The 115,343-nt window shown below is 61.1% G+C and carries 96 protein-coding genes and 1 pseudogene (2 of these 97 only partly in view); 43 read left to right on the top strand and 54 right to left on the bottom strand.

Annotated features, from left to right (window positions below):
* The 8 genes from otnK to IGW03_RS11655 all read left to right on the top strand — a co-directional run.
* Positions 1 to 1,013: the 3' portion of a 3-oxo-tetronate kinase gene (gene otnK / locus IGW03_RS11690; RefSeq protein ID WP_194722734.1), read on the top strand. 256 nt of this gene lie to the left of the window's left edge; only the last 1,013 of its 1,269 coding nucleotides appear in the window; the start codon falls outside the window, past its left edge; the stop codon is at positions 1,011 to 1,013.
* Positions 1,010 to 1,678: a 3-oxo-tetronate 4-phosphate decarboxylase gene (gene otnC, locus IGW03_RS11685; RefSeq protein ID WP_194722733.1), complete on the top strand. Its 669-nt coding sequence runs from the start codon at positions 1,010 to 1,012 to the stop codon at positions 1,676 to 1,678. Before otnK ends, otnC begins: the two co-directional genes overlap by 4 nt.
* A 34-nt stretch (positions 1,679 to 1,712) precedes the next feature.
* The gene (otnI, locus tag IGW03_RS11680; protein ID WP_194722732.1) at positions 1,713 to 2,507 is read left to right on the top strand and encodes a 2-oxo-tetronate isomerase; all 795 of its coding nucleotides are present in this window, start codon (positions 1,713 to 1,715) and stop codon (positions 2,505 to 2,507) included.
* Between the two features lie 116 nt (positions 2,508 to 2,623).
* On the top strand, positions 2,624 to 3,580 hold the full coding sequence (locus tag IGW03_RS11675; protein ID WP_194722790.1) for a TRAP transporter substrate-binding protein: 957 nt from the start codon (positions 2,624 to 2,626) through the stop codon (positions 3,578 to 3,580).
* Between the two features lie 94 nt (positions 3,581 to 3,674).
* Complete coding sequence (locus IGW03_RS11670) at positions 3,675 to 4,169, top strand: TRAP transporter small permease (RefSeq protein WP_194722731.1); 495 nt, start codon at positions 3,675 to 3,677, stop codon at positions 4,167 to 4,169.
* Positions 4,170 to 4,213: 44 nt separating this feature from the next.
* Positions 4,214 to 5,491 (top strand): TRAP transporter large permease, encoded by a 1,278-nt coding sequence (locus tag IGW03_RS11665; RefSeq protein WP_194722730.1) that lies wholly within the window; start codon positions 4,214 to 4,216, stop codon positions 5,489 to 5,491.
* 370 nt (positions 5,492 to 5,861) lie between these two features.
* Positions 5,862 to 7,223: a glucuronide transporter gene (gene uidB, locus IGW03_RS11660; protein ID WP_323744960.1), complete on the top strand. Its 1,362-nt coding sequence runs from the start codon at positions 5,862 to 5,864 to the stop codon at positions 7,221 to 7,223.
* Positions 7,224 to 7,346: 123 nt separating this feature from the next.
* Entirely contained in the window at positions 7,347 to 8,288 is a 942-nt protein-coding gene (locus IGW03_RS11655; RefSeq protein WP_194722728.1) for a LysR family transcriptional regulator, read from the top strand.
* Between the two features lie 32 nt (positions 8,289 to 8,320).
* Here the strand turns inward: IGW03_RS11655 and IGW03_RS11650 are convergent, their stop codons facing one another.
* Both IGW03_RS11650 and IGW03_RS11645 read right to left on the bottom strand, forming a co-directional pair.
* Positions 8,321 to 9,055 carry a peptidylprolyl isomerase gene (locus tag IGW03_RS11650; RefSeq protein WP_323744959.1) on the bottom strand — a complete coding sequence of 245 codons (735 nt, stop codon included), beginning with the start codon at positions 9,053 to 9,055 and terminating at the stop codon, positions 8,321 to 8,323.
* Between the two features lie 213 nt (positions 9,056 to 9,268).
* Positions 9,269 to 11,725, bottom strand: coding sequence for a beta-glucosidase family protein (locus tag IGW03_RS11645; protein WP_228535362.1), 2,457 nt, complete (start codon positions 11,723 to 11,725; stop codon positions 9,269 to 9,271).
* Positions 11,726 to 12,451: 726 nt separating this feature from the next.
* Here IGW03_RS11645 and IGW03_RS11640 point away from each other — a divergent pair.
* Together IGW03_RS11640 and gudD are read left to right on the top strand one after the other, a co-directional pair.
* Positions 12,452 to 13,444: a LacI family DNA-binding transcriptional regulator gene (locus tag IGW03_RS11640; RefSeq protein WP_194722726.1), complete on the top strand. Its 993-nt coding sequence runs from the start codon at positions 12,452 to 12,454 to the stop codon at positions 13,442 to 13,444.
* 318 nt (positions 13,445 to 13,762) lie between these two features.
* Positions 13,763 to 15,118 carry a glucarate dehydratase gene (gene gudD, locus IGW03_RS11635; RefSeq protein ID WP_194722725.1) on the top strand — a complete coding sequence of 452 codons (1,356 nt, stop codon included), beginning with the start codon at positions 13,763 to 13,765 and terminating at the stop codon, positions 15,116 to 15,118.
* 93 nt (positions 15,119 to 15,211) lie between these two features.
* Here gudD and IGW03_RS11630 read toward each other — a convergent pair whose 3' ends face one another.
* The 3 genes from IGW03_RS11630 to IGW03_RS11620 all read right to left on the bottom strand — a co-directional run bounded on the left by IGW03_RS11630 (position 15,212) and on the right by IGW03_RS11620 (position 17,994).
* On the bottom strand, positions 15,212 to 16,006 hold the full coding sequence (locus IGW03_RS11630) for an ABC transporter ATP-binding protein (protein WP_194722724.1): 795 nt from the start codon (positions 16,004 to 16,006) through the stop codon (positions 15,212 to 15,214).
* Positions 16,006 to 16,932 (bottom strand): ABC transporter permease, encoded by a 927-nt coding sequence (locus IGW03_RS11625; RefSeq protein WP_194722723.1) that lies wholly within the window; start codon positions 16,930 to 16,932, stop codon positions 16,006 to 16,008. The genes IGW03_RS11630 and IGW03_RS11625 overlap by 1 nt, the downstream gene beginning before the upstream one ends.
* Positions 16,933 to 17,016: 84 nt before the next feature.
* The gene (locus tag IGW03_RS11620; protein WP_194722722.1) at positions 17,017 to 17,994 is read right to left on the bottom strand and encodes an ABC transporter substrate-binding protein; all 978 of its coding nucleotides are present in this window, start codon (positions 17,992 to 17,994) and stop codon (positions 17,017 to 17,019) included.
* Between the two features lie 224 nt (positions 17,995 to 18,218).
* On the opposite strand from IGW03_RS11620, the gene IGW03_RS11615 reads away from it, so the two are divergent.
* On the top strand, positions 18,219 to 18,692 hold the full coding sequence (locus IGW03_RS11615) for an Lrp/AsnC family transcriptional regulator (RefSeq protein ID WP_194722721.1): 474 nt from the start codon (positions 18,219 to 18,221) through the stop codon (positions 18,690 to 18,692).
* A gap of 324 nt (positions 18,693 to 19,016) precedes the next feature.
* On the opposite strand, the gene IGW03_RS11610 is transcribed toward IGW03_RS11615, so the two are convergent.
* Together IGW03_RS11610 and IGW03_RS11605 are read right to left on the bottom strand one after the other, a co-directional pair.
* Positions 19,017 to 20,177 (bottom strand): branched-chain amino acid ABC transporter substrate-binding protein, encoded by a 1,161-nt coding sequence (locus tag IGW03_RS11610; protein ID WP_194722720.1) that lies wholly within the window; start codon positions 20,175 to 20,177, stop codon positions 19,017 to 19,019.
* A gap of 72 nt (positions 20,178 to 20,249) precedes the next feature.
* Positions 20,250 to 20,546 carry a hypothetical protein gene (locus IGW03_RS11605; RefSeq protein WP_194722719.1) on the bottom strand — a complete coding sequence of 99 codons (297 nt, stop codon included), beginning with the start codon at positions 20,544 to 20,546 and terminating at the stop codon, positions 20,250 to 20,252.
* A gap of 186 nt (positions 20,547 to 20,732) precedes the next feature.
* Between IGW03_RS11605 and gcvA the strand changes: the two genes are divergently transcribed.
* Both gcvA and IGW03_RS11595 read left to right on the top strand, forming a co-directional pair.
* Positions 20,733 to 21,611, top strand: a complete 879-nt coding sequence (gene gcvA / locus IGW03_RS11600; RefSeq protein WP_194722718.1) for a transcriptional regulator GcvA — start codon at positions 20,733 to 20,735, stop codon at positions 21,609 to 21,611.
* A 295-nt stretch (positions 21,612 to 21,906) separates the two neighbouring features.
* The gene (locus IGW03_RS11595) at positions 21,907 to 22,866 is read left to right on the top strand and encodes an NAD(P)-dependent oxidoreductase (RefSeq protein WP_323744963.1); all 960 of its coding nucleotides are present in this window, start codon (positions 21,907 to 21,909) and stop codon (positions 22,864 to 22,866) included.
* Here the strand turns inward: IGW03_RS11595 and IGW03_RS11590 are convergent.
* Positions 22,814 to 23,614, bottom strand: coding sequence for an AraC family transcriptional regulator (locus tag IGW03_RS11590; RefSeq protein WP_194722716.1), 801 nt, complete (start codon positions 23,612 to 23,614; stop codon positions 22,814 to 22,816). The two genes, IGW03_RS11595 and IGW03_RS11590, sit on opposite strands and share 53 nt — an antisense overlap.
* 378 nt (positions 23,615 to 23,992) lie before the next feature.
* On the opposite strand from IGW03_RS11590, the gene IGW03_RS11585 reads away from it, so the two are divergent.
* A complete protein-coding gene (locus IGW03_RS11585) occupies positions 23,993 to 25,768 on the top strand; it encodes an ABC transporter ATP-binding protein (protein ID WP_194722715.1) in 1,776 nt (591 codons plus the stop codon).
* A gap of 31 nt (positions 25,769 to 25,799) precedes the next feature.
* On the opposite strand, the gene IGW03_RS11580 is transcribed toward IGW03_RS11585, so the two are convergent.
* The 3 genes from IGW03_RS11580 to IGW03_RS11570 all read right to left on the bottom strand — a co-directional run bounded on the left by IGW03_RS11580 (position 25,800) and on the right by IGW03_RS11570 (position 30,406).
* The gene (locus IGW03_RS11580) at positions 25,800 to 27,515 is read right to left on the bottom strand and encodes a SulP family inorganic anion transporter (RefSeq protein WP_228535360.1); all 1,716 of its coding nucleotides are present in this window, start codon (positions 27,513 to 27,515) and stop codon (positions 25,800 to 25,802) included.
* Positions 27,516 to 27,907: 392 nt separating this feature from the next.
* Positions 27,908 to 28,957, bottom strand: a complete 1,050-nt coding sequence (locus tag IGW03_RS11575; protein WP_194722713.1) for a porin — start codon at positions 28,955 to 28,957, stop codon at positions 27,908 to 27,910.
* A gap of 39 nt (positions 28,958 to 28,996) precedes the next feature.
* Entirely contained in the window at positions 28,997 to 30,406 is a 1,410-nt protein-coding gene (locus IGW03_RS11570; RefSeq protein ID WP_194722712.1) for a hypothetical protein, read from the bottom strand.
* Positions 30,407 to 30,719: 313 nt separating this feature from the next.
* Here IGW03_RS11570 and IGW03_RS11565 point away from each other — a divergent pair, with 313 nt between their 5' ends.
* Positions 30,720 to 31,943 (top strand): cation:dicarboxylate symporter family transporter, encoded by a 1,224-nt coding sequence (locus IGW03_RS11565; RefSeq protein ID WP_194722711.1) that lies wholly within the window; start codon positions 30,720 to 30,722, stop codon positions 31,941 to 31,943.
* A gap of 69 nt (positions 31,944 to 32,012) precedes the next feature.
* Here IGW03_RS11565 and IGW03_RS11560 read toward each other — a convergent pair whose 3' ends face one another.
* Positions 32,013 to 32,951: a LysR family transcriptional regulator gene (locus tag IGW03_RS11560; RefSeq protein WP_194722710.1), complete on the bottom strand. Its 939-nt coding sequence runs from the start codon at positions 32,949 to 32,951 to the stop codon at positions 32,013 to 32,015.
* Positions 32,952 to 33,052: 101 nt separating this feature from the next.
* Positions 33,053 to 33,439 carry a c-type cytochrome gene (locus IGW03_RS11555; RefSeq protein ID WP_194722788.1) on the bottom strand — a complete coding sequence of 129 codons (387 nt, stop codon included), beginning with the start codon at positions 33,437 to 33,439 and terminating at the stop codon, positions 33,053 to 33,055.
* A gap of 396 nt (positions 33,440 to 33,835) precedes the next feature.
* Between IGW03_RS11555 and IGW03_RS11550 the strand changes: the two genes are divergently transcribed.
* The 5 genes from IGW03_RS11550 (at position 33,836) to IGW03_RS11530 (ending at position 41,230) form a co-directional block, all read left to right on the top strand.
* Complete coding sequence (locus IGW03_RS11550; protein ID WP_194722709.1) at positions 33,836 to 34,447, top strand: restriction endonuclease; 612 nt, start codon at positions 33,836 to 33,838, stop codon at positions 34,445 to 34,447.
* A 526-nt stretch (positions 34,448 to 34,973) separates the two neighbouring features.
* On the top strand, positions 34,974 to 38,057 hold the full coding sequence (locus IGW03_RS11545; protein ID WP_194722708.1) for an amidohydrolase family protein: 3,084 nt from the start codon (positions 34,974 to 34,976) through the stop codon (positions 38,055 to 38,057).
* Positions 38,058 to 38,266: 209 nt separating this feature from the next.
* On the top strand, positions 38,267 to 39,226 hold the full coding sequence (locus tag IGW03_RS11540) for a Bug family tripartite tricarboxylate transporter substrate binding protein (RefSeq protein ID WP_194722707.1): 960 nt from the start codon (positions 38,267 to 38,269) through the stop codon (positions 39,224 to 39,226).
* Between the two features lie 35 nt (positions 39,227 to 39,261).
* The gene (locus IGW03_RS11535; RefSeq protein WP_194722706.1) at positions 39,262 to 40,182 is read left to right on the top strand and encodes a dihydrodipicolinate synthase family protein; all 921 of its coding nucleotides are present in this window, start codon (positions 39,262 to 39,264) and stop codon (positions 40,180 to 40,182) included.
* Between the two features lie 133 nt (positions 40,183 to 40,315).
* Positions 40,316 to 41,230 carry a LysR family transcriptional regulator gene (locus IGW03_RS11530; protein ID WP_194722705.1) on the top strand — a complete coding sequence of 305 codons (915 nt, stop codon included), beginning with the start codon at positions 40,316 to 40,318 and terminating at the stop codon, positions 41,228 to 41,230.
* Here the strand turns inward: IGW03_RS11530 and IGW03_RS11525 are convergent.
* On the bottom strand, positions 41,205 to 42,113 hold the full coding sequence (locus IGW03_RS11525) for a LysR family transcriptional regulator (RefSeq protein ID WP_194722704.1): 909 nt from the start codon (positions 42,111 to 42,113) through the stop codon (positions 41,205 to 41,207). The genes IGW03_RS11530 and IGW03_RS11525 overlap by 26 nt on opposite strands.
* A 448-nt stretch (positions 42,114 to 42,561) precedes the next feature.
* On the opposite strand from IGW03_RS11525, the gene IGW03_RS11520 reads away from it, so the two are divergent.
* From IGW03_RS11520 to IGW03_RS11510, 3 genes are read left to right on the top strand one after another with little or no spacing between them, the layout of a single operon-like run.
* Complete coding sequence (locus tag IGW03_RS11520) at positions 42,562 to 43,989, top strand: APC family permease (protein ID WP_194722703.1); 1,428 nt, start codon at positions 42,562 to 42,564, stop codon at positions 43,987 to 43,989.
* Between the two features lie 4 nt (positions 43,990 to 43,993).
* Positions 43,994 to 44,599, top strand: a complete 606-nt coding sequence (locus tag IGW03_RS11515; RefSeq protein WP_194722702.1) for an SAM-dependent methyltransferase — start codon at positions 43,994 to 43,996, stop codon at positions 44,597 to 44,599.
* A 57-nt stretch (positions 44,600 to 44,656) separates the two neighbouring features.
* Positions 44,657 to 45,115 (top strand): hypothetical protein, encoded by a 459-nt coding sequence (locus IGW03_RS11510; protein ID WP_194722701.1) that lies wholly within the window; start codon positions 44,657 to 44,659, stop codon positions 45,113 to 45,115.
* A 31-nt stretch (positions 45,116 to 45,146) separates the two neighbouring features.
* On the opposite strand, the gene IGW03_RS11505 is transcribed toward IGW03_RS11510, so the two are convergent.
* Entirely contained in the window at positions 45,147 to 45,320 is a 174-nt protein-coding gene (locus tag IGW03_RS11505) for a hypothetical protein (protein WP_194722700.1), read from the bottom strand.
* Here IGW03_RS11505 and IGW03_RS11500 point away from each other — a divergent pair.
* Positions 45,319 to 47,295 (top strand): peptidase U32 family protein, encoded by a 1,977-nt coding sequence (locus IGW03_RS11500; protein WP_194722699.1) that lies wholly within the window; start codon positions 45,319 to 45,321, stop codon positions 47,293 to 47,295. The genes IGW03_RS11505 and IGW03_RS11500 overlap by 2 nt on opposite strands.
* Positions 47,296 to 48,043: 748 nt before the next feature.
* A complete protein-coding gene (locus IGW03_RS11495; RefSeq protein WP_194722698.1) occupies positions 48,044 to 50,023 on the top strand; it encodes an AAA family ATPase in 1,980 nt (659 codons plus the stop codon).
* A 469-nt stretch (positions 50,024 to 50,492) separates the two neighbouring features.
* Here IGW03_RS11495 and IGW03_RS11490 read toward each other — a convergent pair whose 3' ends face one another.
* The 6 genes from IGW03_RS11490 to IGW03_RS11465 all read right to left on the bottom strand — a co-directional run bounded on the left by IGW03_RS11490 (position 50,493) and on the right by IGW03_RS11465 (position 57,021).
* Positions 50,493 to 51,176 (bottom strand): MlaC/ttg2D family ABC transporter substrate-binding protein, encoded by a 684-nt coding sequence (locus IGW03_RS11490; RefSeq protein WP_323744958.1) that lies wholly within the window; start codon positions 51,174 to 51,176, stop codon positions 50,493 to 50,495.
* Positions 51,177 to 51,491: 315 nt separating this feature from the next.
* Positions 51,492 to 52,157 carry a hypothetical protein gene (locus IGW03_RS11485; protein ID WP_194722697.1) on the bottom strand — a complete coding sequence of 222 codons (666 nt, stop codon included), beginning with the start codon at positions 52,155 to 52,157 and terminating at the stop codon, positions 51,492 to 51,494.
* A 73-nt stretch (positions 52,158 to 52,230) separates the two neighbouring features.
* Complete coding sequence (locus IGW03_RS11480) at positions 52,231 to 53,418, bottom strand: trans-sulfuration enzyme family protein (protein WP_194722786.1); 1,188 nt, start codon at positions 53,416 to 53,418, stop codon at positions 52,231 to 52,233.
* Positions 53,419 to 53,441: 23 nt separating this feature from the next.
* A complete protein-coding gene (locus IGW03_RS11475) occupies positions 53,442 to 54,818 on the bottom strand; it encodes a pyridoxal-phosphate dependent enzyme (RefSeq protein WP_194722696.1) in 1,377 nt (458 codons plus the stop codon).
* 285 nt (positions 54,819 to 55,103) lie between these two features.
* Complete coding sequence (locus IGW03_RS11470; RefSeq protein ID WP_194722695.1) at positions 55,104 to 56,123, bottom strand: XdhC family protein; 1,020 nt, start codon at positions 56,121 to 56,123, stop codon at positions 55,104 to 55,106.
* A 172-nt stretch (positions 56,124 to 56,295) separates the two neighbouring features.
* Positions 56,296 to 57,021, bottom strand: coding sequence for a TetR/AcrR family transcriptional regulator (locus tag IGW03_RS11465; protein WP_194722694.1), 726 nt, complete (start codon positions 57,019 to 57,021; stop codon positions 56,296 to 56,298).
* Positions 57,022 to 57,261: 240 nt separating this feature from the next.
* On the opposite strand from IGW03_RS11465, the gene IGW03_RS11460 reads away from it, so the two are divergent.
* The 5 genes from IGW03_RS11460 (at position 57,262) to IGW03_RS11440 (ending at position 61,835) form a co-directional block, all read left to right on the top strand.
* Positions 57,262 to 58,134 carry a fumarylacetoacetate hydrolase family protein gene (locus IGW03_RS11460; RefSeq protein WP_194722693.1) on the top strand — a complete coding sequence of 291 codons (873 nt, stop codon included), beginning with the start codon at positions 57,262 to 57,264 and terminating at the stop codon, positions 58,132 to 58,134.
* 43 nt (positions 58,135 to 58,177) lie between these two features.
* The gene (gene gtdA / locus IGW03_RS11455) at positions 58,178 to 59,236 is read left to right on the top strand and encodes a gentisate 1,2-dioxygenase (RefSeq protein ID WP_194722692.1); all 1,059 of its coding nucleotides are present in this window, start codon (positions 58,178 to 58,180) and stop codon (positions 59,234 to 59,236) included.
* Positions 59,237 to 59,326: 90 nt separating this feature from the next.
* A complete protein-coding gene (locus tag IGW03_RS11450) occupies positions 59,327 to 60,532 on the top strand; it encodes an FAD-dependent oxidoreductase (RefSeq protein WP_194722691.1) in 1,206 nt (401 codons plus the stop codon).
* Positions 60,533 to 60,609: 77 nt separating this feature from the next.
* Entirely contained in the window at positions 60,610 to 61,602 is a 993-nt protein-coding gene (locus tag IGW03_RS11445; protein ID WP_194722690.1) for a Bug family tripartite tricarboxylate transporter substrate binding protein, read from the top strand.
* A gap of 59 nt (positions 61,603 to 61,661) precedes the next feature.
* The gene (locus tag IGW03_RS11440) at positions 61,662 to 61,835 is read left to right on the top strand and encodes a hypothetical protein (RefSeq protein WP_194722689.1); all 174 of its coding nucleotides are present in this window, start codon (positions 61,662 to 61,664) and stop codon (positions 61,833 to 61,835) included.
* A gap of 59 nt (positions 61,836 to 61,894) precedes the next feature.
* Here the strand turns inward: IGW03_RS11440 and IGW03_RS11435 are convergent, their stop codons facing one another.
* The 16 genes from IGW03_RS11435 to IGW03_RS11360 all read right to left on the bottom strand — a co-directional run bounded on the left by IGW03_RS11435 (position 61,895) and on the right by IGW03_RS11360 (position 79,995).
* Positions 61,895 to 63,586, bottom strand: a complete 1,692-nt coding sequence (locus IGW03_RS11435) for a methyl-accepting chemotaxis protein (protein ID WP_194722688.1) — start codon at positions 63,584 to 63,586, stop codon at positions 61,895 to 61,897.
* 524 nt (positions 63,587 to 64,110) lie between these two features.
* A complete protein-coding gene (locus IGW03_RS11430) occupies positions 64,111 to 65,088 on the bottom strand; it encodes a Bug family tripartite tricarboxylate transporter substrate binding protein (protein WP_194722687.1) in 978 nt (325 codons plus the stop codon).
* Between the two features lie 42 nt (positions 65,089 to 65,130).
* Entirely contained in the window at positions 65,131 to 65,856 is a 726-nt protein-coding gene (locus tag IGW03_RS11425) for an enoyl-CoA hydratase/isomerase family protein (RefSeq protein WP_194722686.1), read from the bottom strand.
* A complete protein-coding gene (locus IGW03_RS11420) occupies positions 65,846 to 68,194 on the bottom strand; it encodes a xanthine dehydrogenase family protein molybdopterin-binding subunit (RefSeq protein ID WP_194722685.1) in 2,349 nt (782 codons plus the stop codon). The genes IGW03_RS11425 and IGW03_RS11420 overlap by 11 nt, the downstream gene beginning before the upstream one ends.
* On the bottom strand, positions 68,191 to 68,697 hold the full coding sequence (locus tag IGW03_RS11415; RefSeq protein ID WP_194722684.1) for a (2Fe-2S)-binding protein: 507 nt from the start codon (positions 68,695 to 68,697) through the stop codon (positions 68,191 to 68,193). The genes IGW03_RS11420 and IGW03_RS11415 overlap by 4 nt, the downstream gene beginning before the upstream one ends.
* Positions 68,698 to 68,764: 67 nt before the next feature.
* Complete coding sequence (locus IGW03_RS11410) at positions 68,765 to 69,217, bottom strand: SRPBCC family protein (RefSeq protein ID WP_194722785.1); 453 nt, start codon at positions 69,215 to 69,217, stop codon at positions 68,765 to 68,767.
* A gap of 227 nt (positions 69,218 to 69,444) precedes the next feature.
* A complete protein-coding gene (locus tag IGW03_RS11405) occupies positions 69,445 to 70,248 on the bottom strand; it encodes an FAD binding domain-containing protein (RefSeq protein ID WP_194722683.1) in 804 nt (267 codons plus the stop codon).
* A 57-nt stretch (positions 70,249 to 70,305) separates the two neighbouring features.
* Positions 70,306 to 71,070 (bottom strand): alpha/beta fold hydrolase, encoded by a 765-nt coding sequence (locus IGW03_RS11400; protein ID WP_194722682.1) that lies wholly within the window; start codon positions 71,068 to 71,070, stop codon positions 70,306 to 70,308.
* 22 nt (positions 71,071 to 71,092) lie between these two features.
* Positions 71,093 to 72,424 carry a fumarylacetoacetase gene (gene fahA, locus IGW03_RS11395; protein WP_194722681.1) on the bottom strand — a complete coding sequence of 444 codons (1,332 nt, stop codon included), beginning with the start codon at positions 72,422 to 72,424 and terminating at the stop codon, positions 71,093 to 71,095.
* A gap of 3 nt (positions 72,425 to 72,427) precedes the next feature.
* The gene (locus tag IGW03_RS11390) at positions 72,428 to 72,949 is read right to left on the bottom strand and encodes a VOC family protein (RefSeq protein WP_194722680.1); all 522 of its coding nucleotides are present in this window, start codon (positions 72,947 to 72,949) and stop codon (positions 72,428 to 72,430) included.
* A gap of 50 nt (positions 72,950 to 72,999) precedes the next feature.
* The gene (locus tag IGW03_RS11385; RefSeq protein ID WP_194722679.1) at positions 73,000 to 74,187 is read right to left on the bottom strand and encodes an FAD-dependent monooxygenase; all 1,188 of its coding nucleotides are present in this window, start codon (positions 74,185 to 74,187) and stop codon (positions 73,000 to 73,002) included.
* A 54-nt stretch (positions 74,188 to 74,241) separates the two neighbouring features.
* Positions 74,242 to 75,246, bottom strand: coding sequence for a Bug family tripartite tricarboxylate transporter substrate binding protein (locus IGW03_RS11380; protein ID WP_194722678.1), 1,005 nt, complete (start codon positions 75,244 to 75,246; stop codon positions 74,242 to 74,244).
* 292 nt (positions 75,247 to 75,538) lie between these two features.
* Positions 75,539 to 76,501 (bottom strand): LysR family transcriptional regulator, encoded by a 963-nt coding sequence (locus tag IGW03_RS11375; protein WP_194722677.1) that lies wholly within the window; start codon positions 76,499 to 76,501, stop codon positions 75,539 to 75,541.
* Between the two features lie 246 nt (positions 76,502 to 76,747).
* Positions 76,748 to 77,413 (bottom strand): 3-isopropylmalate dehydratase small subunit, encoded by a 666-nt coding sequence (gene leuD / locus IGW03_RS11370; RefSeq protein WP_194722676.1) that lies wholly within the window; start codon positions 77,411 to 77,413, stop codon positions 76,748 to 76,750.
* A 7-nt stretch (positions 77,414 to 77,420) separates the two neighbouring features.
* Positions 77,421 to 78,848, bottom strand: coding sequence for a 3-isopropylmalate dehydratase large subunit (leuC, locus tag IGW03_RS11365; RefSeq protein WP_194722675.1), 1,428 nt, complete (start codon positions 78,846 to 78,848; stop codon positions 77,421 to 77,423).
* Positions 78,849 to 78,897: 49 nt separating this feature from the next.
* Positions 78,898 to 79,995 carry a porin gene (locus tag IGW03_RS11360; RefSeq protein WP_194722674.1) on the bottom strand — a complete coding sequence of 366 codons (1,098 nt, stop codon included), beginning with the start codon at positions 79,993 to 79,995 and terminating at the stop codon, positions 78,898 to 78,900.
* A gap of 93 nt (positions 79,996 to 80,088) precedes the next feature.
* Between IGW03_RS11360 and IGW03_RS11355 the strand changes: the two genes are divergently transcribed.
* Entirely contained in the window at positions 80,089 to 80,352 is a 264-nt protein-coding gene (locus IGW03_RS11355) for a hypothetical protein (RefSeq protein WP_194722673.1), read from the top strand.
* 56 nt (positions 80,353 to 80,408) lie between these two features.
* Here IGW03_RS11355 and IGW03_RS11350 read toward each other — a convergent pair whose 3' ends face one another.
* Entirely contained in the window at positions 80,409 to 81,437 is a 1,029-nt protein-coding gene (locus tag IGW03_RS11350) for a Bug family tripartite tricarboxylate transporter substrate binding protein (protein ID WP_194722672.1), read from the bottom strand.
* Positions 81,438 to 81,518: 81 nt separating this feature from the next.
* Positions 81,519 to 83,093: a UbiD family decarboxylase gene (locus IGW03_RS11345; RefSeq protein ID WP_228535358.1), complete on the bottom strand. Its 1,575-nt coding sequence runs from the start codon at positions 83,091 to 83,093 to the stop codon at positions 81,519 to 81,521.
* A gap of 312 nt (positions 83,094 to 83,405) precedes the next feature.
* Between IGW03_RS11345 and IGW03_RS11340 the strand changes: the two genes are divergently transcribed.
* Positions 83,406 to 84,011, top strand: a complete 606-nt coding sequence (locus IGW03_RS11340; protein ID WP_194722670.1) for a UbiX family flavin prenyltransferase — start codon at positions 83,406 to 83,408, stop codon at positions 84,009 to 84,011.
* A 114-nt stretch (positions 84,012 to 84,125) separates the two neighbouring features.
* Here the strand turns inward: IGW03_RS11340 and IGW03_RS11335 are convergent, their stop codons facing one another.
* Both IGW03_RS11335 and IGW03_RS11330 read right to left on the bottom strand, forming a co-directional pair.
* Positions 84,126 to 85,313 (bottom strand): FAD-dependent monooxygenase, encoded by a 1,188-nt coding sequence (locus tag IGW03_RS11335; RefSeq protein WP_194722669.1) that lies wholly within the window; start codon positions 85,311 to 85,313, stop codon positions 84,126 to 84,128.
* A 95-nt stretch (positions 85,314 to 85,408) separates the two neighbouring features.
* Complete coding sequence (locus tag IGW03_RS11330; protein WP_194722668.1) at positions 85,409 to 86,377, bottom strand: Bug family tripartite tricarboxylate transporter substrate binding protein; 969 nt, start codon at positions 86,375 to 86,377, stop codon at positions 85,409 to 85,411.
* 221 nt (positions 86,378 to 86,598) lie between these two features.
* On the opposite strand from IGW03_RS11330, the gene IGW03_RS11325 reads away from it, so the two are divergent.
* Complete coding sequence (locus IGW03_RS11325) at positions 86,599 to 87,405, top strand: IclR family transcriptional regulator (RefSeq protein ID WP_194722667.1); 807 nt, start codon at positions 86,599 to 86,601, stop codon at positions 87,403 to 87,405.
* Between the two features lie 8 nt (positions 87,406 to 87,413).
* Here IGW03_RS11325 and IGW03_RS11320 read toward each other — a convergent pair whose 3' ends face one another.
* Positions 87,414 to 88,337, bottom strand: a complete 924-nt coding sequence (locus IGW03_RS11320) for a LysR family transcriptional regulator (RefSeq protein ID WP_194722666.1) — start codon at positions 88,335 to 88,337, stop codon at positions 87,414 to 87,416.
* Positions 88,338 to 88,486: 149 nt separating this feature from the next.
* Here IGW03_RS11320 and IGW03_RS11315 point away from each other — a divergent pair, with 149 nt between their 5' ends.
* The 3 genes from IGW03_RS11315 (at position 88,487) to IGW03_RS38885 (ending at position 92,123) form a co-directional block, all read left to right on the top strand.
* The gene (locus IGW03_RS11315) at positions 88,487 to 88,888 is read left to right on the top strand and encodes a RidA family protein (protein WP_194722665.1); all 402 of its coding nucleotides are present in this window, start codon (positions 88,487 to 88,489) and stop codon (positions 88,886 to 88,888) included.
* 210 nt (positions 88,889 to 89,098) lie between these two features.
* Positions 89,099 to 89,737, top strand: coding sequence for a LysE family translocator (locus IGW03_RS11310; protein ID WP_194722664.1), 639 nt, complete (start codon positions 89,099 to 89,101; stop codon positions 89,735 to 89,737).
* A 274-nt stretch (positions 89,738 to 90,011) separates the two neighbouring features.
* Positions 90,012 to 92,123, top strand: a complete 2,112-nt coding sequence (locus IGW03_RS38885) for a hybrid sensor histidine kinase/response regulator (protein ID WP_194722663.1) — start codon at positions 90,012 to 90,014, stop codon at positions 92,121 to 92,123.
* Between the two features lie 152 nt (positions 92,124 to 92,275).
* Here the strand turns inward: IGW03_RS38885 and IGW03_RS11300 are convergent, their stop codons facing one another.
* Positions 92,276 to 92,632: a DUF4148 domain-containing protein gene (locus tag IGW03_RS11300; RefSeq protein WP_194722662.1), complete on the bottom strand. Its 357-nt coding sequence runs from the start codon at positions 92,630 to 92,632 to the stop codon at positions 92,276 to 92,278.
* A 696-nt stretch (positions 92,633 to 93,328) separates the two neighbouring features.
* Between IGW03_RS11300 and IGW03_RS11295 the strand changes: the two genes are divergently transcribed.
* The 3 genes from IGW03_RS11295 (at position 93,329) to pbpG (ending at position 97,885) form a co-directional block, all read left to right on the top strand.
* Entirely contained in the window at positions 93,329 to 94,579 is a 1,251-nt protein-coding gene (locus IGW03_RS11295; protein WP_194722661.1) for a putative Na+/H+ antiporter, read from the top strand.
* Positions 94,580 to 95,051: 472 nt separating this feature from the next.
* Entirely contained in the window at positions 95,052 to 96,575 is a 1,524-nt protein-coding gene (locus IGW03_RS11290) for a BCCT family transporter (protein ID WP_194722660.1), read from the top strand.
* A 383-nt stretch (positions 96,576 to 96,958) separates the two neighbouring features.
* Entirely contained in the window at positions 96,959 to 97,885 is a 927-nt protein-coding gene (gene pbpG / locus IGW03_RS11285; protein WP_323744957.1) for a D-alanyl-D-alanine endopeptidase, read from the top strand.
* Positions 97,886 to 97,904: 19 nt separating this feature from the next.
* On the opposite strand, the gene otsB is transcribed toward pbpG, so the two are convergent.
* The 4 genes from otsB to IGW03_RS11265 all read right to left on the bottom strand — a co-directional run bounded on the left by otsB (position 97,905) and on the right by IGW03_RS11265 (position 105,674).
* Complete coding sequence (otsB, locus tag IGW03_RS11280; protein ID WP_194722659.1) at positions 97,905 to 98,708, bottom strand: trehalose-phosphatase; 804 nt, start codon at positions 98,706 to 98,708, stop codon at positions 97,905 to 97,907.
* Positions 98,709 to 98,725: 17 nt separating this feature from the next.
* The gene (locus IGW03_RS11275) at positions 98,726 to 100,987 is read right to left on the bottom strand and encodes an alpha,alpha-trehalose-phosphate synthase (UDP-forming) (RefSeq protein ID WP_194722658.1); all 2,262 of its coding nucleotides are present in this window, start codon (positions 100,985 to 100,987) and stop codon (positions 98,726 to 98,728) included.
* A 771-nt stretch (positions 100,988 to 101,758) separates the two neighbouring features.
* Positions 101,759 to 102,769: a LacI family DNA-binding transcriptional regulator gene (locus IGW03_RS11270; RefSeq protein ID WP_194722657.1), complete on the bottom strand. Its 1,011-nt coding sequence runs from the start codon at positions 102,767 to 102,769 to the stop codon at positions 101,759 to 101,761.
* 670 nt (positions 102,770 to 103,439) lie between these two features.
* Positions 103,440 to 105,674 carry an NADP-dependent isocitrate dehydrogenase gene (locus tag IGW03_RS11265; RefSeq protein ID WP_194722656.1) on the bottom strand — a complete coding sequence of 745 codons (2,235 nt, stop codon included), beginning with the start codon at positions 105,672 to 105,674 and terminating at the stop codon, positions 103,440 to 103,442.
* A 410-nt stretch (positions 105,675 to 106,084) separates the two neighbouring features.
* Between IGW03_RS11265 and IGW03_RS11260 the strand changes: the two genes are divergently transcribed.
* Positions 106,085 to 106,282: a hypothetical protein gene (locus tag IGW03_RS11260; RefSeq protein WP_194722655.1), complete on the top strand. Its 198-nt coding sequence runs from the start codon at positions 106,085 to 106,087 to the stop codon at positions 106,280 to 106,282.
* Between the two features lie 30 nt (positions 106,283 to 106,312).
* Positions 106,313 to 106,540 carry a hypothetical protein gene (locus tag IGW03_RS11255; RefSeq protein WP_228535356.1) on the top strand — a complete coding sequence of 76 codons (228 nt, stop codon included), beginning with the start codon at positions 106,313 to 106,315 and terminating at the stop codon, positions 106,538 to 106,540.
* Positions 106,541 to 106,643: 103 nt separating this feature from the next.
* Here IGW03_RS11255 and IGW03_RS11250 read toward each other — a convergent pair.
* The 7 genes and pseudogenes from IGW03_RS11250 to IGW03_RS11220 all read right to left on the bottom strand — a co-directional run.
* A pseudogene (locus tag IGW03_RS11250) lies at positions 106,644 to 106,960 on the bottom strand (L-serine ammonia-lyase, iron-sulfur-dependent, subunit alpha); the annotation flags it as partial.
* Positions 106,951 to 107,055: a serine dehydratase beta chain gene (locus IGW03_RS39020; RefSeq protein WP_194722653.1), complete on the bottom strand. Its 105-nt coding sequence runs from the start codon at positions 107,053 to 107,055 to the stop codon at positions 106,951 to 106,953. The gene IGW03_RS39020 and the pseudogene IGW03_RS11250, both read right to left, overlap by 10 nt.
* An 89-nt stretch (positions 107,056 to 107,144) precedes the next feature.
* A complete protein-coding gene (locus tag IGW03_RS11240) occupies positions 107,145 to 108,356 on the bottom strand; it encodes a serine hydrolase domain-containing protein (protein ID WP_228535355.1) in 1,212 nt (403 codons plus the stop codon).
* A gap of 60 nt (positions 108,357 to 108,416) precedes the next feature.
* Positions 108,417 to 109,430: a Bug family tripartite tricarboxylate transporter substrate binding protein gene (locus IGW03_RS11235; RefSeq protein ID WP_194722651.1), complete on the bottom strand. Its 1,014-nt coding sequence runs from the start codon at positions 109,428 to 109,430 to the stop codon at positions 108,417 to 108,419.
* Positions 109,431 to 109,524: 94 nt separating this feature from the next.
* Positions 109,525 to 110,565 carry a porin gene (locus tag IGW03_RS11230; RefSeq protein ID WP_194722650.1) on the bottom strand — a complete coding sequence of 347 codons (1,041 nt, stop codon included), beginning with the start codon at positions 110,563 to 110,565 and terminating at the stop codon, positions 109,525 to 109,527.
* A gap of 63 nt (positions 110,566 to 110,628) precedes the next feature.
* Positions 110,629 to 112,185, bottom strand: a complete 1,557-nt coding sequence (locus tag IGW03_RS11225) for an acyl-CoA synthetase (protein ID WP_194722649.1) — start codon at positions 112,183 to 112,185, stop codon at positions 110,629 to 110,631.
* A gap of 104 nt (positions 112,186 to 112,289) precedes the next feature.
* Positions 112,290 to 113,201 (bottom strand): LysR family transcriptional regulator, encoded by a 912-nt coding sequence (locus IGW03_RS11220; protein WP_194722648.1) that lies wholly within the window; start codon positions 113,199 to 113,201, stop codon positions 112,290 to 112,292.
* Between the two features lie 100 nt (positions 113,202 to 113,301).
* On the opposite strand from IGW03_RS11220, the gene IGW03_RS11215 reads away from it, so the two are divergent.
* Together IGW03_RS11215 and IGW03_RS11210 are read left to right on the top strand one after the other, a co-directional pair.
* On the top strand, positions 113,302 to 114,468 hold the full coding sequence (locus tag IGW03_RS11215; RefSeq protein ID WP_194722647.1) for an acyl-CoA dehydrogenase family protein: 1,167 nt from the start codon (positions 113,302 to 113,304) through the stop codon (positions 114,466 to 114,468).
* Between the two features lie 211 nt (positions 114,469 to 114,679).
* A protein-coding gene (locus IGW03_RS11210) for an endonuclease (protein WP_194722646.1) crosses the window boundary here: on the top strand, positions 114,680 to 115,343 show its 5' portion. 269 nt of this gene lie beyond the right edge of the window; only the first 664 of its 933 coding nucleotides appear in the window; the start codon lies at positions 114,680 to 114,682; its stop codon lies off the right edge, out of view.

Below are 115,343 nucleotides of genomic sequence, written 5' to 3'. Positions count from 1 at the left end.
CGACCTTCGATTCCACCGACCAGGGCAACATCGGCCCGGTCACCGACGCGCTGATGGATGCCCTCGGTACCGACTTCACCATCGCCTGCCCCGCCTTCCCGGAAAACAAGCGCACCATCTTCAAGGGTTACCTGTTCGTCGGCGACGAGCTGTTGAGCGAATCCGGCATGCGCAATCATCCGCTCACACCGATGACCGACGCCAACCTGGTCCGCGTGCTGCAGCGGCAGACCAGGCGCAAGGTAGGCCTGATCGGTCATGACGTGGTCGTGCGCGGTGCGGTTGCCATCTCGGCGCATATCGACACCTTGAAGGCCGGCGGCGTGCAGATCGCCATCGTCGATGCGGTATCGAACGACGACCTCATGCGCATCGGCGTCGCGCTGGACGGCATGCCGCTGGTCACCGCGGGTTCCGGCATCGCCCTCGGCCTGCCGCAGAACTTCCGCAAGGCAGGACTGCTCGACGAAGGCGCCGTTGCCGACACGCTGGACGTGCCGCAAGGCTTGCGCGCCGTCATTTCCGGCAGCTGCTCGGTAGCCACCAATGCCCAGGTCGCGCACTTCATCGATTCGGGCCGGCCGGCATTCGCCATCGATCCCCTGCGTCTCGCGGACGGCCAAGACCTGGTGGCGATGGCACTCGACTGGGCAGAACCCTTGCTCGCGGACGGCCCGCCGCTGATCTATGCAACCGCGGCGCCGGAATCAGTCAAGGCGGTGCAGTCGCGTCTCGGCGCGGAGCGCGCCGGCCAGCTGGTCGAACATGCGCTGGCCGCCATCGCCAAAGGACTGGTTGAGCGCGGCGTGCGCCAACTGCTGGTGGCCGGCGGCGAAACCTCGGGCGCGGTCGTCCAGGCGCTGGGTGTGAACGGCCTGCATATCGGCCCCCAGATCGATCCCGGCGTGCCCTGGACCACGACGCTGGGAGAGAAGCCGCTGGCGCTTGCACTCAAGTCGGGCAATTTCGGTACGGTCGATTTCTTCACCAAGGCATGGAGCGTGCTGCAATGAACGAGTCGGCGCTGCGCGAACACATCTGCGAATGTGGCAGGTCGCTGTACGACCGCGGCCTGGCCACGGGCAGCAGCGGCAACATCAGCGTGCGGCTCGATGACGGCTGGCTGCTGACGCCGACCAATGCATCGCTCGGTCATCTCGATCCGGCGAGGCTGGCCAAGCTCGACTGGAACGGCAATCTGATCTCGGGCGATCCGGCATCCAAGGAAGCCTTCCTGCACCGCGCCATGTACGAGGAGCGCAGCGGCGCGGGCGCGATCGTTCACCTGCATTCCACCCATTCGGCCGCGGTGTCCTGCATGTCCGGGCTCGATGCCTGCGACTGCATACCGCCGCTGACCGCCTACTTCGTCATGAAGATCGGCAAACTTCCGCTGATTCCCTATCACCGCCCCGGCGATCCGAAGCTGGGCGATGCCATCCGCGGCTTGGCGGGGAAACACAGCGCGGTGCTGCTGGCCAATCACGGCCCGGTGGTGTCGGGCCGTGATCTGGAGGCGGCGCTGTACGCGACCGAGGAACTCGAAGAGACGGCGAAGCTGTTCCTGCTCTTGCGCGGCAACAATCCGCGCGTGCTCGATGCGCAGCAGATCGAGGAACTGCGGCAGGTCTTCAAGCTGGACTATCCAGGCCATGCAGGCCAAGCGGGCCAGCAGTGATTTACACTTCGTCTTCAAGCATAAAGGAAAGATCGTGCCGAAATTTGCAGCCAACCTGACGATGATGTTCAACGAGGTACCCTTCCTGCAGCGCTTCTCCGCCGCGGCAGAAGCAGGCTTTACCGCCGTGGAATTCCTGTTCCCCTACGAGCACACGGCAGAAGAGGTGGCACGCGCGCTCAAGGACAACGGCTTGCAGAACGTGCTGTTCAACATGCCGCCCGGCGATTGGGCCAAAGGCGAGCGCGGCATCGCCTCCCTGCCCGGACGCGAAGCGGAATTCCGCGAGGGCGTCGACAAGGCGATTACTTATGCCAAGGCGCTGGGCACCCCTCGGCTTCATGTGATGGCCGGATTGCTGCCCGCAGGCGGCGACCGCGATGCCGCACGCGCCGCCTATGTCGCCAACCTGCGCCATGCCTGCGCGGAAGCGGCGAAGCACGGCATCACGGTATTGATCGAACCGATCAACACCCGCGACATTCCCGGATATTTCCTCAATACCCAGGCAGAGGCACATGCGTTCCGTGAAGAAGTTGGCGCCGACAACCTGAAGGTGCAGATGGATTTCTACCATGTGCAGATCGTTGAAGGCGATATTGCGATGAAGGTGAAGCGCTACCTGCCGCATATCGGCCACATCCAGATTGCCGGCGTCCCCGAGCGCAACGAGCCGGATACCGGCGAGATCAATTATTCCTACCTGTACCGGCTGCTGGACGAGGTCGGCTATGACGGCTGGCTGGGCTGCGAGTATCGCCCGGCGAAGGGAACGGTGGAAGGACTGGGCTGGTTCGAGCAATATGCCGCCCGCCCGGGCAAGGCATGAGCGCATAGCGTTCTCCATGGCCACCGCCAATGGGGAACAATGAATGTTGTTTGTAATACGTTAAAAACTTTTCAGGAGACTTGAAAATGAAAACATCCCGTCGCAATGCCATCGCCATGGCTGCATCCCTGCTCGCACTCGGCCTGGTGTCATCCGGCGCTTCGGCGCAAACCGTGATGCGCATCAGCGTATCCACCGCCCAGAATTCGCACCAGGGCGTGGCTATCGATACGCTTGCCAAAGAAGTGGAAAAGCGCACCAACGGCCGCTACAAGATCCAGACCTTCTACGGCGGTTCGCTGGGCGCGGAACGCGAAGCAGTGGAAGCGGTGCAGCTCGGCACCCAGGAACTGACCTGGACATCGACCGGCCCGATCCCCAACTTCGTGCCTGAGGTGAAGATTCTCGACATCCCCTTCCTGTTCCGCGACTACGCCCATGCCCGCGCCGTGCTGGACGGTCCCATCGGCCAGGACCTGCTGAAGAAGTTCGACAGCAAGGGCATCAAGGCGCTGGCTTGGGGCGAGAATGGCTTCCGCCACATGACCAACAACAAGCGCGCCATTAACAACCCGGAAGACATGAAGGGACTGAAGATGCGTACCATGGAAAATCCGGTGCACATCCAGGCTTACAAGGGCTTCGGCATCATTCCGACGCCGATGGCCTTCACCGAAGTGTTCACGGCAATGCAGCAGGGCACGGTCGACGGGCAGGAAAATCCGCTGTCCGTCATCACCGCCAACAAGTTCGAACAGGTGCAGAAGCACCTGACCCTGACAGGCCATGTGTATTCACCGGGCGTCTTCCTGATGAACAAGGCGGCCTTCGACAAGCTGTCGCCGGCTGACCAGACCGCCTTCCTCGAAGCGGCCAAGGTCGCTGCCAAGGCCAACCGCGACCGCGTCGATGAAGATGAAAAAACCGCCGTCAAATACCTGGGTTCCAAAGGCATGCAGGTCGTCGAGAACGTCGACAAGGCAAAATACCAGGCCGCCCTGGCGCCGGTCTTCGCCGATTTCGAAAAGCAGTTCGGCAAGGCCAATATCGACAAGATCCGCAATTACAAGTAATACGCGCCACGCCCCGCCTCCCGCGGGGCGTTTTCCAATACGGGCCTGACTCGCAAGCCATGCGTGCCGGCCCCAATCCGTCAACACGAACAACATGAAATCCGCCTTCTTATCGCTGGGGCGTGGCATTTCCAAGTCATCGCTGGCCTTTGCCTGTCTGATGCTGGTCCTGTCTGCCTGCCTGGGCATGTTCCAGGTCGTTACCCGCTTCGTCTTTGAACAGCCTGCAGAATGGAGCGAGGTGCTCATCCGCTTCTTCCTTATCTGGATGGTGTTCATGGCCTTGCCGGAAGCATTCCGGCTCGGTTCCATGGTGTCCATCGACATGCTGCACCGCCTGTCGCCTCCGCCGCTGCGCCGCATTCTCGACGTAGTGATCATGGTGGCCTCCCTGGCGCTGCTGGCAGTCATCATCTGGTTCGGCTGGGACTATGCCCAGCGCGGCAAGGTGCAAACCATGGCGGGACTCGAAGACCTGTCGATGTTCTGGGCCTATCTTGCACTTCCGGTCGGGTCGGTCTGCGCCGTGTTCGGCGTCATTTCCAACTTCCTCGAACCGCAGAAGCTCGAACTCGAAACCGCCCAATAAGCGGCGGCCACAAAAAGACCAAAAGACCAACAAGAGTACCTATCATGTCCCTTACGATGCTCATCACGATGATCGTGTGCTTCGCCCTGTCGATATCGATCGCGGTATCCATCGGCCTGGCCAGCGTCATCGGTGTCTACTCCGCGAATGCCCCGATGCTGCTGGCAGCCAAGGAGATCTTCACATCGATCAACAAGTTTCCGCTCGCGGCGATTCCCTTCTTCATCCTTGCCGGCAACCTGATGGAGACCGGCGGCATTTCGAAACGCCTGGTCGAATTCGCCAAGTCGATCGTCGGCGGCGTACAGGGCGGCCTCGCGGCCACCTGCGTTCTGACCTGCATGATCTTCGCCGCCGTGTCGGGTTCGTCCGTGGCCACCACGTTCGCCATCGGCGCCATCCTGATCCCCGCGCTGGTCAAGCACGGCTATCCGCTCAACTTCGCGGCAGCGCTGCAGGCGACATCGGCAGAACTGGGCGTCATCATTCCGCCGTCGATTCCGATGATTCTCTACGGCGTTTCGGCAGAAGTGTCGATCGGCGAGCTGTTCATCGCAGGCTTCGGGCCCGGACTGCTGATCGGCATCGCATTGATGGTCTTCGTTATCATATGGGCACGCGTCAAGGGCTACGGCAAGAATGACCATGTCGGCAGGATGAGCTTCGGCGCCGCATTCAAGCAGGCCTGGCTGGCACTGCTGATGCCCGTCATCATCCTCGGCGGCATCTACGGCGGCGTCTTCACCCCGACCGAAGCGTCGGTGGTCGCGGTGTTCTACGCCTTCATCGTCGGCGTTTTCATCTACCGCGAAACACGCTGGTCCGATCTCGGCGCGATCTTGAGGAAGTCCGCCCTGTCGTCGGCGGTCATCATGTTCATCATTGCCAACGCCGGCCTGTTCAGCTTCATGATCACCCGTGCCGGCGTACCGGATGCGATCGGTGCCTTCCTGGCCGAGAACCTGAAGAATCCGATGTTCTTCCTGTTCGGGGTCAACGCGGCGCTGTTCATCATCGGCATGTTCATCGAGACATCTGCGGCAATCATCGTGCTGGCGCCGATCCTCGTGCCGGTGGCGATCAAGTTCGGTGTCGATCCCGTGCATTTCGGCATGATCATGATCGTGAATCTTGCCCTCGGCATGATTACGCCGCCCTTCGGCGTGAACCTGTTCGCTGCCTGCACCGTGGCACGGATTTCACTCGATCAGATCGTATCAAGGTTGGTTCCCTTCATTCTCGTCATCCTGGGCTGCCTCACGCTGATCACCTACTTCCCGCCGCTGTCGCTTTATCTGCGGGACCTGGTGTTCGTCAAGTAAGCAAGTAGAATCCCAAGCATGGCGGATGGTCCATAACGGCATCCGCCATGCATATCCTGAAGCGGTACCAGGCCTTGACCTTCCGCAGGCCGCCCTCCCCATCCCACCGCAGCAATCACTCCATTTCAAGACAAGGCAAGGCCGGCAATCCGTGCGCCGCTTCCGACTGCGATTCATAACCAGGAAATACGCCGCATAAGGCACTCGCGTTCCGGCGCCTACCTCCGTCCATGCCTTCCACTATCTTGTGACACCTTTCCTTTTCGGGATCAGGACAGGTGCATTTGATTACAATTGCATGAATAGCAAAGACACCGGGAGACAACAGGCATATGCAGTACCGGCGGCACAACCCACCGAGCTTGCCTCAGTGAATAAAGCAGCAACCCCATTGGGATGGAGGCCCATCATCGGCTATGGTCTGGGCGACCTGGCCAACGGCCTCGTCTTTTCCATGGGGATGCTGTTCCTGCTGCACTATTACACCGACGTCGCCGGCATCGGTGCCGCAGCAGCCGGAACCATGCTGATGGCCGTGCGCATCTACGATGCATTCATGGACATCGTCGCGGGCAGGCTGATCGACCGGCCGGGCAAGCCGCACAGGTCAGGAAGATTCCGCCCTTATCTGCTCTGGGCCTCGTTTCCTCTGCTTCTCCTCAACGTTGCCGTATTTGCCGTGCCCTCCAACTGGACCGAGAACGGCAAGCTGGCCTATGCCTGCGTGACTTACATGCTGCTCGGCACCGCCTATTCTTTCGTGAATATTCCCTACGGCTCGCTGGCGAGCGCGATGACCCAGTCGCCGCGCGAACGCTCGCTGCTGGGTGCGGCGCGCGCCCTGATGGGAACCTCCGCCATCGTTCTGCTGGCCTGCGTGCTTGGTCCGATATTGCGAAACCTGCATGGCGAAGCGCTGCAGGCCCGGCTGACTCACCTGACGATCGGACTGGCGGTTGCCGGCATGCTGTTCTATTTCGTCTGCTTCATCGCCACGAGAGAGACGGTGGAAAGGGATGCGCGCCATGCCGGCCTGAGCGACAGCCTCTCCACGCTCATGTCGAACCGTCCCTTGCAGCTGCTGTGCATCGCGGGGTTCTTCACGCTTGCCGGCGTGACCTGCATGGGCGCCACCACCCTCTATTTCGCGCGCTATGTGCTTGGCGATTCGAAATATTTCCTGATCATCATTCTGCTGACGACGCTCTCCGGCACCGTGGTCTCGATACCGCTCGCCCCGGCCCTCGCATCGAGGTACGGCAAGAGGGCCGCATTCCAGTCAGGCCTGGCCATTGCCATCTCTGCCCACCTTTGCCTGTTCTGGATGGCCGCCGCCGGCCCGGCAGCGATATTGTCACTGCTGGCGCTCGGTTCGATCGGCACCATGCTGGCGATGGCCATCTTCTGGGCGCTGGAAAGCGATTCGGTCGAATACGGCGAGTGGAAAACAGGAATGCGCCTCGAGGGATTGAACTATTCCCTATTTTCTCTCGCGCGCAAGTGCGGCCAGGCGCTCGGCGGTTCGATACCGGCGTTCCTGCTGGCGGGAAGCGGATATGTACCGAATCTCGACATGCAGCATCCCGCCGCCCTGCAAATGATTCGCGTCGGCGTGACGCTGGCGCCGGCCCTCGCCTTCCTGATAGCGTTTTTGATCATGTTGCTTTATCCTTTGACCGACCGCCGTTATCTGGAATTGATTCAGGAAATTGAGCTGCGACGGCGAAACTGACCCGCGACCGACAGGCAAACTCGAATGCCAAGGATGGGCGTAAACGGCGTTGCGCGCAGACGCAGTGCCGACTTCGGGCCGCAATGAGATCGGCTTCCGAAAGCAATCTGGAGCCTTACTGAATTGGAAACACGCACTCTCAGCAACTTCATCGTCGTGGCGGAGGAGAAAAGCCTTCGCCGCGCGGCGGCGCGTTTGCACATGACGCAGCCTGCCCTGTCGCGCCAGATTCAAGCCCTCGAAGAAGAAATCGGCGTCCCCCTGTTCGTCCGCAACACCAGCGGCATGGAAATCACCGCCGCGGGCGAATCGCTGCTCCATCATGCCCGCAATATCAAGACCGAAATCGAATTGGCGAAGAGAAATGCCTTTCTCACTAGTCATGCCAAGAGGCAGAAGCTCGATATCGGCGTGGGCAGTTCGACCGTATTCAATATTGCGCCTGAAATCCTGGAACGCTTTTCCCGCCTCCATCCCAATGTCGACCTGGTCCTGCATACCGCAAACGAGGAAGAACACGTCGAATCCTTGCGGCACGGAAGGATCCTGATCGCTTTTTCCCGCGGCGTGCGCAAGCCAGCCGGGCAGGACGTGGCGGATATCGTCAGCGAAGAGGTACTGTCGGAACCGATGCTGATTGCCCTGCACAAGGATCATCCCCTGACCGGCCGAAGCCATATCGGCATCAGCGACCTGCGCAATGAATTGCTGATCGGCGGCCCCGATCCCTCATACGATCAGCTCTGTCTTCAGCAATGGGGCTTCATGCCGCGCGTTGAAAAGAGATCCACCGATCTGATGAACGCACTCAGCCTGGTGGGCTGCGGCTATGGCATCTGCGCTGCCCCGGCCTCGATGCAGGAATTGCAGATCCGCAACGTGGTGTACAAGCCTTTTCTCGAAGGAGAAAGGTTTCCGTTTCGCGTGCGCTGCCTTTACAGCAAGCAGGAGAAGTCGCCCTGGCTTCCTGTCCTGCTGCAGGTAATCCATGCGTATCGCGAGGAGACTGCCGCAGCGGCAGCGCAAGCTATGGAGAGATGTGCCGTATCGACCGCGCCGGGATAGCCCTGTGCGGCCTGTGTTCAGCTTGGTCCGGCTTAGTCGATTTTCGCTTTCGAGCGAACTCCATCGATCATTTTGCTGACGGCCTGGTCTTCAGCCTGCCTCTTCAGCAGCGGCTTCATCTCGTCGAAGGACGGCACCTTCAATGGCCTTGTATCCTCGAGCTTGATCACATGGTAGCCGAACTCGGTCTTGACCGGCGCGGGAGTATATTTTCCCGGCTTCAGTAAAGTGACCGCTTCCGCAAAGGGCTTGGCGAACCTGCCGGGAGCGGACCAGCCGAGATCGCCTCCGCTGTCCCTGGTACCGGAATCCGCCGACTCCCTGGCCAGCTCCTCGAACTTCGCCCCCTTGTTCAGCCGGGCGATGATGCCCTGCGCTTCCTTTTCATCGCGCAGCAGGACATGGCGGACCTTGTAGTCGGTGTTGCCACCCTTGGCGCGCAATTGCTGATATTCGGTTTTCAGGTCGGCATCGCTGACTGGATGTTTCCCGAGATAGTCCTCGACATAGGCACGAATGATGACGGTCTGCCTGGCCGCTTCGGCCTGGACTGCCATTCGCTTCCGCTCGGCCTCCGCACGAGCCGCTACGCCGGCCTTCGTGTCGATCCCTGCCTTTCGGGCTTGCTGCCAGAGCAGTTCGCGCCTGATGAGTTCTTCCCTCACATGATCCGTCAGCTGCGGGCCCGCCGGCATGCCGTGCGCCTTGGCCTGGTTGATGAAGGCTTCGGCCATCTCCCGCGAAACCGGGTTTCCGTTGACCGTCACGAATGCAGGCTCTGAGGCCGCCGCAGAACAAGTCAGAAGCGCACCCATTAGCGCTGTACACGCTGCTTTTACCAAGGTTTGCATGATGAATTAGGATTTGAAATTCGACAGCGGTTCCCGACAGCCACCTGGCCTCAGCCAAGGAGTCGCTGTCGGAACCGGGGATGCGGGAATCAACTGCGCTTCGATCCCGCATCGCGACCGCACACCGGCTTACCGGGTGAATGTCCCGGCGGCCTGCAGGTTGGTCGAGGAGTTGCCGACATAGACCGTGTAGGTCCCTGACGGAATGACGAAGCGCTTCGACGCCTTGTCATACACGCTCAGCGGATGATTGGTCGCGTTGGGATCGATCGTGACCGTCACGTCCTTCGATGAACCTGGCGCCACGGTCACCTTCTGGAATCCGACCAGTCGTTTTTTGGGCTGCCCTGCTGCCGGTACCGCCAGGTACACCTGGACCACCTCCGCACCGTTCGCAGCACCGGTATTGCGCACCGTTGTCTTCACCGTGTACGTCGTGCTGGTCGCGGCGACGCTGGGCGAGCCGAGCTCAAACGTGGTGTAGGACAGGCCGTGGCCGAATGCGAACGCCGGCGCGACATTGTTGGCGTCATACCAGCGGTATCCGATATTGAGGCCTTCCGAATAGGTGACGGTCGGCTGTCCCTTCGCATTGTTCACGCCCGGGAACTGGTTGACGCTGGCGCTGTTCAGGAAGCCGCGGCCGGCGAACGGGAAGGTCACGGGCAGCTTGCCGGACGGGTTCTTCACGCCGAACAGCAGGTCGGCGACGATGTGGCCGTCCTCCTGGCCCGAGAACCATGTTTCGAGGATGGCGGGACCGGCTGCGCCCACCAGTGCGGGATCCATCGCCACGCCGGCATTATCCTTGAGCACCAGCGCGGTCTTGCCTGTCATCGGCTTGCCGGTGGTCGACGTCGCGGCCAAGATGTCCTTGATCATCGCAACGGTATTGCTGTTGCCGGCCTTGTTGCTGTTCTCGACCGAAATTGCGCTCGGCCGTGCGACATACCAGTCGAGTCCGTCGCCGACTGCCGTCATGGTGCCGGTCACCGTCACACCCTGCCCTGTCGTGAACGATGCCCTGTCCGCGCCTTCTTCGGAGATGGTGCCCGCCATGATGATCACGGCATCTGCGCCTGCGGCGGCATTCAATGCAGCGGCATAGCTGGCTGCGGCGCCGTCGATGGTTGCTGTTTGATTCGCATCGTCGACGAGAACGAGCTTCACCGTAGCCGACGCATTGCCCTGGCTGCGCAAGACGTTCTGGATGCCTTCGACCGGTGCGACGGTGTAGGTCGGAACCACGTCAGAGCTGCCTCCGCCCGCGCCCATCGGCTGGCCGACCATGACGCCGCCGGCGACCGCCTGCCGCGCATACACCTGGGAAGCCTTTCCCACCACCACGACATTGCGCACGGTCGAGGCAAACGGCAATACCTTGTTGTCGTTCTGCAGAAGCACCGCCGACTCTACACCGATGGCGCGCGCCTTGGCGCCGCCGGCCGCATAGTCGATCGGCGTCTGAGCGATCTTGCGGTCGAAGATGCCCAGCTTGAACATCTGCGTATAACGGCGCTTCAGTGCGGTGTCGATATCGGAGACCTTGATCTCCCCCGCCGTCAGCGCGGCGTTCAGAAGCTCCGGCGCCCACTGCAGAGGCATGGGCATCAGATGGTCGAGACCGGCGAGCAAGGTCGGCGAGGTCGACTTGGTGGCGAAGAAGTCCGATTGCACGTAACCCTTGAAGCCCCACTGGTTGCGCAGCACGTCGGTCAGCAGATACTTGTTCTCGCAGGACTGCTGGCCGTTGACGGAGTTGTAGGCGCACATGACCGAGGCAACCTGTCCGTCCTTGACTGCCATTTCGAACGGCAGCAGGTACAGCTCGTGCAAGACCTGCTCGTCAACGATGGTATCGAGCGTATTGCGGTTGGTTTCCTGCTCGTTGGCTGCATAATGCTTTGCCATGGCGATGACGCCCTTGTTCTGTACCGCCTTGGTTTCGGCAACGGCCATGACGCCGGTCAGATAGGGATCTTCGCCGAAGTACTCGAAATTGCGGCCGAGGACGGGAATGCGCGCGAGATTGACGCCGGGCGCTTCGAACACGTGCAGCGCGAGATTGTTCGCTTCCGTGCCGATGACTTCGCCGAACTGCGTGGCCACGGCCGGATCGAACGAGGCGGCGACGCCCATCGCCGACGGCAATGCGGTGGCCTTTGCCGATGAGGGATGCGTATAAGCCGCCGTAGGATTGGGTGCCTTTGCCAGCTCCATGCTGACGCAGTCATTCTGTCCGATGCCCACCGGGCCGTTGGTGATGCGCAATGTCGGAATCTCCAGCTCTGCAATGCCGGTCACATGCCGTGCGCCGAAGCAATCCGGCAGTTCCGGCACGACGCCGGGCACACTGCCCACCAACTGCTGCTGCTTTTGCGCCAGGTTCATCGCCGCTACCAGCAGGTCCGCGCGCTGCTCGGGCGGGAGACTCTTGGCCATCCATGGCTTGACCGTCGGCGCGGCGGGCGCCTGGGAAGCGGTGGAGTCGCCGTCGCTTCCGCCGCATCCGGCAAGCATCGCGGATGCGATGGCCGACGCCATGACGGCATATTTGAATTCATTCACGCACTTCCCTCTTCTCATTACTATCTCCTCGTGGAATGCCTTTTCATATCGGCATAAATGTTGTTGATGCTTTAAACATGCCATTGCTGGCCGTTGCTTAATCTTTTAATTCATGCCTGTCATGGCGCTGCCCGCGCACAGGAAAGGAAGAGGTCAAGCCGGCATCCCCCTGCACCGACACCTCATCGCTCCCGAGCAGAAAGCAGAGGGACTGTCGGTATTCAGAGAATGAATTCCCCTCTCCCGCAAGCGGGAGAGGGGCCAGGGGTGAGGGAGGTGGCAAATCCTCCTGCGGTCTTGACACTGCCCTCATCCACAGCCCTTCTCCCGCTCGTGGGAGAAGGGGGTGCAGTCCCGTTCACCAACTGCAAACAGATCCTTTTTTCGTTGTCCGGCTCGCTCCAGGTATCCCAAGACTAAACCCACGCACTTCGTTAAACGCTTTCCAAGTTGGACATGACTATGCCTCCTCCGCGCCATTCCAAGCGCTTCATCATGTTGACTGAATTAATGCTTACGGATCGGATTCTTAGGCATAAGGCGATGCCTGTCTATTGAGTTAATTTTATAGGGGTATGCTGAATCGGCATCGCAGTTGCGTCATCAAACATTCATGCGATATTGTTCCGCAATCCTCCTGTTCTCCTGTAATCCGGCTGCGTTTCGCGGCTGGCTTTCCGCGTTCGATGTCCCGTATTGCACCCGCATTCCGGCGCGGCAGACCTGCGCACCTGATATGAATTCATGAAAAGACAAGCGCCCACTCTTTACGACGTTGCAAGGGAAGCCGGCGTCTCCATCGCAACGGTTTCCAAATACCTCAACGGCGCGCAGCGCTTTTCGCCGCCGGTCGAAGCCGTCATCAACGAGGTGGTCGCGAGGCTCGGCTACCGCTCCAACGAACTCGCACGCTCGATGGTGACAGGAGAAACGAAGACAATCGGCGTGGCCATCCTCGATATCGACAATCCGCACTTTACTGCGGTGGTCAAGGGCGCAAACCGGATAGCCATCGAAAACAGCTACACCCTGCTGCTCGTGGATACGGAAGAGAATCAGAGCCGCGAACTCCAGCTTCTGGATGCCCTGAGCCGGCGCGTCGACGGCCTCATCATCAGTTCCCGAATGCCGGAGCCGGAGATCCGGAAAGTCGTCGATTATGGAAAGCCGATCGTATTGTTCGGCAGGCTCGATTCGATCCGGATCACAAGTATCGTAAGCGAAGGCCGGCGCGGAGGATTCATGCTGGCGGATCACCTCGTCAGGCAAGGGCACAAGAACATTGCCTATCTCGGCTTTCCCGAATCGCGCTGGAACCTGGACCGGATGGAGGGAGTGAAAGAGTGCCTGGACATGCATGGCCTGAAACTGCAAGGCTTCGATGTGCGGGCACCGTACGCTTCGGAAGGTGAACGCCTTTGTTCTTCGGTCATGCACTGGAAGGAGCGCCCCGATGCCCTGATCTGCTACAACGACCTGCTGGCGATGGGCTTCATGAAGGAAGCGCAGGCACTTGGCTTCAGAATTCCGGACGATATCTCGGTGGCCGGATTCGACAATATTCCCTATGGCGAATATATCTCTCCTTCCCTTACCTCGGTACATCTGCAAAGCGAAGGAATGGGAGAAATGGCGATGAAAAAGATGCTCAACCTGCTGACGGGCAAGGCTGACGATGAATGCCATGTCCTCGATCCGCATCTTGTCAAACGCGCCTCTACACGAACGAGGCGGTAGCTGCAGCACTTGAACCATCCTCATGCAACGAGCGATATGCCCTTCATGACGTTTTGAAACATCCGCTGCCGCTGTCGAGCGGAAGACTTTCCTTTACACAAAACCGACCAACGTGAACCGGCCGGAACCAATTCTTCCCGCCCTTTCGGCAACACGACTTTGCGTCTTGCTTCTTTGCGCTGAAAAAATCAAAAAGGAACCTTGCAATCGTTACTGAGTAAAGTTATATTCTTTGGAAAACGTTTAACTTTGGTCCTATGCAAGCCGCCAGTACGGGGGCCGCACGCGTTCACATCCACTTTCCTTCACAGGCACAACATGAACAATTCCGCAAATCAGCCGACAATCAACGGCACGCCGGTCGTCACCGAACTGCGCGTCATCCCGGTAGCCGGGCGCGACAGCATGCTGCTCAACCTGAGCGGCGCCCACGGCCCTTACTTCACCCGCAACCTCGTCATCCTCACCGACAGCGCCGGCAACACCGGCGTCGGCGAAGTGCCCGGCGGCGAGCGCATCCGCCAGACCCTCAAAGACGCCGCTTCCCTGGTCGTCGGCCAGTCCATCGGCCATTACCACGCCATCCTGAACAGCGTGCGCAAGACCTTCGCCGAGCGCGACGCCGGCGGCCGCGGCCTGCAGACCTTCGACCTGCGCATCACCATCCATGCTGTCACCGCCCTCGAAGCGGCGCTGCTCGACCTGCTCGGCAAGCACCTCGGCGTACCGGTCGCAGCCCTGCTGGGCGAGGGCCAGCAGCGCGAGCAGGTGGAAATGCTCGGCTACCTGTTCTACGTCGGCGACCGCAAGGCCACCGATCTGGACTACGACAGCGACGCCGATGCCGACAACGACTGGTTCCGCCTGCGCCATGAAAAGGCAATGACGCCCGAAGCGGTGGTGCGCCTGGCCGAAGCCGCGTACGAGCGCTACGGCTTCAACGATTTCAAGCTCAAGGGCGGCGTACTGCGCGGTGAGGACGAGATCGAAGCGGTCACTGCGCTGGCCGAACGCTTTCCGAATGCCCGCATCACGCTCGACCCCAACGGCGGCTGGCTGCTCAAGGATGCAATCCGCCTGTGCCGCGACCAGCATGACGTGCTGGCCTATGCGGAAGACCCGTGCGGCGCCGAGAACGGTTTCTCGGGCCGCGAAGTGATGGCCGAGTTCCGGCGCGCGACAGGCCTGCCGACGGCGACCAACATGATCGCCACCGACTGGCGCGAGATGGGCCATGCGATCCAGCTGCAGTCGGTCGACATTCCGCTGGCCGATCCGCACTTCTGGACCATGCAGGGTTCGGTGCGGGTGGCGCAGATGTGCAATGAATGGGGCCTGACCTGGGGTTCGCATTCGAACAACCATTTCGACGTGTCGCTGGCGATGTTCACGCATGTTGCGGCAGCCGCGCCGGGCAAGATCACGGCGATCGACACGCACTGGATCTGGCAGGACGGCCAGCGGCTGACGAAGGCGCCGCTGCAGATCAAAGGCGGGATGGTGGAGGTGCCGAAGGCGCCGGGGCTGGGCATCGAGCTCGACATGGAGCAGGTTGAACGGGCGCACCGGCTGTACAAGGAAAAGGGACTGGGCGCGCGCGACGATGCGATTGCGATGCAGTACCTGATTCCGGGCTGGAAGTTCGACAACAAGAAGCCCTGCATGGTGCGCTGAGCCTGAGGGAGTGCATCGGCCACGGCGCCGCCCGTCAATGACGGCGGCGCCGTTATTCCATCGGAGACGGCAGAATGTCCGACTTCGATTCGTTCAAGCCAGCAGCAGCTTGTCGTCGTCCAGCTTTTCCCCGCGCGTGCGCTCGAACATCTGCAGAAGGTCCGGCACATCCAGCCCTTCCCTGTCTCGGCCAGCGACATCCAGCACCACCCGGCCTTCATGCAGCATCACGGTACGGTTGCCGTAATCCAGGGCCTGGCGCATGCTGTGGGTCACCATCATTGCCGTCAGCTTCTGCTGCTCGACGATCTTCGCCGTCAATTCGAGCACGAAGGCCGCCGTCTTCGGATCAAGTGCGGCGGTGTGCTCGTCCAGCAGCAGGATGCGCGAGGGCTTGAGCGAAGCCATCAGCAGACTGACCGCCTGCCGCTGTCCGCCTGACAGCAGGCCGATGCGGTCGGCAAGCCGGTTCTCCAGACCCAGGTTGAGAATGCGCAGCCTGTCGCGGAATTCGTCCCGCAGCGCGCGGTTCAGCGAAAAGCCGAGGCCGCGCTGCTCGCCGCGCCGGTAGGCGAGCGCCATGTTCTCTTCGATGGTCAGCCCTTCGCAGGTGCCGGCCATCGGGTCCTGGAAAACGCGTGCGACCATGTCGGCGCGCTGCCACGCCGGTTTGGCGGTCACGTCATTGCCGTCGATGGCTATCTTTCCGCTGTCGACCAGCAGATCGCCGCTGACCGCATTCAGGAATGTCGACTTGCCGGCACCGTTGGAACCGATCACCGTCACGAACTGCCCCGTCGGTATCTCGAGCGAGAGGCCGCGCAGCACCTTGTTCTCGATAGGCGTGCCGGGATTGAACGTGATTTCAAGATTTTTGGCCTGCAGCATTACTTGCTCCCTTTCGAAACGACGCGCAGTTCGCTGCGCCCGCCGAACATGCCGGCGAGCTTGCGCTTGTAGGCCGGAATCAGCAGTGCGACCGCGACCAGCACCGCAGTCACCAGATTCAGATCCTGCGCCTGCAGTCCGATGAAATCGCTGTTGAGCGCCAGCGCGATGAAGAACCGGTAGAGCACCGCGCCGAGAATGCAGGCCAGCGTGGTGATGATCATGCTGCGGGTCGGCATGACTGTCTCGCCGATGATGACCGCCGCCAGGCCGATCACGATCGTGCCCACGCCCATCGAGATGTCCGCACCGCCCTGCGTCTGCACGAACAAGGCCCCGGCCAGCGAGACCAGCGCATTCGAAATGGACAGTCCCCAGATGGTGAGGCCGTCGGTCGAGATGCCCTGCGCCCGCGCCATGCGCGGATTGCCGCCGGTGGCGCGCATCGCAAGCCCGGTTTCCGAGGCGAAGAACAGGTCGATGACGATCTTGGTGAGCGCCACAATTAACAGCAGCAGCAGCGGCTTGATCCAGTAATCCGGCATGTCGCCGAAGATGCCGAGCTGAAATACCGTCGGTTCATTGATCAGCGCGACATTCGGTTTGCCCATGATGCGCAGATTGATGGAATACAGCGCGATCATCACCAGGATGCTCGCAAGCAGTTGCATGATGCGAAGACGCACGTTCAGCCATGCGGTCAACGCGCCCGCAACGCCGCCCGCCAGCAGCGCTGCCGCCGTTGCGGCATAAGGGTTCCAGCCCGCGACCATGAGCGTCGCGGCGACTGCACCGCCGAGCGGGAAACTGCCGTCGACGGTCAGGTCGGGAAAGTTGATGATGCGGAAGGAGATGAATACGCCGAGCGCAACCAGGCCGAAAATCAGGCCGATCTCGATTGCGCCGAGAAAGGAAATCATAGACATTGCGAGTATCCGGCAAGTGCAGCCGCAAGGCATGGGCATGGGCATATGCCTTGCGGTACGGGATGGAAAGACGGTGGAAGCGTATTACTTGACGACGACCGCCGCCGATTTGAGCAGCGCGTCAGAGAGAGCGACGCCCTGCTTCTGCGCCGCGTCCGGATTGACATGCAGCTCGAACTTGGAGCTCATCTCGGAGGCAATGTTGCCGGGCGCCTCGCCCTTGAGAATGCGGACCGCGATCTTGCCGGTCTGGCGGCCGAGATCATGATAGTTCAGGCCGAGCGCAGCTACAGCGCCGCGCTTGACCGCGCCGGTATCGGCGGCAATCACCGGAATCTTCGCTTGCTGAGCGACCCTGACGATGCCCTCGAAGGCGGACATGACATTGTTGTCGGTCGGCGTATAGATGGCATCCACCTTGCCGACCAGACTCTGCGCCGCGCTCGGCACATCGACCGTGCGCGCGGCCGCGCCTTCCACCAGCTTGAGATCGGCAGCCGCTGCTGCCTTGCGCAGCGCCTCGACGATGGCCACGGAATTGGCTTCGCCAGGACTGTAGATCACGCCGATGCGCGCCGCCTTGGGAACGATCTGCTTGATCAGTGCGATATGCTTGTCCAGCGGCGACTGGTCGGAAACGCCTGTCACGTTGGTGCCTGACGGGCCCCAGCCGCCGACCAGCTTGGCGGCAACGGGATCAGTGACCGCGCTGTAGACCACGGGAATCGTCTTGGTGGTCGCCACCACGGCCTGCGCCGACGGTGTAGCGATGGCAACGATCACGTCCGGACGATCGCCGGCATATTTTCGCGCGATCTGCGCGGCCGTGCCGGTATTGCCCTGCGCGCTCTGATATTCGAACTTCAGGTTCTTTCCGGCTTCATAGCCGGATGCCTTCAACTCTTCCTTCACGCCATCGCGAACCGCATCGAGCGCGGGATGCTCGACGATGGCGGTCACGGCCACCGTCTTGTCAGCGGCATGGACCATGCCCGCGCCCAATGTTGCAAGCGGAATGGCCAGGCATGCATAAAGTGCGGATCTTGCGAAATAATCTTTCATGATTGTCTCCGATGGAATTAAGAATTTGAATTAGGAATTCATCGCATGACGGACATGCGCGAATGTTGAGCGCATGAATGTCGCCTTGTGCAGGCGGGCCGTGCGCACGTCCGTCAGAAGGAGAAAATTCTACTCTTCGTTAATAAAAATTTATTGCGTATTGCTGCCGATGTTCATGGCAAAAGAAATATAATTTCGCGCTGCCGATGCATCAGGAGACGAAGTTGCACGAACTCGAATATGATCAGACCGACCGCAAGATCCTCGCCTACTTGCAGGAACGCGGAAGGGCCACCAATCTTGAAATTGCAGAGGTGGTTCACCTCTCCGCAGCGCAATGCCACCGCCGCCATCGCCGTCTTGAGGAACAGGGTTACATCCTCCGTTACGAAACAAGGCTCAATGCCCCCATGCTGGGCTTGGGTGTAGTGGCCTTCGTGCATGTCTCCATGGAACGCGGACACTTGCGGGATTTGCTCAAGTTCAAGAGTCTCATGGTCGACATGCCCGAAGTGCTTGAGTGCTACTCGGTGACCGGCGACTTCGATTACGTGATCAAGGTTGTCAGCCAGGATCTCAAGTCCTTGTCGGAATTCCTGCTCGACAGGCTGATGCGTCTGCCGGGCGTCAGCGGCGTGAAATCCACGGTATGTCTCGACGAAATTAAATGTACAAATTCCTTACCCTTGCCGAGATAATATTCGGTGAAAGGCGTGTTAATCGCCTTGCATATTAAGATTGAGATATCTGAACCGGCTCTTCACCGCAATTTAAGAATGAAGCGCAGTCCCACTGCATCTTAATGTTGCGCATCGAAGCGGTCCCGGCCATGCATCATCGTTTCCGCTTCGCGTCCGTCAGGGCGTCTGCAGCGATACTGTATCGGTCATCCGGCCGAAACAGATCCAGTAACAGCTGCGGCACTAGCCGCGCCGTTTCCGGCGCGGCGTATCTGTCCGGAACCGCTTTGCCGAACTAGGCTTGCACAGGCGCCTGACATCCCGCAGCGCTGTCTGACAGGCTTAGTGCGTGACGGTAATCATCGAACGCTTTCCGCCCTTGTAGGTATAAAGCGTAAGCATTCCATCCTTGACGTCGCCGCGGTTGTCGAATGCGATATTGCCGGTCACACCCTTGTATTGAATCTTGGCGAGTTCGGGCAGGTATTTCTGCGGCTCGGAGGAATTGGCCTTGTGCATCGCAGCCACCATCAGCATTACCGAGTCATACACATACGGAGCATAGATTTGCAACTCCATGTCGAACTTCTTCTTGTAAGCCGTCTTGAATTCGTCCAGGCCTTTCTTCTGGTTGTCCTCGACGCCGCCGGCTTCCGCACAGACCACCGAATTGTCGGTCAGGGCATCGCCTGCGAGCGCGCCGAGGGACTCGGAACAGACGCCGTCGCCGCCCATGAATTTCGCATTGATGCCGAGCGCCTTCATTTGGCGCAGCATGGGGCCGCCGACTGCGTCCATGCCGCCGAAGAACACCACGTCGGGATTCTTGGCCTTGATTGCGGTGAGAATCGCATTGAAGTCGGTCGCCTTGTCGTGCGTGTACTGGCGCGCCACGATATTGATGTTGGGATTCCTGCTCCTGGCGCCCTTGATGAATTCGTCGGCGACACCCTGGCCATAGGCGGTGCGGTCGTCGATTACGGCAATGCTTTTCGCCTGAGCGGTTTGCACTGCATAGCGGCCGAGCGTGCCGCCAAGCTGGCTGTCGTTGGCAACGACGCGGAACGCCGTCTTGAATCCCTGCTGCGTGTACTTGGGATTGGTGGCCGATGGCGAAATCTGGGGAATGCCCGAATCGGCATAGATGCGCGACGCCGGAATGGTGGTTCCGGAAGTCACGTGGCCGATCACGCCGTGAACCTTGGCATCGGCGAGCTTTTGCGCGGCGGCAGTCGCCTGCTTCGGATCGGAGGCGTCGTCCTCGGCCAGCAGTTCAAACTTCGTTTTCCTGCCGCCGATGACGATGCTCTTTGCGTTCAGTTCATCGATCGCCATCCGTGCGCCGTTGACGTTGTCCTTGCCCCAATGAGCGATGGGGCCGGTAACCGGCGCGACCAGGCCGATCTTGACGACCTGCTCCTGCGCGAGAGCGGAATGGGATCCGGTCGCCGCGACGGCACCTGCCGCCATGAGCATGGCGGATTTGAGCTCTTTGACCTGCATGATTTTCTCCTTTTCGTTCTAGTAATGAATGATGCTGCTTGCACCGGAAGGCGAACGCCGGTCACGGTCGATTCACGCCGCGCCGGATTCGCTATCCGGAAAATCTCCACCTTGTTGCATAATTCTTTGCCAGTAAGCACGCTTTCTCGGATTGCGTTCGCGCTTGTGACGCGACGCTGCCGCTGCCTCGATCGGCGAGATATTCGCCATCTCCGCAAGGCGGAAAATTTCGTAAGGATCTGCAGGCAATATTCCCTTTTTTATTTCGGAGAGACGCGCAGGATGAATGCCCAGCGCGCCTGCCATCTGCATATCGGACGAGAATCCGGCAGCGGCTCTCGCCGCTTCCACCAGGTCACCTTGGTTCACGAGCAATTTGTCCTCACTCACTTCTTGGCACACCGCGGCCCACCCGCTGCGGGCGCACACTCAACAACACGCGCCGCATCGATGCGCTACACTTTGCGCGTCTCATGACGCGTTGAAAATATAGCGTTGCGGCTCGCTTCCGCACAAACGATTAATACTTACGCTAACGTTTAGATTTACTAATCCATGTCACACAGACTTCCTCCGCTCAGCTCGCTGCGTGCATTCGAAGCAGTCGCCAGACTGCAAAGCATCAAGGCCGCGGCGGGAGAGCTCAATGTCACCGGCGGTGCGGTCAGCCTGCAGATACGCAATCTTGAAGAATGGCTCGGCATGCCGCTCTTTGTCCGCAAGGCGCGGCGCCTGGTATTGACGAATGAAGGCAAGCGCTACTTCACCTCGGTGAGCGCAGCCTTCCGCGTGCTGGGAGAAGCGACGCGCGGCCTGCGCGGCAGCGGCAAGTCGACGCTGACGGTCAGCTGCACACAGGGCTTCGCAATGCAGTGGCTGGTGCCGAGAATGGATCGCTTCACGGCCGCGGCGCCTCACATCGATGTGAAGATCGATGCCACGCATCATCTCGTGGATTTCGAGCGCGATGACGTGGATTTCGCCATCCGTCACGGGCTCGGGATTTATGAAGGGCTGGCCAGTGAAAAACTGGTCGGCGACGATCTCGTACCGGTTGCGAGCCCGGCGTTGATCGGCAACGCCACGTTCGCATCGCCCAATGACCTGCGTCAGTTCACGCTGCTGCATGACGAACACCGCGACGACTGGCGTGCATGGATTGCATCCGCCCACGCCGATGCGCTCGATGCGGAACGAGGCGTCCTCTTCATGGGAAATGCGGTGGTCGATGCGGCCAAGGCAGGCCGCGGCATCGCGCTGCTGCGGCGGTCCCTGATCGAAGAGGAACTGCGGTCGGGCAATCTGGTGCAGCTCTTTCCGCAAACGCTGCGGGTGGATATCGCCTATTACCTCGTCTACCCGCAGGGCGTGCTCGACAACGGCGATGCGGAAATTTTCCGGCAATGGCTGCACAGGGAAGCGCGCGGGATGTAGAAGGTCTTCCGCGCCTTTTCCGCTGCATATCATGCATGCCCGGCAGTTGATGCCGGAATAAAAAAAGCCTGCATGCAGCGATGCATGCAGGCTTAACTAACGCCCGTTCAACGTTAGTAGGCAAGGAATGCCAAATATAAACACCGGCTGCCGGGAGTTCAAACGATTAATACTCGCGTCATGGTTTAGAAAAACTTTCCAAGGCCCGTGAGAGCCGGCTCGCATCACAAAGCTTCAAGACACGTCTTTGCAACCCCGCTAGATTGTCCGCACGGCGCATGGCCGCAGAAAAGGCATTCTTGAACAACGGAGGAGAACGGACATGGATATCGGCTTTATCGGGCTCGGGGTCATGGGACAGCCCATGGCGCTCAATCTGGCGCGGGCGGGCACGCCGCTCCTGGTGTGGAACCGCAGCATCGAACGCTGCGAAGCGCTGCGTGCGGAAGGCGCGAGCGTGGCCGGCAGTGCCGATGAGGTATTTTCGCGTACGCGCATCGTGTTTCTGATGCTGATCAGCGGGGAAGCGATGGATGGAGTACTCGGCCGCGGGACGTCGCACTTTCAAGCGAATGTAAACGGCCGTCTGATCGTGCATATGGGCACCACCTCGCCGGAGTATTCAAAAGCGCTGGAGACGGACATTCTTGCAGCCGGAGGAAGTTATGTGGAATGCCCGGTGTCGGGCTCGCGCCTGCCGGCAGAGGCAGGCCAGCTGGTCGCCATGCTTGCGGGCGATCCTTCCGCCGTCAACGAAGTACTGCCGCTGATCAAGCCCATGTGCCGCGACAGTTTCGTCTGCGGCGCGGCGCCGTCGGCTTTGCTGATGAAACTTGCGGTCAATCTGTTCCTGATCACGATGGTGACCGGCCTGGCCGAGGCATCGCATTTCGCCGAGCGGCACAATCTGGACATGCAGACATTCCGCTCGGTGCTGGATGCGGGACCGATGGCAAGCGCCGTGTCGCGCATGAAAATCGCCAAGCTGGTCGAACGGAATTTCAATGTGCAGGCCTCCATCCTGGATGTGTTGAAGAACAACCGCCTGGTGGCTGATGCCGCACGTCGCTGCGACATCGCTTCGCCCCTGCTCGACGTCTGCCATGCGCTATATGGAGAAACCGCCGAGCTTGGACACGGAAAGGCGGATATGATCGCCGTCGTGCATGCGATCGAAGCCCGCACCCTGGCAGCGCACGAACTCAGCGCTGCGCGGCAGCCCAGTGCGCAGGCGTCAGGCCATACGCCTGCTTGAACTGCCGCGACATGTGAGCCTGGTCGGCGAAGCCTGCTTCCAGTGCAGCTTCGCTCAGCGCGCATCCCGATGCCAGCAGCATTCTCACCGCATCCAGCCGGCGCAGCGTGCGGAAGCGGCTCGGACTGGTGCCGAAGGCTGCGCGAAACTGCCGCGCAAGCGTCCAGCGATCGATGCCGGCAATGCGTTCAAGCTCGTCCATCGAATGACGCACGGAAGGCGCCGCAGCAATGCACTCGCGAACGCGCTGCAGCGGGGCGAGCGCAAACCGGGTTACGGATGCGCCATGCGGTGCCGCGACGCCGTCGAGCCAGGCCGCCAGCGCATCGACGATGCCGATGCGGGCAAGGTCATCGAGTTCGCCGTCGATATCCCAGATCTCAGCGGGCACGCCCGGCTTCAGTCTCGCGGCATCTATCACCGGATTCGCGACGAAAGGCAAGGGCCTGCCCTGCAGCGCTTTCTGGACAAGGGCGGGATCGACATAGAGGATGCGGTAGCTGAAGCCCTCGTCCGTACCGGCGCCGCCGTCATGCAGTTCGTCCGGATGCAGCACATGGCATTGTCCCGGCAGGCAGTGCCATGTTCGCCCCCGAAAGCGAAAGCGCTGTACGCCGGACAGGGTGATGCCGACGGCATAGGTATCATGACGATGCGGTGCGAAAGCCTGCCCATGCAGGCATGCCTCCATGCGTTCGACTCCCGGTGCTCCCTTCCCGTGCCTGATGCGGTCTGCGGCGTTGAACATGTATCGCTCCTTGGTCGTCTGCGGTTGCTGCCGTCATTGCGGGCGTTTCACGCTTCTGCTTGTCGAATTGAAATCAGTATAGAGCGCCGTCATGCAATGCTGAATTCATAAATTTGCAAGAGCGGTATCTGAATTTCGCATTGCTCGAACACGGAAGTTGCAAGCCTTTCATCCACGCGGGTTCGATGTTGCAAGCTGTTACCTTATCGGTCGTTGTTTCATGACGCTTCGACATTGGCACTCTGCTTTCCTGCGGCTAACATTTCGCCTCGTCAAACCAGTGCTATTTCGACTTTGCCCTTTTCCCTCAAGGCTGCAGGACTTGACAGCCGTCACGCGGCCGGCCGCAATCAGCCGGCGTCTCAAGTCAAACCCGCCATGGGCGGCTTGTATAACAATCTCTGGCGCTATGCCGCAGGTGCCCGGCTTCAGCTCATCGCTTGCAGCCTGATGCTCGTCGGCGCGGCGATCCTCGAACTGGTCTCGCCCTGGCTTGCCTCTCGTGCAATCAATATCCTGCAAAAGAATGAACCCGGTGCGCTGGCGGAAGCCGCGCTGCATGTCGTTGCCATTCTGATCGTCTCGGGCGCCGCCTGGGCGCTGCATGGTCCGGGGCGCATCGGCGAGCGCAAGGTCGCCCTGCGCATTCGCCAGCAATTCACCGATGCGCTTTACGCACGCCTGATGCGCCTGCCCATGTCGTGGCATGAACAGCATCATTCGGGTGAAGTGCAGCAGCGCATCAGCCAGTCCACCTTCGCCCTGTTCAACTTCGCGCAGAACCAGTTCTCCTATCTCAAGAGCGGCGTGCATTTCATCGGCGCAGCGGCGGCGCTCGTCATGTACTCACATGCGCTGGGCTTGGTTGCCCTCGCGGGTTACTTCGGCATTGCCTATCTGATGTTCCGCTTCGACCGTCAGCTAATGCGGCTGGCCAGGGAGGAAAACGCGGCGGAACGCAGCTACCAGGCGAAGATGCTCGACTTCCTCGGCAATGTGGGGACAGTATTTTCGCTGCGGATGCAGCAAGGCTCACGCCGCGTCGTCAACGAACGCCTGGACAAGGTCTTCGAGCCGCAAAAGAAAAGCATCGTGCTGGTGGAAGCCAAATGGTGCGCAGCCGATCTGCTGAGCGTGGTGCTGACCTGGGCGCTGGTGGCGGCGGCCGCCTGGCCGAGCGAAAGCACCGGCGGCGCGATCCTGCTGGGCAGCGTCTTCCTGGTGCATCAGTATGCGCAGCAGGCGCGCGGCGTGGTGCTGTCGGCCGCGGACAAGTTCCAGTCCTTCGCCCGCACGCGTACCGACGTGGCGAGCGCGGAAGCGATCTGGACCGCCGATGAAGCGCCCGCGCCGGGCGAGCCTCTTCCCGCAGGATGGAAACGATTGTCCATCAAGGGCTTGTGCTACGAGCATCCGTCATCGGGTGCAAACGCGGCGGCGCAGGCACCCGCAGGCCTTCATCACGTCTCGCTCAATCTCGAGCGCGGCGACCGTGTGGCGCTGATCGGCCACAGCGGTTCCGGCAAGAGCACGCTGATGAAGGTCATTGCCGGCCACTATGCGCCGACGCAGCAGCATGTGGAAGTGGACGGAAAGGCCTATCCCGCAACGCGCCACCTGGAAAGCATTGCCACGCTGATTCCGCAGGAGGCCGATGTGTTCGAAGCCAGCCTGCGCGAGAACATTTCCCTGAGCGGCGCCCACGGCGACGCGGAAATTCTGCGGATGATCCATGCCAGCACTTTCGATGCGGTGATGGCCGACATGGACATGACGCTGGAAAGCGCCGTCACTGAACGCGGCGCCAACCTGTCGGGCGGCCAGCGCCAGCGGCTCTGCCTGGCGCGCGGACTGCTCGCAGCGCAGTCGAGCTCGCTCATCATGCTGGACGAACCTACCAGCGCTCTCGATCCGGTTACGGAAGACGCGGTGCTGGGCAGGATTTCGAAGACCTTCCCGGACGCCTGCCTGATGATGTCGGTACACCGCATGAGCCTGCTTCATCACTTCAACAAGATCGTGCTGATGGCGAACGGGCGGGTGCAGGATGCCGGGACGGCGGAGGAATTGCTGGAACGGCAGCCCGCATTCCGGCAGATGCTGAAGCTGCCGGGCTCTGTCCTTGATACGGCGGCCGTCTCCGGCGGGAATTAGCCTCCTTTGCGCGTCATGCGCTTCATGCGCTTCAGCGGTGAGCCTGTCCGGCGACTTCCGTGTGTTCCGGTTCCGCCTTTGAAGAGGCGCTGCGCAGCGCTCCCACCGCAGCCGCATCGGTGACGAAGATGCGTTCCGCACCAATGCGGGCAAGGAGACCTGCGCGTTCCAGCACATCCGACACCTGTTTCTTGACGGCGCTCATGTGAAGCGCGACGCCTTTGGCTTCCAAGGTCGTGCGCATGGCTTCAAGCGCTTCGACTCCCGAGGCATCGATGTCATTGATGCCGCTTGCGCAAAGCAATACCCGCCCGACCGACGGATCCCGGGTGCAAAAGGAAGACACGAAGCGGTCCAGCGGGCCGGCCGTCAGGAAATTGAGGGCGGAGTCCATGCGCACCGCGAGCACGTCGTCGGCAAGCCGGGGCAGTTCGAAGCGCTGGCGGTCGCGCAGGGTGCCGTCCTGGTGAAGGCTGACCTCGATGATGCGGGGATGCGAGCGGCGATACAGGAAGGAAGTCATTGCCAGTCCGATGCCTGCGAACACGCCCCAGTGGAGATACGGCATGGAGAAGAGGGTAACCGCAAAGGTGACCGCTGCCACCATCGCGTCATCGCGCGACATCACCATCAGGCGCTTGAATACGCCAAGATCGAGCAGTGAAAAGGTCGGCACGATGATCATCGCCGCCAGCGCGGAACGCGGAAGATAGTAGACGACATCGAGCAGGAACAGCAGCGCAAGCAATACGCAGGCGGTGGAAAACAGCGTAGACCAGGCGCTGGTGGCGCCGGCATACAGGTTCAGCGCCGAACGCGAGAACGATCCGCTGACCGGGAACGATCCGCTGATTCCGCTGGCAATTTTTGCCAAACCCTGACCGATGAGTTCCTGGTTCTCGTCCCAGGGCTTCTGCTGCTTGCGCGCGAGGGTGCGGCAGCTCGACATGGCTTCGGTAAAGCTGACCAATGCGAGGATGAACGCAGCCGGCCACAGTGCCTGGTGCTGCTCGAAGGTAATCGACGGCGGCAATGAAAGTGCCGGCAAACCCGATGGCAGATGGCCGATCACGGCGCCGCCGAGCGCCTCGTAGCCCAGTTGCCAGCTGGCTGCAATGGCCAGCACGCTGACTGCAAGAATGCCTGGAAAGCGCGGCAGCAGGCGCTTGAACAGCACCAGAAGCACGACAGCGGCGATGCCGAAGGCCGAAGCGATCGCGGCGCCCGGCGGCAGCGGCACGGTGTTTCCCGCAGCCAGCTCCAGCCACCGAGACACCGGCACGCCGCGCACGCCGAACAGGTCGGGCAATTGCGACACGATGATGATCAGCGCGGCTGCATTGATGAAACCGTGAATGACCGGCTGGGATACGAGGTCGGCTACCCTGCCGAGGCGGAAGGCGCCGAGCAGAAACTGGAAGACGCCGGCATAGACTGCGAGCCATACTCCAAGCGCCACCCATTGCCCGCTTCCGTGCGCAGCCATCGGTGACAGGGAGCCGAAAACCAGCAGGCTGGTCAACGCGACGGGACCGACTGCAAGCAGCTGGCTCGATCCCCAGAGCGCGCCGACGATGGCAGGAAGCAGCGCCGCATACAGCCCCGTCTCGGGAGGCATGCCGGCCAGCGTCGCATAGGCAATCGCCTGGGGAATCAGGATGAGGCCTACGCTGAGGCCTGCCCATGCATCGCGCGCCAGTGAACCGGCGCTCGGACGTGGCCAAGCCAGAAAAGGCAGCCAGCGCAAGAATCGGGATTGCATCGAATGAGAAGGAGGAGCCGGGGTAACGGCACCATGATGCCAGAGTTTCGCGGTGGAGGGTGGGCGGGGTATTCGCGCACTGGATGGCGGCGATGCGATTGAACATGCCTTGACAAGGCCGCCATCGCCTTTCGCTTGACGCCGCACGGTCCTTCGCCCGTGCGCTCCGCTCTGTCCCGAGCGTTGGAGCGGACCCACCCGCCCCCTGAACTGACCCCGGCGCTTCTGCAGACCAGCGAGCTGCAGGCGCAAGACTGCAGCTCGCCAGCTTTGGCCGCTAACCGCTCGCGGTTAGTTCACTTCAATGAAAAAAGCAGGGAAGGCAGCAAAGAGCTTGTCCGGATACGGAGGGCGGACTTGCTGCTGTCTGCTGTCGGTCAGAACACGTGCATGATGCCGGCGGAGATGCCCGTCTGGCGCGTCTGGTTCAGGCGGGTGGTACCTCCCGTCGCATAGCCGCCGTTGAGCTTCTGGATATCGATTTCGGAATACAGCGTGGTGCGCCGCGACAGTTCGTAAGTCAGGCCGACCATGTACAGGTCGCGCTTCGCATCGCCTGCGGCGACGGAGGCCGATGCGGCGGTATTGAACACCTTGTTGCGGTACCACGCGCCGGTCAGTCCGAGCTGCGGTGTCAGCTTGTAGGCCAGCCCGGCCCACATCCATTTCGCAGTGCTGTCGCGTGCCGCGCCCTCCTGCGTCTCATCCACATAGCCGACCGATGCGGTTGCCTTGCCGAAGGTATAGGCGCCGCCGACGGCGAAATGGTCATAGTCGCGGTAATTCGCCGCTGCGGCCGTGCCGACGTTGCGCTCCGCCCGCGTATAGGACGCGCCCAGCTTGACCGGTCCGCTGGCATAGGTTGCGCCGACGGCCTGCGCTGCGCCCTGCGACGTGCTGCCGGCGACTTCGCCCAGCGCATACTCGGCGCGCAAGGTTACGTCGCCGAAGTTGCCGGTGTACTGGATATCGTTGCTGTTGCGGGTGCCGGCAGTGGACGACAGCGCGTAAGTGACGCTCGGGTAGCGATAGACGAACGGGTCGAAGGCAAGAATCGTCTTGTAGGCGACCGTGTACTGCCTGCCCAGATCGACCTGCCCCCAACTTCCGGCCAGCCCCACGCGCGCTTCGCGCTGGAACAGCTGGCTGTTCGTGTTGTTGAGCGCGCCGGTCCCGGTGTTGAAGCCGGCTTCCAGGAGAAAGACCGCCTTCAGATTGCCGCCGAGGTCCTCGCTGCCGCGAAAGCCGATGCGGTTTGAACGGAAGGTGCCGTTCGAACCCATGGTCAGCCTGTCGTCGCCGGCGGCATTGACGTTGGTGACGTTGCGCAGGCCGGCATCGATGGACCCGTAGACGGTCACATTCGACTGTGCATGGGCGAGCGTGGACATCGCGCCAAGCGCGATCGCGGTAAGCTGGTGCTTCATAGTTCTCCTGAGTTGTTGTGTGGTCTTGCGGTGATGAAATCAGTGAGCCTGGCCGGCAGCCTTGGCTGCCCTGGGCGCGACGCGGGTATTCAGGGCGGGCGGCTGGAAGCGGGTATCGAAATGGCAGCCGCCGGAAAACCGGGCCGACCATTTTTCGCAGGCGGCGGCAATCTGCTCAGCAGTCGGCTTGCTTCCTTCCGTGGTCCACAGCCGCATGGCATCGAACACCGCCGCATATTCGGCGTCGGACAGCTTGCTGTGCTCGTTCTCGTTGGTGAAGACCTGCACCAGCCTGGCGTCGTTGCCCCTGGCGGCGACCAGGCTTCGATAATCGGCTTCGTACTCGACCATCGCCGTCGGATCATGAATGGCATGCAGGCTGATGGCCGGCACCGTCAGGTCGCCGCTCATGTCGGAGTCATCCGCAAGCTGCCTGACGGCCACAGGATCGGCATCGAAGCGCTGCACGCCGCGGTTGAGCGCTTCATCGTTGTCGGAGCCTCGATAGACGACGTCGCGGTTGGTAAAGGGATTGCGGCCGCCGAGTACGCGCTGCGTCATGTCGCGGAACAGGAACGTGGCCCAGCCCAGATGCGAAACAAGGCTTCGCTCGGGAATGCGTATCACTCCCAGTATGTTGGCCAGGTTGCGCTTCTGCTCGGCGCTGCGCTGTTCCGGCTTGAGGCCGACGCCGGTGCACTCCCTGACGCGCTCTGCGAGTTCCTTGTTCGTCATTTTGGAATCGGCGGGCAGGCCCATCCACAGCGGATATTGCGGTTCGTCGGGACGCGGATGATTCTTGCAATAGTACTGGTAGACGGCGCGCAGGTCGGCGCGATGCAGATAGTTGCGCGAGCCGCCGGCAAGCATGCCGTTGGTATAGATGACGCCGTCATAGTTGCGGCTGCCGTCCGCATTGCGCGCATGCAGTTCGATGCCCTTGGCGGCGATGTTGCCGCCCCAGGACTGGCCGTGCAGGATTGTGTACGCCGGCTTGCCGAAGCGTTCCACGAAAATCCGGCGCAGGTTCTCGGTGTCGTCTGCTGCCATGCGTACCCCGTAGCCGGGGCGCCGGTAGCTTGAACCCGCCCAGGCGTAGCCCTGCTTCACGGTCACGGCAAAGCGTTCCAGGTCTTCCACGCTGATGTCGCGCGAGATCGGCGCCAGGCGCGGACCGCCGTGCGCATGCATGACGAGCGTGCGATTCCACTCGTGAGGAATGGCAATCCAGTAATGCGCTCCCTGCTGATCGACGCCGGTATAGCAGCGGGCGGCCGTGTCGAGGCCGGCAGGGCAGGATGCGGACGCAGGATTGCTTGCAACGACGGGATTTGCCGGCACGGATGCGGCGGCAGCCTTTGCAGGCGTTTGAGTGGCCACTGGAATCTGGCTGCACGCGGTCAGGACACCGGCGAATGCGGCGGCTGCCGACAGGCGCGAATAGGACATGCTGTCTCCTTGTGAATTCACTATGTTCTTGGTCCGTGAAACCCATGGATTCAACGGAATCAATGGAATCGGCGGGCCTGTTCTTTATGAGCGGGATAGTAGAAATGAATTCACTGCGTGTCAAATATCTCAATAACCATATTCCGATACTTTTTATATATGCATTGCAACGTCGCGGAGCGAAGCAATGACGGAATGGCAAGCGCGGCGTAAACCATGCAACTCCCCTCTGCCGCCGGCATGAACTGCTGTAGAATCGTCGCACCACTCACGCCTGCAACCGCTTGGCTCCATGCGCAGGCCTACGACAATCATGAAGAGACTCTCAGTGCCGAGCCCGTTTGCACAAATGGCATTCGCCATCGCCGGCGGCATCCTTCTCGGCTATTTCAAGCCATCCCTGGCCATGCAGATGAAGCCGCTCGGCGACTGGTTTCTTGCCGCCATACGCCTGCTCATCGTGCCTATCGTTTTCTTCACCGTGATGACGGGCATAGGAGCGCTCGTGCAGGTCAGGCAGGTGGGCAGATTGGGAGTGCGGATCTTTTTCTGCTTCGAACTGATGTCGACGCTCGCGCTGCTGGCCGGCTTGCTGGCCGCGCATTTCGCGCAGCCCGGAGCCGGCTTTCCGCTGAGCGCGGAAGCCTTGCACGGCGCTTCAGGCATACGCGGTGCCGCTGCGATTGCAATGCCGGATCTGCCGCAGACCGTCTTCCAGGCATTCGGGAAAAGCAGCATCCTGCAGGCGCTTCTGTTTGCCTGCATCTGCGGCGTGGCGACAGCCCTGCTCGGACGCCGCGCCGCAGGATTTTCCGCCCGCTGCGACCGGATAGGAGCACAGTTGCTGAAGCTGGTGCAATGGCTGATGTATCTTGCGCCTCTGGCAGCCTTCGGCGCGATTGCCTTTTCCGTCGGCAGATACGGCGTGCATTCGGTCACGCCGCTGATCCGCCTGCTGGTCTTGCTGTATGCGACCACGGGGCTGTTCGTCTTGGTGCCGCTGGGCTTGCTTGCGCGCAGGGCCGGCATCCGCATCGGCGCCTTCATCCGCTATCTCAAGGAGGAGCTGCTTCTGGTCTTCGGCACCTCTTCGTCCGTGACCGCCATGCCCGGCCTGCTGAAAAAACTGGAAATGGCGGGCTGTCCCCGCATCGTCGCCGGCGTGGCGATCCCGTCGGGTTACTCGTTCAACCTGAACGGCAGCAATATTTACCTGGCGATGGCGGTGGTGTTCCTTGCCCAGGCGTTCGGAATCGAACTCGGCCCCGGCGAATACCTGACGATCCTGGCGGTGGCGATGGTGACGTCCAAGGGAGCAAGCGGCGTGGCCGGCTCTGCCTTCATGGCGCTGGCGGCGACCATCGCTGCCGTACCCGCCCTGCCGGACAGCAGCCTGCTGCTGATCGTCGGCATAGAAAGGCTGCTCAAGTGCAGGCCGCTTGCCAACGTGATCGGAAACGGCGTGGCCTGCATGGCGATCGCGGCATGGGACGGCAGACTGGAAAAAGACGCGCTTGACAGGCAGCGGCTCCGCTAGGCTGCAGTTGGGCGCCATGCACACCATGCACGCCATGCACGAATTTCGCGAGCAGTGCGAACCGCGAAATCACCGTCGGCTTCTTTTCGCCGCCATGGAGCCATTGATGCGTTCGGCTTCTTCCACGAACTGCCTGACGGTCGGCGCATCGCTGCCGCTTCGATAGGCCAGCGTGAGCGGCGCGCTGAGTTCGCGCCGCGCATCCTGGAAGCGGCAATACACGACCGCATCGGCATGAAAGCCCTGCATCGAGGCCGGCACTGCCGACACGCCCGCGCCCGCGGCCACCAGGCTGATATTGGTGATCATCCTCTCCACCTCGACCGCGATGTTGGGCGTGAACCCGGCCCTGACGCAGGCCTCGATCAGATTGGAGTACATGCCGGGCGCGCCGTGCCTGCGCACCAGAATGAACTGTTCGTCCTTGAGCGACTTGAGCGGAACGATCGGCATGCCGCGTCCCGCATGTTTTCTCAGAAGAGGATGGCCCAGCGGCAGCACGAGCAGCATTTCCTCCTCCAGCAATTGACTGAATGCAAGTCCGTCAGGACGGCTCACCGGCAGGCGCAGGAAAGCGACATCGACCGTTCCCGCAACCAGCGCTTCGGTAAGCTCAGCCGCATTGCCTTCCTTGTATTCAATGGCGACGCCGGGCTTGGCGGCGCGATAGCCGCGCACGATCTGCGGAATCAGTCCATGCGCCGCAGCCGAACTCGTGAAGCCGATGGTCAGCCTGCCTTCGGCACCGCTGGCCGCCCTTGCCGCGCGCGCGGCGCCCTGCTCCACGCTGTCGAGAATCGCCTTGGCTTCCTGCAGGAACGCGGCCCCGCCGACGGTCAGCTCCGCACCTTTGGGATGCCGCCTGAAGAGTTCGAACCCCAGGTCCTGTTCCAGTGCGCGGATCTGCTGGCTCAAGGGTGGCTGCTGCATGCCCAGCCGCTGTGCGGCGCGCGTGAAGTGCCCTTCTTCCGCCACGACAAGGAAGTAGCGCAGATGCCTGAGTTCCATGAAGAGTCCCCGTGTTTTTTATATATGGAAAATGTCTGCTCGCTGCAAGCGCCAAACATTTTACCTATGCTTGAGGCAGGAGCGCTTCCTGTCTGCGTTCGTTATTGGTATTTCCGCAGATAGGCGAGCAGGTCGGCAACCTGCTGTTCACTGCGGATGCCGAAGAAGCGCATCTTGTTGCCCGGCACCACGTCGTCCGGGGATTTCAGGAATGCGGCGAGCCGTTCTTCCGTCCAGACGATCCCTGAATTCTTCATCGCGGCAGAGTACTTGTAATCTGCGGACGTTCCCGCCTGCCGGCCTATGATGCCGTTGAGCTGAGGACCGAAGCCGGCGCGTGCCGACGGCCCCACCTGGTGGCAGGATGCGCACTTGGCGAAACCGCGCCGGCCGGCCTCGGCGTCGCCCGCGGCGTGCGCTGTCCATGCCGTCATCGCCAGCACCAATGCAAGCACCACGAATACTCGCGGCGCCGGAGGGCTCGACATATCCCTGGCGTGAACCCCGCGCCGCTTCCTCAACATCACGACTTTCCTCATCTATCAATCCCGACTTCCTGATGTGACGGGAAAGCCTACCTGAATCCGCTCGAGGATGCCGCGTATGGCAAAACACCACTGCTGCGTCGGCGCGGCCAGTGTCGGGCTGCTGCGATTGAAGGCGAGAACGAAGCGGCGGTGTCCGTGACTTGTGCAAGAATGGCAATAAGCTTTATCTGCTTCGCGGGGAATTCCTCACGCGCAAACTCCTCGCGGCAATGCTGCCCTTCTTCTGTACAATCACCGTCGACGCAACCCGATTTTCATCACAATGCCTTCCGATCTGCACGCCGTCCCTGCACTTTTCCCGCTGTTCTTGCGCCCCTGCTTCGATGGAGCCTGCTCATGAAACTGAAAATGGCGGAAAGGTCGCTCTTCGCAATCCTGCTGCGTTCCCCCTGGTGGATCAGCTTCGTGATTGCCGTCGTGCTCGGACTGCTGGCCAGCGCCATGCTGCCGCGCCAGTACGCCGCTCTCGGTCCGTCGGCCGGATTTCCCTTCCTGGTGATCGGCTTCATCGCCGCCTGGAAGCAGCTGCGGGCACCCAGCGCGAGCCGCATTGCGCAGGCCAGGCAGGCACTTGCCGCGATGAGCTGGAACGAACTCTCCGCTGCCATCGAGCAAGCCTACCGGAACAAGGGATGTACCATTACACGCTATGCCGGCAACGGCGCCGACTTCGAGATCGTCGGCCCGCAGGGCAAGCAGCTGCTGGGCTGCAAACGCTGGAAAGCGGCGCGCACCGGCGTGGAACCGCTGCAGGAACTCGCAGCTGCCGCGGAGAAGGAAGCCGCCGGGATGGTGTTCATGTCGCTGGGGGAGCTGACCGAAAATGCCGGCCGCTACGCCGCCCAGCAGCGGATCGCACTGATGCATGACGCCGACCTGGTCATGCTCGCTTCAGCCGCGGCAGGCACGCAGAAGGTTGCGCAGGCCCCGAAAGGCAAGGCACGCTGATTCGCGGAGTCGCAGCCTCAATATCCTTTTCCCCTTCCCTCTCAAAGGCATCATCGCCGAATCCATTCGCGATGATGCCCGTCCGATGCAATGCATGGGCGCGATCATCGGCATGCGTGGCATCGTTTCTCAGCGTCACGGCGTCTTGTGCAATGCACTTGATGCGAAAGACGTTCGAAATGCCGCTTTTGCATCCTGATTGTGCAAATGTTCAGGCGGTCTGACCGTTTGTCCAGTACTCTCACCTTTTCATCTGCTGCACTGCAGGGCCGACACGCCGGCGTTAGTCCATTGAGATTTAATAAGCTCTCACTATTTGGGGATTTACAAGCTTTCCATTGCGTCAATACTGGATCGGAGGAGAAGCGAACAAAAATAATCTATCAGGATTCGCTTGGAGACATACATGAAAGCACAGGAACGTCGTTTGACAGCTGTCCCTCTTCCGTCCACGCACCATCCGCACCCTCTCTTTTCACCTTCCTCGCTACGCATCAAACGCTCCGCATCGTTAATTGCGATGGCAATGGCAGGCCTGCTCAGCGCCTGCGGCAGCAGCGACGGCGATCAGCCCGCCGCCGCATCAGGCACGGACACAAACCAGCAGGCACCGGCGATTTCACAGTTGAATACCCTGACCGGCCCGACCCGCGAAGTCACGGTCGATTTCCAGCAAGGCACCAACATGGCGGCCTCGCCGTCTCCGGATGGCAATCGCATCGCCTTCACCGCGCAAGGCGCGCTGTGGGTCATTCCCGCTGCCGGCGGCACGGCGACGCGTATCACCGGATGGGAAATCGAACCTACCGCACCGGTGTGGTCGCCGGACGGAAAGCTCATCGCGTTCCAGAACTACACGCCCGAGGGAAATTACCATCTCTATACGATCGAACCCAACGGCGCGAATCTGAAGGAAATTACCACTGGCTTCTTCGATGACCGCGAACCGGCATGGACGCCTGATGGCAGCTCCCTGGTATTTGCCTCCGACCGCAGCGGCGACGGCCAGTACAAGATCTGGCGCGTGGCTCTGAGCGGCGGCGCTCCAGTGCAGATCACGAAAGGCCCGGGCGCGGAAAGCAATCCTGTGGTCTCTCCCGACGGCACACAGATCGCCTATGTCGATACCAACCGCGTGTTCCGCGCCGCATTTTCCGGCGCGGATACGCCGGCCCTGGCCGGACCGGGCAGCTTCCCGGCATGGACGCCGAATGGCCAGGGGCTGGCATTCCAGACCGAGGCGCGGGCGCTGAACCTGGGCGGCAAGGAGGTGACCAGCGGCGAGGACCTGTTCCCCTTCCCGGTCCGCTGGCTGCCCGACGGACGCTTTCTCTATACCGCCGACGGCAAGATCCGCATCCGCGACAGCGCGGGCGGAAGCGTGCGCGACGTGCCTTTCACCGCATCGATCACCGTCAAGCGGCCCGTCTTCACCAAGACCAAGGACCGCCATTTCAACGACGTCACCCAGCGTCAGGTCATGGGCATCAGCGCCCCTGCGCTCTCACCCGACGGCAAGCGCATCGCCTTCGTCGCACTCAACGATGTCTGGGTGATGACCATCGGCGAAGCCCCGGTGCGTCTGACCAATGACAAGGACCGCGACGGCAGCCCGCAATGGACCGCCGACGGCAGCGCCGTGTATTTCTCTTCCGAAAAAGGCAATGCCGGCGCCTTGGCGGTCGATCAGGTCGAAGTCGCTTCCGGCCGACGCACGCGGCTGGCATCGATCGCCGCCAAGTCCATGGTCACGCCGAAGATGTCGCCCACCGGCGACCGCATTGCCTACACTACGGGATCGGGACAGCTGGAAATATGGAATATCGCGGCACGTTCGGCACAGGTCGTCACGCCGTCCATCAGTACCCAAGTCAGCACGCCTTACTGGATGCCCGACGGCTCGCGCATCATGCTGGTCGACAATGAGCGCATCAACAACCGCTTCCGCGAGGGCTACAACAAGCTGCGCGTCATCGACGTCGCCAGCAAGGAAGCCAGGTTCTTCCCGGTCGCTCCTCCGCCGCAGCAGATCTCGGAGCGCGACGAAGGCGCCGCCGCCCTGTCGCCGGATGGCAAGACCGTAGCCTTCATCATGGACTCGGTGCTGCACGTGATGCCGGTCAATGCCGACGGCTCGCCTGCCGGTGCGGCGCGCAAGCTCACCGATGAAGTAGCCGATTTGCCTTCCTGGAGCGGCGACTCGTCCACCATCCTCTACAAGTCGGCCGGCAAGCTCAAGACCATTCCCGCCGGCGGCGGTTCGGCGACCGAAGTGCCGGTCAACCTGCAATGGCGGCAAGCGGTGCCGACGGGAACCACCATCGTCCATGCCGGCGCGGTCTGGGACGGCGTGAGTCCGCAGCTGCGGCAGAACGTCGATATCGTCATCACCGGCAGCCGCATCACCGAAATCCGACCTCACCAGGATTCGGCGCAGGCCTCGGCGGAACGCTTCATCGATGCCTCGGCGCTGACCGTCATGCCCGGCCTGTGGGATGCGCATATCCACCCGCTGACGCTGTACCAGGGTGGCCAGTACGGGCAGATCGCGGCACTGATGCTGGCTTATGGCATCACCTCCACCCAGTCGGTAGCCGGTCCGCTGCATCAGAGCGTGGAAATGCGCGAGGCGCTGGAAGCCGGCAACCTGAACGGCCCGCGGCTGTTCATCTCGCCGCCGCTGTGGGAGGGCAACCGCCTGTTCTACAACTTCGCCCGCACACTGCGCACGCCGCAGATCGCCGACCTGGAAATCGCCAAGGCGAAAGCCATGGATACCGATTACATGAAGTCCTATGTGCGCGCTCCGATTCCCATCATGACGCGCATCGCCCAGGCCGGCCTCGACCTCGGCGTACCGACCGGTACCCACATGCTGGCGCCGGGCGCGGCGGCCGGGCTGGGAGGCACGACCCACCTGTCGGCGACCCAGCGCATGGGCTATGGCTGGTCGAAGTCGGTCGGCGGCTTCACCTACCAGGATGCGGTCGACATGCATGCGAAGACCGACTTCCGGCTGGTCGACACGCTGTTCTCGGCGATGGCACTGGTGGGCGAGGACCCGACGCTGATCACCGGCGAACGCTTCAGTCTGCTGGTGCCGCCCAACTTCATCAGCGGCTTGCAGACCACGCCGCGGCCGACGGCAGCGCAGGTAGCAACGGTCAGGAAGGATGCAGAGCAATCCTCGAAGATCCTGTCCGCCGGCGGCCTGCTTGCCTACGGCACCGACTCGCCGCTGGTGGCGCCGGGCATTGCGCTGCACATGAACCTGCGCGGCGCCGGCCTGGTGCTGAACAATCACCAGGCGCTGCAGACGGTGACGATCAACGCGGCGAAGATGAGCATGGTCGACAAGGACCTCGGCACCATCGAGGCCGGCAAGCTGGCCGACCTCGTGATGGTCAGGGGCAACCCGCTGGCAGACCTCAAGACCGCAGCCAATGTCGAGTATGTGATGAAGAATGGCTTCAATTATTCGGTGAGCCAGATCCTGGAACCATTCAAGACGCCGGCCGCCATTGCGGCGCGCAAGAAGTCGCTGATGGCCTATCGCATCATGTGCGCCAAGAATCATGATGACTGCGGTCCCGGCATGCATGCGCATTAAAGCCAATGCCGGTTTCTGACTCCGTCCGAACCGGCGCGAATCCGGGCCATGGCGACATGGCCCGTTGTTGCATCCGCGCACCTGATTCAAATCCTGATTCAAAACGCGCATGACCCGATGCCCTCATTGAATTGGACAGGCAGCCTGTCCGGCAGCGACACTTGCGCTCGCCAACCATGAATTGCCATGGATTCAATCGAGGAGACCCAATGAAACTGAAGTTGCTGCTGTGTGCGATGCTGGGTAGCGTCGTTCCCATGCTTGCCTCCGCCCAGGCCTTTCCGTCCAAAACCATCACCATCGTCGTCGGCGGCACCGCAGGCAGCGCCACCGATGGTCTGGCTCGCGCCATCGCGCAGGAAATCACTACCGAAACGAAAACCCCGGTGATCATCGAGAACAAACCGGGCGCCAACGGCGCCATCGCCGCCCAGATGGTGGCGCGCGCAGCGCCGGACGGCTATACCGTCTTCATGACCACCAATACGACGCAGGCCGCCAATCCTCACCTGTACAAGAAGCTGCCCTACGATCCGGTGAAGGATTTCGCCCCGGTCGGCGCGATCGCCAAGGGCTATCTGGTGATGGTCACCAAGCCCGATCTGCCGGCAAAAAGCATCGGCGACGTCATCAACCTGGCCAAGAAGGAACCCGGCAAGCTCAGCTTCGGCGCCGGCACCTCATCCTCCCGCGTCGCGGTCGAACTGGTGCAGCAGATGACCGGAGCGGAACTGCTCTATGTTCCCTACAAGGCCAACCCGCCGGCGGTGACCGATCTCATCGGCGGTCAGATCGACATGATGATCGTCGACCTCGCCGCCACCATGTCGCACGTGAAATCCGGCAAGCTCAAGGCGCTGGGCGTGACCAGCCCGAAGCGCTCGGCGCTCGCTCCCGAATTGCCGACGCTCAGCGAGAGCGGCCTGCCCGGCTACGAGATGAGCTACTGGAATGCGCTATACGCGCCGGCAGGCACCTCGCCCGCCACCGTCAAGCGTCTCAATGAATTGCTGACCAAGGCGACACAGACCGAATCGGTGCGCAAGTTCATGAACCAGACCGGCATGGAAATCTATACCTCCACACCGGAAGGCCTGGCTTCCTTCCAGACGGCGGAATTTTCCCGCTGGGGCAGCATCATCAAGAAAGCCGGCATCCAGCCCGAATGACGCGACCCGGACGTGAACCCTTAATTTTGATAAACATGAACCCGACAAGCACTTACACTTCCCTGAGGCAATCCCTCAACGGCATTTCCGGCATCCTGGTCACGCCCTTCGACGCGCAGGATCAGATCGCGCCGCAGCGCCTCAAACCCGTCGTCGACCGCGCCGTCAATGCCGGTGTCCATATCCTGGTGGCAAACGGCAATACCAGCGAGTTCTACGGCCTCACTGCCGCCGAAGCCGAACACATGATCCATGCCGCGGCCGAGCACATCGACGGCCGCATTCCGCTGGTGGGCGGCGTCGGACGCAGCGTCCACGAAGCCTGCGCGCTCGCCAAGGCCTCCCGCAAGGCGGGAGCCGCCGCGCTGATGGTGCACCAGCTGCCGGACCCCTTCGTCGCGCCCAGCGGCATCGCGGCCTACCTCAGGCGCATCGCCGACGCGGCGGAAGGCCTGCCGCTGGTGCTGTATCTGCGCGACGCCACCGTCGGCAATGCCGTGATCGAACAGCTGTGCCGGATTCCGGAAGTTGTCGGCGTCAAGTGGGCATCGCCTACGCCGCTGCAGCTGGCGGAAGTCATGGATCGCGTCGCCGACCGCGACATCGCCTGGGTGGGCGGTCTGGCCGAAACCTGGGCGCCGCCGCTGTATGCGGTCGGTGCGCGCGGCTTCACCTCGGGGCTGATCAATGTCTTCCCCGAACTCTCGATGCAGATCCATGGCGCGCTCGAGCGCGGCGATTACACTGCCGCGCGCACGCTGATCCGCAGCATGGCCGATTTCGAAGCGCTGCGCGCGCAGGAGCGCAACGGCTCCAACGTGAGCGTGGTGAAGGCGGCGCTGCAGCTGATGGGTCAGGATTGCGGCGCGGCGCGTCCGCCGGCCACCTGGCCGCTCTCGCCGCAGGATCTCGATCGCCTCGGCGAGCTGCTGAAGCAGTGGGAAACGCCCCGCTGAGATAAGATGTGGGCCTTACGCATGCGAGGCCCACGGACCTTTTCCCATTCGTCTCTTCCGTCGGATGAATGGGAGCGCATCCCAATAGTCAAGTACCAACGATGTACTAACAGGCCCGAACCATTCATCATTCATGCTGCAGCTCAATCAAGTCCAATGCTTCGTCGAATTGGCCAGGGAGCTGCACTTCGGCCGCGCCGCCGAGCGCCTGAACATGACGCAGCCGCCGCTCAGCCGCGCAATACAGCAGCTGGAATGGGAACTCGGCGTCATCCTGTTCGAGCGCAGGCAGAATGCGGTGGCACTCACCGCCGCCGGCCGCGCCTTCCTGCCCAAGGCGGTGCATCTGCTCGACCTGGCCGACGCCACGGAATCGCTTGCCCGCCGCAGTGCAACCGGTACTGCCGGAGCGATCGCCATGATCGGCTACGTGCCTTCGGCGGGTTTCGACTTTCTGCCGCGCGTGATGGCGACGGTGTCGCGCGAGCTGCCGGGCGTCGAAATGATCCTGCATGAAATGTCGACGCCCGAAGCGCTCGCCGCGCTGCATGCGGGAAGGCTTGACCTTGCCGTCGTGCGCGCACCGGCGCAGTTCGCGGGGCTGCATGCGCACCGCGTGATTCGGGAGCCGGTAGTGGCAGCCATTCCCGCGGCGCATCCCCTCGCCTCGAAAACCCGCCTCGTCATCGGCGACCTGCATGAGCAGCCCTTCATCATGTACAGCCCCGGCCAAGGCGGCTATTTCTACGAACTGACCACCGCTGCCTTCCATACCGCCGGCATCGCGCCGCGCTACATGCAGCATGTGCAGAAGACCCACACCATCCTGTCGCTGGTCGGCAGCGGACTCGGTCTTGCGCTGCTGCCGCAGGAAGTCTCCGCCGCCCGTTTTGCAGGCGTGGCATTCCGGCCGATCGATCTTCCGGTACCCATCGTGTCGGAGCTTTACCTCGCCTGGCCTTCGGGCGGCAGGTCAGCCGCACACCACATTGAACGGCTGCGCGAACTGATTCTTGATCTGCCTATGTCTTCGCCTGCGACAGGATGAACCTGCGCATTTCGTTGACCACCGGATTGTCCTTTTCATCGGCGCTGCGCCAGACCAGGTGAAGTTCCGCTATCGGACAGGCTTCAGAAGGTTCCGGCGCCAGCGGCCTGAAAACCACCTCGGGATAAGCCATTCGGGCGGCGGAGGCCGGCACGAGCGCAAGTCCCGCGCCGAGGTTGACCAGAGCGAGGATGGAATGCAGATGACGGATGAACTGCACATGGCGCGGCGCCACGCCGTGAGCGGCGAACATCGCGCTCAGCAGCTGGTGATGGTGACCTTCGGCGCCCGGCGGGTACATGATGAACGGCTCGCCTTCGAAGTCCTGCAGGCGGACATCGCAGCGCCGGGTATCCTTCGCCAGCCGGTGTGCTGACGGCAATGCCGCGAGAAAGGGTTCCCGCAGCACCGGCATGGATGAGAGGTCGGGCAGATCGGGCGCCATCGGAATCAGCGCCAGATCGAGGCTGCCGCCGCGCAGCCGGTCCAGCTGCTCGTCGACCAGCAATTCCTCCAGCTCGATCCGGACGTTCGGCAGGCGCACCGAGGCTGCCGTGACCAGATCCGGCACGAATGCATAGCTGACGCTGTGGCCGATGGCAACACGGCCGGCGTCGCCGCGAAAGGCTCGCTGCGCCGCATCGACCGCCGCCTCGCCGGACTTGAGCAGGTGAATCGCTTCCGGAAGAAAGGCACTGCCGGCCTCGGTCAGCAGCACCCCGCGCCGGTCGCGGTCGAGCAGGCGCAGGCCGAGCGTCTTTTCCAGCTGCTGTATCTGCCGGCTGAGCGGCGGCTGGGTCATGTTCAGGCGTTCGGCGGCACGGCCGAAGTTCAGCTCCTGCGCCACCATGACGAAGCATCTGATCTGGCTGAGTTGAATCATCTTGCTATGAGCTCCATCGACGCAGCGGCATTCAATGTGCGTGCGGAGCCGTAAAGTTGCGACCGGAGCAAGTATAGGCGAGCTTTACCTGAGGCGGCTGGCGCTGCGCAGGCGCTTACCGGAATGACATTGCTGTTCCAGCCGGAAAAGTGCAGCCCGGCTTGGCCCGCGAAACTGAACGGCCCTGGCGGGCAACGTTCTTCCTCTGAAAATTTCCCCGCTTCACCAACTTGTGATCCATGTCATGTCCTGCATCCGGGCAGCGAACCTTTTCCCCGGCTTTGTCTCGCAACGAGATTAACCAGCGGCTGGTACAAATCTTGTGCTGCGCTCACCGGCGGTACGGGTATCGGCTCCTTTCCATTCAAGTCAGGCGCAGCTGCGGCAGGAGATGAGCGCGGTCCATGGCCAGTCTTCCCCGTGTCAGCCTGCCGAACCGGGGTACGACATGCCAGACAGTGCGCGCGCATCTGTTTCGACCGCCTCCGCCGCCGCTCTCCCGCGACCGACGCTCGGCCTTCCCCAAGCGGTCGCACTGATCGTCGGCGTGGTCGTCGGTGCCGGCATCTTCAAGTCGCCCTCGATGGTGGCGGGCATGACCGGCAGCACCGAATGGATGTTTGCCGCCTGGGTCTTCGGCGGCGTCATCTCGCTGATCGGCGCCCTTTGCTATGCGGAATTGACGACTGCCTATTCGCATGCCGGCGGCGACTACCATTTCCTCAACCGCGCCTATGGCCGCTCGGTCGCCTTCCTGTTCGGCTGGGCCCGTCTTTCCGTCATCACCACCGGCTCCATCGCGCTGCTCGCCTTCGTGTTCGGCGATTACCTGCACCGCCTGCTGCCGCTCGAATTTGCCGGCAAGGAATGGGGTCCGGTACTCTATGCTGCGGCGGCCGTCGTGGTGCTGACCGGCATCAACCTGCTGGGCATCCGCGCCGGCGCGTCCATGCAGACCTGGCTGACGGTACTGGAAATCCTCGGCCTGCTGGTCATCGTCGCCGCCGCGCTTGCCATGCGCGGCGGCGCACCGGAGCCGGCCTTGCCCGCAGCACCGCCCTCGGGCACTTCCTTTGGCCTGGCCATGGTGTTCGTGCTGCTGACCTACGGCGGCTGGAACGAAGCGGCCTATATCAGCGCCGAAATCAAGGATGCGCGCCGCAACATGGTAAAAGCCCTTTCGCTGTCCATCATCGTCATCACCCTGCTGTACGTGATGGTGAACTGGGCATTCTGGAAGGGGCTTGGCATCGGCGCGATGGCCAGGTCGGATGCGGTCGCGGCTGACATGATGCAATCCACCCTCGGCCCCGTCGGACAGGCCTTCATTGCTCTGCTGGTAGTGGTATCGTCGGTGACTTCCATCAATGCCACCATGATCGTCGGCGCGCGCACCAGCTATGCGCTGGCTTGCGACTGGCCGGTGCTCGGCAGGCTCGCCGTCTGGGATGCGCGCCGCGACAGCCCGGCTACGGCGATGCTGGTGCAGGGCCTTGCGGCGCTGTGCCTGCTTGGGCTGGGCGCGATGATCGGCAGCGGCTTCAAGGCCATGGTGGAATTCACCGCGCCGGTCTTCTGGCTGTTCTTCCTGCTCTCGGGCCTGTCCCTGATCGTGCTGCGCATCCGCGACCCGCATGCCGAACGGCCCTTCCGCGTGCCTTTCTATCCGCTGCTGCCATTGTGTTTCTGCGCCACCAGCGCCTTCATGCTGTGGTCCAGCCTGTCCTATGTGTACAGCCAGGAACTGGGCGGGCTCAATGCCGCCTGGATCGGCGTGGCGGTCCTGCTCGCCGGCTTCGTGCTCCTGGGCCTGATGCATGTGCTGCATCCGAATCCTTCCCAGCGCCGCCTCCCACCTCAAGCCAGCAAGGAGTAATGCCATGGAATCGCAACCCCGTATCAGAATCCGCATCCGCCTGCCCGGACTGTTCCTGTTTGCATTGTTCTGGGCCCTGGGCATCGCAGGGGCGCAGGCGCAAGCGCAGACCACGCCCAAGCTCGACGTGCCATATGTGCCGACGCCGAAAAACATCGTCAACCGCATGCTGGACCTGGCGAAGGTCGGAAAGAATGACGTGCTGTACGACCTCGGCTGCGGCGACGGCCGCATCGTCATTACCGCGGCGAAAGATCGCGGCGCGACCGGCGTCGGCATCGACCTCAATCCCGTGCGCATCGAGGAAGCCAAGGCGAATGCAAAGACAGCCGGCGTCGAAAGCCAGGTGGAATTCATGGTGGGCGACCTGTTCAAGGCCGACGTGTCGAAAGCCACCGTGGTGACGCTGTACCTGCTGCCCGAAGTCAACCGCAAGATCCGGCCCATGCTCTGGAAGCAGCTGAAGGTCGGCACCCGTGTCGTTTCCCACGATTTCGACATGGGCGCCGAATGGCCGCCGGAAAGGGAGGAACGCATCGGCGGCAAGACGCTCTACTACTGGACGATCACGCCGGCGCAGAAGGCGGCGGGCAATTCCACGAAGAGCTGACCCGGCCGGCTCCGCAACCGGTCCGGCCGCCGGCGGCCATACTTACGGAGCCAATCAATGAAAACACGAACGACGATCACCATCGACGGCGCCTCCTACGAGTTGAGCGCCGAATTTCTCTCGCATGTCCTCGAACTGGCGGTCGAAGGCGGCAGCTCCTACTGGGCCGACGCCAGCGGCGAAGCGGCCGACGACCGCCAGGGCAACGAAGGCGTCCGCGACTTCGACCTGACCGACTATGTCGAACATGATTCGGATGCCGACGACGACGATGCGCCGCTCTACACATCGGCCACATTTCTTGCTTCCAAGGACCCTGCGCAGGGCGGCACGCTCGATCTGCAGGGCGTGGCCGATGCCATCGAACGCATCGTCGGAGGCGATGCCGAAGTGCCGGAAGCCATCCGGGAAATCATCAGCGCCGCCGTCGAGGAAGGCGACCCGTCGGACATCGATACGGAAGCGGCCGACTGCATCGTGCAGATCGGTTTGTTCGACGAAATCGTATTTAGCTGAATGTCATCCTTGGCTGCTCCGGCACGGCGGCTCAACCGTGCGAAGCAGCCGTACTGAAACGCCATTGCATTTCATGCAATCTTTCTGACTGACATAGTCGCACCTGCTCCTGCAGTTTTAACGTCGATTCCGGCCCAAGCATCCTGCATTGGCTATAATCTCCGCCTTCCCCTGCAGCCGCTGCCGCCTGATCGGATTTCACCATGTCGCTCCTTGCCCACCAGCTCGAATTGTTGTCCCCCGCCAAGACCGCCGAGATCGGCCGCGAAGCCATCCTGCACGGCGCGGACGCTGTCTATATCGGAGGTCCTGCGTTCGGCGCGCGCCACAACGCCAGCAATTCGCTGGAGGATATTTCCGCCTTGGTGGAATTTGCGCACCACTACCGCGCCCGCATCTTCGTGACCATGAATACCATCATGCACGATGCCGAACTGGAAACGGCGCGCAAGCAGATCTGGCAGCTCTACGATGCGGGCGTCGATGCGCTCATCGTGCAGGACATGGGCCTGGTGGAAATGGACCTGCCGCCCATCCAGCTGCATGCCAGCACGCAATGCGATATCCGCACCGTCGACAAGGCGCGCTTCTTAGGCGCGGTCGGCTTCTCCCAGCTGGTGCTGGCACGGGAACTCACCCTGGACCAGATCAGAAAGATTCGCGAGGAAGTCGACACGCCGCTCGAATACTTCATCCACGGCGCACTGTGCGTGGCGTTTTCCGGGCAATGCTACATCTCGCACGCCGATACCGGCCGCAGCGCCAACCGCGGCGACTGCTCGCAGGCCTGCCGCCTGCCCTACACGCTCACCGACGGTCAGGGGCGCGTGGTGGCCTATGAAAAGCACCTGCTGTCGATGAAGGACAATGACCAGAGCCGCAACCTGGAAGCGCTGATCGACGCCGGCATCCGTTCGTTCAAGATCGAGGGCCGTTACAAGGACATGGGCTATGTGAAGAACATCACCGGCCACTACCGCCAGCTGCTCGACGAGATCCTGGAGCGCCGGCCGGAGTTTTCACGCGCTTCCAGCGGTCGCACGCGCCTGATGTTTGCTCCCGACGTCGACAAGAACTTCCACCGCGGCCACACCGACTATTTCGCGCAGGGACGCCAGGGCGACATCGGCGCATTCGATTCGCCGAAGTATGTGGGAGTGGAAGTGGGTACGGTCAGCCGGATCGGGAACGAGTATTTCGACCTGCTGGCGAATGCGCCGCTGGCCAACGGCGACGGTCTCAATTACATGAACAAGCGCACCACCGTCGGCATCCTTGCAAACAAGGTGGAGAAACTGGGCGAGGATGAGGAAGGCCAGCGCTGGCGCATCTATCCCAATGAAAGCCTGGCCGCCCTGCCCGGGCTGAAAGCCGGCATCGTCATTCATCGCAACCGCGATCACCAGTGGGAAGGCGCCTTGCAGAAGAAATCGGCGGAACGCAAGGTATCGCTTCGGCTGACCCTGTCCGAGAATGAGAATCGCGACGGCTTGCGCCTGTCGATTACGGACGAGGACGGCATCGTCAGCGCGACCGATTCCGTGATGGCGCTGCAGCCTGCGCAGCAGGCAGCGCAGGCGGAGTCCGGCTTGCGAGCCAGCCTCGGCAAGCTCGGCAACACCATGTTCGAAGCGGCCGAGGTTGAGCTGTCGCTGTCGCAGCCCTGGTTCGTGCCGGCAGCAGCCATCAACGCGCTGCGGCGCGATGCCATCGCCTCGCATGAAGCCGCCCGTCTCGCCGCCTGGGAGCGTCCGCCGCGCAAGGCGCCCGCGGAGCCGCGCCCGGCCTATCCCGAGACGCAGCTTTCCTACCTGGCCAATGTTTACAATGAAAAGGCGCGCGCCTTCTACCACAAGCACGGCGTGCAGCTGATCGATGCCGCCTACGAAGCCCATGAAGAGCCGGGCGAAGTGTCGCTGATGATCACCAAGCACTGCCTGCGCTTTTCATTCAACCTCTGCCCCAAGCAGGCCAAGGGCGTGCAAGGCGTGCAGGGCCAGGTCAAGGCGGAACCGATGACGCTGGTCAGCGGCAACGAGCGCTATACGCTGCGCTTCGACTGCAAGCCTTGCGAGATGCACGTGGTGGGCGCGATGAAGCCGGGCATCCTGAACTCGCCGCCGCCGTCGGCCGTGCCGTACAGCCCGATGGTCTTTCACCGGCGCCGGCCTGCCGCCTGAACAAGGCGGGCTTTGCACTGGATGAGGACCGCGCTTGGGTGCCAGAACCCAGTCGGCGAGTCGCACGGATAGCATGTTCCTTTCGACGAGCCGATCGTTTTCGCCGGAAGCTGTTCTGCGCCCAAGCATCCTGTCTTGAACCAGGATGCTTCGCTTGCCAAAGGCACGGCAGAACGCGGGCGCTCATGACTGCCACGGCCTGAAAATCTCGATCAACCACCTACGCGCTTATACTCAAGCGCTTTCGGCTTGATTGCACTGTCGATCCCGTACGCCTTGCCTGCGCCACGGCGTCGTGTGCGGAGGCCGGCCCCACCTTGCCATGGTCCGAGCTTGCCATGTCGCGTCAACACGCCTTCGCCCGCAGGAAAGTCTTCCCGGCCACGTCGCCTAGCTACTCTATTTGCCATCGATAGACTGGGCAGCACTGAAAATGATCCGGACCAAACAAGAATCGGACCATCAGAATTTTTCTGATCGAATGGAACTGGAAAAGAAAATTCGTCACCCATGACGCATGCCTCCCGGAGGCTGTTTGAAAGCGGCAGCGAGCGGCCTGAACCTCTAGGAGCGCACACGTGCGTGAGGCAGGCCGAGTACCTCAGTACGGGAATCACGACGCGCATCAGCTTTTCAAGCAGGCTCTCATTGAATCAGTCTGGTTCAATGCTATCTACCGACGCCTCGCGTCACGAAGATAAGGATGCACAGCGACTTTTGTTAACAATTTTTTTGGAATTTCCCAGTCATGCCAATATCTGTCTCCGGCGCGCCCCACGCATTGCTGCCGCAGTCCTTGATTTCTCCTGAAGCGTATTCAGAAAGTACCCAAGTCACTCGACCGGAATCCTCCGGCCACCTCGATATTTCCCAAAGGCCGGTACGTCCGTATTCGCTGGTTGCGACGGCAACTAGGTGGCGGGCTCTTCACCAGGAGTACGCGCGGTCGCAGCAGCACGTCATGCCGCGCCTTAAAAGAATCTTGACTATCCTCATGCATGAGGCTGGAATTCCGATGGCGACTACGCTTGCCACCAGCACAGCCGTGTATCTGGCAAGCCGAATGCTGGATCCCGCCTCCTCGCCGCAAGAGGAAGCATCCAATGCACGCGGACAGGCGGCACCTGCGGGATTAGGCCATCAGCCTTCTTGGAGCTTTGGGGATAGAAGCGCGTTGATTGGGGGCATCAGCGCAACCGCCGCGACTCTGGTGAAGGACCTTATTCCAGCCCTGATCGCGGCCGGCAAGAAGGCCTATCTGGAAGACGATAAAGACATGTCGGTGAAAATTCTCCGCTACATTCATGAAGCATTCAGAAAGGAAGAAAAGGAATTTTTTGAGAATAGCCATGTCCTCGAAGCGAACAAGAAGGCATTGCAAAAACTGAATGACGAGCTTGATCGAGCATTCGCCGCAACATTCGACGAAATGCTGAGGCCCGCAGGTAATCTTTCCCCGATGGAGCGGGGTATCGAAATGTTGAAGGAAGACCTCGAGCGATACGTCTGGATCCGGGCAATCCCACAGACGCCAAAGAACGTGTCCCATATGGAAAACGGCGGCGACCTGGCGGCACGAATGCGAATTGACCAGAATGTGAAGGCGCTGGTTGCGGGTTATGAACCCACCCTGCAGTCCAGGCTTACAGACTATGTCGCGACAGTGCGGCAGAAATCACTGGATGGGAATGGCGCGTCCTTGCTCTACCTTGCAGGTTCGCCAGGCACCGGAAAAACCCACCTTGCCAAGAACCTTGCAAAGGCCCTCGAACTTCCCTACATAAAAATCATGGCCAAAGGGAAGCGGCTGGACCAGATTTTCGGCCAAAAAGACGGGGAGGGCATCTATGGAATACGAAGCGACAAACCCCTGCTTGAAAGAATGGGAGACTTCTTTGTGAAGCTCATAGCAAGTGAGCCGAATGCCATCATCCATTTGGAGGAATTCGGCGATGAATTCAACAGCGATACGGTGTGTCAAATCCTTCAGGACCTGAAGGAGAGGCTGGACCGGGAAACGCTGGCAGTTCCCGAGCTGTTTCAGGCAGTCATTCCCAATCAGCTGAATATCATTGTGACGTCCAATACCACGATGACTCCCGACCTGTTGCCGGAAAACTCACGGGATTCGTTAAGAGCGCTGATGAGCAGGATAACTTACCTGGAGATGCCTCCGATTCCTGATGGGCTCAAGGAAACGCTGGCGGAGAAGGCTTGGGATACCGCCATCGATAATCTCAGGAGAAACGCAAACCCGGTCGAGCCTGTGAATGCGTTGAAAAAACTGGTTATTTCCATGGTGCTCGAGGAGGACAAGGTGCGCGACGTACCTGGAACGCGGCTCGTCGAAAGAATCACAGGTGCCGTCGCTGCCCAGATCTTCAGCAAGAAATACGATGGCGTGTACGACATGACAAGTGAGGGTCATGACATATCAACGGCTTACATAAAGCAACTCATCGAGAATCGCTTTGATGAATCGCTTCTCAATGAAACACCCAAAACGAGCAGTGCAAGGCCCGGTATCCCTCGTATCTTCAGTATATCCGGAGGCTCTATGGATGGCAGACCGGAAACTCCTTTGACCGGCCTTCAATTCCGACGCAGCATGGGTTCTATACGCCGCGTTGCCGGTGCACAGAAGGAGGCGCCTGCGGCCAATACGTCCAACGCGGATACATCGGTGGCGGAGAATTTTATTGATCGGGCAATCCAGACGGAGGCGTAGGTGATCACTCGCTGAAATACATCTTCAAAACCGGCGCTTCACAAAGCGGCTTTCGATGGCAATGGCTTTGGCCGAAAATCGGTATCCTTGGTTTTATATAACGCAACCACCGAGCCATATAAGACGCCGAACCAGCCGGCAAGCGCTTTCGGCGCAGCACGAGTTGACCGAATAGGCATGCGCCTCTTCGGTCAACTACGGATTTAACGCCCATGTCTGCGGTGAGACAAATTGATGGGACAGCCATTCATTTAAAAAAGCCCCCTGCGGCGGAACCGCAGGGGGCGTAAGTTAGTTCATCCGGAACTAACGAGAGACACGTTACGCATTCAATACCGTCCGCCTTCAGAGGCTGTTTGAAAAATCGCTGCGCGGCGTGAAGCCGCACCGCGGTGCCCGCCCTACCTCGCGTACGCGTGCGCTCCTCGTACCGGGCTCAAACCGCTCGCGACAGTTTTCATACCAGCTCTCAAGCCTTGGGCACGGGCGCACCTGCAAGTTTCCTGTTCTTTTCGGCCAGCGAGCGGATCAGGCCGTCGATGCCGCTCTTGCCGATCTCGGCGGCAAAACTGCCCTTGTAGGTTTCGATCAGCCATGCGCCGAGCAGGTTGACGTCATAAACCTTCCAGCCGTCCGCCGACTTGTACAGGCGGTAGCTGAGCTGCATCGGATCGCCGCCCCGCGCCTGCGACACCTGGAAGCGCACTTCGGCTTCAGACTCGTCGGCATGGCTGCGCTGCGGCTTGAAGTCCGGCTTCTGTGAACCGATCTGCGACAGTGCGCCGGCATAGGTATGCATCAGCAAAGACCGGAACTCGCCGATCAGCTGCTGCTGTTGCTGCGGCGACGCCTCGCGCCAGTAGCGGCCGACGGCCATGGACGTGGTGCGCTGGAAGTCGACATGCGGCAGGATCTTGGTTTCGACCAGCTGGTGAATGCGCTTTCGATCGCCGGCCTTGACATCCTTGTCATTGCGCGCAATTTCAAGCACTTCCTGAGTGACACGCTGGATCAGCACCTGCGGCGCCTCGGCTGACTCTGCCACAGTTTGCGCTGACTGCGCTGTCTGCGCGCCGGCGACGGGAATGTAAGCGGCAAGGCCGAAGGCAAATGCCGCGAACGCCGGCAGGAAAACTTTCTTGTAATGATTCACAACAACCTCTGCTACCTTGATTGACCGCCATGGGGCTGGAAACTGATATGGCGTTATTGTAGGGAGAGGCGTGCGCGGGATAAACAAGCGCTGTGTGAACTCACTGTTCGATCAGCATGCACAATCGAGGCTGGATTGCGGCTTCAGCCCGTCCGAATCTGGATTTCTGGATTCCTGGAGCGCGAAATCGGGGAAATTCCGGATGGCCCAATGATGATTCCGTCATGCGTCCGTCAAGGCCGGATATAGATAGTGTTGACGGATTTGAATCGCCGGCCCGGGCGCCGGCGAGGATATTTTGCTCAGTTGTCTTGCCTAGTTGCCTTCTTTTTGCTCGACGCTCTGCTCATGCACGACAGGCGAAACCGCAGTGGCCGAGGCTTCGGTCTCGAGCGTTTCCGCTCCCGGCATATCGCTTTCCAAGGCAGTAGCGGCAAAGCCGGTCTTGACGGCGGGTGCGCTTTCGGCAGGCGCTATGCCGTGCTCGAGCATTTCATGCTGGTCCACATGACCCGAGCCGATGGTGACTTCCTGTCCATTGTCTTGCAAAAATGCGGTAATCCTGTCCAGGAACACCTGCTTGTCGGAGCGGTCGTCCATTTCGTCATCGCCTCGCATGCCGAACAGGTCTTCCGCATCCTCCGGGCTCACGTTGAACAGGTGCGCCATCGCGAGTTCGAACCGGCTGGTGAAGCGGCCTTCGATCTGCCAGAACGCCTCGATGCCGTAGGCTTCCCGGTTCTCCACGAGCGGCCAGACGATGTCGATATACGCCGGGCACAGGGAGAGCCAGATATCCGGCGTCAGAACCAGACCGTCCCAGTTGGACGGCTCCAGGTAGCGGCCGCCGCTGACCCCGATGCTGGTCATGTCGGGCGCAATGCTGACCTGCTCGATGTCCAGCGTGATCTGCTGGTCGGGAATGCCGCCTATCACGGCGTAGGCTTCGCCCAGGCGTTCGAAGTAGGGTCCAGTGCTCATGTCAATTGCCTTTCCATAAATTGTGCAGATTGTACATGCTGTTGCCCGCACCGCCGCATCCGCTGCATGGCCCCTATATTGCGGCAAGCGCGTTCGCCAGGTCCCGGCGCAAGTCCTCCGCATCTTCGATCCCTACCGACAGCCGGATCAGCGCGTCGCTGATGCCGAGCCGCGCACGCTGCGCGTCGGGAATGGTCGCATGCGTCATGATCGCCGGATGCTCGATCAGGCTCTCCACGCCGCCCAGGCTTTCGGCAAGCGCAAAGACTTCGCAGCGCTCGAGAAAACGGCGCGCGCCGGCGAGATCGGTCTTCAGCTCGATGGAAATGATGCCGCCGTAGCCGTCCATCTGCCTGCGTGCAAGCGCATGCTGCGGATGCGAGGCCAGCCCCGGGTAATAAACGCGCGACACCCTGGGTTGCTCCTCCAGCCATGACGCAAGCTCCATCGCATTCTGGCAGTGGCGCTCCATGCGCAGCGCCAGCGTCTTCACGCCGCGAAGCGCCAGAAAGCTGTCGAACGGCCCGGCGATCGCCCCGACGGAATTCTGGAGGAAGGCAAGCTGTTCCCGCCATGCCGCCTGGTGCGCCTCGCCGCCGACGACCGCGATGCCGCCGATGATGTCGGAATGGCCGTTGAGATACTTGGTCGTCGAATGGACGACGATGTCGAAGCCAAATTCAAGCGGACGCTGCACGCGCGGGCTCGCGAATGTGTTGTCGGCGACGGCAATGATGCCGCGCTCGCGGCAGATGCTGCCGATGGCCTGCAGGTCGGCGAGCTTCAGCATCGGATTGGTCGGCGTTTCCACCCATACCATGCGCGTATCCGGACGCAGGGCGGCCAGCAGGTTTTCAGGATTGGTGAAGTCGACATAGCTGAACTGCAATCCGGCGCTGCGCTTGCGCACCCGCTCGAACAGGCGGTAGCTGCCGCCGTACATGTCGTCGCCGGCGATGATGTGCGATCCGGCATCGGCGATTTCCAGCACGGTCGCGATCGCCGCGAGCCCCGACGCGAAAGCGAATCCCTGCACTCCGCCTTCGAGATCGGCCACGCAGCGCTCCAGCGCCCAGCGCGTCGGATTGTGCGAACGTCCGTAATCCAGCCCCTTGTGCACGCCGGGACTCTGCTGGACGAAGGTCGAGGTCGCATAGATCGGCGGCATGATGGCCCCGGTCGATGGATCGGGCGACTGTCCGGCATGGATGACCCGGGTGGCGAAGCGCGCCCGGGATTGATCTTGCGCTTGATCCTGCATTTGATCCTGCGTAGTGGTCTTGGTCACGATAGCGTCCTGCGCAAGTGGTTGAGAAGGTCGGAGCGGGTGATGAGGCCATAGAAGCGGGCCTCGTCGGCAATGATGGCGGTCAGGCCGCGGTCCAGCGTTGACCGCAGCTGTTCCAGGCTGCCGCCGGGATGCAGCGTCTCGAGCTGGCTGGTCATGGTATCGCCGACAGGGCTGCGGAACAGGTTCGCATCGGCAGCCACCTTCAGCACCAGGTCCGACTCGTCGATGATGCCGACCACCTTGCCGTCATGAATGACCGGCACCTGCGATATCTGCGCAGCGCGCATGCGATTGAACGCCGTCATCAGCGTATCCGTTATGTCCACGGTAATCACGCCGCCCTCGTCGAATCGCTGGCCGATCAGGTCGCGCAGATCGCCATAGGATTTCCGCTTCAGCAGGCCCTGGTCGAACATCCACTTGTCGTTGTAGAGCTTGGAGAGATAGCGGGTGCCGGTGTCGCATACGAAGGTCACCACGCGCTTGGGCTCGGTCTGTTCGCGGCAGTAGCGCAAGGCCGCGGCGAGCAGCGTGCCGGTGGATGAACCGGCGAGTATGCCCTCGGCGCGCACCAGTTCGCGTGCCGCGCCGAAACTCTCCTCGTCGCTGATGGTGTAGGCCCGCCTGACCGTGGACAGGTCGGCGATCGCCGGAATGAAATCCTCGCCGATGCCTTCCACCGCCCACGAACCGCTGGTGTCGGCCACCCTGCCTGTAGCGACGTATTCCGCCAGCACCGATCCTTTCGGGTCCGCCAGTACGAATTCCACATCCTGCTTCCTGCTGCGGAAGAATCGCGTCATTCCGGTGATCGTGCCGGCCGAGCCGACACCGCAGACGATGGCGTCCACCCGGTGCTGCATCTGCTCCCAGATTTCCGGCGCGGTCGTCAGTTCATGCGCACGCGGATTGTTCGGGTTGTTGAACTGGTCGGTGAAGAAGGCGCCGGGTATTTCCTGCGCCAGTCTCGCGGCATAGTCTTGATAGTATTCGGGATGGCCCTTGCCGACATCGGAGCGGGTGACGTGCACTTCCGCCCCCATGGCCTTGAGGTGCAATATTTTCTCTGTCGACATCTTGTCGGGCACCACCAGCACGATCCGGTAACCCTTGGCGGAGGCAACCAGCGCCAGGCCGAGGCCGGTGTTTCCCGCGGTTGCTTCCAGCACGGTGCCGCCCGGCTTCAGGAGGCCTTCGCGCTCCGCCGCTTCGATCATGCCCAGGCCGATGCGGTCCTTGATGGAGCCGCCGGGGTTTTGGGATTCGAGTTTGAGGAACAGCCGGCATGGGCCGGTATCCAGACGGGTCACCGGTATCAGCGGGGTATTGCCGATCAGCGATAGTACGGCAGGAACTGCGCTCGCTTCCATGTCAACTCCTTGTATGAGTCGTGCCCGCGCGAATGAAATCGGCTTCGATCCATATCGACTGTTGCGGGTGGCGGGTAAGCGGGAAACTGCGTCGGGTAAAACGCAGGCCCGTTCGTAAGCTTACTCGTAAATGCGAGACTCGGTACGGCGTGCCCGGCGGCGTTGCGGAGGAGGATTGTTCTTGAAGCTTGATATCTTGGACAGGATGGTAAAGTCTTTGCAAGCGGCAAAAACACCGAGGATTATTGCCATATCGAAACCATACCTGGAAAGCATCGCCCCATGTCAGACGGCACAGCTGCTGCCGGTGGCCTGCACAGCTGCACTGTCTTTGGCGTCCTGCACACGCATGTCCGACGGTATCGCCACGCCATTCTTCACCGCAGTCAGTTCGGCCAGAATCGAGACGGCGATTTCTGCGGGCGTCTTGCTGCCGATGTACAGGCCGATAGGGCCGTGCAGTTTTTCCAGCTGCTCATCGGTCAGGTCGAACAGCTTGAGCCTTTCCCTGCGTTTGGCATTGTTTACGCGCGAACCGATGGCGCCCACATAGAAAGCCGGCGAACGAAGCGCTTCCATGATCGCCAGGTCGTCGAGCTTGGGATCATGGGTCAGTGCGACCACTGCACTGCGGGCATCGAGGCCCATGTCGATCACGAGATCGTCGGGCATCGCATGCACGACGCTCACGCCCGGCACCTGCCAGCCGGCACGGTATTCTTCCCGCGGATCGCAGACGGTGACGTGGTAATCCATGCCCGCCGCAATCGTGGCAAGAAAGGCCGACAGCTGCCCCGCCCCGATGATGATCAGGCGCCAGCGCGGGCCGTGTATTGTGGTGATGGCCTCGTCGGTCACGCGCAGCTGCATGTCGGGAGAAGCCGGCGTCAGCACCGCTTCGCCGCTGGCCAGATCGATGGTGCGCATCACCAGCTGGCGCTGCTGCAGCTGGGCCAGCAGTTCCCGGATGCGGCTGTGCGCGGCCAGCGGTTCGATGAGAAGCTGGATGGTGCCGCCGCAGGGCAATCCGAAGCGGTGCGCCTCATCGGCGGTAATGCCGTAGGTGACGAGCTCGGGCCTGGTTCTGGTGATGCCCTCGCTGCGCACGCGTGCGATCAAATCGTCTTCGATGCAGCCGCCCGATACCGAGCCGATCACCTCGCCGTCTTCGGACATGGCCATGATGGCGCCTTCGGGACGCGGGCTGGAACCCCAGGTCTTGATGACGGTGACGAGTTCGCACTGCTTGCCGGCGGCGAACCAGGCCGCGGCCTGGTTGAGGACTTCGTAATCGATGCTGTACATGCTTGCCTATGTCGTCTTTCTCGTCTTTCCATTGTCGCCGACCGTCGATGCGAGCGGAGCTGGCCGCTGCCGCAGTGTGCCGGCGAACCGAATGTAAACCAGCCTCTTCAGGAAAAGAAGCAATAATATTGAATCAGGTGATTTGAATTCCCGAACAATCCGGTGCGCGAATTCATGCGCCTCGCCCTTTACCGGTCTTTTCCGTCTTTGCCGCCTCCGGCACCTTGATGCCGCGAATCGCCAGCGCCAGCAGTTCACGCAGCCGGGCAATGCCGGCATCGACCCTGGGATCGGCCTGGTTGAGCCAGCGCCGCACTTCGGTCAGGTAAATGGTCATAAACAGCGAAGCGATCAGTGAGGATTCCACATCGTCGGCGATGTTTCCTGCAGCCTGCTGGCGACCGATGATATCTGCGAGAAGTTTTTCTATCTTCGGACGACGGGCATAGAAGCGCGCCGTTTCAGGCCCCTGCTCGCCCTTGATGCCCAGGAAGTCGAAGGTCTCCTGCACCGCCGGCCGCGCCAGCGCCGGCTCGCTCGCCCAGTAAGCGTAGCGGGCAGTGAAAAACGCGGTGAGCTGGTCGATCAGCGGCGAGTCCAAATCAACTGTGGCGGCGCTCGACGCATTGATCTCGTCGAGGTCGTCGTTGATGATCATCATCAGGAGTTCGCGCTTCTCCTTGGCGTAGTTGAACAGAGTGCCGATGCCGACATCGGCCTGCGCGGCGATCTCTCTCGTCGTCGCGGCATCGTAACCCTTGCTGATGAAGACGGCGCGCGCCGCGGCCTTGATTCGCCTTCTCTTGTCGAGCTTGCTGCGCTCGCGCAACCCCAGCTGGGACTGCGACGCGTCTTCCGCATCAAGGGCGTCCGCCATGGCTTGTTCTCGTTTTGACATGTTGTTCTGCAGCGATGTTGACTGAAGTCCTGGAAAGCAATGATACCCGTTCGGTGCCCGACGCTCTTTCATTCAGGCCCGGTCGCAGGATCCTCCCGGGTTTCTTGCGCGGCGCCAATATCCGATCAAAACAGGTTGACTGATCAAAAAGTCGCACACTAAAATAGAGCACGCTCATTTTTGTAGTTCGCTCATTTTATTTCAGCACTCGCGACAATTGCAACATAACAAGGAGATGTAATGCGTATCTGCCGTTTCAACGAAAACCGCCTCGGCGTGGTCGAGCAGGACAAGGTTTATGACGTAAGCGCGGTGCTCGACGCCCTGCCGGCGCTGAAATGGCCTGTCGCTCCCGGCGATCTGCTGATCGAGCGCCTGCCGATGCTGCAGGAGGCCATCCTGGCAGCGAAAAAAGACGCCAGGACTTTCGCGCTGCAGGAAGTCAAGCTGCTGTCGCCGGTGGCAACGCCCTCCAAGATCATCGCCGCCCCGCTCAATTACAAACTGCATGTGGAAGAATCGGCAGCCGATGCGCAGATCCACAACAACGTGCACAACCCCGGCTACGAAGGCTTCGCCAGCCCGGTCGCAAAATTCGGTGTCTTCCTGAAAAACGCCACCGGCCTCGTCGGCCCGTCGGAGGGAGTCGTCATCAATTTCCCCGGCCGCCGCAACGATCACGAAGTGGAACTGGCAGTGGTCATCGGCAAGAAGTGCAAGAACGTCAAGGCCGCCGATGCCAGAAGCGTGATTGCCGGCTACTGCATCGGGCTCGACATGACGGTGCGCGGCACCGAAGACCGCAGCTACCGCAAATCGGCCGACACCTATTCGGTCCTCGGCCCTTACCTGGTCACTGCCGACGAGGTTCCGAACCCGGGCGAGCTTGCCTTCTCGATTCACGTCAACGGCGAGGTGCGCCAGAACGCCAATACGCGCGACCTGATCACCGGCATCGACGAGCTGATCGAAGTGGCCTCAAACGTCTATACCCTCTATCCGGGCGACGTGATCATGACCGGCACGCCTGAAGGCGTGGCATCGATCCAGCCGGGCGATGTGATGACAGCCAGGATCGAACAGATCGGCGAGATGGAAGTACGCATCCGCTGAACCGCGCGGACGACGGAGAGAAACGAAGGAGACAGGTGCATTCATGCTGAATGAAAAACAACTATCCCCGGAAGTGCGCGCCGAGCGCGAGCGCTTCTACGAAAAGATCGGCCGCGACGATTACGCACCTCTATGGGAACAACTGCATAACCTGGTCACGAAGGTGCCGACGTCGGATTGCCGCACCGCGCACTGGGAATATGCGAAGGCACGCGCCTATCTCGACGAGGCAGGCGAACTCATCACCGCAAAGGAAGCCGAGCGGCGCGTGCTGATCCTGGAAAATCCCGGCATGCGCGGCAAGGCTGCGATCACGCCGGCGCTGTATGCCGGCCTGCAGATGATCCTGCCCGGCGAGGTCGCGCCGGCGCACCGGCATACGCAATCGGCGCTGCGGCTCATCCTGGAAGGCGACGGCGCCTTTACCACCGTGGACGGCGAGCAGTCGCTGATGAAGCGCGGCGACTTCATCATCACGCCGTCATGGACCTGGCACGATCACGGCAATCATACCGGGCAGCCGATGGTCTGGCTGGACGGCCTCGACGTACCGATGGTGGCAATGCTCGATGCCAGCTTCGCCGAGTCCGGCACCACCGAAGCGCAAGCCTTCCTGCGCCCGTCCGGCGACAGCTCCCTGCGCTATGGGAACAACATGGCCCCGATCGACTGGCAGCCTCCGGCAAACAAGGCATCGCCCCTGTTCAGCTATTCCTATGCGAATGCCGGCGCATCGCTTGCCGCGATGGCAGCTTCCGGAAAGCCCGACGCCTGCCACGGCCACAAGCTGCGCTATCTGAATCCGCTCACCGGCGGCTCCGCGATGCCGACCATCGGCGCCTATATCCAGCAGCTTCCCGCCGGGTTTGCGAGTGCGCCATACCGCTGCTCCGCAGGCACCATCTTCGCGGTCATCGAGGGCGGCGTGACGGTGACCACGCAGGACAAGACCTTCAACGCCGGCCCGAACGATGTGTTCGTCATTCCAAGCTGGGTCGCGCATGAATTCCGCGTCAAGGAGAACACGGTGCTGTTCAGCTTCTCCGACCGCCCGGTGCAGGAAGCGCTCGGCCTGTGGCGCGAGCAGCGTGACGCGCGCTAGAGCGTCTTCCGGAACTGGCCATGCATCTGCAGCGACATTCAAGACATCAATTGCGGATGCACCACGTTTCGCATTCAATTCGATAAATATATGGAACAGAAACCGATAGTGATTTCAGGCGGCGGTCCGGTGGGACTGGTCGCTGCCCTCGCCCTGGCGGAAAAAGGCGTTCCGGTCGTGCTTCTCGAATGCGCGACGGAAATTCCGCACGACCTGCGCGCAGGCACCTTCCATCCGCCGACCGTAGAAATGCTCGACCGTCTGTCAATCGGGTCCGAACTCCTGGCGCAAGGCATCAAGGTGCCGGAGTGGCAGATTCGCGACCGCCGCACCGGCGTCGTCGCGCAGTTCGATCTCGGCATGATCGCCGACCAGACACCATATCCATTCCGCCTGCATTGCGAACAGCACAAGCTGTCGGAAATTGCCTTCAGGGCCTTGTCGCGTTATTCGAATGCCCGGGTGCTGTTCGGACACCGGTGCACCGGCTTCACCCAGGATGCCGACGGCGTCACCGTCAAGGTCGCGTCCGACGGCGGCGACATGGAAATCCGCGGCAGCTACCTGATCGGTGCCGACGGCGCACGCAGCATCGTGCGCAAGACGCTTGACGTCGAGTTCGAGGGTTTTACCTGGCCGGAGCGCTTCCTGGTTTTCGCGACCACCTATGACCTGCGCGAGCAGGGCTTCACCGGCAATGCATATATTGCGGATCCGGATGAATGGTGCGCCATCTTCGTTCAGCCGCACGAAGGTCCTCCCGGCATCTACCGGATTGCGTTTCCCATCAAGCCGGAAATGGACGAGGAAGAGGTGTTGTCGGAGCGCTATGTGCAAAGCCGCATCCAGGGCTTTCTCTCGCCGGACATGGAGTACGACATCCCTTACAAGAGCGTGTACCGCGTGCACCAGCGCGTCGCCAAGACCTTCCGCGTCGGTCGGGTGATGCTGGCCGGCGACGCCGCGCACGTCAACAATCCGCTCGGCGGCATGGGGCTCAACAGCGGCATTCATGATGCAATGAATCTCGTGGACAAGCTGCTCGCGGTGCTCGAGGGCAGGAGCGACGACGGCCTGCTCGATCTCTACGACCGGCAGCGCCGCCTGACCAATATCGAATACGTGCAAGCCATCACGATCCGCAACAAGAAGCTGCTTGAAGAGCGCGATCCCGGCGTTCGCGCGCAGCGCCTGGATGAAATGCGTCAGACGGCCGCCAACCCTGAGAAGCACCGCGCCTTCCTGCTGAACTCATCAATGATCAACAGCGTGCGCCGGGCGGCGGAGATCAGCTGACCACTGAACCGCCGAACGAAAGGCGGCAGGAACTGCGATTCAAGTTCAAACTTCATAAAGACAGCGAGGAGACACTCATGGACCATCCCTTCAACCCGAAACGCCGCACGCTGCTTGCAGCCGCGGGCGGCAGCCTGCTGCTGGGCGCCGCACTGCCCGGCCTCGCACAAACAGCCAGCGGCAGCGGCCCGATCAAGATAGTCGTTCCCTTCAGCCCCGGCACCACGCCCGACCTGATGGCGCGCCTGCTCGATCCCAGACTTTCACAGCGCCTCGGCAGGCCGGTCATCGTCGACAACAAGCCCGGCGCTTCCGGCATTCTCGGCATGGATGCCGTGGCCAAGGCCGCACCCGACGGGCAGACGCTGATGATCGGCACTTCGACAGCGCTGACCATCCCTTATTTCTACAAGAAGGTGCCCTTCGACGTCATTCAGAGCTTTCAGCCGATCACCATGATCGGCCGCACGAATTTCGCCCTCGTCGCTCATCCCTCCCTGCCCGTGGCCAATGCGAAGGAGCTGATCGCCTACCTGAAGAAGAATCCCGGCAAGCTGACCTACGGCTCGCCCGGCAAGGGAACGTTCCACCATCTGGTCATGGAACAGCTGGCGTCGCAGACCGGCACGACGATCACGCATGTGCCTTACAAGGGATCGGCGGGCGTGTTCACCGATCTGGTCGGCGGACATGTCAATCTCGCCATCATGCCGCTGCACGTCGCCGCGCCGCTGGAAGCCTCGGGCAAGCTCAAAATCATCGGTGCCACGCGGGCCGAGCGCGACCGCTCCTATCCGAAGATCGCAACGCTGCAGGAAGGCGGTATCACTCCGTTCAACAACGACGCCTGGTATGCGGTCTGGGGGCCGAAAGGCATGCCGAAGGACATGGTGGCCAGCTATGCTGCGGCATTGCATGAAGCGCTGGGCAATGAGGAAGTCAAGTCCAAGCTGGACCAGCAGGGCGTCAGCGTCACGCCGGGCACGCCGGAAGATCTGACCAGGATTTCCCATGCCGAGTATGAGCACTGGGGGCGCGTCATCAAGGCGGCGAATATCCAGCCCGAATAGCCTGCTCTGGCAAAGGCAAGGCCCGCCGCGCACATCGATGCTTCCGAGCCGGCCCTGACGTGCAAGCCGAAACGCCCTTTATTGCCGCCCATGCAATGAAGGGCGTTTTCATGTTCAAGCGATTCGCGCTCGATAGCTGTTCTAACCTGCACAGCCAAGTCAAACTTGACCGAGGCAAGCTAAAAAATACATCAACGCTGTTCAGACGGCTGAAAAGCAAGGCCGGCACCTGAAACAGGGGCCGGCCTTGCTTTTCTTTCAGTCTGCTGCCAGCCCTGCCGGCTTTGCGAAGTTAAAACTCTTCCCAATCATTGCCTGAGCGGGTCAATGCGGCCGCATGTCGCTTTGCCGGAACTTGCGGTGTCGCATGACGCTTGTGCCCGTTCTGCACAACGCCGGCATTCCTTGCGAACGCCGGCATTGCTTCGCTATGCGCGTGGTCGGTCTTGAACACGGAAACCAACTGTGTAAGGTTGGCTGCCTGATCCTGCATCGATTCTGCTGCGGCAGCGGCCTGTTCCACCAGCGCCGCATTCTGCTGCGTGACTTGATCCATCTGGCTGATGGCCCGATTGATTTCCTCGATGCCGGTGCTCTGTTCCTGACTGGCCGACGTGATCTCGTTGATGATGTCGCTCACGCGCTTGACGCTGACGACCACTTCTTCCATCGTCACGCCGGCCTGATCGACCAGCGCGCTGCCCGCCTCCACTTTTCCGACCGAATCGTCAATCAGCGTCTTGATTTCCTTGGCCGCTGCTGCGGAGCGCTGGGCAAGAGTGCGCACCTCGGATGCGACTACCGCAAAGCCGCGCCCCTGTTCGCCGGCACGGGCAGCCTCGACAGCGGCATTGAGCGCGAGGATATTGGTCTGGAAGGCGATGCCGTCGATGACGCTGATGATATCGACAATCTTGCGCGATGATTCGTTGATGGAGGCCATCGTGTCAATCACCTGGGACACCACCTGGCCGCCCTTGCCCGCCACGTCGGATGCGGACGTCGCCAGTTGATTGGCCTGCCGCGCGTTATCGGCGTTTTGCCTGACGGTCGAGGTCAGTTCTTCCATCGACGACGCGGTTTCCTCCAGCGAGCTCGCTTGCTCCTCGGTGCGTGACGAGAGATCCTGGTTGCCGCTGGCGATTTCTGCCGAAGCCGTCGAAATGGCGCGGGTACCGGTCTGCACCTTGGTGACGATGCCCTGGAGGCTGGAGTTCATGGTCTGCAGTGCTCGCAGCAATTGACCGATCTCGTCCCTTGCAGACGTATCGATCCTGCTCGTCAAGTCACCGTCGGCCACCTTTGTGGCCACGTCAACGGCGTAGTTGAGCGGCCTGGTGATGCTGCGCGCAATGATGAAGGAGCACACCGCGCCGAAAGCGACGATCAGCACGGTCAGCAGCGCCATCAGATTGGAGCCGCGGTCCGCGGCTTCCTCGACCTCAATGGCCTTGGTGTCGATACTCTTGCGTTGATGGGCAACCAGGTCCTTGAGCAGATTTTCATATTCGAGGGAATAGGGCAAATACTCCTGTTCGAGAATGCGCGTCGATTCGGCCGCATTGCCCTCCGCCTTGGCTTTGGTAGCGGCATCGCGAGATTTGCCATACTTCTTCCGCACCTCACCGATCTTGTCGTACAGGGCGCGTTCTTCCTCGCTGGTCAGCAAGGCTTCGAATGCCTTCTGGATTTCATTCGAACTCTTCGTGGTTGCCTGAATGTCATCCTTGAAAAAGGCGACCAGCGAATCATCGCTGCTCTTGACAATGGCACTGGTTCGACGGATTGCACCGAAGGTGTTGCGATACCACTCGCTTGCCATCCGCTCCTTGGCGAGCGGTTTCTCCATCATTTGCTCCGTGGATTTCTTCACCCCGCGAAGTTCCAGTATGCCGGCGATCGTGGAAATGATGGAAAAGGCAAGAATAATGGCAAAGCCGACCGCCAGGCGCGTGCCGATGCGGGAATTGTGCAGGAAGTTCATGGAGTGTTATTTGTCTCAAGGGTCGGCGACAGCAACCTGGCGATGTGCAGTTCAGCCAGGCGATTGCCATAGGATTCATTTTGTATTGATGTCAAAGCATCGGCTTTACGGCAATGGTCATTATTGATATAGGCGTGCTTGGCGAGCAAGCAGGTAAAGCCGGATGTATCTCTAATGCAACAAAATGATAAGGGGGGGTGCGACTTGGACTGCGGTGCCTGTTAGGCGCCTGCGAGGGTGAGTCTCGCGGCGACGCGGATGGATTTGGAAACCGGCGGGGGTCGTTTTCGAGCAGCGGATTTCCTGCTTGAGAGAAGGATCGTTCCTATTGCGGACAGCAGACAATGCTGTCCTCAACAGTCAACCGAAGAAAATCCACTTTTATTGGGCGGATGATGTTACGGCTTGCGGCAGGTGCGGCATGAATCTGAAAATCCTCATCCCGCTCTTCATGCCCACTGCAATTCACGCCGGATGACCGAGAGTCAATCGCAGTGACTCAGGCACCCGGCGCAAGCACGCGCTTATTCGGCAACGATGCCGGCACGCTTGATGATCTGTCCCCACTTCTCGGTATCGGACACGACTGCCTTGGCAAGGTCGGCGGAAGTCCCAAGCCAGGGTTCCACGCCGATGGAACGCAAGGACTCGCTGAGACCCTTGTCGGCTACCACTTCCCGCACGTGCCTTTCCAGCAGTTTGGTGATTTCCGGCGGCGTCTTGGCCGGCACGAATATGCCGAACCATCCGATCAGGTCATATCCCGGGAGACCGGCTTCGGACATGGTCGGCACATCCTTGAGCGCCGAGACGCGAGTGGCGTTGGTGACCGCCAGGCCTTTCACGCGGCCGCCCTTGATCTGCGGAATCGCGAGCGACGCATCGGCCATCACGAAGTCGATCCGGCCGCCGATCAGGTCGGTGACCGCCGGCGGCACGCCCTTGTAGGGCACGTTCAGCACGTCGATGCCGGCCAGATGCGTGTACAGCGCGCCCGCGACCTGGCCGGTCGCGTTGCCGGTGCCGTAGCTGTACTTGGTGGGATCCTTCTTCAGCAGCGCGGTCAATTCCGCCAACGTCTTGACAGGCAGTTTTTCTGGATTGACCAGCACCACGAAACCGAGCGTCGCCACCGGCGCCACCGGCGCAAAATCCTTGATCGGATCGAAAGGCAGCTTCTTGAACAAATGCACGTTGGCGACCGGCGCGGAATTCGGCGTGAAGAGAATCGAATAGCCGTCGGGCGCCGAAGTCGCCACGTTTTGCGCGGCGATATTGCCTAGTGCGCCGGGCTTGTTGTCGACATAGACGGTCTGGCCCAAGGCTTTTTCCATGCGCTGCGCCACCTGGCGCGCCACGTTGTCGATGCCGCTGCCTGCCGGGTAGCCCAGCACCATGCGGATCGGTTTGTTCGGATAGTTCTGTGCCGAAGCCGTGCCGGCAAATGCCAGCACGGAAAATGCCTGCGCCAGCAATGCGGCTTTGATCAGCGTGCGTCTCATTGCTTATCTCCTGTGAATCGTTGTTTGTTGATTGCGCCGTTTTCAGAAACGTGCCGACAGCGCGGTCGCCGCGAGATTTGCCGCGAAGCTGCTGGCTGCCTGGCCCGACATTTCCGGAGCAAGGCGAAGATACTGTTTCACCGCACGCAGGCTGACCGCGCTGTTGGTCAGCATGGTGGCGATCAGTTTCTCGGCTTCGGCTTCAAGCTCGGCCGCAGGCAGCACCTTCTTGATCATTCCCGCCTGAAAAGCTTCCGCAGCCGTCAGCGATTCACGGCTGAACACCAGATAACCCAGCGTCTTGACCGGCACGCGGTCGATCAGCGCCGTCATCACCAGCGTGGGAGGGATATCGCGCTCCATTTCAGGAATCGAGTACGTCGCATCGTCGGCGCTCAGCGTGATATCGCACACGCAGGCAAGGCCGCATCCGGCGCCGGCCGCCTTGCCGAGTACCACCGCCACCACGGGAACCGGGGCATTCTTGATTGCGTCGTACAGCGCCAGCGGCGGCGCGGCGACCACCTTGCGTATGGTTTCCGCCGAGGGCTTCGGGCCGAGCGTCGGAATGGGCGAATCCCTGCCGCCGCAGAAGTCGGCGCCGGCGCCGGACAGGCGCACTACCTTGACCGACTCGTCGATTGCGTCCAGCGCGGCGATGATGGCGTCGCCCATCTCCGCGGACAGGGAATTGCCCTTCTCCGGCCGGTTGAGCACGATATCCAGCAGATCGCCTTCACGGCGGATGATGACCTGATCAGACTGCATTGGCTTGTCCTTCATGTTGTTGGATGTAGTTCCAGATCACGGCCGGCGTGGCCGGCATCGGTATCTCGTCGTTGCCGATGTCGCGCAGCGCATCGGCCAGCGCATTGAAGATGGTTGCGGTGGCGGGCGTGATACCGCTCTCCCCGCCGCCCTTCACGCGCAGCGGATTGCCGCTGGTCGGGTCTTCCGAGAATTCCAGATTCAGCGGCGGCACGGCGCCCGCCCGCGGCACGCCGTAATCCATGTACGATCCGGACAGCACCTGGCCGCTGCTGCGCTCGATGAAATAGCCTTCGAGGAATGCCTGTCCGATTCCCTGTGCCAGGCCGCCATGCACCTGCCCTTCGAGGATCAGCGGGTTGATCGGCTGCCCGACATCGTCGATCTGCGTATAGTTGAGGAGTGCGGTGTCGCCGGTTTCGGGATCGATCTCCAGTTCGCAGACGGCGCATCCGGTCGGATGGGCCGGCATCCGACCGTTGAATTCCGCGTCCGCCTGGAACACGCGTTCCTTGTCGTCCGCCGCACCGCGCTGCCGGATGTCGGCGGCAATCTCGAACAGGCTGACGAAGCGCCGCGTGCCGTCGTCGCGGAAGCCGCCGTCGGCGAAGGCCAGGTTCTCGGGAGAAGCGTCGAGCATGCGGGCCGCAACCACCCTTCCCGCTGCGATCAGCTTTTCGGACGCCTGCACCAGCAGAGTACCGGCCAGGCGCATGCTGCGGTCCGAGTGGGAGCCGCCGCCGAGCTTGACGAAAGCGGTGTCCCCGGTGCGCAGGCGAACCGATTCGATCGGCACGCCGAGCTGCGCAACGACGACCTGGGCGAAGGTGGTGGCATGGCCCTGCCCCTGCGTCTGCGTGCCGGAAACGATGTCAACGATGCCTTCCGGCAGGATGCTCAACTCGATACGCTCGCGCGGCGCGCCGACCGGCGCTTCCACGTAATTGGCCAGACCGATGCCGCGCAGCTTGCCCCTTGCGCGCGATGCTGCGCGCCGCGTTTCGAAATCGGCCCAGCCGGCAAGCTCCAGCGCACGGTTCATGTTCCCTTCGAAATCGCCGCTGTCGTAGTTCAATCCCATCGGACTGCGATAAGGAAGCTGGCTGCGCTTGACCAGATTGCGCCTGCGGATTTCAAGACGGTCGATGTCCAGTTCGCGCGCGGCGATATCGAGCATGCGTTCCATCATGTGATGCGCTTCCGGGCGTCCGGCGCCCCGGTAGGGTCCGGTGGGCACGGTATTGGTGAGCACGCCGCTGATATGCACCGCCGCCACCGGCACGTCGTAGACCGTGGTCATCACGCGGGTGCCGTTGGCCATCGGCACATACGACACCGTATGCGCGCCGACGTTGCCGATCCATTCATTGTCGATGGCCAGGATGCGGCCGTCCTTGTCGAAGGCGATGGCAGCGCGGGTGATCTGGTCGCGTCCCTGGTAGTCGGAGAGGAAGGCTTCGCTGCGGTCGCCGGTCCATTTCACCGGGCGTCCGACATGACGGGCACCCCAGACCACGGCCAGCTGTTCCACATTGAGCATGCTGCGCGGACCGAAGCCGCCGCCCACATCCGGGCAGACCACGCGCACCTTTGCCTCCGGTACCCGCAGCGCGCCGACCAGGCAAGCCTTCTGCCGATGCGCGCCCTGGCTGCCGGAGATGAGCGTATAGCTGTCTTCCTTTTCATCGTACAGACCGATGGCCGCGCGCGGCTCCATCTGGCAATTGACGATGCGGCTGTTGCGGAACTCGCGGCGCACCACATGGGCCGCTTCCCGGAAAATCCGCTGCGCCGCTTCCTTGTCGCCGAGCTGGGTCTGGAAGCACAGGTTCTTCGGCGCGTTTTCCCAAAGCTCCGGCGCATTGTCCTTCATCGCATCGTCGGCGGCCACCACGGCTTCGAGCACTTCGTAGTCGACTTCGATCAGTTCAATTGCATCCCGCGCTTCCAGTGCAGTAGCGGCGATGACCATCGCGACCGGCTCGCCGACATGGCGAACCTTGTCCACCGGCAGCGGCAGGTGAAGCTGGTTGAAGACCGATCCTGTCAGGGAACTGGGGAACGCCGGCTGTGTATGGACGATCGCATCGGCGGGATTGGGCACATGCTGGATGCCCTGGAAGCCGGCGTCGAGATACTCCTGGCCGGTCAGTACCGCCAGCACGCCGGGTGCCTCGCGCGCAGCGTCGGTATTGATGGCGCAAAGAATCGCATGCGCATGAGGCGAGCGCAGGAAAGCGGCGTAGACCTGGCCGTCGACATTGAAGTCGTCCGTGTAGCGGCCGTTGCCGGTGACCAGGCGCCGGTCCTCGAGGCGCGGCAGTGGCTGGCCGATCATGCTGCCTCCTTCGCGGGCACATGCTTCGGCAGGTCCGGGTACATCCGGTAGGCGGCATGCCGCACCGCCTCGATGATGTTGACATAGCCGGTGCAGCGGCAGATGTTGCCCTCGAGCGCGGTATGGATGGTGTCGTCGTCCAGCGATGCCGGACGCTCCCTGAGGAAGTATTCGATCGCCATCACCATGCCCGGCGTGCAGAAGCCGCACTGCAGGCCGTGGCATTGGATGAAGGCTTCCTGCACCGGATGCAGGGCATCGCCGCTCGCCAGCCCTTCGACCGTCGTCACTTCGCCGCCGCTCACCTGCGCTGCGAGCACGGTGCAGGATTTCACCGCCGTGCCGTTGAGATTGACAGTGCATGCACCGCACTGCGTTGTGTCGCAGCCGACATGCGTGCCGGTGAGTCCGCACTTCTGGCGCAGAAATTCAACCAGCAGCGTGCGGTCTTCGACTTCCTCGGCCCGACGTTCGCCGTTGACCTGAAATTCAACTCTTACCATTTCTTACTCGTCCTGACTTGCCCGGGAGGGCATTGCGCGTTAAGCGTGTATTACGCGTGTCCTGGCTTCATGCCTTGGCCAGCGCACTGACATTGGCATTGAAACGCTTGAAGAATTCATCGGCAAGCTTGTTGGCCACCGATGACACCAGGCGCGACCCGATCTGGGCCAGCTTGCCGCCGACTTCGGCGGTGGAGACATACGTCAGCTCGGTGCCGCCGTCGACATCGGACAGCCGCACCTCTGCATTCATCTTGCCGAAACCGGCGATGCCGCCTTCACCCTGGCCCGCGATCCGGTAACCGACCGCTTCGACGCGGTCCGACAAAACAAGGTTGCCCTTGAACTTGGCCTTGACCGGACCGACCGATGCCACCACGACGGCGAGATATTCGTCATCGCTCTTGGCGGTGAAGGATTCGCATCCCGGCACGCAAGCCTGCAGAATCGCAGGGTCGTTCAGGCATTTCCAGACCACGTCGCGCGGCGCTTCGATTGTTTGGGTTCCCTTGAATTCCATCATGTCTCCTAAGTCGAATTTATTCCCCTCTCCCGCGGGCGGGAGAGGGGTTAGGGGTGAGGGGGACAGCCAAGTGCTCTTTCGGGACAGACAAGTGCTCTTTCGGTCTTGACGATTCCCCTCATCCCCGGCCCTTCTCCCGCCTGCGGGAGAAGGGTGCGCTTTAACTGCTTAGATAAGTGTGCTGCGCGTCCAATGCCTGGATAAAACCATGCGAGCCGTGCGAATCACCCACCGTTTGTCAATTCCGCCACCGCGCGGCGGGCATGCACCTTCACCAGGTTGGCCCGGTAAGGCGCGGGCGCATGGATGTCGTCGAGCAGCATCGAATCATCCAGCGGCACGTCTCTTAACGACTCAATGCCGAAGCTCCGCGCCAGCGCCTCTTCGGCTTCCGTCCAGCGGAACACCGACGATCCCGCACCGGTGACTGCTACCCTGACCGCACCGCCGAAACGCGCCACGAACACGCCTGCGACCGCATAGCCGGACGCCGCATGCGCATACTTCAGATAGGCAGCCGCATCGGGCCGCTTGAATTCGATGGCGGTGACGAGTTCCGTTTCCCGCAGCGCGGTTTCGAACATGCCGACGAAAAAGTCATCGGCAGGTATCCGCCGCTCGCTGGTCACGACCGTTGCATCCAGTCCCAGCGCGCTTGCCGGATAATCGGCGGCCGGATCGTTGTTGGCCACCGACCCGCCGATGGTGCCGCGGTTGCGCACCTGCGGATCGGCGATCAGGCCCGCCAGGCGGGACAGTGCAGGGATCGTTTGCGCCACGGTTTCCGACGATGCCACCACCGCATGCGGCGTGGCCGCGCCGATGCGCAGGATGTCGCCGTCGACGGTGATGCCTTTCATCTCGGGTATCCAGGTCAGGTCGACCAGATGCGAGGGCGCAGCCAGGCGCTGCTTGAGCGTCGGTACCAGCGTCATGCCTCCGGACAGCGGCTTGGCGCCTTCATGGTCTTTCAGGAAGGCCACGGCTTCATCGATGGAAGCCGGGCGAAAATAGGAAAAGGCGTACACGTTGTCTCCACTTGCCGCGCCAGGTCATGCAGGCAGGCGCCATGGCGCCGTCCCGCATCAGGACTGGCGCAAAAATTCCTGTATCGCTGCGGCCAGGGCCAGCGGCACTTCGAACATCGGATAATGGCCTGAATTCGCCAGAGTTTCCATGGACGAATTCGGATACCAGGACAGCCAGGTGCGCTGCATCAGATCCGTATTCAGCGTCGGATCGTATTCGCCGACCAACACCTTCACCGGCGTCTCGTTCCCTTGCACCAGCTCGGAAAAATCCACCGTCGCCCACTGCTTGAGATATGCGCCGAAAGCGGCCGGCGTCGAACTCTCCATCGAACGCTGCGCCACTTGACGTACCCAGGTCGCAGGAAGCCGGCTGCCGGTGGAAAAGTTGATGATGAATTCGCGCTTTGCCTGCTCCGTCACGGCGCTCTCGAACATCGCCAGCCGCTGCGCATCCATGCGCGCGCTGCAAGCCGGCACTGCAGTTACCGCCACCATCTTCTCGACACGCCCGCCTGCGACAAGCATCAGCCGCTGTATTGCCACCCCGCCCATCGAATGCCCGATCAGGGAAAAGCGGTCCCATCCGAGATGGTTCACCAGACGCATGGCGTCATTGGCGCTTTCCTCGAAAGTGAATTCGCCGGACAAGTGGCGGGAACGCCCATAGCCGCGATAGTCGAACGAGACGATGGTGAAGAGGTCTGGATCGAAGGCATTCGCCATGACGCTCCAGTCGGCCGCTTCGCCGAACCAGCCGGACATGGCCAGTACTTTCACAGGTCCATTTCCGACCTGCAGATAGCCGTTCAATTCATTCATTGTGTCCCTCTCATCCTGAAGATCATGCCGGCCACGTGCGCGCCGGCTGCACGCGCCCGCGGCATTCGCCGAAACCGATCGCGACCGCGCCCTCGCGGGCCGCCCGGGCGCGGAAGATCATTTCATCGCCGTCTTCAAGCGCGGTGCGGAATTCCCCATTGCCCACCAGCAGCGGATCCTTGCCGGCATTGGTCAGTTCGGTGATGCAGGCACGCGAGATATCGCTTTCCCCCGAAATGGTGCCGCTGCCGATCAGATCCCCCGGTCGCAGATTGCAGCCGTTGCTGGCGTGATGGGTGATCATCTGCCCGAAAGTCCAGTAAAGGTTCTGCAGGTGAGTACGCGTGATGCAGACTGCATCCTGCCCGGCGCTGCGCTGCGTGGCTGTCGAGATCCACGCTTCGAGAGCGATGTCGATGCCGCCTTCGGACTGGTCACGCTTGCCGTTGAGGTGGTCCAGCGGCGGCGGGTCTCCCGCCGGACGCGCGGGCGCCGGCAGGCGGAACGGCAGCAGCGCTTCCTCGGTCACGATCCACGGCGAGATCGATGTGATGAAGCTCTTGCCGAGGAAAGGACCGAGCACCTGTTCCCACCACTGTATGCTCTTGGCCGACCAGTCGTTGAGCAGGCAATAGCCGAAGATATGCTCGCGCGCGCGATCGATCGGGATGGGCTGCGTCAGTTCATTGCCCCGTCCGATGAAGGCTGCGAGTTCGAGTTCGAAGTCCATCATCGGCGCAGGGCCGAAACGCACTTCCCCGTCCGCATCCTTGTACTGGCCGTTAGGACGCACCACCTCGGTCCCGCTGATCCGGATCGACGATGCGCGGCTGTGATAGGCCACCGGCAGCGATTTGAATGCCGGAGGCAGCGGATCCTTCAAGCCCTTGAAACGCCCGTGGCGCTCGGTGTGGTGCAGCGAAGTCAAAAAATCCGTGTAGTCGCCGATGCTGCATGGAACTTCCATGCTGACCGACTTCATGTCGAGCAGGATGGTCTCCGCATGCGCGCGGGCGCCGGACAGCATCGCCGACGGACCATCGCTGCGAAACAGGTCGGACAGCTGGGCGCGCAGTGCCGATGCAAACGGCTTTTCCATTTCCATCAGTTCGTTCAGGCGGCCGCTGGCCGTGGCATGCGCGGCGATGGCGGCATGACCGTCCAGCAGCCCATGGCTCAGCAATGCCTGCAGATCGATGACCTTGTCGCCGAGCGCCACGCCCGCGCGGCGCACGCCGCCTTCGTTGAAAATGCCGAACGGCAGGTTCTGGATCGGAAAGTCGCATTCGGCCTGATTGGCTGACTCCACCCAGGAGCGGCGAGCCGGGTCGTGCGTTGCATTCAATTGGGTCATGTTTCAGTTCTTGTTGTTGCGGGACGCTTTTTCGCGTGTCCACTCGTTGATCTTGGCGTGTGCGGTGTCTTCGTATTCCTTGTGCTGCTCCGCCGTACCGACCGGCACCGTGAATTCCATGCGGAAGCCGTTGGGATCAAAGAAGTAGATCGACCGCACGAAATGGTGGTCGGTCACGCCCACCACTTCCACGCCGGCGTCTTCCAGCCGTCGCTTCATCGCCGCCAGCTCTTCGAGCGATTTCAGCTTCAGCGCAATGTGGTTGACCCAGGACGGCGTATTCTGCGAGGGCTGCGCGGACTGACCGTCGCCGAGGTCGAAGAAGGCGATGTTGGAACCGTCGGCCATTTCAAAGAAGATATGTACATAGGGACAGTACTCGCCGGTGCTCGGCACATGATCGGCCTTGATCACATGCACCAGGCGCATGCCGAGCAGGTCTTCATAAAAGCGGCGTGTTTCCTCCGCATCGCGGCAGCGCCATGCAAAGTGATGCAGGCCTAGAACGCTGGGTATGGTGGACATGTCATTCTCCAGGATGTGATTGACCGGGCATAACGGAATTCAGGCAAGCATCAGATCTCGACGGCATCGACGTCGTAGTTGAACAGCCACTCGTAACGTTCCTTCACCCGCTCTTCGCTGAACTCGCGGTTGACGTACTCGCCGGCGCCCTGCGCGTCGGCCAGCGCCGGATTGTGGAAGCGCTTGGTGTTGGCCGCAGAGCCGATCACCACGCGCGCCGTGCGCTCCTTGCGCGCCGCCTCGTAGCGTTCGAATGCGGTGGAAATCGAATGCGGATACTTCTCCAGCGCCCGCGCCAGGATGTAGCCGTCCTCGATCGCCATGCCGGCGCCCTGGGCTAGGAATGGCAAGGTCGGATGGCAGGCATCGCCGAGCAAGGTCATGTTTCCCTTGGACCAGCGCGGCATCGGATCGCGAACCTTGAGCACCCACTTGAACGGCGTGTCAATCGCCTTGATCATGGTCTGCACGTCCTCATGCCAGCCCTTGAAGTCGTTCAGGCATTCCTCGTGGGTGCCGGCCTCGGACCAGGACTCGACTTCCCAGCGATTGCCCTCGACCGCGCCGACGAAGTTGATCAGTTCGCCGCGGCGCAACGGATACTGGATCACATGCGCGCCCGGGCCGACCCAGTTGGAACCGTAGGGCTCGCGCAGATGCGCAGGCAGCGACGACGCCTGGATCACGCCCCGCCATGCCATGACGCCGGAATAGCGCGGCGCATCGGGCCCGAACATCGCTTCGCGCGTCTTCGAATGCACGCCGTCGGCGCCGATCACGACATCGGATTCGTAGACATCGCCGTTGTGCGCGGTGAGCGTCACGCCGCCGCCATGCTGATCGTGGCCGACGATGCGCACGCCCAGCCTGATGGCATCCGGCTTGAGCCGCATGACGGACTCCGCCAGCACCATGTGCAGGTCGGCGCGGTGCAATGTGAAGTACGGATAGCCGTAGATTTCGCGCGACACGGTGCCCAGGTCGAACAGCGGCCAGATCTGGCCGGTGCTCCACAGCCTGACCCGCTTTCCGACAGGTTCGGAAGCGATCTGCGCCAGCGCCTCGCCGAGGCCTAGGCGGTACAGCACTCCGGTGGCATTCGGCCCGAGCTGGACGCCGGCGCCGATTTCCTTGAGTTCGCTGGCCTGCTCCAGTACGGAGACATCGAATCCTTTTTTAAGCAGGGCGATAGCCGCCGTCAGGCCGCCGAGGCCCGCGCCGATGATGGTGATTTTCATTGTTATGCAGCAGTGAGATGAGTTGACAGAGGGTGCGGGATGCAACGATTAGGCTTATTCAACGACCGGATTGACCTTCTTCACCAGACGGGTCCACTTCGCCAGTTCTGCTTCGATATCGCGCTTGAAAGCGTCGGGCGAACTTTTTACGGGATCGAGGCCGGTCGCTTCGATTTCGCGCTGCAGCGCAGGGTCGTTTTCAGCCGCTTGCATCGCATCGGTCAACACCTTCAGCGCATCGGCCGGCGTGCCTGCGGGCGCCATGAGTCCGACCCAGGAGTAGGCCTCGAAGTCTCCGCCGATCACTTCCCTGACCGTGGGCACGTTGGGCAATTGCGGTGCGCGGGTCTTGCCGGTGGTGGCCAGCACCTTCACGCGGTCGGTCTTGATGAACGACGATACGGTGGGAATGGTTTCCAGCGTCAGGTCGACCTGTCCGCCCAGCAGATCGTTGAGCGCCGGTGCACCGCCCTTGTAGGGCACATGCAGCATGTTGATCTTCGCCTCGTCGTTGAACCACTCGGCCACGAGATGGGTAATGGAGCCGTTGCCTGCGGAGCCGTAGGACATCTGCTGCGTCTTCGCCAGGGCGATGAAATCCTTGAGATTCTCAGCCTTGATGTTGCCGCGCGCGGTCAGCACGATGGGGCTGCGCGCCACCATCGCCAGGGGAGCGAACGATGTGATCGGCGCGTAGCTCAGCTTGGGATACAGTGCCGGCGCCACGCCGACGCTGCTGGTGCTTGCCCACAGCAGCGTATAGCCGTCGGCCTTGGCGCGCGCGACATAGGCCGAACCCGTCGTGCCGCCGGCGCCCGGCCTGTTTTCAATGATCACGGGCTGCTTGAGCCGTGCGCTCAGCGCCTTGCCGATCAGGCGGGCGCTGCTGTCGGTAGGACCGCCGGGCGCGAAAGGAACGACGATGGTGACGGTGCGTGCGGGATACGACTGAGCGACCGCAGACGGCGCGGCGATGCAGGTCATCGCAGCCAGCGTCAGGGCAGTCAGGGTACTGATCGATTTCAGCGAGCGAGCGATGTGCGAGGAATTCTTCATCATGCTGGAACGTATTGGCGGAACCGCATTGCCCGGAATGGCAACGGCTTGGTTGACGCTTAATATAAAGAACCTCGTTTGTTTGCAGAAGCAAAAAGAATTTATCGTCTTATAGAGAAATGCGAACAATGAAGACGGCCAGTCGCATTCATGGCGGCTCGGCAGTGCTGCGGTGGGTAAAAGGCAGGACGGTTAAAAAGCAGAAAAGGCGCGCACGCCGGCACGCCTCTTGAAGACAACCAACGGCACGCCTCAGGCATGGGGAATCCGTGCAGGAATTAGACAGGAATTGCGCTCAGGCAGCTTCGCTCTTGCGACGCGTGCCGGCACGCTTGCTGCGCTGCGCGAGGCTCTTTTCGAATTCCTGCGCCACTTCGCGGAAGGTATCGGAGAACTGCTCGATGATGTCGATGTTGCCGCGCCCGGAGCGGGTAATGCAGTAGAAAGCCAGTTCCAGCAAGGGCTGCACCTTGTCGAGGCGTACGCGGAAGCGCTGGCAGGTGGCCTCGGAGAACGACGGCACGATGGCCACGCCGAATCCGGCTTCAGCCATGGAAATGGCCGTCTCAAGGTGACTGACGATGGTGCGCTTGCCTGTCGTTACCCGCTCGCGCGACAGATTCTCCTCAACCAGGCGCTGGATGGGATTGTCCTTCGGAAAGGAGATCATTGGCACGTCCTGCAACGCTTTCCAGGTGACGTCGCAGGATGAGAAATCCGGCCACTCGCGCTCCTCGGTCAGGGGCGAGGCGATCACGAAATGCGTGGGAAAGATCGGCGTGCGTTCGATGCCCGACGCCTTGTCGAAAAAGGCGCCGAATGCCGCATCCAGTTCGCCGTCTTCGACCAGGCGCAGCAGGTCGCCGGGCGGCCTGTCGCTGACTTCCACATGCACGTCGGCATGGTTTTTGAGGAAACGCTTGAGCACTGTCGGCACGATGCTGACCGCCACGTGAGGCGTCACGCCGATGCGCAGGATGCGTCGCTCCTCGCGCCCCATCTTCGCCAGTTCCAGCGCAGAGTTTTCCAGCACCTGCACGATATGCATGGCCGTCGGCAGAAAAAAACGGCCGGCTTCGGTCAGGCTGACGGTGCGCGTAGTACGGTCGAGAAGGCGGCACTGGAGCTGGGTTTCCAGCTCGCGGATGATGGCCGACAAGGCGGCCTGGCTGAGGTGCAGGCGCTGTGCGGTCTTGGTGAAGCTGGAACTGTCCGCCACGCCAAGAAACACCTTCAATTGTCTGAGTGAGAGGTTCATAGCCGGATTACCTGAAACGTGCGCGGTGCGTGAGCGATCGGACACCCCGCATGCCTTGGCAATCAGGCAACAAGCGAGAGCGTATGGCGGATGCAGCCGGACAATGCATGAATGCTCGCAACGAAAACGAAGACAGCATTCATTGTAATGAAGCTTCCCGGCGATTGCATTGGCGCATCAGGACACAAGCTGGATGTAACGCAAGCAAACATCGCCTGCGCCCCCTGCATGCGGCTGGACTGCCTGTTAGCTGCCGTCAGGACCGGCGTCGACAGGAACGGCGAGCCATGGGCAGCGGGCATGTCGCTGCTGCTCGAACGTCCTGATGGCTTCCTGATGCTGAAGCGTCAGGCCGATCTCGTCCAGGCCATTGACAAGATTATGCTTGATGAACGGCGCGATCTCGAACGGATATATCCGTCCCGCCTCGTCCGCGACCGTTTGCAACGGCAGGTCTACCTTCAGCCTGTAACCAGGTGTGGCGACTGCTGCCGCGAACAGCGCATCGACTTGCCGCTCCGGCAGGGTGATGGCAAGGATGCCGTTCTTGTAGCAGTTCTGCCGAAAGATGTCGGCAAAGCTGATGCCGATCAGTACCCGGAAACCATATTGCGAAATCGCCCACGGCGCATGCTCGCGGGAACTGCCGCAGCCGAAGTTGCGCCGGACCAGCAGGATGCTGGCGCCGTGGTACCGGGACTGATTGAGCACGAAGTCGGGATTGTGCGGGCGCGCCGCATTGTCCATGCCAGGTTCGCCGATATCGGTATAGCGCCAGGCATCGAACAGATTCAGGCCGAAACCCGTGCGCGCCACCGACTTCATGAACTGCTTCGGAATGATGGCATCGGTATCGACATTGTCGCGGTCCAGCGGGGCCGCCAGTCCGGTCAGGGTTTCAAACTTGTCCATGATCTCTCTACGAGTCCCCTGCCAGGCAGCGCCTGACGTCAATGAAGCGCCCCGCCATCGCGGCGGCGGCGGCCATGGCCGGACTGACAAGATGACTGCGCCCGCCTGCGCCCTGCCGCCCTTCGAAATTGCGGTTCGAGGTCGATGCGCAGCGCTCCTGCGGCGCAAGTCTGTCGTCGTTCATCGCCAGGCACATCGAGCAGCCCGGTTCGCGCCATTCGAAGCCGGCCTCGGTGAAAATCCGATCCAGTCCTTCCTGCTCCGCCTGCGCCTTGACCAGGCCGGAGCCGGGTACCACCAGCGCAAGCTTCACATGGCCGTCAATGCGGCCGCTCATGCGCCGCACGATGTCGGCCGCGATGCGCAGATCCTCGATGCGGCTATTGGTGCAGGACCCGATGAATACCTTGTCGATGCCGATATCGTGAATTCTTTGCCCGGCCGTAAGGCCCATATAGGCTAGCGCGCTTTCCAGCATCCGCCGGCGTGAGGGATCCGTCTCTTCCGCCGGATCGGGCACGCTGCCGTCGATGCCGGTCACCATCTCCGGCGAAGTGCCCCAGGTGACTTGCGGAATGACCGCTTCGCCATCGATCTCGATCTCGCTGTCGAAATGCGCGCCGGGGTCGGAGACGAGACTGCGCCACTCGGCCACGGCGGCATCCCAATGGCGGCTTTGGGGGGCAAACGGCTTGCCGCGCAGGTATTCGATGGTCAGGTCATCGACTGCGACCAGCCCGGAACGCGCACCGGCTTCAATAGCCATGTTGCACAAGGTCATGCGCGCCTCCATCGAGAGACTGCGTATCGCCGGTCCCGCGAATTCAATGGTGTACCCCGTGCCCCCGGCCGTGCCGATACGGCCGATGATGGCCAGAGCGAGATCCTTCGCGGAACAGCCGTGAGCCAGCTTCCCGGAGACGCTGACACGCATGTTCCTGCTTTTCTTCAGCGCCAGGGTCTGCGTCGCCAGCACATGCTCGACCTCTGAGGTACCGACGCCGAACGCCAGCGCGCCGAGGGCGCCGTGCGTGCTGGTATGGGAATCGCCGCAAACCACGGTCATGCCCGGCAGGGTCAGTCCCTGTTCCGGCGCGATCACATGCACGATGCCCTGGCGCCGGTCTAGCATCCGGAACTGCGGTATCCGGTTGCGGTCGCAGTTGTCAGCCAGCCGCTCCACCTGCGCGCGGGACAGCGGATCGCGTATGCCGCCCGCGCGGCCTGAGGTGGGAACGTTGTGGTCGCAGACGCCGAAGTTTGCCATCGGCCGCCATACCGGCCGGCCGGATTCGGCCAGTCCTTCAAAAGCTTGAGGACTGGTCACTTCATACACGAGATGCCTGTCCACATAAAGCAGCGCCGTGCCATCGCTTTCGGTGCGAACGACATGGTCGTCCCATAGCTTGTCGTAGAGTGTGCGCGGTGCGTTCATGCTGGAGCAGGCGTCAATGGATTACAAATTGCGGATTGCGGATTGCGGATCAGAAGCGGTGCATGATGCCGGACACGACACCGGTCTGGTTTTCACCCGGAACGGCCGGCGTGCTGTTGGCGACACCTTGGGCGCTTGCGCCGTCGTTCTTCACATACGCCATGTTCAGGTAAAGCTGGGTGCGCTTGGACAGATCGTAGTAGAGCGAGGTGCCCAGCAGCGTGGCCTTGTTCGGGGAACCGCTCTGCGTGGCGCGCGACAGCTGCGCGGCGAGGCCGAGCTGGCCTGTGATCCCCTGCTTGAAACCGACCCAGTAAATGTGACTTGTCGTATCGATGGCCGGCACATCGTTCTCGCGGCGCACGACGCCGGCATACAGCTTGGTGCGGGTGCTTGCAATGTCATAGATACCGGCCAGCAGATAGCGGCGATCCGCTTCGGATGCGGTCGCTGCGGTCACGCCCTGCTGCTGGTCATAGCCGAAGGCAACGCTCACCGGTCCCGCTGCGTAATTCAGGCTGGCGCCCATCTGGCGGCCGATACGCGAATTGCCGGGGACTTCGCTCTGGCTGCCTGCCGGCGTGCCGGTGAGCGCGTCACGGCCGAAGCTGTACAGCAGCGAGCCCGACAGCGGGCCTGCCTTGTAGCTGTACTTGATCGAGTTGTCGGGACGCTGGGTGAAGAAGGCATTGTCGTGCGCGGTGACGCCATAGGTGGCCAGCGGCAGCGGATCGTAGACCAGGATCAGATCGAAGATCGTGTTTCTCTGACGCCCCGCCAGCACGGTGCCCCACGGGCTTTCCACGCCGACCACCGAGGCGCGTCCGAACAAACGTCCGCTCTGCAGGATATTGCCGGTATCGGGACTGAAGCCGTTCTCCAGATTGAACACCGCTTTCACGCCGCCGCCCAGGTCTTCAGTGCCGCGCAGGCCCCAGCGCGAGGCGAGCTGGTTGCTGCCGTTGAGACGCGTCAGGTTCTCTTTTCTTCCTCCGGCGGCAACGCCGTGGGTGTACTCGATACCCGCATCGACGATGCCGTAGATGGTGACATTGGTCGTGCTCTGCGCCAGTGCCGACTGTGTCGACAGCGCAAGGCCGATCGTCATGCATCCGGCAAGGCCGAGCTTCTGCATTGATTGGGACATTTGTTCCTCCAATAGAATAATTTTGGTGCCGCGTAGCGGGTTCGACATGCAGCCCTCATGACACAGCGAAGGCACGAACGATGAGGAATATAGTTGACTGCCCTGTCATACAGAAGCAAAAAGATTCTATTAATTAATCATGAAAACCGAACAGTCGAGAAAGCTTCATTGCAGTTCTACGAATCTCTCTTCACATGGATGCAGAAGCCCGGATTGCCATATTGGCCTTTCATACTTGGGAATTTTCATGGTCGTGATCGAGCCCAGGACAGCAGCGTAAAAAGCGAAAAGCAAAATGCCGATGAAGCGCGTGGCATGGCCCCGTGCTTCATCGGCAAGAAAACTACCAATACTTAAAATTGTTAACCTACTTTAAATGGCAGCGTCAATACCGCTGCGCATGCCGCCAACAGTTACTGCGGCTCGATCCCGGCATCTTTCATCACCTTCGCGAAATCGCGCAGCTCGTTGCGAATGCGCGTGCCCAGCTGTTCGGGCGTGCTCGGCAGCACTTCCGCTCCGAGGTTGGCCGCCAGCTCCAGCAGCTTCGGCGATTTCTGCACTTCCTTGATTTCCCTGTTCAGCCGGTCGACGATAGGCTTGGGCAAGCCGGCAGGCGCGACCAGGCCGAACCAGACTTCCAGCGAGAAGCCCGGATAAGTCTCGGCAATCGTCGGCAATCCCGGCGCGGCCTTCTCGGTGCGCTCCTCGGCGGTGGAGGCGAGCGCCCGCAGCTTTCCCTGCCGCACATAGGGCAAGGCCGAAGCGCCGCCCTCGAACATCATGTGCACCCTGCCTCCGAGCACATCTGTGATGGCAGGAGCGCTGCCCTTGTAGGAAACCTGAAGAAGATCCACGCCGGCCTTGTTCTCGAACATCACCGAAGCCAGGTGCGTCGATGTGCCCTCGCCGATGGTCGCCACCGAATAGAAGTCCGGTTTGGCCTTGGCCAGCGCGATCAATTCCTTGACCGATTTGGCCTCGACCGAGGGATGAACCACCAGGTAGAGCGGCGACGAGAACAGCATGGAGATCGGCGTGAAATCCTTCACCGGATCGTAGGGCAGTTTCTTGCGGGCGATGGAATTGAGCACCAGGCCCGACTGCGTTCCCATGAACAGAGTGTAGCCGTCGGCGGGCGACTTCGCCGCGGCGGCTGCGCCGATGGCCTGGCTCGCACCCGGCATGTTCTCGATGACGACCGGCTGGCCCAGCCGCTCGGCGAGCCCCTGTCCGACTGCGCGCGCAAACGAGTCGCCGAGGCCGCCGGGCGAATAGGGAACGATGAATTTGATCGGGCGATTCGGATAGCCGGCGGCACCGCCCTGTGTCTGTGCCTGGGCCTGCGGAACCATGCATGCTGAACCGAATGCGAACACCATCGCTGCGGCACTCGTTCCCGCCAAGAGTTTGCGGCGTGTTTTCGATGTCGTGGTTGCCAATTTTGTCTCCTCTAAAGATATTGCATCTGTATTTGCATTTACGTTTGCATTCCGCAGTCTTCTCTTCTCGCTGCCGTACGCTCAGCCGAAGAAATAGCGGCCTTCCTCGTCACGCGCAATCGTGCGCGTTGCACCGGTGTCTTCCAGCCAGCGCACGATCTCCCTGCCGTCTCGCGTGCCGGTCGACGTCATCAGCTGTTCGAAACTCTTCGGGCCGTCTTCGAGCGCCGCTTCAAGCGAATCGAAACGGCGGCCCTCGAACGCAGGCGGTGCGGGAACGCGATGCTCGATGGAGCGAGTCATGCCGGGGCGAAGGAAAGGCAGGGTCAGGTCGAAACCGGCCTTGGCCGTATGGTGCGAACCGCCAAGCGAAGGATCGAGCGGCATGGCGCGCATGCGGTCCTGCAATACCAGGTCGCGGTCGGCCTGGAAGCGTGTCGCCAATGCCCATTCCATCTGCTCGTCAGAGAAGATGTCGATATCAGGATCGACCACGAAGACATGCTTCACATTGGCCAGACAGGAAAAGACCGCCGCAATGGCATTGCGCGCTTCGCCGGGAACACGCTGCTGCATCGCAATGCGGACGTTGAACATGCCGCCTGTCGCGGCATTGGCATACACCGCCTTCACTTCACGTACTGCAACCTCCAGCGCGCGCCAGACGGTCGCTTCGGTGCGCAGCGCACAGAGCTGCGAGGTATCGGTCCTGGCCATGGTGCGGCCGCTGATGGTGGCTGTCTGGAAGATCGGATTGCGGCGATGGGTAATGGCGGTCAGATGGAACACCGGGTTCTTCTTGACGCCGCCGTAATAACCCAGGAATTCACCGTACGGTCCTTCGGGTTCGACATGCCCGTGTTCATCCAGGTAGCCTTCGAGGATGAATTGCGCGTCGGCCGGCACCATCAGATCGTTGGTGACGCACTTGACCACGCCCAGCGGTGCGTCGCGCAGCGAAGCGATCAGCGCGAGTTCATCGGTAGGAATGCGCATCGTCGCTGCCACGTGATCGATGGGATGCGTGCCGACCGCGAAAGCGATGGGCAGTCTCTCGCCGCGGCTGGCATGCTCGATATAGATGGCGCGCAGGTCTGACGGGGCTACCAGGTCGACGCCTGCCGTGCGGCGGCCGCGCAGCATCAGGCGGCGCACGCCGACATTGGTCCAGCCGGTATTGGGATCGACAACGAAATCGATCGATGCGGAAATGTAGGGCGCGCCGTCGAGTCCATGCTGAAGATGCACCGGCAGCTTCGTGAAGTCGCATTCGTCGCCTGTCAGCACGACCTGCTGCACGGGCGCCGCGCTGCGCGGAACCTCGACCACTTCGCCCTTCTTGCGCAGGCGCTTCAGCACTTCTCCCAGCAGATTCTCGGGAGTCGTATTGAATGCCTTGGCGAGGCGGCTGCGGCTTGCCGCGACGTTTCCTGCCAGGGGAATGCTCTCGCCGGCCGGTTGGCGAAACAGCACGGCTTGTGGATTGCCTTCAAGCATGGAGGCGACGGCTGCCAAGTCCACCGGACCGTCGATGCTGGAGAATTCCTCGCTGCCGAGTGCGTCCAGGAAACGGCGCAGATCGAATTGCTCGAGGTCGACCGCCGCTGCGTCTCCCTTTTCCTTGGCTACGCCGGACAAGACAGGTACTGAACTCAATTGCATCTCCATGTTGTTGATTGACTCGCCGATTGACACAAATGCACGCGCATGCAACGTCGGGAAATGCGGCGCGCAAGTCGTGAAAGATGTAAATCTAATCGAGACCCAAACGGAAAAGAAGCAACAATATTTGATCGAGTCATTCAAATAAGTGAACAATCAAAAAGCCCTGCGGCGGCACTCCAAATCGCGCAAACCCTCTGGTAATATGCGTGGCAACTTGCAGCCCGATAACAGAGGGCTGGCCCCGCAATCAGCGCCATCGTTCCCGGCGCGAGACGACAAAACCGACTGGATTGGAGACTTCGAATGAGTGCTGATGCGCCAACCCGCCCGCGCATGGTTGTAGGAATCAGCGGCGCTTCCGGCATCATCTACGGCATACGCATGCTGCAGGTGCTTCGCGAACTCGATATCGAGTCGCACCTGATCATGAGCCGTTCCGCGCAGATCACGCTCACCCACGAGTCCGACATGAGCCTGGCCGAGGTGAAGGCGCTGGCCGATGTCAATTATTCGAACAACGACATCGGCGCGGCCATCTCCAGCGGCTCGTTCAAGGTGTCCGGCATGGTGGTGGCGCCCTGCTCGATCAAGACGCTCTCCGAAATCGCCACCGGCGTCACCAGCAGCCTGCTGTCGCGCGCGGCCGATGTGAATCTGAAGGAACGCAGGCGCCTCGTGCTGATGGTGAGGGAAACGCCTTTGCATCTCGGGCATATCCGCAGCATGGCAACGGTCACGGAAGCGGGAGCCATCGTCTATCCGCCGGTGCCGGCCTTCTATGCAAGGCCGGCTTCGCTTGAAGAGATGGTCGATCACACCGTGGGCCGGGTACTCGATTTGTTCGGATTCGATTCGGGCGGCGTCAAGCGATGGGATCCGAAGACAAGCCGGCAGGAGCCGCAGGAATAGCGACATGGATACGGCGGCGCATCTGCGCGCTTGCCATCATCTTCATGCCATGAACCGGTGAACGCGCTTTCGCGCATTCACCGGTTCATGGCATTTCTGCTTCCCGCAAACGATTCAGGCAAGTTCGACAGGCGCGGTAACGGCGTCGTAGCCGTAGATCCAGTCCACCGGCAGAGGCGGAGGCGGCGGCACCATCTGGTTGTTGAGGAACTGCTGCCGCGCCTGCAGCTGCACGCGGCTCGCCCGCGGCTGGCGCTGCGTCTCATATGCCGACAGCGCAGCCGCGATATCGGAGCGGCCCGCATCGAGATGGCGCGCCAGCGCATAGCCGTCTTCCATCGAGATGGCCGCGCCCTGCGCCAATGTGGGCATCATCGGATGGGCGGCATCGCCCAGCAGGGCTATGTGTCCCGACACCCAATGCGCCAGCGGGTCGCGGTCGTAGATGCCCCATTTATAGGTTTCGGCCGCGCGCGACATGACCTCGAGCATGCCCGGATGCCAGCCTGAATAGGCATCGAGCATTTCATCAATGGCACTCGGTACGGCCCAGGCTTCATCGGCCCATTGCTGCGACACTCTTCCCGCGAAGATATTGAGCAGCTCGCCACCGCGCAGCGGATAGAACAGCACATGCCCTGTCGGTCCGAGCCAGCCGGTATATTCGCTTCCATCGAGCGGCACCGGCAGCTTGCCGGCCGCCTTGCGCAACTCTTCCATCGGCAGAATGAGGCGCCAGCAGATCTGGTTGGTAAAGCGGGCTTCACTCCTGCCGAAGACTTGCGTGCGCACCGCCGAATGGATGCCATCCGCGCCGATGACGGCATCGCCTTCCACTTCCTCGCCATTGGCAAGCCTGAGCACGGCGCCGCTTGCGGTATTGGCAACGCTCACGCATTCGGCGCCGGTATGGATTGCATCGTCCGGCACCAGCGACAGCAGGAGCCTGTGCAGATCGGCCCTGTGCGCCGTGTGGTAGCTCGCGCCGTACACCTCTTGCATGCGTCCTCTGAACGGCTCGCGTGCGCGCACCGTACCGTCATCCCATTTCAGCGACAGGCGCACCTCGGGTTCCGATGCAATCCGCCTGAAGCGGTCCTCGAGTCCCAGCGCCCGGATCACTTTCACTGCATTCGGCGCCATCTGCAATCCGGCGCCGACTTCTCCAAGCTGCGCAGCGCGTTCGTAGACGGCGACCTCGAAGCCCTCCATCCGGCACAGTGCTGCGGCGGCGGTCAATCCGCCGATGCCGGCGCCCACGATTACGATGCGCTGCCTGCGGCGCGCCCTGCTTGTCTCCATGCATCTTCTCCGTGTATTCATGTCCGGCAAAGCGGTGTCGCTTTCCGTATCGTTCCGCCAAGCGATGTGCCGTTCCTTGCGCCTGTGCGGCGGATTCATTCGAGCGAAATATTCCCTGCCTTGATGATTCTTTCCCAAGCCGCCCTGTTCTCGTCGAGAAATTTCTTGAATGCGTTCGGATCACCGGTAAAGAGATCAATGCCCTGCTCGGTGTAGCGATGGACGACGTTCGGCTTTTGCATCGCCTTGTTGATTTCCGCATTCAGCAGCGACACGATGGGTGCGGGCGTGCCGGCCGGGGCGAGAACGCCCAGCCATGCCACTGCCTGGTAATCCTTGATGCCGGCCTCCTGTACCGTCGGCACGTCGGGGAGCACCGATACGCGCCTGGTGCCGGTGACGGCAAGCACATTCAGTTTTCCGGCCTGCAGATAAGGCAAGGCCCCTTGCAGGTCGCTGGCGAGAAGCTCGGTTTCGCCCGAAAGTACGGAGGTGATGGCGGGCGCATATCCCTTGTAAGGAACATGCACCATCTTGACGGCGGCTCTCTGCGTCAATCCTTCGACGGCCAGATGCGAGAAGCTGCCCAGCCCGACCGACGCATAACTGATTTTCTCCGGGTTGCGCCGCGCATAGGCAATCAGCTCGCCGAAATTTTTCACCGGCAGCGAGGGATGCGTAATGATGGCCCCCGGAAGCGTCAATGCGAGAGCAACGGGAGTCAGGTCCTTCTCGGCGTCATAGGGCAGCTTCTTGTAGAGCGCGCCGTTGGTCGACACATTGGTGCTGCCCATCAGCAGCGTGTAACCGTCGGCAGGCGCTTTTGCGACTGCCTGCGTTCCGATGATTGCCGCCCCGCCCGGACGGTTTTCAACCAGCACCGGCTGACCGAAGCGCGCGGAGAGCTCCGCGGCAATCAGGCGCGCAGTGCCGTCGGCGATGCCGCCCGGCGCAAACGGCACGATGATCTTTACGGGCCTTTCCGGATATGCCGCCCGGGCCGGCGCTGCATGCAGGACAGCCACCGGAATTAAAGCTGCGCACAGCTTGAACAGTTTCCTCATTGCGTCTCCTTTTACCTGCCTTCGGCTGACCGGTCTTGCCCGGCAAGCACGGCGATTCCGGGACTGACCCTGCCGGCAGTCAGTGTGCTTGATCGATGCTTGCTCGAATGCGATCAACGACCTACAAATTTATACTATGTATAATTTAATGTGATATTGTATAATCAGTATAGAGGAGCCAAAAATCCCCGTCAATGCGGGATCACTATTTGCCGACCGACATGAAAACGCCAGCCGAAAAACGCGAACCTCGCCGGATCAAGACAATTGAAGTGGGATTCCGCATCCTGCGCGTGCTGGAACAGGAGCAGCGCAAGCTTCCTTTGAAGGACATCGCCGCCCGCGTCGGAATGCCTGCAAGCAATGCGTATCTCTACCTGATGAGCTTTGTGCACGAAGGCATGGTGGAACAGGATGCGGCGACCGGCCATTACAGCCTGGGCGCCTTTGCCATCCAGCTGGGGGCGGCGTCGCTGCGCCAGTCCAGCCTGATCGAAATCGCCAAGGATCTTCTGACCGGCCTGAGGAACGACACGCGCAACTCGGTGTATCTGTCGGTATGGGGCAACCGTGGGCCAACCATCGTCTTCAAGATCGACGGCGATGAATACGGGCCTCTCGGCATTCGCGTCGGCCATGTGCTGCCCCTGCTGGGCACAGCCACCGGCCGGGTCTTTCTTTCCTATATCGACGACGATCTGACTCGCTCCCTGGTGGAGCAGGAACGTGCCTCCAGCATCGGCCTTGCCGGCACCGTTGACGAGCGCATACGCGGTGCGGTCGTGAGCGATATCGCCGCCAAGGTCAAGACGGATGGCTATGCCCATACCGACGCCGCACTAAGCGGAGGCTATGCCGCATCGGCGGCGCCGGTGTTCGACCAGAGCGGAGATATCTGTGCGGCGATCACCATCCTGCGGCCCGAGTCCGGCTTGTCCCTGCCGGCCGACCGCGTCAATTCCCGCCTGGTGGAAACCGCGCGCGCATTGTCAATCAAGCTCGGCTGGGCGGCCCAAGCCGTTGCATGACGCAGGCGTCAGCGACGTTTGCCTGGAACAGGCGCATGGTGCGCCATCAGTTCGACGATCCAGTCGATAAACACGCGCAGCTTGATGCTGACGTGGCGGTTCGGCGGATACGCCACGTAAAGCGGCATCGGATCGAGGTGCCAGTCTTCAAACAAGGGCAACAACTCGCCGCGCTCCACGTGGGCTTTGGACATGTAATCCGGCAGCCAGAGCACTCCCAGGCCCGCCAGGCCGGCCTCGAGATAGGCGTTGCCGTCGTCGACCGCCAGCACGTAACGGCCCTGCACAGTCACCCTTTCGTCGTCGCGGCGCATGGCGAACTGCAAGGGCCTGCCGATGCGCGACCATAGAAAACCCACGATGCGGTGGTGCGTATGCTCGAGGTCGCGCGGGTGCGAAGGCGTGCCGGCGCGTTCCAGATAGCTCGGCGCCGCGAACACCCGGAGCTGAAGTTCGCCGACGCGACGCGCCATCAACGACTGATCCGTCAGTTCGCCGCCGCGAACGACGCAGTCCACATTTTCGCCGAGCAGATCCACGGGACGGTCGCTGACTCCCATGTCGAGCTGAATGTCCGGAAACTTCGCATGAAAAGCGGGCAATGCCGGTACCAGAATCATGCGGGCCAGCGGGCTGGGTACATCCACACGCAGCCGCCCCATGGGTACTCCCGACGCATTGGGCAGACTGGTTTCTGCATCGTGCAGTTCGGCCAGCAATCTTACGACCCGCTCGTAATAGGCGGCGCCGTCGGCGGTCAGGCTGATCTTGCGGGTAGTGCGGTTGAGCAGCTTCACGCGCAGCCGCGCCTCCAGCTGCTGCACCAGTTGCGTCACGGTGGTCCTGCTCATATGAAGCGTCAGCGCCGCCTTGGTGAAGCTGCCGGCTTCCACCACCCGGGCAAAGGCTTGCATTGCATCGAAACGATCCATCTTCACTCTGTGTGCTGTTCGGATTGTTTGGATTATACAAATAGTGATGGCCGGAGTTGCCCGTTTATCAGCAGTGCAACGGGGACTAAAGTCTCCCTGGAGTTAACGGCAGCTGTATCGCCCTTTCAAACTTTTAAAGGAGAAAATCAATGACGAAAGCAACTCGCGATGTGGTTTTTCCGCCCGGACGCCAGGCGCTGTATGAACGCAACCGTTATTCGCCGGCCATCCGGTCCAACGGCTTCCTGTATGTGTCCGGCCAGGTCGGCAGCCGCGAGGACGGTTCACCCGAACCCGATCTGGAAGCGCAGGTTCGAATCGCATTCGCCAACCTGAACGCGATCCTGGCCGCCGCAGGCTGTACCTTTGATGACGTGGTCGACGTCACCGTGTTCATGGTCGATCCGGAATCCACGTTTGAAAGGATCTGGAAGGTAGTGCCGGAGTATTGGGGCAATGCGCCCCACCCCACGCTAACCGCTGTCGGCGTAACCTGGCTCTATGGTTTCCAGTTCGAGATCAAGGTGATCGCAAAGCTTCCTGGGGAATAGGCAGTTTCCGGAGCCCGGCCTCCATGCATCAAAGCCGATGACATCAAAGCCGATAAGAGTCTCTGTTATTTCCTTTCGTGGCTGCCCGCCCCTGTCAATTCGATAATAGGGATACCTTCTTCCACTCCCCATGGCCCGTTGAAATCCGACGTTTTTAAAACCTTGTTATCATGCCCATTTGCTTGCTGCTCAACATTGGAGGAGTTGGTTATGGTCCCGGTAAACGACTGGCTGCTGTTCACGGGTGCGGCCATGCTGATGGCGCTGACGCCGGGGCCGAACATGGTCTATCTGATCTCGCGCTCCATCTCCCAGGGCAAGCAGGCCGGGATCATTTCGCTGTTCGGCGTGGTCGCCGGCTTCCTCGTCCACATGTTCGCAGCAGCGGCCGGCCTGACGGCTCTGTTTTTGGCCATACCCTTCGCCTATGAAGTGCTCAAGTGGGCGGGAGCAGCCTACCTGCTGTACCTGGCATGGCAATCCGCCAGACCCGGGGCGCGCTCGCCGTTCGAGGCACGCCTGCTTCCCGTCGATCCGCCGCATCGCCTGTTCCTGATGGGCTTCATCACCAACCTGCTGAATCCGAAGATCGCTTTTTTCTATCTATCGATCTTTCCGCAGTTCGTCGCGCCGGAACACGGCTCCGTCTTCGTCCAGAGCATCCAGCTGGGCTTCACGCACATCGCCGCCAGCGTTTCGGTCAACCTGACCATTGCGCTATCGGCCGCCACGCTTGCGGCATGGTTCGCCAAACGTCCTCAGTGGCTGGTCGTTCAGCGCTACCTCATGGGTTCGGTGCTGGCTGCACTGGCGGTCAAGATGGCGCTCGAGCCGCGCAGGCCGGCTTGACCGATTGATTGCTCCAAACCTTTGCGGCCGGGAAGCTGAGCAGCCGAAATCCACTCATGCGGCCATGTGACCATCATCGATGAACGTTACGTAGATGATATCCCGATGAAAGCGCGGGCATGCCTGGACTTATTCTGCTGCAGACGGGCAGGACAAGTACAATTGCAAAAAATTTAATCAAGTAAGTCTAATGCGCTTTCGAAGCCAACTGCTCCTGCTGCTGCTTTCCGTGCTTGTTCCGGCGTTCCTGGCGTCGGGGTGGAGCATTTGGTATGTGTATAGCGACGAACAGCAGGCCCAGGAAAAAAGCCTGCTCGAAGCCGCCCGCAGCTTTGCAATGATCGTCGACAACGACCTGCGCATCAGGGAGGCGACCCTTCGCACGCTCGCCAACTCGACCGTGCTTGAGAGCGGTAATATCAAGTCATTCTATGAATTTGCGAAGGCAATGGCGCCCACGCCGGAATCGACCATCGTCCTCAGGCACGCATCGGGCCAGCAGCTGTTGAACACGCGGCGTCCTTATGGCGAAGCACTTCCGTCAAAAGCGGCGTCCAGCCTTGCGGAGCTGCGGAACGTCTACGGTCCGAACGACACCGTCGTTTCGGACCTGTTTCTCGGAAAGGTCGCCAAGCGGCTCGACTTTGCAATCCAGGTACCCGTCAAGCATAACCCTCATTCCAACGCCTTCCTGGAAATGGGAGTCAATGTGTCGGAGCTGCAGACCATTCTTCAGCAGCAGCGTTTTCCGGCAACCTGGATCACCACCATCGTCGACAGAAAGGGAGTCGTGCTTGCGCGTTCGCACGATCCCGAGCGCTTCGTCGGGAAGGCCGTCAGCGAGCGGTCGCAGAAGATCCTGCAATCATCTCGCAATGGGGTCTACCACAGCGTTACGCTGGATGAGATACCGGTCAAGGCCTATTACAGCCGGGTGCCGCTTGCGGACTGGAGCGTGTTCATCAGCATTCCGGAATCCGATGTGCGCCGAACCGCGGTGCAGGCCGCCTCCTTTCTCGGGACGTCTTCGATCGTGCTGCTAGCGGTGGCGTTGCTTGCCGCGAGCTGGCTGGCGCGAAGAACCATCAAGCCGATCGAAGACCTGGGCTCGGCAGCCGAGAGAATGGGCAGGAACGAGGATTTAAGCTATACGCCCTTCGGCATCCGCGAAATTGATACGGTCGCGCGGCAGATGGCGGAGGCCAGCACACAAATCCGGCAAGCGACCGCCAAGCTGGAACAGCAGGTGGCGGAAGCGGTGATCAAGGCCGAACGCGCGGAACGCGCCCTGCAGCATAGCCAGAAGCTGGAAGCGCTGGGTCGGCTCACCGGCGGCATCGCGCACGAATTCAATAACGTTCTGCAGACCATCTCCAGCGCAGTGCAATTGGCGAAGCTGGTACCCAAGCCGGAACATGTGGTGCCGCTGATGGAAAAGTGCAGCATGGCGGTCGAACGCGCCACGGCGTTAACCGGTCAGCTCAGCGCGTTCGGCCGGGCCCAGGAAGCGAAGTTGACGACAGTCGTTCTGAACCGGCAGATCGAAGAGTTCAAGGACCTGGTAAAAGGCGTCCTGCCCAGCAATATCGAATTCAAGGTCAGGCTTTCGGACGTCTCATGGCCGGTGACGGTGGATACGCTTCAGTTCGAACTGGCATTCCTGAACGTGGTGATCAATGCACGGGATGCCATGCCGAACGGCGGAGTGCTGACAGTCGAAACCGGCAACGAGCACATGGCGCAGCCTCCCGGGGGCCTGCCGCCGGGTGAATATGTCCGTATTCGGATCAGCGATACCGGCACGGGCATGTCTGCGGAAGTGATGGCCAAGGCTTTCGAACCCTTCTATACAACGAAGCCGGTCGGCAAGGGTACCGGCCTCGGGCTGGCGCAAGTGTACGGGTTCGCGCGCCAGTCCCATGGCGCGCTTGTTCTTCACAGCGTTGAAGGCGAAGGCACGACAGTAGAATTTTATCTGCCCAGATCGTCCGCTCAAGCGGGCGGCATCGATGGCGCATCGCAAGAGCAGGAACGCAGCGCTACGGCAACCGGCACTCTCCTCTTTGTCGAAGACGACACGCTGGTGAAGGAAACGATGGTGCCTGCCCTGAAGGGTGCAGGACTTGAGGTGATCGCCGCATCGAATGCGGAAGAAGCACTGGCGATTCTTGAGTCCGGCATGGAAGTGCACAGCGTTCTTTCGGATGTCATGATGCCGGGGAAAACCAACGGCGTTGGTCTTGCCAAAGTCATTCTCGAGAAGTGGAGTTCGACCAGGGTCATTCTGGCTACCGGCTACAGCGATACCAGAATTGATCTTCCCGGAGTCAAGGTCGTCGCAAAGCCGTATCAGGTGGCCGATATCGTCAGGATGCTGAAGGATTAGCATTGCGCAGCATCCTCGTCGAGTCCTGCATCGGCAAGCAGCATCTTTAATCTGTTATGCCAATCCCAAGCCATGGCATGGCTTGGGATTGGTGCGAGGTGTTTCGGGCGCCCTTCGACGAGCGGCGCCCGGCAGTGGCTGCGCAACGATGCTTATCTCCCGCTGCTCGCCAGCGCGTCGGCAACGCCGGCATGCCGCATGACAGGGTATTCCGTATCGAAGTCGTTTCGCGCATAGGTTCCATCGGCTTTCGCCTGCTCCAGTTCGGCGAGCACTTCGCTGCGGGATTTGACTGATTTGAAATTGCGGTCGGGCGCCGGATATTCATGGTTCGAAACCACATACTCGCCGCTTGCCTTGCTTGCGTCGAGTTCGGCCATGACTTCGGCACGGGTTTTGGTCGACTGGAATCCCGAGAAATCCACATAGGGATAGGTGCTCTGCTGTGCCCAAGCGGAGCCTGTGCTGCCGAGTACGGCGAGAGTGGCGATGATTGTCTGGATACGCATGTTTGTTCTCCTGAAAACAAGATTGATAAAAGGTTTGTGATGGCGAGTGCCGCATGTGAATGCCGGATGCAGCCAACAATTTGACGAGCGTGTGATTGGGCTCGGGAGGTATTCAGCACGGGGTGTGCCAGCATGGCGACGGCACTGCCATGAGCCGGCCAAGGGCTTGAAAACAAAGGCTTTATCTTCATCGCGAACGAAGGCGGCGCGGCAAAGCCCCCGCCATGTGTTCGATGCGGGCAGACACCCGGCGGCGCTGCATTCACGACGATCCGACACCGGTGCGCGATCAAGGACGGCTTTGTCCGATCTGCCGAAAAGCCATCCGCTGGAAATTTCCCGGGCAGGTTCGAATCGAGCAATCCTGCCTGACTCGCGTTGACAAGGTATACTTGCGTTCGGGTGCTCACACTTCCGTGTGTGGCAGGTCAATGCGACGGTCGGGCCGCCTCGCGGATCTGTGACGTCCAAATGAACGCACCCGCACTCCATGCAATCGCTCAGGCCGCAGCTATAGGCCGTCCCGCTTTCCGGCGGCATTCTCATTCCCCGTCTCGCTTGGGCCGTGCCCCTCCGAAGCACGGCGCAGACGGCGACGCGATCCCGCTCAAGACACCAGCCTTTCCGGGCAACGATCAACCATTCGCCGCGTTTCAATCCATGGAAACGACTTGCGAAAAAAACAAAGACCAACCGATGACAGACATCAATCTCATTGCAGCCCTTCTTTTCGGCCTTGCTCTCGTCCACACGTTCGCCGCGAAATCCTTCGAACGCATTGCCGACAGGAGTACCAGGCACGCAGGCCTGTTTCATTTACTGGGTGAAATCGAAGTGGTGTTCGGATTATGGGCGTTCATTTTCATTTCGATCATGGCGTTCGTGTCGGGAGGCGACCGCGCCATCGAGTATCTGGAATCCCGGCATTACACCGAACCCCTGTTCGTCTTCGTCATCATGGTCGTGGCAGCGTCGAGACCTGTGCTGGAGGCAGTCAGGTCGCTCATCGATTCGGCAGCCAGACTGGCGCCGATGAACACCCTCTTGGCTCAGGTATGGCTTTGCTTCGCCCTGGTGCCCTTGATCGGTTCATTGATTACCGAACCGGCAGCAATGACCCTGGCTGCATTGATGCTGGCGCCGATGGTATTCCACCCCGGCATGCCGGAACGGCTCAAGTATTGCGCGCTCGGTGTCCTGTTCGTCAACGTTTCCATCGGAGGCACACTGACTTCCTTTGCCGCGCCGCCGGTATTGATGGTGGCCGCCACATGGCAGTGGGATACGGCCTTCATGGCGTCGACATTCGGCTGGAAGTCCGCTGCAGCAGTCGTCATCAATGCGACAGGCATCGCCTGGCTTCTGCGCAAGCACCTGAAGAGCCCCGTCGCTGAGGCGAACGGCACTCTGCGGCAACGCGTTCCCCTGGTCGTGATGCTGATCCATCTGCTTTTTCTCGGCGCGGTCGTGGTATTTGCGCACCATCCGGTGGTGTTCCTCGGGGTGTTCTTGTTTTTCCTTGGCTATACCCAGGCCTATTCGAATTATCAGAACCCCTTGATTCTCAAGGAAGGCTTGCTCGTCGGCTTTTTCCTCGCCGGCCTGGTCGTTCTCGGCGGCATGCAGCAATGGTGGCTCCAGCCCATCGTATCCAGCCTCGAGCCCACGGCATTGTTCTTCAGCGCTCTCGGATTGACCGCCATCACGGACAATGCCGCCCTGACTTATCTGGGATCGTTGATTCAAGGCATTTCCGACGAGTCGAAATACATGCTTGTTGCAGGTGCGGTTGCAGGAGGCGGTCTTACCGTGATCGCGAATGCTCCCAATCCTGCAGGAGTCGCTCTGCTCCGCGATGGTTTCAAGGACGGCAGCATCGGAATCGGGGGCCTGCTTGCCGGGGCCCTTGTGCCTACGGTGATTGCAGCAGCGTTTTTTCTGCTTTGATGAGCCTGCAACATTGCGCGGCCCTGAAGCCTGTACAAATTCGCAATGTCCAGTGCTTAAGTTTCACATAAGGGAATCGCGGTACAGTCTCGGCCTTGATTTCAAGAGAGGAAATTGGCGCCGTTTGACGTATGCAAGCGCTTAGAGCGCCAGCTCATTCCGTGCAGGCATTGCTGCCTGGCCGATACATTAAAGCTACCGGATAAAGCGCTCGCAGAGCGTTTTACCTTTGGTGGCTGTCAAGCGCATTGCCCTTCAAGCCGCTCTCCACATTGAAGAAGAAGGAGCGACAGAAGCGCTATGCCGCGGGCATCAGCCATGCATTCCAGCCATTACGGCTCATGGAGATGCAGGCTACTTCCCACTCATCCGATCCGGGCGCCGCAGCGTGCGCCGGGGCCGCAATCCATATCCGCATCAATGTAACCGGCTGCGATGCAATGCGCGGTTCCCATTCGCTACAGGAGAATTCATGCAACTCATCTTTTCCGTCGGATTGATCTTTGCCATTGTGGCGTGGGGGATCATTTCGCCTACCTCCCTCGCCTCCGTGTTCGACACGGCGCTCGCGTCGATTACGAAAAATTTCGGATGGCTCTATCTCTGGGCCGTTCTAGCGCTCGTCATATTCGCGTTCTACCTGGCGTTCAGCCGCTATGGCAGCCTCAAGCTGGGAGACGATGAAGACGAGCCCGAATTTTCCCTGGGCGCCTGGTTCGCCATGCTCTTCGCCGCCGGCATGGGAATCGGACTTGTATTCTGGGGCGTGGCAGAGCCGATATCGCATTACAACGCGGCGCCGCCCGGCCTGGTGTCAGCCACGCCGGAAGCCGCCAATGCAGCTGTCCGCTACAGCTTTTTCCACTGGGGCCTGCATCCCTGGTCGGTGTACAGCATCGTCGCGCTGTCGATCGCCTTCTTCCAGTACCGGCGCCGACGTCCCGCGCTGATCAGTGAATCCACCAGCGCATTGCCATGGCGCCCGGTGCAGCGCCTGTCCGGCCTGTTCGACAGCCTGGCTGTCATCGCAACGGCGTTTGGCGTGGCCGCTTCGCTCGGCATGGGGGCCCTGCAAATCAACAGCGGCCTGCAGGTGGTATTCGGGCTTCCAATCAGCAAGGCAGCACAGGTAAGCATCATCATCGTGACCACTGCCCTGTTCATTGCCTCTGCAGTCTCCGGAGTCACCAAAGGCGTCAAATGGCTGTCGAATTTCAACATGATCGTGGCTGCGGCATTGACACTGGCTGTCTTCCTGCTCGGGCCTACCGTCGCCATCATCGATACCTTCACCAATACCCTGGGCACCTACCTCAGTGAATTCGTGCGCATGAGCCTGCGCATGACGCCCTTCCGCGAGAGCAGCTGGGTCGGCGGCTGGACGGTGTTCTATTGGGCCTGGTGGGTCTCATGGTCGCCGTTCGTAGGCTTGTTCATTGCACGCGTTTCGCGCGGACGCACCATCCGCGAATTCGTGTTCGGTACCGTGCTCGCACCTTCGCTTCTTGCATTCATCTGGTTCTCGGTGTTCGGCGGGACGGCGCTTCACATGGAGATCTGGCAGCACGTACCGATCGCCGCCGCAGTGAAGCAAGACGTGTCCACGGCGCTGTTCAACATGCTGGGCGCCATGCCGATGGGTTTGGCGATGTCGGTCGTCGCCACGCTGCTGGTGCTGATATTTTTCGTGACATCCGGCGACTCGGCAACGCTGGTGCTGGGAACGATGAGCACGCGCGGCAACCCTGATCCTTCAGCGCGGATCAAGATAGTCTGGGGCTCACTGGTGGCCGGCATCGCAATCAGCCTGCTGCTGGCCGGCGGCATCAAGGCGGTGCAAACGGCTACCATCGTCTTCGCGCTTCCGTTTACGCTGGTGATTCTGCTGATGGTTGTGTCGCTGTGGCGCGGAATCCGCGAAGACTGGCAGGAAGAACAGCAAAGGGAGCGAGACATGCGTCAGCGGCTGCGCAAGCTGATGGCACAGGGAAGTTAGTGTGGAAGGCGGCTGTATATGGCCGCTCCAGCCATGCTCCTGCAGCTTGCATCACGCATGCTGCAAGCCGCAGGAAACGCGCTGTCCGCTGCAAAACATTCATGCACAAAAATTCAGCACACATCGAATCAACATCAAGCTCCTTCGATACTGCGCTGATTGCACGACTGCTTTTTGCATTGCCGACTTACAATAGCGCATGGAAAGCCTGAAAGGTGGCAATGAGAAAAGCGGCGCTGTTACTTCTACTGTGTTTTGTTAACTTCTGTTTTCTTGGCGCGGCGGTATCGGCGAAACCTCTGGCTTCGCCAAAAGCCAAGACAAAAAAGGCGACCGTCAAAAAGCCGCTGAAAAGACAGCGCGTTGCCCGCAAGTCCCGCGCCGTGTCCCAAGCCAAGGTGCATGCGAAAAAGAGGACTGCTTCGCTTCGCGGCAAACGTCTGGTGGCGTTCACCCCACAGCGCTCGCGCATGACCGCACCCGCATTGCGGCGCGGTGCCGACGATCTCGCCGGTCTTGCGAATGCCGGTGATCTGCCTGGGCTGAGTGCCCGGGCTGCTCTAGTTCTGGACCAGCTGAGTTCGCAGGTCCTGTTCGAAAAAAATGCCGACGATGTGCTTCCCATCGCCTCCATTACCAAGCTGATGACTGCTTTCGTCGTGCTTGAAGCCCGCCAAGACCTGCAGGAAATGGTGACGGTCACCACCGACGATATCGACCGCATCAAGCACACCTCTTCCCGGCTTCCCATCGGCGCGCGGCTTACCCGTGCCGAGATGCTGCATATTGCCTTGATGAGTTCGGAGAACCGAGCCGCGTCCGCACTGGGGCGTCATTACCCAGGCGGCCTGCCGGCGTTCGTTGAGGCAATGAATGCGCAGGCCAAACTGCTCGGGATGATCGACACGCATTATGTCGAGCCGACCGGGCTTTCAAGCGCCAACGTGTCGACCGCGCAGGACCTGGCGAAGCTTGTGGCTGCAGCGGAAAGGCATCCGCTGATCAGGAAATTTTCAACCTATCCAAAGCATGCCGTCGCACCTGGCGGGCGCGTGCTGCAGTATGCCAATTCCAACCGCCTGATCAGGCGCTCCGACTGGGACATCGTTCTGCAGAAAACGGGTTATATCTCGGAAGCCGGCCGCTGCCTTGTCATGCAGGCCGTCATCGATGCCCGCCCGGTCGTGATGATCTTTCTTGATGCGAAGGGCAAGTACTCTCGTGCAGCCGATGCGACCCTCGTGCGCTCGTGGCTGGAGAAGATCAGGTTGCCGATACTGACGCAAAGCCTGCAGGATTCTCCAGGCTAGCGCCGGCAGGAACACACGGTCAGGTCGGCTTTGTCTCGGAAATAGCCGACGCCCGCGTGACGGCTTCCGCACGCAGCATCTCGATCAGGCGCTTGAGCAGCATGTCGAGAAACGGCAGCATCGCCTGCATGTCCTGCAGATAGAATTCCGCCGCGGTGGAAGCATTGTCCTCGATGCGGATGGTCAGCAGATCGTCGTGCGGCAGACTGAACACCGATTCGTCGGTGACATCATCGCCTATGTACAGTGCGCCAGATGCGCCCGCATGTTCGCGCAACAGCTTCAATGCCTGTCCCTTGTGCGGGGCATCCGAAGGAAGGATGTTGAATACGAACTTGCCTTCCACGATTTTTGCGTCCGGCACCGTGGCTTGAATCAGTTGTCTCAGTTTCCCTTCCGTAGCCAAGGGATCCTGCGCCTGCCGATAGTGAATGGATAGCGAGTACGTCTTGTCTTCGATCCATGCTGCCGCATCGATGCTTTCGACCTTCATGGCATTGTGCAATTCCCTCAGCCATTCGCTGCACATGCTGCGGTAATGCTCCTCTCTCTGCTCGTAACCGGGCAGACCTTCCATTCCGTGATTGCCGACCACGAACTCGGGAAAGAAATCGAGCCGGAGACTGACATCTTCCACTGAGCGTCCGGTGATGATCGCCACCGGCGTAAATTCCGCCAGCGCGGCCAGGCGCCGCAGCACCGGAGGCGGAATGCGCGCGGCCGCAGGATCGTCGACGATAGGCGCGATCGTGCCGTCGAAATCGAATGCGCAGAGCATCCCTGGCTTGACGATCTCCAGCAGCCTGTCGATCCCGTGTTCCATGAAATGCGCCGCCATGCTCAGACCACCCGCCGCAGCGCGGGTGCGCGGTGATGGAGATCGATCCGCTGCATGACGCGCTCCCGCTTGCGCAGGCGCGCCGCGTCCAGCAGCATATGACCGGCCCAGCGGTAGACATTGAAATCCTTGATCAGCAATCGCATGCTGCACATCCTTTCCCGTTGTTCGGCTTCGGGCATGGTGAGGGCCCGGTACAGCGCCTCGGCGCTTTGTTCGATATGGTAGGGGTTGACGATGAGCGCTTCATGCAGCTCCCGTGCCGCTCCGGTGAACTGGCTCAGCAGCAGCACGCCCTTCTCGTCGTACCGTGAAGCGATGAACTCCTTGGCAACCAGGTTCATGCCGTCATGCAGACTGGTGACCATGCAGACATCGGCTGCGCGGTAATAGCGGTTCAGCGCATACTGGTCATGATGCTCGGTCTTCAGGATGATCGGCACGTAGTTACCCTCGGAAAAGCGCTGATTGATCCGCAATGCCAGCGCCCGCACCCGGGCCTCGAAGTTCTGGTATTCCTCAAGCGACGAGCGGGTGGGCGCGGCGATCTGCACGAAGGTGAATTTCCCGACCATGGCGGGATTGAGTTCCAGCATGCGTTCGATGGCCTGGAACCGCTCGACGATACCCTTGGTGTAGTCGAGCCTGTCCACGCCGATGCCGAGCAGATGGCTGGACGGCACGGCCAGGGCCTTGCGGATATTGAGCCGGCATTCGTTGCGGTTTTCCGAGCTGACATCGCTGGCTTCAGGCCATGCGATGGAGATCGGATAATGTTCTACCTGCGTCAGCTTGCCACCATGAGTAACGGTCGACGCTTCGGATTCGATGCGCGTCTCCAGATAACGATCCACCGTCTCGAGAAAGTTCTTGCGGTGGAAAGGCGTATGAAAACCGAGGATGGTGCTGCCCAGCATGCCCTCCAGGATTTCCTCGCGCCACGGGCAGATGCCGAACGACTCCGGGTTCGGCCACGGAATGTGCCAGAACGTGATGATGGTCGCCCTCGGCAAGGCCTCGCGGACCATCCTCGGCAATAAAGCGAAGTGATAGTCCTGCACCAGGACCACCGGATCATCGGTGCGGGCTTCCGCAACGACCGCGTCGGCAAAGCGGCGATTGACCTTCACATACTGCTCCCAGTCGGAAGAGCGAAAGACCGGCCGCACATGGGCGATGTGGCACAGCGGCCAGAGCCCTTCGTTGGCAAAGCCGTAGTAATAGCCCTGCTCTTCCTCCTTTGAAAGCCAGACGCGGCGCAGCGTGTACTCGGGACGGCCCGGCGGAACCGGAACGCAGTCACGCTCGTCCACGACCTCGCGGTCGGCGTTGCCGCTTCCGTGTGCGATCCATGTACCGGAACAGGCACGCATTACCGCTTCCACGGCAGTCACCAGTCCGCTTGCCGGACGGCTGACCTCAATGCCGTCGGCGGTTTGACGGTGACTGTAGGGTTCGCGGTTCGATACCACGATCACTTCGTCGCCTGCAAGCTCGCCACGGAGGAGATCCCGCAGACGTTCCGGCGTCCACGCCTGCGCGCCGTCGTGATGGCTTTGCCGTTCCCGATGGTACTCATGCAGCAGCGCCCGCAGATCCCCGACCAGCGGGCTGAGTTCAGGCGGCGGGCGCGATTGCGATGGCGGCAGCAGTTCGCCTTTCAGCATGCCGCGCACGCCGTTGATCCATCCCCGCCAGCTCAACTGCGCCACTGCGACTGTAATCATGGAAATCACAATGCCAAGCAGGATGAAAAAGCCGATGGCATATTTCCTGGTATCGGCGCTGCGGCGCTCAATGAAACTCATGTCATGCACCAGGATCAGATCGCCGATCGCTTCGCCTTCGCGGCTGAGGGTGCTGCGCGCGACATGCACTGGACCGCGGGGCAATTTCACCAGCGACTTGTCGGTGCCGCCGGAAGCAGCGTTTTGCTCTCCGCAGCCGAGCGACGCGGGATAAGTCGACGTGGCATAGAGCCGGTTGCCGTTCCGGTCGCAGAAGGCCAGCGCGTACAGGCGCTCGTCCTCGATCGCCTTGCTGAAGAGCTGATTGATCCTCATCCTTGACTTCAAGGTCACATGATCGAGCAGCGGTTCTTCCAGTGTGCTGGCCAGCATCCTGGAGCGAATATCGAGGTCACGAACGAACCAGCGCAGCGTCAGATTGTCCAGCAGCGGCACGACGACGTACGCGCATAGCGCCAGCACCAGCGCCAGTGGAACGACGAAGCGAACCGACAATCGCGTCCACTGGAGCTTCATGGTCTCGCTCCTTTCGTCAAGCCCCCGGACTGACGGTTCCTCCGCAACAGGCAACGACGAACTTCCTTCAATAGCAGCAGCGCCTGGCCCGCAGTGATGGCGATGACAACAGCGTTAGCGAACCGAACATCATCGGCGATGTACTCAGGAGTGTTCATCGAGTCTCCTCAAAACGACAGGCGCGGCGGCCTGAGCAGGCGGCGTCTGCAATCTGACGAAAGTCGCTGCAAGTACGCCTTGTCTGAAGTTCAATAGGACAGGTTGCAGCCGCAAGCGTCCTGCAGCTTGCAGGAAAACGCAGACCTGCTTCCCGGCAGGCAGGCTGATGCCTGCAGCGGCCAAACCGGAAGCCAGGCGGCCGGCGCACATTCAAGTGGCGATTGGCGCGGAACGCAGCGCAGCAAATCGGTTTTCTCCGTACTGGAGTGATGGCACCGTACTCGGCTGGAGGCGTCGTTCACATGTTCGCGTCCGCGCTGTTTCTGATGCAAGAGAACTATACCGGCGCTTTCTTAGGCTCAACTTAAGACTTTATTGCATGAGGGAATTGAGGCGCGACTCGGTTTTCGCAGTTGGAGGATTGAACCCGATGCTATCGGGAAGACGCTGCGGCCACGGTCAGGTATCGCGATCCATGCTTGGAAAAGCTTGAGCAGTGCCCGTCGAAAGCGCGGGTAACAAGCGATGCCGAGCAATCCATAGCCGGGAGCCGGATCATTATTGGTTATTGATCCGCAGCGAATAGTGAGAAGCCCCGACGAGGCGCAGACGTTATTCCACGCACTGTCCAATCGTGTCACCCGCAACAAGTTCCAAAGGCCATAGCACCTGGAGTTCGGAGGCAGGCGTGCCGTCGATCCGCTTCATCAGCATCTCGATGATTTTTCGTCCGGCTTCTTCAGGCCGCGGCTCCACGATGCTTGCGGGCCGCATGCTCCAATGATAGTCAGATAGGTCGCCCCATACGATCAGGGAGATATCCCGGCCCACGGCGATATCCGCATCGAGCATGGCGCGCATCGCGCCCGCTCCCGCCAGGTGATTGTCCGCGATGACAGCGGTCGGACGCGGCGAGCAGTGCAGGAGATTCTGCATGGCCTGATAGCCGGAACGGTGATCGGTGCATTTGCTCATCACCATGCGGGGATCGGTGCCAAGTCCCGCCTCCTGCATGCATCGCGTGAACGCCTCGAACCGCTCGGCTGCCGCCGACAGATCCTGCGAATCGCCGATGTACGCAATGCGCTTGTGCCCGAGCGACAAAAGCTCGGTTGTTGCCAGGCGCATGCCTGCAGGATTGTCGTAGTCCAGCCATGCATGGTCGCTGCCGTCGCCGCTGCGTCCATGCGCGACGAACGGCATGCCTTGTTTCGCCAGGTAGGCGATGCGCTCATCCTGCACGCCGCAATGCGTCAGCACGATGCCGTCGAAGCGCTGGCTCCTGACGAATTGCTCGTAGCTCTCGAGCGGATTGGCGAGCGCCGGCGGCGTCATGAAGAAATTCATGCCTCTCGAGTCCAGTTCCCTGGTGATGCCCGACAGGAAATTGAGGAAGGTCTGCTTGCCCAGGCCCAGGTGCAGTGCCGGCAGTATCATGCCCACTGCATTCGTTCGTCCCACTGCCAGGCCGCGTGCTATCGAACTGGGCTGATAGCCGACGGCCTTGGCCGCCGCAAGCACCCTCTCCCTCGTTCGTTCGCTGACCTCGGGATATCCGTTCAAGGCGCGGCTGACGGTCGTTTCAGAAAGATTGAGGCTCTGCGCAAAACGTTTCAGGTTCATTAATGATCTCGCATGACTGCCGCAGGCCACGGGAAAGCAGGACAATCCATTGCCGGATGTCAGCGCGCGGTGTGCGAGCGTCCGGGGCTGGAAGTCGTCTCCTCGATGCAGAGCTTAAAGTCGCTGCATGCACTTCGAAAGTGTTCTCGTTCTGCTCCGATGTGCCGGTTTTGGCAGGAAGACAAAGTCGTAGCAAATACAAAATTCAATTGTAGTAACTATAAACCAAATCGCCTGGCCATAGCTTCATGCGTTCCGACCGGAGAATCCACACGCCTGCGGCGCGCATCGAGCGGCAATTGCACCGGATCTGCCAGCACTCCCGGCGAAGAGCCCGAAGCAGGCATGCAGGCGTATTAGTGCCTTCTTTAGTGCAATGCCGGGTCCATGGGCTTTGCGTGTTTTATTAATTTCTCGTCGAGAATAAATCACAGACCTGCATAGCCTTCATGCCTGCCGTAGCATCTCGCAAATGTTTTGCAGGAAATATTCTGGGAAGTTCCGCTGCATAATGAAAGCCTCCGACCTACGGCCGGCAATGGACTGCAGCATATATTGATGCGAACCCCGGCGTCACATGGTTCATGACACCGAGGCTGCTTGATTGAAGTGAGTACGCAAACAAGACCCGGAGACGCACCGGTTCACGGTGCATCTCCGGCTTGCAGCCTTAAGCGGCGAACGATTCCAGTGCCGCGTTGAAGCTTGCGCTCGGGCGCATGACCGATTTCAGCTTGGACTCGTCCGGCTTGTAATAGCCGCCGATGTCCGCCGGCTTGCCCTGTACTTCGAGCAGCTCGGCAACGATCTTCTGCTCGTTGTCGGTCAGCGTTTTGGCCAGCGGCGCAAAGGCGGCAGCCAGTTCCGCATCTTCCTTCTGCGCAGCCAGTTCCTGCGCCCAGTACATCGACAGGTAGAACTGGCTGCCGCGGTTGTCGAGCTCGCCGGTTTTCGGGGAAGGCGACTTGCGGTTGTCCAGCAGCTTGCCGGTGGCCGCATCCAGCGTCTTGGCGAGAATCTTCGCCTTGTTGTTGCCGGTCTTGATGCCGAGGTCTTCCAGGCTCACCGCCAGTGCCAGGAATTCGCCCAGCGAATCCCAGCGCAGGTGGTTTTCCTCGACCAGCTGCTGCACATGCTTCGGAGCCGAACCGCCGGCACCGGTTTCATACATGCCGCCGCCGGCCATCAGCGGAACGATGGACAGCATCTTCGCGCTGGTGCCCAGTTCCAGGATCGGGAACAGGTCGGTCAGGTAATCGCGCAGGATGTTGCCGGTGACGGAGATCGTATCGAGGCCGCGGCTCACGCGCTCGAGCGTATAGCGCATCGCACGCACCTGCGACATGATCTGGATGTCCAGACCGGTCGTGTCGTGATCCTTCAGGTAAGTTTTGACCTTCTTGATGATCTCGTTTTCGTGCGGACGGTAGGGGTCGAGCCAGAACACCGCCGGCATGCCGGAGTTGCGTGCACGCGTGACAGCCAGCTTGACCCAGTCGCGGATCGGCGCATCCTTGACCTGGCACATGCGCCAGAGGTCGCCCTTCTCGACGTTCTGCGTCAGCAGCACTTCGCCCGTAGCCAGGTCGGTGATGTTGGCCACGCCGTCTTCCGGAACTTCGAAGGTCTTGTCGTGCGAGCCGTATTCTTCCGCCTGCTGCGCCATCAAGCCCACGTTGGGCACGGTGCCCATGGTGCGCGGGTCGAACGCGCCATGCCATTTGCAGAAGTTGATGATTTCCTGATAGATGCGGGCGAAGGTGCTCTCGGGGATTACCGCCTTGACTTCCTTCAGGCGGCCGTCGGCGCCGTACATCTTGCCGCCGGCGCGGATCATGGCCGGCATGGAGGCGTCGACGATCACGTCGTTGGGCGAGTGGAAGTTGGTGATGCCCTTGGCCGAATCGACCATGGCGAGCGCCGGACGATGCTCCTGGCAGGCGTGCAGGTCACGGATGACTTCTTCGCGCTGCGACTCGGGCAGTTTCTCGATCTTGGCGTACAGGTCGGCCATGCCGTTGTTGACGTTCACGCCGAGGCTGTCGAACAGGGCGCCGTGCTTCTCGAACGCTTCCTTGTAGAACATGCGCACGCAGTGGCCGAAGACGATCGGGTGCGAGACCTTCATCATCGTCGCCTTGACGTGCAGCGAGAACATCACGCCGGTCTTGTGCGCGTCTTCGATCTGCTTCTCGTAGAAGTCGAGCAGGGCCTTGCGGCTCATGAACATCGAATCGATGATCTCGCCGTCCTGCAGCGCAACCTTCTGCTTCAGCACGATAGTCTGGCCGCTCTTGGTGACGAGCTCCATCTTGACGTCGCGCGCACGGTCCAGCGTCATCGACTTTTCACCATGGTAGAAGTCGCCGCTGGTCATGTGCGATACGTGGGTGCGCGAGGCCTGGGACCATTCGCCCATCGAGTGCGGGTTCTTCCGTGCGTATTCCTTCACGGCGCGCGGCGCGCGGCGGTCGGAGTTGCCTTCGCGCAGCACCGGATTGACGGCGGAGCCGACGCACTTGCCGTAGCGGGCCTTGATGGCCTTTTCCTCGTCGGTCTTGGGATCGGCGGGGTAGTCGGGGATCTTGTAGCCCTTGTCCTGCAGTTCCTTGATGGCCGCCAGCAGCTGCGTCACGGAGGCGCTGATGTTGGGCAGCTTGATGATGTTGGCATCAGGCTCGAGCGTCTTCTTGCCCAGTTCGGTGAGCGTGTCGGGCACGCGCTGTTCCGGCGTCAGGTAATCGGAGAAGTTGCCCAGGATACGCGCCGCGACGGAGATGTCGCTTTGTTCGACGCGGATACCGGCCGGCTTGGTGAAGGTGCTGATGACTGGCAGGAATGCATGGGTCGCAAGCAGTGGTGCCTCGTCGGTAAGCGTGTAGATGATGGTCGGATCGTTGTTCATACGCTGTTTATTTGGTTTTAGCGGAGTTTTTGAGAATTCTTCGGCTACAAATCATTGCCTAGAGCCTGTTGCGCGCCGCCCGTGCTCACCCTGCCCGCTGGTGAAATGTGCGGAGTTGACGAGGTCTTATATAAGACATAAGATTGCGTCCACATTATGCATGAGCTTTTCACGCTATGCAAATTGTATGATATCGAGCGCTCACCCGCTTCAAGGTGTTCTCCAGCCGGCTGGAAAGCCTGCATAAAGGCGGGCCAGCCGTGCGGGATTCGTGCGGCGGGCCATTGCCGCCGGATGCTCGCTCCCAAGACGGCCCGGGCTTGCCGCGCCGGTTATAATCCCCTGCCAGCATGATGAGGAATCCACTGGCATGGCCACGACGACTGGCATTCGACATACCGGAGGGGCACATGGATCGGAACAAGCATCAAGGCGTTGCTGATGAACATGGCTTTCGCATCGGCGACAGCATCGATCTCATGGCAAAGCGGCAACGCCATGAAGAACTTTCCCGAAAAATCAAAAGCGGGGCGATCACCGACGCCGAGAAGGATGAGTTCGTGCGCCTCGACGACGCCATTTACGGAAAGCATGGAAATGACCGCTGATTCAGTGGCTCCGGGCAGTTACGCCGGCTCTTGGGCAAGGAGATTGCCGCAATGAGCCCGGGGAATAATTCGGACCAGAAGGCGCTGAAGGTAGTCCTGTTCGTCATCGTGGCGTTTGCCTGTCTCGCCGGGTTGGTAATCGGCATTTTCGCCGGATGGAAGGCGGCAGTGATCGCCGTATTTCTCCTGATGCTGCCGGCAGCTACCATCTACCGATCCAGCGGCATAAAGGAATCGAGTACCAAAAAGCGGAAGTGAGCCCGGAGCGCGGCAAGCGCCTCGTCGATGCCTGCGCAGGCGCGGGATTGCCGCACAAGCCCGCTGGCGGGTCAGCAGTTGACGACATTCACCGCCAGGCGCGAGTGACGAAATGCTCCCCGTCGCTCATCAATGCCATCCTGGACGCATTGACCGCCTTGATGGCCCCCATGCTATTTCGCTCGATGCACGGAATCTGCACCAGACCATTCAAGGGATCGCACGTCATGCCGAAAAATGCGCCATCGCACTCTCGGTGGCATTTTCAATCTGTTGCGGCGGGACTCCCAGCACTGCTGCGAGTCCTGCCGCAGCCATGGATGATGACACCCCGATCGCGCCGTGGCAGTCCATCTCCGCCGCCGAGACAGAAGCGTTGCGCTTGTAAAGCATGCCGATGCCGGCCGCGGTCAGCAGGAAGCGGCTTGCCACCGGCATGAGCCCACGGTGTGGGAACTGGAGGGGCCTATGTCTATCCGAAAGACATCGGAAACGCTTAACGACAGACATGCCATGTTTCTTTGTGCGGCAGTTTAAGGCCGGTGATTCATCAGGAATGGCAACCGGCCTCGCCGGTTGCGCCGCTTCAATCGACCTTATGACTTTATGACCGGAACAGCTCCGCCAGTTCCCGGTGCAGTCTGACGTAGGGCCTCTCGAACGGATGAGGCGACGGTCCCGGTGCCGATGCGAAATGCGCCACGACCAGTTCGGCCTGCGGAGAGACATAAAGACGCTGGCCATACCGGCCGCTGGCCATGAAACCGCCCACGTCGTCATGCGCGACATAGAAGGAGTTATGGTAAGAACCGCCCGGCATGGCCGCTGCGAAACGGCTCTGGCTGAACATCTCCCGATTGCCGCCGCGGCGCACCTCGTGGATGAATGAAGCCGGGATGATTTGCCGGCCGTTCCAGAATCCCTCGCAGCGCAGCGCCTCGCCGAAACGCGCAAGATCGCGCAGTGTCAGCTGCAGGCCGCCGGCCGCAAATTCCGCGCCGGTGCTATCGATCGAATACGAGCCGTCGCGCTCCATTCCCAGCGGCGCAAACAGATATTTCGAGACGAGGTCGGACAAGGTGGCGCCGCATACGCGCTTCATCACCCATGCCAGCGCTTCGGGCGGCCCGTTGTCGTAATAGAAGCGCACCCCATGTTCGCCCGATCTTTCCTTGCGCAGGATGAATTCGTAGAAATTTTTCGGTGAAGACGGACCCGGCTCGGCCAGGCCGATGATTTCGAATACGCCGCCATCCTGAGGCCCCAGCCCTTCGGCCCGGCTCTGCAGGCCCGGCCGCACGATCCCGACCTGCATGTCCAGCAATTGCTGCAGCGTGGCGTCGCCCATCGCCGTGCCACGCATTTCATCGACGTAGTAAGCGGCCTCGCGATTGAAATCCAGCAGCCCTTCATAGGCAAGAATGCCGGCGAGCGCTGCTGCATAGGATTTGCTGATGGATGCGCTCCCATGCTGGGTATGAGGCTGCATCCCGTGAAAATATTCCTCGTAGACGATCTTCCCCTGATGGAGAACGATGCAGGCGTCTATTTCGACGGAGGCCAGCAGGCTTTCAAGCGGTACTGTCCGGCCGTCCAGCCCGGTAACGGGCGTGTGCGCGATCGATTGTTCCTTCCGGCCCAGATGCGCTACCGGCCCGTCGCCCCGCCACACCGGCACGGTGCGCACCATTCTCGCCCGGTTCATCAGGCTCCACCTGAGGTAGGGCAGTTCGAACCAGTTGTTCGCATGAATGATGCCGTCGGGAGCCGGCGGAAAACCGCGCATGACCGCTTCCAAAGGTTGGATATCTTGCATCACTTCCATAGGGTCCTCAATTTCATCTCTCTACACAGTTCGCAGGATACAGGCACACCTTTAAGCCTGGATATTGCCGCGCTTCATCAGCGCTCCCCACGCCTCGGTTTCCCTCTGCAGACGCTTCTGGATATCGGCGGGCGACAGCAGCTGCCATTCGCTCCAGAGCTGGCGTCGTCTGTCGTGCCACTTCGGTGTGTTGTTCGCAGTATTCATGGCATCGGCCAGATGCTTGATGATGGCCGGCGAGGTACCGTTTTTCACAAAATACGCCGTCCATCCCATCCGGTCATATCCCTTGTGTCCGAGTTCGGCGAAGGTTGGCACTTCGGGCAGGAACTTCGAGCGCTCGTTGGCCGCCACCGCAAGGATGCGCAACTCGCCCTTGGCGTAGAACGGCCTCAGGCTGAAGATGTCCAGCACCACAAAGTCGAAACGCCCGGCCACCAAGTCCATGAGCGCCGGCACATTGCCCCGGTACGGCGCATGTTCCGCCTTGAATCCGAAATCCTCGCTCACCTGGTATCCGTACAGATGGCCGGGCGTACCGCTTCCGGTGGATCCGTAGATGGGAATGTCCTGCCGCTTCTTCATGCTGGCCAGCCATTCGTCCAGGGTCTTTTCCGGGCGCTTTGCGGAAATCGCAAGCGCGGTGGGCGCCTGTCCGGAAAGCGCGATCGGAGCGAAGTCCCTGATCGGCAAGAAGGGAAGCTTCTTGTGATAGTTCGGGAGAATGGTCATGGCGGCATTGCCGAGGAAGATGGTATTGCCGTCGGCGTCGGAATTGACCATCGACTGGGCGGCAATGATCCCGCCGGCACCCGGCTTGTTCTCGACGATGCAGGGCACGTTTTTGAGGGCGGGGCCCAGGTCGGTGACAAAGTCCCTCAACCTAAGGTCCACCGCATCGCCCGCTCCCGACTGGCTGATGAATCGGATCGTCTTGCTGGGCCATTCCGATGCCCATGCGGCGGAACCGGGCATTGCGCCCGCCAGTCCCGCTACCCCGGCGGCCGTCAGCTTGAGGAAACTGCGGCGCGACATGTCCATCGCTGCTGGATTTGTTTTTGCCATCCTGGCCTCCTAAGAATGCTGTGAATGCTATGAGTGCTGCTGATGCAGGCCATTCTCTCGAATTTGCGGCTTGCGCGTCATTGCAAGGGCCGCATCAAAAGGTATGCCGGACGCCGACATTGATCGACTTCCCCGAGTCGCCGGAACCTGCCGCGATCGGCATGGCGTTGATGTTGTCGCCACCGCCGGGAGGATTGTCGATCGTCATCATTCGTGCATACAGAGTCGTTCTCTTGCTCAACAGATGATCGACGCCGAACCCGAAAGATGTCAGCTGATTGTCCGTACCGCGCACATCGCGCCTTACCGCTTCGGCAAGCAGCGTGTTCTGCGAGGTCGCCTTCCAGATGAGGTTCAGTCCTGCATACCGGGCCGAGCGCGTGGCAGGCGCCTCACTCTTCGACGTTCCGACGAAGCCGCCCAGGCGGACACTGTCGAACCAGTATGCGGCACCCGCATACTGATGGGTCGATGCATAGGCTTCGGGCGCCGCCGCAGTGACCGCAGTGTACGACCTTTGCACCGCATAGAAGGCATAGAGCGGCCCCTTGTCGTAATCGATGCTGGCGCTCGCACCGCTTCCGCTTCGGGTACTGCCCGCCGTTTCACCGGCGGCAAGGGCTGCGCGAACGACCACGCCGTTGAAGTTGGGTGAGAGGTAGCCGACAGCATTGTTGAAGCGCGATCCGTAGGGCACATATCCTGTGCCCTGCGACGAGGTTTTCGAGATCAGCAGAATCGGCGAGGCGAAGGAATTGAAGCGAAACGCGTCGATCTTCTCCAGGCTGTAGAAGGCAGGCGTGAATTGCCGCCCCAGCCGCAGTTCGCCCCAGTTGCCGAACAGGCCGACGTAGGCCTGGCGGCCGAACAGCGAATTGTTGCCGAAAAATTCCGCTCCCGTATCCGCCGAAAAGCCGGACTCCAGCACGAACTTGGCTTTCAGATTCGGCGCAATCTCCTCGGTTCCGCGAAAGCCGACGCGCGAAGCCGACAAGCGGCCGTCATCCAGCCTGGTTACGCTGTTCGATCCCTTTGCGTAGCCGAGCGACATGTCGACGATACCGTACACCTCTACCGCTTGCGCCCCTGTCGAAGCGCTCAAGCCCGCCAACAGCAATGCTGCAGAAAATCGCATGACCTTATCTCCTGTTATGTTCTGTTTGATTCTTCCGATCCAAATTCGATACGCGCTGGTTTGCTATGCAACGCGGCGGGTCTCGCCGCTCCAGTAGCGTTCCTTCACATCCTTGCGCGACAGCTTGCCGTTGGCGTTCTTGGGAAGCTCGCCGACAAAATCGACCGAACGCGGCTTCTTGAAGTCGGCGAGATACTGGCGGCAGTGGGCTATCATTTCCTCTTCGTTGGCCAAATGCCCGTCGCGCAGAACGACGACGGCCTTGATGGCCTCGCCCCACACCGGATCGGGAACGCCGACCACGCAGACCTCATAAACTGCAGGGTGCCGGTACATGGCCTGCTCGACTTCCGTCGGATAGACATTGAATCCACCGGAAATGATCATGTCCTTCTTGCGGTCGACGATATACAGATAGCCGCGGTCATCCATGCGCGCCAGATCGCCGGTATGCAGCCAGCCGTTCTTGACTGCCGCTGCCGACAGCTCCGGTTCGCGCCAGTAGCCCGCGAAGACTTCGGGGCCGCGGATCACGATTTCGCCCACCTCTCCGGGCGCCACCTTGTTGCCGTCGTCGTCGACCAGCTGCAGCTCCGATTCGCTGAAGATGCGCCCGCAGGAGCTCAGCAGTTCCTCGCGCCCTCCCTCGATCGCCAGCCGGTGATCTTCGGTACTCAGCGCCACCAGTCCGCCCGTGGTTTCACCTGCGCCGTAGCCCTGCGACAGTACCGGCCCGAGGATTTCCCATGCTTCCCTGATGCGCGAGGGAGCCATCGGCGCCGACCCGTAAGACATCTGCTTCAGCGAGCTGAGGTCGAAGTCGCGCACGCGCGGATGCGCAACCAGCATGTTGATCATGGTCGGAACCGCGAAGCACATCGTTACCTTGTGCTTTTCAATGGACGCCAGAAAAGCCTCCGGCTCAAACCGTTCATGCAGCAGGATGGTGCCGCCCTGGAACAGGAAGGGCTGTATGAACATGCCGCTTGCGTGCGTAATCGGCCCCGCCAATGCAAGCACGTCTCCGGGTCCGACCCGCATCCGGCTCATGACGACCTTGCGCAGCGATGCCATGCGGTTGCCGACAGTCTGCATCGCCGCCTTGAGCTTGCCGGTGGAGCCGGAAGTGTAATGCAGTACAGCCAGGTCTTCCTCTGCCATTTCGACATCCGGGCTGTCGGCATCCGCCGCGCTCAGCAAGTCTTCATAGTCGAGGAAGCCATCCTGTTCCGCGCCGATGGCAATGAAGTGCGAAACCGGGCCGAGCGAAGATTTCAGGCCGGCGATGGATGGAGCATGCGCCGCGCCGGCCAGCATGATGACGGGTTCTGCGTTGCTTATCGTGTCGATTACCTCGGCTGGAGAAAGACGCGCATTCAGCGCCACCTTTACCAGCCCGGCCTTGTACAGCGCACATTCGAGTTCGATCAGTTCAGGCCTGTTCCATGCCTGGACTGCGATGCGATCGCCTTTTTTGGCGCCGAGCGCCAGCAGCGCATTCGCAAGCCGGCTCGACCGCTCGTCGAGTTCCTGGAACGTGGTCACGTTCTCGTTGAAAATGATTGCCGGTTGATCAGGCCAGTATTGCGCGTTGCGCGTGATGAATCGCCCCTGGTTCATTGCATCCCCTATCGTCAGTAGTGAGAAGGATGATAGGAGGCGGCACTACGCGCCGCGATACTCTACAGCCGAAACTCGATAACGCAGCGGAATAATGCTTTGACTTACGGGCCCGACTGCGTGCCTACGGTGGCATACCCGCGCAGCAGTTCGATGAAGCGCATGACCAGCGGGGAAAGATAGGCGTTGCGACGTGTCGTGATTCCGATCACGCGCGGCCACATTGCAAGATGAAGCGGAACGACCTTCAGTCCGGCGCCGCTCTGCTGCCGCAGGGTGGATGCGCCGATGATGCTGAGCAAATCGGTTGCCTTGACCACGCTCAGGAGAGAGGCAATCGATGAGTCCGATTCGATCACCACGTTGGGAGCCGGCAATCCCTGCTCCGAAAAGCGCGCATCGACCGCCCGCCGCGCCATGACGGCGGAGCTCGGCAAGATCCAGGACTGCGTGGTCAAGTCCCGGAACTGCAGGCTCATTGAATTGAAAAGCGGGTGACCCTCGCGTGCGATGACATGGAGATTGTCTGCGAACAGCGGATGCTGGTGGAATTCGGGACGCTCGGACTGCGAGAGCGCGCTGATGCAAAGATCCAGATCGCCCTGCCGCAATGCGGCGAACAGCTTGTCGTTGAGACCGACCATCACCTGCATGCGCGCCGCCGGCCTCTGTTCCAGCAGTTCCGCGCAGGCATGGCCGAAGATCGGCTCCGCATAGGTCGGCGAAATGCCAACCCGGATCAGGCCTGCCTTTCCGAGCCGCAGGTCGTTCGCCTCCTTGACCGCCTCGTCGAGGCCGAGGCGCGCAACGCGCACGCGTTCGTGAAATGCCTGTCCCGACGCCGTCAGGACCATGCCCTTTGCCGTCCGCTCGAACAAGGGCATCTGCAGCTCGCTTTCCAGCCGCTGGATTCCCTTGGTCAGCGCAGGCTGGGTCACGCCCATGGATTCGGCAGCGCGCCCGACGTGGCCTGCGCTGGCCACAGCCAGGAAATAATCGAGGTCTTCCAGTCTCATCTCATTCCCGCACGTTATTGAAATACGCGGCTCGATAATCACACTTCCGCAGCTTCATTGTCAATATTTGCCTTGCCTGCACAAGTCAAGGAGTCAACCGATGCTTTCCCCTTCCCGTTCCGAATTCACGGAAATCCGCCGCCGCCTGCATGATTACCTTCATGCGGAATTGATTCCATTCGAGAAAGACAAGAGTCTCGGCTATGAAGACCAGCTGCCGAAGGAAGCCGTGCGCGGAATCTGGAAACGGTCCCGCGAGCTGGGCCTGTACGGCCTGCAGCTTCCGCGCGAGCTCGGCGGCCGCGGGCTGAGCGTAAGCGAACTGTGCGTGCTCAAGGATGACGTGGCCTCTTCCGGCGCCATCCTGTTTCCGCATGTGCTGGGCGATTGGGGAGGCCCGTCCCGGATCGGCAATCTGATCAAATACGCAACGCCCTACCAGATCGAGCGCTACATCACGCCCTGCATACGCGGCGAGAAGGGTGCGTGTTTCGCGATGACCGAAGCCGGCTCAGGTTCGGACGCGGCGAGCATCAAGACGCGGGCGATCCGCGAAGGCGACGAGTATGTGATCACCGGCCGCAAGCATTACATTACGGCGTCAGCCTTTGCCGATTTTGCCATTGTCATGTGCGTCACCGACCCGGAGAAGGGAGCGGAGGGCATTTCAGCCGTCCTGGTCGACCTCGACCGGCCCGGCGTTACCCTGTCCTACGATTATCTTCCGATGACCGGCCAGCATGTCGATGCCGACATCGACATGCAGTCGGTGCGCGTGCCGGCTGCCAACCTCATCGGCACCGAAGGCAGCGGCTTCAAGATTGCAATGGACCGCGTCAATGTGAACCGGCTGCTGCATTGCCCGACCATGATCGGCCTGGCGCGGCAGGCATACCGGATGGCCGTCGATTATGCGCATCACCGCCAGCAGTTCGGCGGACCGATCAGCCGGTTCCAGGCGATCCAGCACATGCTTGCCGACATGGCAACTGCGCTGTATGCCTGCGAAAGCATGGTCCTGAACGCGGCGCTGGCCGCCGACGAAGGGCGGGACGTTCGCAAGGAAGCATCGATGTGCAAGCTGTTCGTGTCGGAGCGCTGCTTCGAGATCGCGGACAAGGCCATGCAGATCCACGGCAACGTCGGCGTCACGAAGAATCACCCGGTCGAATTCATTTTCCGCCGCCTGCGTCTCTACCGCATCGTGACGGGCACGAGTGAAATACAGCGCAACACGATCGCGAAGGAAATTCTGAAAAGGGATTAAATTCATGTAATGCATGCGGTGCGCCGCATGCAAAAGGCGCAACAGGTGCAAACCGGCACAGGCAGAACGCCGGACCATCCGCACTTGCCTGCTGCAGGAAAAGAATTCGTGCCGGAACTATCGGAGAGCCGGTCTCTCAAAAGGAGATCTTTTATCATCCCGGTTTTTCGCATTCAGTTCCCGCGACACCTGCAGAAATAGAAACAAGATCATGCGCGCCCGCATCAGCTCAGTCGGTTTTCTGGCGCCGCAAGCCGCCCCTCCCGATATCGCTTCGACAACCGACCTCGACGGCATCGATGCCGCCGGCGTGAAAGCCTTGCCCGACGGCGCCGGCATCTATCGCTTTCTGGACGCCGCAGGCTATCCCTTATACATCGGCAAAAGCGTCAATATCCGCTCCCGCGTGCAGGCTCACCTGCGCACGCCGCAGGAACGCGCGATGCTGAGCAGGACGCGGCGCATCGATTTCCAGCGCATGGCGGGAGAGACCGGTGCATTGCTGCTGGAATCGCAGCTCATCAAGCAATGGCAGCCGCGCTACAACGTGCTGCTCAAGTCGACTGCGCCGGCCTATGCCTTGTATCTGCCGAAGGGCAGCCTTCAGCCGCAGGTGGTGGACTACGACGAAGCCGCACAATACTCCGTCTACGGACTGTTCGCTTCGCGCAAAACGGCGGAAGCAGGATGGCGGGCTCAGGCAAGGCGGCATGGATTGTGCCCTTCCCTGCTGGGCATTGAAAACACGACGCACGGACGGGCGTGCTTTGCGCATCAGCTGGGCTATTGCCGCGGCGCCTGCATCGGCCTGGAAACGCCGCTGGCCCATACCCGACGCGTGCACAAGGCATTGAGGCTGCTGAGCCAGTACATCT

Origin of the sequence: Noviherbaspirillum malthae (assembly GCF_015352985.1) — a bacterium.
GTDB classification, from domain to species: Bacteria; Pseudomonadota; Gammaproteobacteria; order Burkholderiales; family Burkholderiaceae_D; genus Noviherbaspirillum; species Noviherbaspirillum malthae.
The sequence above is the reverse complement of the archived record's forward strand: the minus strand, read 5'-3'. Positions and strand labels throughout refer to the sequence as shown.

What these genes read in the sequence shown, in the direction of transcription:
- IGW03_RS11505 (WP_194722700.1), bottom strand. Translation starts at nt 45,320, where the DNA reads ATGGTGAAATCCGATCAGGCGGCAGCGGCTGCAGGGGAAGGCGGAGAT.
- IGW03_RS11555 (WP_194722788.1), bottom strand. Translation starts at nt 33,439, where the DNA reads ATGTCGAGCCCTCCGGCGCCGCGAGTATTCGTGGTGCTTGCATTGGTG.
- IGW03_RS11670 (WP_194722731.1), top strand. Translation starts at nt 3,675, where the DNA reads ATGAAATCCGCCTTCTTATCGCTGGGGCGTGGCATTTCCAAGTCATCG.
- IGW03_RS11640 (WP_194722726.1), top strand. Translation starts at nt 12,452, where the DNA reads ATGAAAAGACAAGCGCCCACTCTTTACGACGTTGCAAGGGAAGCCGGC.
- IGW03_RS11420 (WP_194722685.1), bottom strand. Translation starts at nt 68,194, where the DNA reads ATGATCGGCCAGCCACTGCCGCGCCTCGAGGACCGGCGCCTGGTCACC.
- IGW03_RS11625 (WP_194722723.1), bottom strand. Translation starts at nt 16,932, where the DNA reads ATGTCTATGATTTCCTTTCTCGGCGCAATCGAGATCGGCCTGATTTTC.
- IGW03_RS11390 (WP_194722680.1), bottom strand. Translation starts at nt 72,949, where the DNA reads ATGTCCACCATACCCAGCGTTCTAGGCCTGCATCACTTTGCATGGCGC.
- IGW03_RS11320 (WP_194722666.1), bottom strand. Translation starts at nt 88,337, where the DNA reads ATGGATCGTTTCGATGCAATGCAAGCCTTTGCCCGGGTGGTGGAAGCC.
- IGW03_RS11475 (WP_194722696.1), bottom strand. Translation starts at nt 54,818, where the DNA reads ATGGAAGCGAGCGCAGTTCCTGCCGTACTATCGCTGATCGGCAATACC.
- IGW03_RS11570 (WP_194722712.1), bottom strand. Translation starts at nt 30,406, where the DNA reads ATGTCCTATTCGCGCCTGTCGGCAGCCGCCGCATTCGCCGGTGTCCTG.
- IGW03_RS11360 (WP_194722674.1), bottom strand. Translation starts at nt 79,995, where the DNA reads ATGTCCCAATCAATGCAGAAGCTCGGCCTTGCCGGATGCATGACGATC.
- IGW03_RS11430 (WP_194722687.1), bottom strand. Translation starts at nt 65,088, where the DNA reads ATGAGACGCACGCTGATCAAAGCCGCATTGCTGGCGCAGGCATTTTCC.
- IGW03_RS11450 (WP_194722691.1), top strand. Translation starts at nt 59,327, where the DNA reads ATGGAACAGAAACCGATAGTGATTTCAGGCGGCGGTCCGGTGGGACTG.
- IGW03_RS11610 (WP_194722720.1), bottom strand. Translation starts at nt 20,177, where the DNA reads ATGCAGGTCAAAGAGCTCAAATCCGCCATGCTCATGGCGGCAGGTGCC.
- IGW03_RS11225 (WP_194722649.1), bottom strand. Translation starts at nt 112,185, where the DNA reads ATGAACCAGGGGCGATTCATCACGCGCAACGCGCAATACTGGCCTGAT.
- IGW03_RS11495 (WP_194722698.1), top strand. Translation starts at nt 48,044, where the DNA reads ATGCCAATATCTGTCTCCGGCGCGCCCCACGCATTGCTGCCGCAGTCC.
- IGW03_RS11675 (WP_194722790.1), top strand. Translation starts at nt 2,624, where the DNA reads ATGGCTGCATCCCTGCTCGCACTCGGCCTGGTGTCATCCGGCGCTTCG.
- IGW03_RS11620 (WP_194722722.1), bottom strand. Translation starts at nt 17,994, where the DNA reads ATGAAAGATTATTTCGCAAGATCCGCACTTTATGCATGCCTGGCCATT.
- IGW03_RS11425 (WP_194722686.1), bottom strand. Translation starts at nt 65,856, where the DNA reads ATGCAGTCTGATCAGGTCATCATCCGCCGTGAAGGCGATCTGCTGGAT.
- IGW03_RS11300 (WP_194722662.1), bottom strand. Translation starts at nt 92,632, where the DNA reads ATGCGTATCCAGACAATCATCGCCACTCTCGCCGTACTCGGCAGCACA.
- IGW03_RS11315 (WP_194722665.1), top strand. Translation starts at nt 88,487, where the DNA reads ATGACGAAAGCAACTCGCGATGTGGTTTTTCCGCCCGGACGCCAGGCG.
- IGW03_RS11265 (WP_194722656.1), bottom strand. Translation starts at nt 105,674, where the DNA reads ATGAACAACGATCCGACCATCATCTACACGCTTACCGACGAGGCACCA.
- IGW03_RS11275 (WP_194722658.1), bottom strand. Translation starts at nt 100,987, where the DNA reads ATGAAGCTCCAGTGGACGCGATTGTCGGTTCGCTTCGTCGTTCCACTG.
- IGW03_RS11560 (WP_194722710.1), bottom strand. Translation starts at nt 32,951, where the DNA reads ATGGAACTCAGGCATCTGCGCTACTTCCTTGTCGTGGCGGAAGAAGGG.
- IGW03_RS11530 (WP_194722705.1), top strand. Translation starts at nt 40,316, where the DNA reads ATGCTGCAGCTCAATCAAGTCCAATGCTTCGTCGAATTGGCCAGGGAG.
- gudD (WP_194722725.1), top strand. Translation starts at nt 13,763, where the DNA reads ATGAACAATTCCGCAAATCAGCCGACAATCAACGGCACGCCGGTCGTC.
- IGW03_RS11485 (WP_194722697.1), bottom strand. Translation starts at nt 52,157, where the DNA reads ATGAGCACTGGACCCTACTTCGAACGCCTGGGCGAAGCCTACGCCGTG.
- fahA (WP_194722681.1), bottom strand. Translation starts at nt 72,424, where the DNA reads ATGACCCAATTGAATGCAACGCACGACCCGGCTCGCCGCTCCTGGGTG.
- IGW03_RS11290 (WP_194722660.1), top strand. Translation starts at nt 95,052, where the DNA reads ATGCAACTCATCTTTTCCGTCGGATTGATCTTTGCCATTGTGGCGTGG.
- gtdA (WP_194722692.1), top strand. Translation starts at nt 58,178, where the DNA reads ATGCTGAATGAAAAACAACTATCCCCGGAAGTGCGCGCCGAGCGCGAG.
- IGW03_RS11220 (WP_194722648.1), bottom strand. Translation starts at nt 113,201, where the DNA reads ATGAGACTGGAAGACCTCGATTATTTCCTGGCTGTGGCCAGCGCAGGC.
- IGW03_RS11340 (WP_194722670.1), top strand. Translation starts at nt 83,406, where the DNA reads ATGAGTGCTGATGCGCCAACCCGCCCGCGCATGGTTGTAGGAATCAGC.
- IGW03_RS11465 (WP_194722694.1), bottom strand. Translation starts at nt 57,021, where the DNA reads ATGTCAAAACGAGAACAAGCCATGGCGGACGCCCTTGATGCGGAAGAC.
- IGW03_RS11240 (WP_228535355.1), bottom strand. Translation starts at nt 108,356, where the DNA reads ATGCAAGATATCCAACCTTTGGAAGCGGTCATGCGCGGTTTTCCGCCG.
- IGW03_RS11230 (WP_194722650.1), bottom strand. Translation starts at nt 110,565, where the DNA reads ATGCGATTTTCTGCAGCATTGCTGTTGGCGGGCTTGAGCGCTTCGACA.
- IGW03_RS11235 (WP_194722651.1), bottom strand. Translation starts at nt 109,430, where the DNA reads ATGGCAAAAACAAATCCAGCAGCGATGGACATGTCGCGCCGCAGTTTC.
- IGW03_RS11385 (WP_194722679.1), bottom strand. Translation starts at nt 74,187, where the DNA reads ATGAAAATCACCATCATCGGCGCGGGCCTCGGCGGCCTGACGGCGGCT.
- IGW03_RS39020 (WP_194722653.1), bottom strand. Translation starts at nt 107,055, where the DNA reads ATGGCATGTCTGTCGTTAAGCGTTTCCGATGTCTTTCGGATAGACATA.
- IGW03_RS11445 (WP_194722690.1), top strand. Translation starts at nt 60,610, where the DNA reads ATGGACCATCCCTTCAACCCGAAACGCCGCACGCTGCTTGCAGCCGCG.
- IGW03_RS11435 (WP_194722688.1), bottom strand. Translation starts at nt 63,586, where the DNA reads ATGAACTTCCTGCACAATTCCCGCATCGGCACGCGCCTGGCGGTCGGC.
- IGW03_RS11325 (WP_194722667.1), top strand. Translation starts at nt 86,599, where the DNA reads ATGAAAACGCCAGCCGAAAAACGCGAACCTCGCCGGATCAAGACAATT.
- IGW03_RS11310 (WP_194722664.1), top strand. Translation starts at nt 89,099, where the DNA reads ATGGTCCCGGTAAACGACTGGCTGCTGTTCACGGGTGCGGCCATGCTG.
- IGW03_RS11400 (WP_194722682.1), bottom strand. Translation starts at nt 71,070, where the DNA reads ATGAATGAATTGAACGGCTATCTGCAGGTCGGAAATGGACCTGTGAAA.
- IGW03_RS11215 (WP_194722647.1), top strand. Translation starts at nt 113,302, where the DNA reads ATGCTTTCCCCTTCCCGTTCCGAATTCACGGAAATCCGCCGCCGCCTG.
- IGW03_RS11415 (WP_194722684.1), bottom strand. Translation starts at nt 68,697, where the DNA reads ATGGTAAGAGTTGAATTTCAGGTCAACGGCGAACGTCGGGCCGAGGAA.
- IGW03_RS11545 (WP_194722708.1), top strand. Translation starts at nt 34,974, where the DNA reads ATGGCAGGCCTGCTCAGCGCCTGCGGCAGCAGCGACGGCGATCAGCCC.
- leuD (WP_194722676.1), bottom strand. Translation starts at nt 77,413, where the DNA reads ATGGACAAGTTTGAAACCCTGACCGGACTGGCGGCCCCGCTGGACCGC.
- IGW03_RS11520 (WP_194722703.1), top strand. Translation starts at nt 42,562, where the DNA reads ATGCCAGACAGTGCGCGCGCATCTGTTTCGACCGCCTCCGCCGCCGCT.
- IGW03_RS11585 (WP_194722715.1), top strand. Translation starts at nt 23,993, where the DNA reads ATGGGCGGCTTGTATAACAATCTCTGGCGCTATGCCGCAGGTGCCCGG.
- IGW03_RS11260 (WP_194722655.1), top strand. Translation starts at nt 106,085, where the DNA reads ATGGATCGGAACAAGCATCAAGGCGTTGCTGATGAACATGGCTTTCGC.
- IGW03_RS11525 (WP_194722704.1), bottom strand. Translation starts at nt 42,113, where the DNA reads ATGATTCAACTCAGCCAGATCAGATGCTTCGTCATGGTGGCGCAGGAG.
- IGW03_RS11480 (WP_194722786.1), bottom strand. Translation starts at nt 53,418, where the DNA reads ATGCAGGATCAAGCGCAAGATCAATCCCGGGCGCGCTTCGCCACCCGG.
- IGW03_RS11500 (WP_194722699.1), top strand. Translation starts at nt 45,319, where the DNA reads ATGTCGCTCCTTGCCCACCAGCTCGAATTGTTGTCCCCCGCCAAGACC.
- otsB (WP_194722659.1), bottom strand. Translation starts at nt 98,708, where the DNA reads ATGGAACACGGGATCGACAGGCTGCTGGAGATCGTCAAGCCAGGGATG.
- IGW03_RS11645 (WP_228535362.1), bottom strand. Translation starts at nt 11,725, where the DNA reads ATGAGAAGAGGGAAGTGCGTGAATGAATTCAAATATGCCGTCATGGCG.
- IGW03_RS11590 (WP_194722716.1), bottom strand. Translation starts at nt 23,614, where the DNA reads ATGTTCAACGCCGCAGACCGCATCAGGCACGGGAAGGGAGCACCGGGA.
- IGW03_RS11270 (WP_194722657.1), bottom strand. Translation starts at nt 102,769, where the DNA reads ATGAACCTGAAACGTTTTGCGCAGAGCCTCAATCTTTCTGAAACGACC.
- gcvA (WP_194722718.1), top strand. Translation starts at nt 20,733, where the DNA reads ATGTCACACAGACTTCCTCCGCTCAGCTCGCTGCGTGCATTCGAAGCA.
- IGW03_RS11575 (WP_194722713.1), bottom strand. Translation starts at nt 28,957, where the DNA reads ATGAAGCACCAGCTTACCGCGATCGCGCTTGGCGCGATGTCCACGCTC.
- IGW03_RS11410 (WP_194722785.1), bottom strand. Translation starts at nt 69,217, where the DNA reads ATGGAATTCAAGGGAACCCAAACAATCGAAGCGCCGCGCGACGTGGTC.
- otnC (WP_194722733.1), top strand. Translation starts at nt 1,010, where the DNA reads ATGAACGAGTCGGCGCTGCGCGAACACATCTGCGAATGTGGCAGGTCG.
- IGW03_RS11550 (WP_194722709.1), top strand. Translation starts at nt 33,836, where the DNA reads ATGAAACTGAAAATGGCGGAAAGGTCGCTCTTCGCAATCCTGCTGCGT.
- IGW03_RS11470 (WP_194722695.1), bottom strand. Translation starts at nt 56,123, where the DNA reads ATGTACAGCATCGATTACGAAGTCCTCAACCAGGCCGCGGCCTGGTTC.
- IGW03_RS11540 (WP_194722707.1), top strand. Translation starts at nt 38,267, where the DNA reads ATGAAACTGAAGTTGCTGCTGTGTGCGATGCTGGGTAGCGTCGTTCCC.
- leuC (WP_194722675.1), bottom strand. Translation starts at nt 78,848, where the DNA reads ATGAACGCACCGCGCACACTCTACGACAAGCTATGGGACGACCATGTC.
- IGW03_RS11335 (WP_194722669.1), bottom strand. Translation starts at nt 85,313, where the DNA reads ATGGAGACAAGCAGGGCGCGCCGCAGGCAGCGCATCGTAATCGTGGGC.
- IGW03_RS11515 (WP_194722702.1), top strand. Translation starts at nt 43,994, where the DNA reads ATGGAATCGCAACCCCGTATCAGAATCCGCATCCGCCTGCCCGGACTG.
- IGW03_RS11510 (WP_194722701.1), top strand. Translation starts at nt 44,657, where the DNA reads ATGAAAACACGAACGACGATCACCATCGACGGCGCCTCCTACGAGTTG.
- IGW03_RS11665 (WP_194722730.1), top strand. Translation starts at nt 4,214, where the DNA reads ATGTCCCTTACGATGCTCATCACGATGATCGTGTGCTTCGCCCTGTCG.
- IGW03_RS11330 (WP_194722668.1), bottom strand. Translation starts at nt 86,377, where the DNA reads ATGAGGAAACTGTTCAAGCTGTGCGCAGCTTTAATTCCGGTGGCTGTC.
- IGW03_RS11380 (WP_194722678.1), bottom strand. Translation starts at nt 75,246, where the DNA reads ATGATGAAGAATTCCTCGCACATCGCTCGCTCGCTGAAATCGATCAGT.
- IGW03_RS11565 (WP_194722711.1), top strand. Translation starts at nt 30,720, where the DNA reads ATGAAGAGACTCTCAGTGCCGAGCCCGTTTGCACAAATGGCATTCGCC.
- IGW03_RS11630 (WP_194722724.1), bottom strand. Translation starts at nt 16,006, where the DNA reads ATGCTGCAGGCCAAAAATCTTGAAATCACGTTCAATCCCGGCACGCCT.
- IGW03_RS11460 (WP_194722693.1), top strand. Translation starts at nt 57,262, where the DNA reads ATGCGTATCTGCCGTTTCAACGAAAACCGCCTCGGCGTGGTCGAGCAG.
- IGW03_RS11295 (WP_194722661.1), top strand. Translation starts at nt 93,329, where the DNA reads ATGACAGACATCAATCTCATTGCAGCCCTTCTTTTCGGCCTTGCTCTC.
- IGW03_RS11375 (WP_194722677.1), bottom strand. Translation starts at nt 76,501, where the DNA reads ATGAACCTCTCACTCAGACAATTGAAGGTGTTTCTTGGCGTGGCGGAC.
- IGW03_RS11535 (WP_194722706.1), top strand. Translation starts at nt 39,262, where the DNA reads ATGAACCCGACAAGCACTTACACTTCCCTGAGGCAATCCCTCAACGGC.